At 59.6% G+C, this 103,767-nt stretch carries 88 protein-coding genes and 1 pseudogene; 48 read left to right on the forward strand and 41 right to left on the reverse strand.

The window, feature by feature from the left end:
- The 8 genes from atpC to ACIF4X_RS13215 all read left to right on the forward strand — a co-directional run.
- The coding region (gene atpC, locus ACIF4X_RS13180; protein ID WP_397482459.1) for an ATP synthase F1 subunit epsilon at positions 1–265 on the forward strand (265 nt) is incomplete at its 5' end.
- Positions 266–383: 118 nt separating this feature from the next.
- A complete protein-coding gene (glmU, locus tag ACIF4X_RS13185) occupies positions 384–1,751 on the forward strand; it encodes a bifunctional UDP-N-acetylglucosamine diphosphorylase/glucosamine-1-phosphate N-acetyltransferase GlmU (protein WP_397482460.1) in 1,368 nt (455 codons plus the stop codon).
- A 158-nt stretch (positions 1,752–1,909) separates the two neighbouring features.
- Positions 1,910–2,689 (forward strand): DeoR/GlpR family DNA-binding transcription regulator, encoded by a 780-nt coding sequence (locus ACIF4X_RS13190; protein WP_397482532.1) that lies wholly within the window; start codon positions 1,910–1,912, stop codon positions 2,687–2,689.
- Positions 2,690–2,691: 2 nt separating this feature from the next.
- The gene (gene glmS, locus ACIF4X_RS13195; protein ID WP_397482461.1) at positions 2,692–4,524 is read left to right on the forward strand and encodes a glutamine--fructose-6-phosphate transaminase (isomerizing); all 1,833 of its coding nucleotides are present in this window, start codon (positions 2,692–2,694) and stop codon (positions 4,522–4,524) included.
- Positions 4,525–4,736: 212 nt separating this feature from the next.
- Positions 4,737–5,936, forward strand: a complete 1,200-nt coding sequence (locus tag ACIF4X_RS13200; RefSeq protein WP_397482462.1) for a Fic family protein — start codon at positions 4,737–4,739, stop codon at positions 5,934–5,936.
- Between the two features lie 10 nt (positions 5,937–5,946).
- Positions 5,947–6,873: a LysR family transcriptional regulator gene (locus ACIF4X_RS13205; RefSeq protein ID WP_397482463.1), complete on the forward strand. Its 927-nt coding sequence runs from the start codon at positions 5,947–5,949 to the stop codon at positions 6,871–6,873.
- Positions 6,874–6,978: 105 nt separating this feature from the next.
- Positions 6,979–7,605 carry a glutathione S-transferase family protein gene (locus tag ACIF4X_RS13210; RefSeq protein ID WP_397482464.1) on the forward strand — a complete coding sequence of 209 codons (627 nt, stop codon included), beginning with the start codon at positions 6,979–6,981 and terminating at the stop codon, positions 7,603–7,605.
- Positions 7,606–7,650: 45 nt separating this feature from the next.
- Positions 7,651–9,681, forward strand: a complete 2,031-nt coding sequence (locus ACIF4X_RS13215; protein WP_397482465.1) for a pyridoxamine 5'-phosphate oxidase family protein — start codon at positions 7,651–7,653, stop codon at positions 9,679–9,681.
- Positions 9,682–9,818: 137 nt separating this feature from the next.
- On the opposite strand, the gene ACIF4X_RS13220 is transcribed toward ACIF4X_RS13215, so the two are convergent.
- The 8 genes from ACIF4X_RS13220 to ACIF4X_RS13255 are packed head-to-tail and all read right to left on the reverse strand — an operon-like array spanning position 9,819 to position 18,807.
- On the reverse strand, positions 9,819–10,949 hold the full coding sequence (locus tag ACIF4X_RS13220; protein ID WP_397482466.1) for a glycosyltransferase family 4 protein: 1,131 nt from the start codon (positions 10,947–10,949) through the stop codon (positions 9,819–9,821).
- Positions 10,950–12,080, reverse strand: a complete 1,131-nt coding sequence (locus ACIF4X_RS13225; RefSeq protein WP_397482467.1) for a glycosyltransferase family 4 protein — start codon at positions 12,078–12,080, stop codon at positions 10,950–10,952.
- Entirely contained in the window at positions 12,064–13,431 is a 1,368-nt protein-coding gene (locus tag ACIF4X_RS13230) for a glycosyltransferase family 4 protein (RefSeq protein WP_397482468.1), read from the reverse strand. Before ACIF4X_RS13230 ends, ACIF4X_RS13225 begins: the two co-directional genes overlap by 17 nt.
- Positions 13,428–14,681: an ABC transporter ATP-binding protein gene (locus tag ACIF4X_RS13235; RefSeq protein ID WP_397482469.1), complete on the reverse strand. Its 1,254-nt coding sequence runs from the start codon at positions 14,679–14,681 to the stop codon at positions 13,428–13,430. The genes ACIF4X_RS13230 and ACIF4X_RS13235 overlap by 4 nt, the downstream gene beginning before the upstream one ends.
- On the reverse strand, positions 14,681–15,478 hold the full coding sequence (locus ACIF4X_RS13240; protein ID WP_397482470.1) for an ABC transporter permease: 798 nt from the start codon (positions 15,476–15,478) through the stop codon (positions 14,681–14,683). The genes ACIF4X_RS13235 and ACIF4X_RS13240 overlap by 1 nt, the downstream gene beginning before the upstream one ends.
- Positions 15,479–16,921, reverse strand: a complete 1,443-nt coding sequence (locus ACIF4X_RS13245) for a mannose-1-phosphate guanylyltransferase/mannose-6-phosphate isomerase (RefSeq protein ID WP_397482471.1) — start codon at positions 16,919–16,921, stop codon at positions 15,479–15,481.
- Positions 16,922–16,924: 3 nt separating this feature from the next.
- The gene (gene gmd, locus ACIF4X_RS13250; protein ID WP_397482472.1) at positions 16,925–17,896 is read right to left on the reverse strand and encodes a GDP-mannose 4,6-dehydratase; all 972 of its coding nucleotides are present in this window, start codon (positions 17,894–17,896) and stop codon (positions 16,925–16,927) included.
- On the reverse strand, positions 17,893–18,807 hold the full coding sequence (locus tag ACIF4X_RS13255) for a GDP-mannose 4,6-dehydratase (RefSeq protein ID WP_397482473.1): 915 nt from the start codon (positions 18,805–18,807) through the stop codon (positions 17,893–17,895). Before ACIF4X_RS13255 ends, gmd begins: the two co-directional genes overlap by 4 nt.
- A gap of 416 nt (positions 18,808–19,223) precedes the next feature.
- Here ACIF4X_RS13255 and ACIF4X_RS13260 point away from each other — a divergent pair, with 416 nt between their 5' ends.
- Genes ACIF4X_RS13260 through ACIF4X_RS13290 form a run of 7 tightly spaced genes read left to right on the forward strand, consistent with a single transcriptional unit; the run spans position 19,224 to position 28,375 of the window.
- Positions 19,224–20,804, forward strand: coding sequence for a glycosyltransferase (locus tag ACIF4X_RS13260; RefSeq protein ID WP_397482474.1), 1,581 nt, complete (start codon positions 19,224–19,226; stop codon positions 20,802–20,804).
- Positions 20,798–22,102: a glycosyltransferase gene (locus ACIF4X_RS13265; RefSeq protein WP_397482475.1), complete on the forward strand. Its 1,305-nt coding sequence runs from the start codon at positions 20,798–20,800 to the stop codon at positions 22,100–22,102. The genes ACIF4X_RS13260 and ACIF4X_RS13265 overlap by 7 nt, the downstream gene beginning before the upstream one ends.
- Entirely contained in the window at positions 22,099–23,022 is a 924-nt protein-coding gene (locus ACIF4X_RS13270; RefSeq protein ID WP_397482476.1) for a methyltransferase domain-containing protein, read from the forward strand. The genes ACIF4X_RS13265 and ACIF4X_RS13270 overlap by 4 nt, the downstream gene beginning before the upstream one ends.
- Positions 23,012–24,166, forward strand: a complete 1,155-nt coding sequence (locus tag ACIF4X_RS13275; protein WP_397482477.1) for an acyltransferase family protein — start codon at positions 23,012–23,014, stop codon at positions 24,164–24,166. Before ACIF4X_RS13270 ends, ACIF4X_RS13275 begins: the two co-directional genes overlap by 11 nt.
- On the forward strand, positions 24,160–25,005 hold the full coding sequence (locus tag ACIF4X_RS13280; protein WP_397482478.1) for a class I SAM-dependent methyltransferase: 846 nt from the start codon (positions 24,160–24,162) through the stop codon (positions 25,003–25,005). Before ACIF4X_RS13275 ends, ACIF4X_RS13280 begins: the two co-directional genes overlap by 7 nt.
- A gap of 60 nt (positions 25,006–25,065) precedes the next feature.
- The gene (locus ACIF4X_RS13285; RefSeq protein ID WP_397482479.1) at positions 25,066–26,250 is read left to right on the forward strand and encodes a DUF3142 domain-containing protein; all 1,185 of its coding nucleotides are present in this window, start codon (positions 25,066–25,068) and stop codon (positions 26,248–26,250) included.
- Positions 26,237–28,375, forward strand: coding sequence for a hypothetical protein (locus tag ACIF4X_RS13290; RefSeq protein ID WP_397482480.1), 2,139 nt, complete (start codon positions 26,237–26,239; stop codon positions 28,373–28,375). The genes ACIF4X_RS13285 and ACIF4X_RS13290 overlap by 14 nt, the downstream gene beginning before the upstream one ends.
- Here the strand turns inward: ACIF4X_RS13290 and ACIF4X_RS13295 are convergent.
- Entirely contained in the window at positions 28,372–29,001 is a 630-nt protein-coding gene (locus tag ACIF4X_RS13295; protein ID WP_397482481.1) for a LysE family translocator, read from the reverse strand. The genes ACIF4X_RS13290 and ACIF4X_RS13295 overlap by 4 nt on opposite strands.
- A 144-nt stretch (positions 29,002–29,145) precedes the next feature.
- On the opposite strand from ACIF4X_RS13295, the gene ACIF4X_RS13300 reads away from it, so the two are divergent.
- Complete coding sequence (locus ACIF4X_RS13300) at positions 29,146–29,619, forward strand: Lrp/AsnC family transcriptional regulator (RefSeq protein WP_397482482.1); 474 nt, start codon at positions 29,146–29,148, stop codon at positions 29,617–29,619.
- Positions 29,620–29,748: 129 nt separating this feature from the next.
- On the opposite strand, the gene lpdA is transcribed toward ACIF4X_RS13300, so the two are convergent.
- A complete protein-coding gene (lpdA, locus tag ACIF4X_RS13305; protein WP_397482483.1) occupies positions 29,749–31,149 on the reverse strand; it encodes a dihydrolipoyl dehydrogenase in 1,401 nt (466 codons plus the stop codon).
- A 211-nt stretch (positions 31,150–31,360) separates the two neighbouring features.
- Between lpdA and hflK (ACIF4X_RS13310) the strand changes: the two genes are divergently transcribed.
- The 8 genes from hflK (ACIF4X_RS13310) (at position 31,361) to cfaB (ending at position 40,636) form a co-directional block, all read left to right on the forward strand.
- Positions 31,361–33,322 (forward strand): protease modulator HflK, encoded by a 1,962-nt coding sequence (hflK, locus tag ACIF4X_RS13310; RefSeq protein ID WP_397482484.1) that lies wholly within the window; start codon positions 31,361–31,363, stop codon positions 33,320–33,322.
- A complete protein-coding gene (gene hflC, locus ACIF4X_RS13315; RefSeq protein ID WP_397482485.1) occupies positions 33,319–34,365 on the forward strand; it encodes a protease modulator HflC in 1,047 nt (348 codons plus the stop codon). The genes hflK (ACIF4X_RS13310) and hflC overlap by 4 nt, the downstream gene beginning before the upstream one ends.
- The gene (gene hflK / locus ACIF4X_RS13320) at positions 34,362–35,411 is read left to right on the forward strand and encodes a protease modulator HflK (protein ID WP_397482486.1); all 1,050 of its coding nucleotides are present in this window, start codon (positions 34,362–34,364) and stop codon (positions 35,409–35,411) included. The genes hflC and hflK (ACIF4X_RS13320) overlap by 4 nt, the downstream gene beginning before the upstream one ends.
- Positions 35,408–37,315: a heavy metal translocating P-type ATPase gene (locus tag ACIF4X_RS13325; protein ID WP_397482487.1), complete on the forward strand. Its 1,908-nt coding sequence runs from the start codon at positions 35,408–35,410 to the stop codon at positions 37,313–37,315. The genes hflK (ACIF4X_RS13320) and ACIF4X_RS13325 overlap by 4 nt, the downstream gene beginning before the upstream one ends.
- A gap of 111 nt (positions 37,316–37,426) precedes the next feature.
- The gene (locus ACIF4X_RS13330) at positions 37,427–37,678 is read left to right on the forward strand and encodes a hypothetical protein (protein ID WP_397482488.1); all 252 of its coding nucleotides are present in this window, start codon (positions 37,427–37,429) and stop codon (positions 37,676–37,678) included.
- Positions 37,679–37,741: 63 nt separating this feature from the next.
- Entirely contained in the window at positions 37,742–38,587 is an 846-nt protein-coding gene (locus tag ACIF4X_RS13335; RefSeq protein ID WP_397482489.1) for a DUF692 domain-containing protein, read from the forward strand.
- The gene (locus ACIF4X_RS13340) at positions 38,578–39,363 is read left to right on the forward strand and encodes a putative DNA-binding domain-containing protein (RefSeq protein WP_397482490.1); all 786 of its coding nucleotides are present in this window, start codon (positions 38,578–38,580) and stop codon (positions 39,361–39,363) included. Before ACIF4X_RS13335 ends, ACIF4X_RS13340 begins: the two co-directional genes overlap by 10 nt.
- A gap of 85 nt (positions 39,364–39,448) precedes the next feature.
- Entirely contained in the window at positions 39,449–40,636 is a 1,188-nt protein-coding gene (cfaB, locus tag ACIF4X_RS13345) for a C17 cyclopropane fatty acid synthase CfaB (protein WP_397482491.1), read from the forward strand.
- A gap of 34 nt (positions 40,637–40,670) precedes the next feature.
- Here the strand turns inward: cfaB and cls are convergent, their stop codons facing one another.
- The gene (cls, locus tag ACIF4X_RS13350) at positions 40,671–42,110 is read right to left on the reverse strand and encodes a cardiolipin synthase (protein ID WP_397482492.1); all 1,440 of its coding nucleotides are present in this window, start codon (positions 42,108–42,110) and stop codon (positions 40,671–40,673) included.
- A 131-nt stretch (positions 42,111–42,241) separates the two neighbouring features.
- On the opposite strand from cls, the gene ACIF4X_RS13355 reads away from it, so the two are divergent.
- On the forward strand, positions 42,242–42,760 hold the full coding sequence (locus tag ACIF4X_RS13355; RefSeq protein ID WP_397482493.1) for a DUF3617 domain-containing protein: 519 nt from the start codon (positions 42,242–42,244) through the stop codon (positions 42,758–42,760).
- Between the two features lie 113 nt (positions 42,761–42,873).
- On the opposite strand, the gene ACIF4X_RS13360 is transcribed toward ACIF4X_RS13355, so the two are convergent.
- The 6 genes from ACIF4X_RS13360 to folE2 are packed head-to-tail and all read right to left on the reverse strand — an operon-like array spanning position 42,874 to position 48,080.
- A complete protein-coding gene (locus ACIF4X_RS13360) occupies positions 42,874–44,205 on the reverse strand; it encodes a dihydroorotase (RefSeq protein WP_397482494.1) in 1,332 nt (443 codons plus the stop codon).
- Between the two features lie 3 nt (positions 44,206–44,208).
- Positions 44,209–44,769: a carbonate dehydratase gene (locus ACIF4X_RS13365; protein WP_122842141.1), complete on the reverse strand. Its 561-nt coding sequence runs from the start codon at positions 44,767–44,769 to the stop codon at positions 44,209–44,211.
- A complete protein-coding gene (locus ACIF4X_RS13370) occupies positions 44,766–45,641 on the reverse strand; it encodes a metal ABC transporter substrate-binding protein (protein WP_397482495.1) in 876 nt (291 codons plus the stop codon). Before ACIF4X_RS13370 ends, ACIF4X_RS13365 begins: the two co-directional genes overlap by 4 nt.
- An 11-nt stretch (positions 45,642–45,652) precedes the next feature.
- A complete protein-coding gene (locus ACIF4X_RS13375) occupies positions 45,653–46,519 on the reverse strand; it encodes a metal ABC transporter permease (protein WP_397482496.1) in 867 nt (288 codons plus the stop codon).
- A complete protein-coding gene (locus ACIF4X_RS13380; RefSeq protein WP_397482497.1) occupies positions 46,519–47,187 on the reverse strand; it encodes a metal ABC transporter ATP-binding protein in 669 nt (222 codons plus the stop codon). Before ACIF4X_RS13380 ends, ACIF4X_RS13375 begins: the two co-directional genes overlap by 1 nt.
- On the reverse strand, positions 47,184–48,080 hold the full coding sequence (gene folE2 / locus ACIF4X_RS13385) for a GTP cyclohydrolase FolE2 (protein WP_397482498.1): 897 nt from the start codon (positions 48,078–48,080) through the stop codon (positions 47,184–47,186). The genes ACIF4X_RS13380 and folE2 overlap by 4 nt, the downstream gene beginning before the upstream one ends.
- Before the next feature lie 83 nt (positions 48,081–48,163).
- Here folE2 and ACIF4X_RS13390 point away from each other — a divergent pair, with 83 nt between their 5' ends.
- Positions 48,164–49,366 carry an N-acetylmuramoyl-L-alanine amidase gene (locus ACIF4X_RS13390; RefSeq protein WP_397482499.1) on the forward strand — a complete coding sequence of 401 codons (1,203 nt, stop codon included), beginning with the start codon at positions 48,164–48,166 and terminating at the stop codon, positions 49,364–49,366.
- On the opposite strand, the gene ACIF4X_RS13395 is transcribed toward ACIF4X_RS13390, so the two are convergent.
- Positions 49,363–49,740 carry a glutamine synthetase gene (locus ACIF4X_RS13395; RefSeq protein ID WP_397482500.1) on the reverse strand — a complete coding sequence of 126 codons (378 nt, stop codon included), beginning with the start codon at positions 49,738–49,740 and terminating at the stop codon, positions 49,363–49,365. The genes ACIF4X_RS13390 and ACIF4X_RS13395 overlap by 4 nt on opposite strands.
- Before the next feature lie 222 nt (positions 49,741–49,962).
- Here ACIF4X_RS13395 and zigA point away from each other — a divergent pair, with 222 nt between their 5' ends.
- The gene (gene zigA / locus ACIF4X_RS13400; protein ID WP_397482501.1) at positions 49,963–51,168 is read left to right on the forward strand and encodes a zinc metallochaperone GTPase ZigA; all 1,206 of its coding nucleotides are present in this window, start codon (positions 49,963–49,965) and stop codon (positions 51,166–51,168) included.
- Positions 51,168–51,812: a DUF1826 domain-containing protein gene (locus ACIF4X_RS13405; protein WP_397482502.1), complete on the forward strand. Its 645-nt coding sequence runs from the start codon at positions 51,168–51,170 to the stop codon at positions 51,810–51,812. The genes zigA and ACIF4X_RS13405 overlap by 1 nt, the downstream gene beginning before the upstream one ends.
- Before the next feature lie 3 nt (positions 51,813–51,815).
- Here the strand turns inward: ACIF4X_RS13405 and ACIF4X_RS13410 are convergent, their stop codons facing one another.
- Positions 51,816–52,172: an NADH:ubiquinone oxidoreductase gene (locus ACIF4X_RS13410; protein ID WP_397482503.1), complete on the reverse strand. Its 357-nt coding sequence runs from the start codon at positions 52,170–52,172 to the stop codon at positions 51,816–51,818.
- 29 nt (positions 52,173–52,201) lie between these two features.
- Here ACIF4X_RS13410 and ACIF4X_RS13415 point away from each other — a divergent pair, with 29 nt between their 5' ends.
- The gene (locus ACIF4X_RS13415) at positions 52,202–53,167 is read left to right on the forward strand and encodes a CobW family GTP-binding protein (protein WP_397482504.1); all 966 of its coding nucleotides are present in this window, start codon (positions 52,202–52,204) and stop codon (positions 53,165–53,167) included.
- Positions 53,168–53,207: 40 nt separating this feature from the next.
- Here the strand turns inward: ACIF4X_RS13415 and ACIF4X_RS13420 are convergent, their stop codons facing one another.
- On the reverse strand, positions 53,208–53,621 hold the full coding sequence (locus ACIF4X_RS13420) for a DUF3301 domain-containing protein (RefSeq protein WP_026000521.1): 414 nt from the start codon (positions 53,619–53,621) through the stop codon (positions 53,208–53,210).
- A 117-nt stretch (positions 53,622–53,738) separates the two neighbouring features.
- On the opposite strand from ACIF4X_RS13420, the gene pdxY reads away from it, so the two are divergent.
- Entirely contained in the window at positions 53,739–54,611 is an 873-nt protein-coding gene (pdxY, locus tag ACIF4X_RS13425) for a pyridoxal kinase PdxY (RefSeq protein WP_397482505.1), read from the forward strand.
- A 113-nt stretch (positions 54,612–54,724) separates the two neighbouring features.
- On the opposite strand, the gene ACIF4X_RS13430 is transcribed toward pdxY, so the two are convergent.
- Complete coding sequence (locus tag ACIF4X_RS13430) at positions 54,725–55,207, reverse strand: acyl-CoA thioesterase (RefSeq protein WP_145593770.1); 483 nt, start codon at positions 55,205–55,207, stop codon at positions 54,725–54,727.
- A 279-nt stretch (positions 55,208–55,486) separates the two neighbouring features.
- Between ACIF4X_RS13430 and ACIF4X_RS13435 the strand changes: the two genes are divergently transcribed.
- On the forward strand, positions 55,487–57,250 hold the full coding sequence (locus ACIF4X_RS13435; protein WP_397482506.1) for a cation:proton antiporter: 1,764 nt from the start codon (positions 55,487–55,489) through the stop codon (positions 57,248–57,250).
- Between the two features lie 21 nt (positions 57,251–57,271).
- Here the strand turns inward: ACIF4X_RS13435 and ACIF4X_RS13440 are convergent, their stop codons facing one another.
- The 4 genes from ACIF4X_RS13440 to uvrD form a co-directional block, all read right to left on the reverse strand.
- Entirely contained in the window at positions 57,272–57,679 is a 408-nt protein-coding gene (locus ACIF4X_RS13440; RefSeq protein ID WP_003187120.1) for an SMI1/KNR4 family protein, read from the reverse strand.
- A 138-nt stretch (positions 57,680–57,817) separates the two neighbouring features.
- Complete coding sequence (locus ACIF4X_RS13445) at positions 57,818–58,693, reverse strand: Tim44 domain-containing protein (RefSeq protein ID WP_397482507.1); 876 nt, start codon at positions 58,691–58,693, stop codon at positions 57,818–57,820.
- 176 nt (positions 58,694–58,869) lie between these two features.
- Positions 58,870–59,310, reverse strand: coding sequence for an EamA family transporter (locus ACIF4X_RS13450; RefSeq protein WP_397482533.1), 441 nt, complete (start codon positions 59,308–59,310; stop codon positions 58,870–58,872).
- Positions 59,311–59,422: 112 nt separating this feature from the next.
- On the reverse strand, positions 59,423–61,606 hold the full coding sequence (gene uvrD, locus ACIF4X_RS13455) for a DNA helicase II (protein WP_397482508.1): 2,184 nt from the start codon (positions 61,604–61,606) through the stop codon (positions 59,423–59,425).
- Positions 61,607–61,863: 257 nt separating this feature from the next.
- Between uvrD and ACIF4X_RS13460 the strand changes: the two genes are divergently transcribed.
- The 3 genes from ACIF4X_RS13460 to ACIF4X_RS13470 all read left to right on the forward strand — a co-directional run bounded on the left by ACIF4X_RS13460 (position 61,864) and on the right by ACIF4X_RS13470 (position 66,084).
- Positions 61,864–64,734: a putative bifunctional diguanylate cyclase/phosphodiesterase gene (locus tag ACIF4X_RS13460; RefSeq protein ID WP_397482509.1), complete on the forward strand. Its 2,871-nt coding sequence runs from the start codon at positions 61,864–61,866 to the stop codon at positions 64,732–64,734.
- Between the two features lie 127 nt (positions 64,735–64,861).
- Positions 64,862–65,728 carry a transcriptional regulator HexR gene (hexR, locus tag ACIF4X_RS13465; RefSeq protein ID WP_007912071.1) on the forward strand — a complete coding sequence of 289 codons (867 nt, stop codon included), beginning with the start codon at positions 64,862–64,864 and terminating at the stop codon, positions 65,726–65,728.
- Positions 65,729–65,880: 152 nt separating this feature from the next.
- Complete coding sequence (locus ACIF4X_RS13470) at positions 65,881–66,084, forward strand: PA3496 family putative envelope integrity protein (RefSeq protein WP_008078845.1); 204 nt, start codon at positions 65,881–65,883, stop codon at positions 66,082–66,084.
- Here the strand turns inward: ACIF4X_RS13470 and ACIF4X_RS13475 are convergent.
- Complete coding sequence (locus ACIF4X_RS13475; protein WP_038359429.1) at positions 66,026–66,988, reverse strand: LysR family transcriptional regulator; 963 nt, start codon at positions 66,986–66,988, stop codon at positions 66,026–66,028. The two genes, ACIF4X_RS13470 and ACIF4X_RS13475, sit on opposite strands and share 59 nt — an antisense overlap.
- A gap of 190 nt (positions 66,989–67,178) precedes the next feature.
- Between ACIF4X_RS13475 and ACIF4X_RS13480 the strand changes: the two genes are divergently transcribed.
- Complete coding sequence (locus tag ACIF4X_RS13480) at positions 67,179–68,594, forward strand: acetyl-CoA carboxylase biotin carboxylase subunit (RefSeq protein WP_053125176.1); 1,416 nt, start codon at positions 67,179–67,181, stop codon at positions 68,592–68,594.
- Between the two features lie 11 nt (positions 68,595–68,605).
- Complete coding sequence (oadA, locus tag ACIF4X_RS13485; protein WP_397482510.1) at positions 68,606–70,414, forward strand: sodium-extruding oxaloacetate decarboxylase subunit alpha; 1,809 nt, start codon at positions 68,606–68,608, stop codon at positions 70,412–70,414.
- A gap of 198 nt (positions 70,415–70,612) precedes the next feature.
- Here the strand turns inward: oadA and ACIF4X_RS13490 are convergent, their stop codons facing one another.
- Positions 70,613–72,778: an autotransporter domain-containing protein gene (locus ACIF4X_RS13490; protein ID WP_397482511.1), complete on the reverse strand. Its 2,166-nt coding sequence runs from the start codon at positions 72,776–72,778 to the stop codon at positions 70,613–70,615.
- A gap of 199 nt (positions 72,779–72,977) precedes the next feature.
- Positions 72,978–75,935: an autotransporter domain-containing protein gene (locus ACIF4X_RS13495; RefSeq protein WP_397482512.1), complete on the reverse strand. Its 2,958-nt coding sequence runs from the start codon at positions 75,933–75,935 to the stop codon at positions 72,978–72,980.
- Positions 75,936–76,162: 227 nt separating this feature from the next.
- Here ACIF4X_RS13495 and ACIF4X_RS13500 point away from each other — a divergent pair, with 227 nt between their 5' ends.
- Positions 76,163–77,515, forward strand: a complete 1,353-nt coding sequence (locus ACIF4X_RS13500; RefSeq protein WP_397482513.1) for a type II toxin-antitoxin system HipA family toxin — start codon at positions 76,163–76,165, stop codon at positions 77,513–77,515.
- The gene (locus ACIF4X_RS13505; protein ID WP_095119746.1) at positions 77,512–77,790 is read left to right on the forward strand and encodes a helix-turn-helix domain-containing protein; all 279 of its coding nucleotides are present in this window, start codon (positions 77,512–77,514) and stop codon (positions 77,788–77,790) included. Before ACIF4X_RS13500 ends, ACIF4X_RS13505 begins: the two co-directional genes overlap by 4 nt.
- 32 nt (positions 77,791–77,822) lie before the next feature.
- Here ACIF4X_RS13505 and ACIF4X_RS13510 read toward each other — a convergent pair whose 3' ends face one another.
- Together ACIF4X_RS13510 and ACIF4X_RS13515 are read right to left on the reverse strand one after the other, a co-directional pair.
- On the reverse strand, positions 77,823–78,659 hold the full coding sequence (locus ACIF4X_RS13510) for an amino acid ABC transporter permease (protein WP_397482514.1): 837 nt from the start codon (positions 78,657–78,659) through the stop codon (positions 77,823–77,825).
- Positions 78,656–79,477, reverse strand: a complete 822-nt coding sequence (locus ACIF4X_RS13515) for an ABC transporter substrate-binding protein (RefSeq protein WP_397482515.1) — start codon at positions 79,475–79,477, stop codon at positions 78,656–78,658. The genes ACIF4X_RS13510 and ACIF4X_RS13515 overlap by 4 nt, the downstream gene beginning before the upstream one ends.
- Positions 79,478–79,590: 113 nt before the next feature.
- On the opposite strand from ACIF4X_RS13515, the gene ACIF4X_RS13520 reads away from it, so the two are divergent.
- Entirely contained in the window at positions 79,591–80,490 is a 900-nt protein-coding gene (locus ACIF4X_RS13520) for a homocysteine S-methyltransferase family protein (RefSeq protein ID WP_397482516.1), read from the forward strand.
- A 65-nt stretch (positions 80,491–80,555) separates the two neighbouring features.
- Here ACIF4X_RS13520 and ACIF4X_RS13525 read toward each other — a convergent pair whose 3' ends face one another.
- Genes ACIF4X_RS13525 through ACIF4X_RS13535 form a run of 3 tightly spaced genes read right to left on the reverse strand, consistent with a single transcriptional unit; the run spans position 80,556 to position 82,320 of the window.
- Positions 80,556–81,227, reverse strand: coding sequence for a GNAT family N-acetyltransferase (locus tag ACIF4X_RS13525; protein ID WP_397482517.1), 672 nt, complete (start codon positions 81,225–81,227; stop codon positions 80,556–80,558).
- Between the two features lie 12 nt (positions 81,228–81,239).
- Positions 81,240–81,686 (reverse strand): GNAT family N-acetyltransferase, encoded by a 447-nt coding sequence (locus ACIF4X_RS13530; protein WP_397482518.1) that lies wholly within the window; start codon positions 81,684–81,686, stop codon positions 81,240–81,242.
- Between the two features lie 10 nt (positions 81,687–81,696).
- Positions 81,697–82,320, reverse strand: coding sequence for an FMN-binding negative transcriptional regulator (locus tag ACIF4X_RS13535; RefSeq protein ID WP_397482519.1), 624 nt, complete (start codon positions 82,318–82,320; stop codon positions 81,697–81,699).
- A gap of 92 nt (positions 82,321–82,412) precedes the next feature.
- Here ACIF4X_RS13535 and ACIF4X_RS13540 point away from each other — a divergent pair, with 92 nt between their 5' ends.
- Positions 82,413–83,966, forward strand: a complete 1,554-nt coding sequence (locus ACIF4X_RS13540; RefSeq protein WP_397482520.1) for a PLP-dependent aminotransferase family protein — start codon at positions 82,413–82,415, stop codon at positions 83,964–83,966.
- Here the strand turns inward: ACIF4X_RS13540 and ACIF4X_RS13545 are convergent.
- From ACIF4X_RS13545 to ACIF4X_RS13555, 3 genes are all read right to left on the reverse strand, one after another.
- Positions 83,923–88,527, reverse strand: coding sequence for a dermonecrotic toxin domain-containing protein (locus tag ACIF4X_RS13545; protein WP_397482521.1), 4,605 nt, complete (start codon positions 88,525–88,527; stop codon positions 83,923–83,925). The genes ACIF4X_RS13540 and ACIF4X_RS13545 overlap by 44 nt on opposite strands.
- Before the next feature lie 152 nt (positions 88,528–88,679).
- Complete coding sequence (locus tag ACIF4X_RS13550) at positions 88,680–89,705, reverse strand: histone deacetylase family protein (RefSeq protein ID WP_397482522.1); 1,026 nt, start codon at positions 89,703–89,705, stop codon at positions 88,680–88,682.
- A 127-nt stretch (positions 89,706–89,832) separates the two neighbouring features.
- On the reverse strand, positions 89,833–90,825 hold the full coding sequence (locus ACIF4X_RS13555; protein ID WP_397482523.1) for an AraC family transcriptional regulator: 993 nt from the start codon (positions 90,823–90,825) through the stop codon (positions 89,833–89,835).
- A gap of 329 nt (positions 90,826–91,154) precedes the next feature.
- Between ACIF4X_RS13555 and ACIF4X_RS13560 the strand changes: the two genes are divergently transcribed.
- Complete coding sequence (locus tag ACIF4X_RS13560; protein WP_397482524.1) at positions 91,155–91,550, forward strand: hypothetical protein; 396 nt, start codon at positions 91,155–91,157, stop codon at positions 91,548–91,550.
- 71 nt (positions 91,551–91,621) lie between these two features.
- Here ACIF4X_RS13560 and ACIF4X_RS13565 read toward each other — a convergent pair whose 3' ends face one another.
- From ACIF4X_RS13565 to ACIF4X_RS13575, 3 genes are all read right to left on the reverse strand, one after another.
- On the reverse strand, positions 91,622–92,638 hold the full coding sequence (locus tag ACIF4X_RS13565; protein ID WP_397482525.1) for an asparaginase: 1,017 nt from the start codon (positions 92,636–92,638) through the stop codon (positions 91,622–91,624).
- 172 nt (positions 92,639–92,810) lie between these two features.
- Positions 92,811–94,259: an alanine/glycine:cation symporter family protein gene (locus ACIF4X_RS13570; RefSeq protein ID WP_397482526.1), complete on the reverse strand. Its 1,449-nt coding sequence runs from the start codon at positions 94,257–94,259 to the stop codon at positions 92,811–92,813.
- A gap of 486 nt (positions 94,260–94,745) precedes the next feature.
- Positions 94,746–96,170: an aspartate ammonia-lyase gene (locus tag ACIF4X_RS13575; RefSeq protein WP_016985755.1), complete on the reverse strand. Its 1,425-nt coding sequence runs from the start codon at positions 96,168–96,170 to the stop codon at positions 94,746–94,748.
- A 180-nt stretch (positions 96,171–96,350) separates the two neighbouring features.
- On the opposite strand from ACIF4X_RS13575, the gene ACIF4X_RS13580 reads away from it, so the two are divergent.
- The 5 genes from ACIF4X_RS13580 (at position 96,351) to ACIF4X_RS13600 (ending at position 100,119) form a co-directional block, all read left to right on the forward strand.
- Positions 96,351–97,259: a LysR substrate-binding domain-containing protein gene (locus tag ACIF4X_RS13580; protein WP_397482527.1), complete on the forward strand. Its 909-nt coding sequence runs from the start codon at positions 96,351–96,353 to the stop codon at positions 97,257–97,259.
- A gap of 290 nt (positions 97,260–97,549) precedes the next feature.
- Positions 97,550–98,041, forward strand: coding sequence for a 5-(carboxyamino)imidazole ribonucleotide mutase (gene purE / locus ACIF4X_RS13585; protein ID WP_007920220.1), 492 nt, complete (start codon positions 97,550–97,552; stop codon positions 98,039–98,041).
- A gap of 10 nt (positions 98,042–98,051) precedes the next feature.
- Complete coding sequence (locus tag ACIF4X_RS13590) at positions 98,052–99,134, forward strand: 5-(carboxyamino)imidazole ribonucleotide synthase (protein WP_397482528.1); 1,083 nt, start codon at positions 98,052–98,054, stop codon at positions 99,132–99,134.
- 109 nt (positions 99,135–99,243) lie between these two features.
- A complete protein-coding gene (locus tag ACIF4X_RS13595) occupies positions 99,244–99,489 on the forward strand; it encodes a GlsB/YeaQ/YmgE family stress response membrane protein (protein WP_007920223.1) in 246 nt (81 codons plus the stop codon).
- Positions 99,490–99,582: 93 nt separating this feature from the next.
- Entirely contained in the window at positions 99,583–100,119 is a 537-nt protein-coding gene (locus ACIF4X_RS13600; RefSeq protein WP_397482529.1) for a DUF3299 domain-containing protein, read from the forward strand.
- A 105-nt stretch (positions 100,120–100,224) separates the two neighbouring features.
- On the opposite strand, the gene ACIF4X_RS13605 is transcribed toward ACIF4X_RS13600, so the two are convergent.
- Positions 100,225–101,124, reverse strand: coding sequence for a D-hexose-6-phosphate mutarotase (locus ACIF4X_RS13605; protein ID WP_397482530.1), 900 nt, complete (start codon positions 101,122–101,124; stop codon positions 100,225–100,227).
- Between the two features lie 57 nt (positions 101,125–101,181).
- Positions 101,182–101,586: an acyl-CoA thioesterase gene (locus ACIF4X_RS13610; protein WP_003229628.1), complete on the reverse strand. Its 405-nt coding sequence runs from the start codon at positions 101,584–101,586 to the stop codon at positions 101,182–101,184.
- A gap of 376 nt (positions 101,587–101,962) precedes the next feature.
- On the opposite strand from ACIF4X_RS13610, the gene ACIF4X_RS13615 reads away from it, so the two are divergent.
- Positions 101,963–103,261, forward strand: coding sequence for an MFS transporter (locus ACIF4X_RS13615; RefSeq protein ID WP_397482531.1), 1,299 nt, complete (start codon positions 101,963–101,965; stop codon positions 103,259–103,261).
- A gap of 240 nt (positions 103,262–103,501) precedes the next feature.
- A pseudogene (locus ACIF4X_RS13620) lies at positions 103,502–103,767 on the forward strand (phosphate-binding protein); the annotation flags it as partial.

A 103,767-nucleotide genomic window follows, 5' to 3' on the forward strand; every position in this document is an offset into this window, starting at 1 on the left:
CAAGCAAGGCGGGGAGCCCGAGGTGTTCTACATCTCCGGTGGTTTCCTCGAGGTTCAGCCGAACATGGTCAAAGTGCTTGCCGACACTGTGCAACGTGCCGCCGACCTGGATGAAGCTCAGGCTCAAGCAGCTCTCAAGGCTGCCGAGCATGCTCTGCATGAAAAAGGCGCTGATTTCGACTACAGCGCTGCGTCAGCACGTCTGGCCGAGGCTGCAGCTCAGCTGCGCACCGTCCAGCAGATCCGCAAGAAGTTTGGCGGTTAATCCGTCAGCCGCTTGTTGTGCGATTGATAAAAAAGGGTAGCCTCGGCTACCCTTTTTTCTTTTCCGAATTCCCAAAACCCGGTCGCAGTTGCTGACCACCCAGGATTGGTAGCCAGTCATGTCTCTTGAAATCGTTATCCTCGCGGCCGGTCAAGGCACTCGTATGCGTTCGGCGTTGCCGAAGGTGCTGCACCCGATTGCCGGCAATTCCATGCTGGGTCATGTTATCCACAGCGCCCGGCAACTTGACCCACAACGCATTCATGTGGTGATCGGCCATGGTGCCGATGTGGTGCGTGAACGCCTGGCCGCTGACGATCTGAATTTCGTTCTGCAGGACAAGCAACTGGGCACCGGTCATGCCACGGCTCAAGCGGTGCCGTTCATTAATGCCGACACGGTGTTGATCCTATACGGTGACGTGCCGCTGATCGAAGTCGAAACCCTGCAACGTTTGCTCAAGCATGTCGTGCCCGGGCAGATGGGTTTGCTCACCGTCGAACTGGAAGACCCGACCGGTTATGGCCGCATTGTGCGCGATGCTGACGGCAAGGTCGCAGCCATCGTTGAGCACAAAGATGCCAGCGAAGCGCAACGCGCAATTACTGAAGGTAATACCGGCATTCTCGCGGTGCCGGCCAATCGTCTGACCGACTGGATGAGTCGTCTGTCGAACAACAATGCCCAAGGCGAGTACTACCTGACCGACGTGATCGAAATGGCGGTCAGCGATGGCTTGGTTGTCGCCACCGAACAACCGCACGACCCAATGGAAGTGCAGGGCGCCAATGATCGTAAGCAATTGTCCGAGCTGGAGCGTCACTACCAGCTGCGTGCTGGCCGCCGCTTGATGGCGCAAGGCGTGACCCTGCGTGACCCGGCGCGTTTCGACGTGCGAGGCGAAGTCACCGTGGGCCGCGACGTGCTGATCGACATCAACGTGATCCTCGAAGGCACCGTTGTCATCGAAGACGACGTGGTCATCGGTCCGAACTGCGTGATCAAAGACAGCACCCTGCGCAAAGGCGTGGTGATCAAGGCCAACAGTCATATCGAAGGCGCCGTTATGGGCGAGGGCAGCGATGCCGGCCCGTTTGCGCGTCTGCGTCCAGGCACCGTGCTCGAAGCGCGCGCGCACGTGGGTAACTTTGTCGAGTTGAAAAATGCCCACATGGGGGAAGGCGCCAAGGCTGGACACCTGACTTATCTTGGCGATGCCGAGATCGGAGCGCGTACCAACATTGGCGCCGGCACCATCACCTGTAACTACGACGGCGCCAACAAGTGGAAAACCGTGTTGGGTGCGGACGTGTTCATCGGCTCCAATAATTCGTTGGTAGCGCCTGTGGATATCTCTGCCGGTGCGACCACGGCAGCCGGTTCGACCATTACGCAAAATGTGGATAACGCGCAGTTGGCCGTCGGCCGAGCGCGGCAGAGGAATGTCGATGGCTGGAAGCGGCCGGAGAAAATCAGAAAGGACTGAGTTATCCACAGCGGCTTTTTGAAGATCTAAAGATCGCAGCCTTCGGCAGCTCCTACGGGAATTGTCGGTGGCTGCGATTTTTTTTGGGCGATGGGTTGACGATTTGAAGGCGATAGGTTTTGATTGCTTCCGTTATCTTTCGAATCGAAACTTAGGTCATCATGTCGAAACGCAATACGCCCCAGCGCCGTCATAATATTCTTGCCTTGCTCAACGAGCAGGGTGAAGTCAGTGTGGACGAATTGGCCAAGCGCTTCGAAACCTCCGAAGTTACGATTCGCAAGGATCTCGCCGCATTGGAAAGCCATGGCCTGCTACTGCGCCGCTACGGCGGGGCGATCACCATGCCCCAGGAGTTGGTCGCTGAAACCGCGCAACACGTTTCAAAATACAAACAGGCGATTGCCCGCGCGGCGGTGAAACGCATCCGCGAGCACGCGCGGATCATCATCGACAGCGGCAGCACCACTGCCGCGATGATCCCGGAACTTGGCCAGCAGCCCGGTCTGGTGGTGATGACCAATTCCCTGCACGTCGCCAACGCCCTGAGCGAACTCGAACACGAACCGGTGCTGTTGATGACCGGCGGCACCTGGGATCCGCATTCGGAATCCTTTCAGGGCCAGGTCGCCGAGCAGGTACTACGCTCTTACGACTTTGACCAGTTGTTCATCGGCGCCGATGGCATCGATCTGGTGCGTGGCACCACCACCTTCAATGAGCTGCTCGGTTTGAGCCGGGTCATGGCTGACGTGGCGCGGGAAGTCATCGTCATGGTCGAGGCCGACAAGATCGGTCGCAAGATCCCCAATCTGGAACTGCCCTGGAGCAGCGTCCATACCCTAATTACCGATGATCGCCTGCCTAGCGAGGCGCGCGATCAGATACAGGCCCGCGGTATCACCGTGATTTGCGCGGCTGTCAGTCAGGAGAAATAAGCATGTGTGGAATTGTCGGCGCAGTTGCTGAACGTAATATCACCGCCATCCTGCTCGAGGGCCTCAAGCGCCTGGAATACCGCGGCTATGACAGCGCCGGTGTCGCGGTCTTCACCAACGACGAAACCCTTGAGCGTATGCGTCGCCCGGGCAAGGTCAGCGAACTCGAAGCCGCGCTGGCCGAACACCCGCTGGTTGGCCGTCTCGGCATTGCCCACACCCGTTGGGCTACCCACGGCGCACCCTGTGAACGCAACGCCCACCCGCATTTCTCCGGCGACATCGCGGTGGTGCACAACGGCATCATCGAAAACCACGAAGCCCTGCGCGAACAACTAAAAGCGCTGGGTTATGTGTTTACTTCGGATACCGATACCGAAGTCATCGCTCACCTGCTCAACCATAAACTCAAGGATCAGCCTGATCTGAGCGTAGCGCTTAAAGCGACGGTCAAGGAACTGCACGGTGCTTATGGTCTAGCGGTGATCAATGCGAAACAACCGGATCGTCTGGTTGCCGCGCGCAGTGGCAGTCCGTTGGTGATTGGTCTGGGTCTGGGTGAAAACTTCCTCGCCTCCGATCAGTTGGCATTGCGCCAGGTCACTGACCGTTTCATGTACCTGGAAGAAGGCGATATCGCCGAAATTCGCCGCGATAACGTGCAGATCTGGGACGTCAACGGCAATGCCGTCGAGCGCCAGACCGTGCAGTACAGCGATGGCGCCGAAGCCGCCGACAAAGGCGAATACCGCCACTACATGCTCAAGGAAATCCACGAGCAACCGGCGGTGGTTCAGCGCACCCTCGAAGGTCGCCTGAGCAACGATCAGGTGCTGGTGCAAGCGTTTGGCCCACAAGCGGCCGAGCTGTTCGCCAAAGTCCACAACGTGCAGATCGTCGCCTGCGGCACCAGCTATCACGCCGGTATGGTCGCGCGTTATTGGCTGGAAGAACTGGCCGGCATCCCTTGCCAGGTCGAAGTCGCCAGCGAATTCCGCTACCGCAAAGTGGTGGTGCAGCCGGACACGCTGTTCGTCACCATTTCGCAGTCCGGCGAAACCGCCGACACCCTGGCGGCCCTGCGCAATGCCAAGGAGTTGGGCTTCCTCGCCAGCCTGGCCATCTGCAACGTCGGCATCAGCTCGCTGGTGCGCGAGTCCGACCTGACTCTGCTGACCCAGGCCGGTCGCGAAATTGGCGTGGCCTCGACCAAAGCCTTCACCACGCAATTGGTTGGTCTACTGCTGCTGACCCTGTCGCTGGGCCAAGTGCGCGGAACGTTGGCTGATGGCGTCGAAGCACGTCTGGTCGAAGAACTGCGTCGCCTGCCAACCCGTCTCGGTGAAGCACTGGCCATGGACAGCACCGTGGAGAAAATCGCCGAGCTGTTCGCCGAAAAGAACCACACCCTGTTCCTCGGTCGTGGAGCGCAATTCCCGGTGGCGATGGAAGGTGCCCTGAAACTCAAGGAAATCTCCTACATTCACGCCGAAGCCTACCCGGCCGGCGAGCTGAAACACGGCCCGCTGGCGCTTGTGGATAACGACATGCCGGTGGTTACCGTGGCGCCGAACAACGAACTGCTGGAAAAGCTCAAATCCAACCTGCAGGAAGTCCGCGCCCGTGGTGGTGAACTGATTGTGTTCGCCGACGAGAAAGCCGGGATGACCAACGGCGAAGGCACCCACGTCGTGCAGATGCCACATATCCACGACATCCTCTCGCCGATCCTCTACACGGTTCCGCTGCAGTTGCTGTCGTACTACGTGGCTGTGCTTAAAGGCACGGATGTGGATCAGCCACGTAATTTGGCGAAGTCGGTCACGGTGGAGTAACGGTTTTTGCACGAGAGCGCGAGATTTCGCGCTCTCGTGTAGGACATTGGAATCAGACTCTCACTTCTGCGTTTTCTTCTGGCAAAAAATTCGCAAAATAATCCGCGAATTACCTCAGTATGAGAAACCTCCTAAAGAACTCAAGGCTAGGTAAATAGCGGCCTTGAGCGTATTCTTGAATCCGCAGATAAATCCGCGATTCAGGAGGTTGAATGTGTGCTGAAACAGTCTTGGGAACCCATTGGCTTGAGCCGCTTATGCCGATATTTCCGAATGAAATACTGCATTTGGCTGAGCAGGTGCCGTTTCAGGCTGGGAAGCTCAGTGCGATGGTTTCTCCCCCTATGCTGCAGCGGGTCGGCGGGTTACTTCGGGTAACCAGCAGTTTTTACAGTAACTTGATTGAAGGCCAGTTCACCGAGCCGGTGACTCTCACCCCGACGTCTCCCAAACGGCAACGCAAGGAACTGACCGAACTGGCGATGACGCACATCGGTACGCAGCAGGCTTTCGAGCGCGCGTTGTCAATGCATAAGAGCCTTTCTTGGGAAGCTCTCTTCAGTCCGGCGTTCGTTACGCGTTTGCACAAAAGACTCTTCTACGGAACCCGCGAAGATCAATTGATGTTGAGCGGCGGTAGCCACTTGGTGCCCGGCGAATTGCGCGATGTGAGCGGACGAGACGTTCTGGTCGACGATCATGCTGCACCACCCTGCCAATCCGTGGGTCCGATGCTCGCTCGAATGCAGAACGTGTACGGGCGTTTGCCGGATGCGCGGAGTCGATTGCTTTCGGTGATGGCGTATCACCATCGACTGGCTTGGGTACATCCATTTATCGATGGCAACGGGCGAACCATCAGGTTACTTACTCATCTTCAACTGCAAAAACTTGGGCTGGTCTCACCTCTCTGGTCGTTATCTCGCGGTCTCGCTCGACAGCAGGGAACGTATTACGCCCGATTAGCCAATGCCGACAAATCCCGCCGCGGAGATCTTGACGGTCGTGGTCAGCTGACTCAAGCAGGCTTGTTCGAGTTTGTCGGCTTCATGTTGGAAACCTGTCTCGACCAGATGCGTTATACCGAACGGGCGCTGAACATATCGAATATGCGCGAAAGGTTGCACAGCATTTTTGTGTGGCACGAGCGAATCAAAATCGCCGGAATCAAGCCTGAGGCTGCGCGGGCATTGCATGTTCTGCTGACTCAGGGAACGTTGAGTCGAGCCGACTTCAAGATTTTCACCGGACTGTCGGATCGCGTAGCCACGGATCAGTTGAAAGGCTTGGTTCAGTTGGGTTTGGTCGAAAGTGCGACACCGAAAGCGCGTGATCTTTATCCAGGTTTACCGATCTGGTTTGCTCAGTTGTTGTTCCCGGATTTGCACCAGCGGATGAACGCTGCGACGTAGGAGTCAAGGAATGGACCGCTTCCAGGAAATGCACATCTTCACCACCGTCGCCCAGGAGCAAGGCTTCTCAGCGGCGGCTCGGCGTCTGGGGTTGTCGGCAGCCAGTGTCACGCGGGCGGTGGCGGCGCTGGAGCAGCGGATCGGTACGCAGTTGCTGATTCGCACCACGCGCAGTGTGCATTTGAGCGAAGCGGGGCAGCGTTATCTGGAAGATTGCCGGCGGATTCTCGCCGAGGTGCAGGAGGCCGAGGATTCGGCGGCGGGCAGCCATGCCCAGCCGCGTGGGCAACTGACGGTGACGGCGCCGGTGTTGTTCGGTGATTTGTTTGTGACGCCGGTGATGGCGAGTTATCTCGCGCGGTATCCGGATGTCACGATCAACGCCGTACTGGTCGATAGGATCGTCAACATGGTTGAGGAGGGCATTGATGTCGCGGTGCGCATCGGTGATCTGCCGGACAGCAATCAGCATGCGATTCGGGTCGGTGAGGTGCGTCGGGTCATTTGCGGCTCGCCGAAATACTTTGCCGAGCATGGTCGACCGCTTCACCCCCACGCGTTGGCGGGGGCGCCAGTGGTGGCGACTTCAGCGATTGGTCAGCAACGCAGTTGGCCGTTTCTCGATGATGGCGAACCGCTGAGTGTGCGTCCCGAGCCGCGTTTGATCGTTACCGCCAATCAGGCTGCGATTACAGCAGCTTGCACGGGCTTGGGTTTGACTCGAGTGTTGTCCTATCAAGTGGCGAGCCAGGTTGCCGCCGGTGCACTGGAAATCGTCCTCGCGGAATTCGAACTGCCGCCGCTGCCGATCCATGTCGTGTATCAGGGGGGGCGAAAGGCTCCCGCGCGGATCCGCAGTTTTGTCGATTTTACGGCGGAGGCTTTGCGCGAACTTCCAGCGTTGAAAAATGCAGCGTTATTTCACTCAGTGAAATAATCGATTGCATTTTCTGGTGATTCTGTTGTTTTCGCGATCAGAGCAAGATGGCCTCCATCGGCGCGCTCATCCCCGCAGCGGCGCCCCTGTTCAGCGGAGTCGACCATGCAAGCGATCAAACTCTACAACTTCCCACGTTCCGGCCACGCCCACCGTGTCGAGCTGATGCTGTCCCTGCTGCAATTGCCGACCGAGCTGATCTTCGTCGATCTGGCCAAGGGTGAGCACAAGCAGCCGGCGTATCTGGCGATCAACAGTTTTGGCCAGGTGCCGGCCATCGATGACGACGGTGTGGTGCTCGCCGACTCCAACGCGATTCTGGTGTATCTGGCGCAGAAATACGGCCATGGTCGTTGGCTGCCAACCGATCCGGTCGGTGCGGCGCGGGTACAGCGCTGGTTGTCGGCTGCCGCCGGGCCGATTGCTTTCGGCCCCGCCGCTGCGCGATTGGTCACGGTGTTTGGTGCCCAACTGAATGCAGAAGAAGCGATTACCCGTGCGCACAACCTGCTCAAGGTGATGGACATCGAGTTGGGCAAAACGCCGTATCTGGCCGGCGCCGAACCGACTATTGCCGACGTTTCGGCCTACAGTTACATCGCCCACGCACCGGAAGGCAACGTGTCGCTGGACGACTACGCCAATGTCCGCGCCTGGCTGGCCCGGGTTGAAGCTTTGCCGGGCTTCGTCGGCATGCCGCGCACTGTCGCCGGTCTGCAAACCACCGCCTGATTTTCGCAATCCACACTGTGCCGACGGTGCAGGGGAGAGGTCGTGATGGAACGTTCACCGTGGCACGCTGGCGAACAGCAATTGCAGGCCCATGTCGGCGTTGCCGAACGCATGGAAGGCTTTGGGCGCAAGGTGATTCGCAGCTGGATGCCGGATCAGCACCGTGAGTTCTATCAGCAACTGCCCTTCATGCTGTACGGCGCAGTCGATGCGGATGGACGTCCATGGGCCAGCGTGCTCGAAGGCGCGCCGGGGTTTGCCCATTCGCCCGATCCTGAACATCTGCATTTCGCCAGCCAACCCGCTGCCGATGATCCCGCGCAACTGCGTAACGGCGAGCCGATCGGTTTGCTCGGCATCGAGTTGCACACCCGTCGGCGCAATCGCCTTAACGGTCATGTTGGCAATCTGACGGCCGACGGGTTCGACGTGAGCGTGGATCAGGCTTTCGGCAATTGCCCGCAGTACATTCAGTTGCGCCAGTTTCAGCGGGTGCCCCTGACGGATCCGCAGACCCGCCCGGCCGAACATCTGCACGGTCTCGATGACGCCGCCACCGCGCTGATTACTGGCGCCGATACGTTTTTTGTCGCCAGTTATGTGGATGTCGAGGGGCAACGCGCGGTGGATGTTTCTCACCGTGGCGGCCAGGCCGGTTTCGTGCGGGTGGAAGGCAATCGTCTGACCATCCCCGATTTCGCCGGCAATCTGCATTTCAACACCTTGGGCAATCTGCTGCTCAATCCCAAGGCCGGCTTGCTGTTCATCGACTTTTCCACAGGTGATCTGCTGCAACTGAGCGGGCGCACCGAGATCCTTCTCGATGACCCGCAGATCGAAGCCTTTCAAGGTGCGGAACGGTTGTGGACATTTGAAGTGGAGAAGCTGGTGCGACGCCCGGCAGCCCTGGCGTTGCGCTGGCGCTTCGACGGCATGTCACCGACCAGCCTGCTGACCGGCAACTGGGCCGAGGCGGACGCACGGTTGCAGGCTCAGGCTTTGGGTAACCAATGGCGGCCGTTGCGCGTAGCGAAGATCGAAGCGGAAAGTCGCGGCATCCGCTCAATCTATCTGGAGCCAACCGATGGCGCCGGTTTGCCGGTGTTTCTCGCGGGTCAGCATTTGCCGTTGCGTTTCACGATCGATGGCGAGGTGCATATCCGCACCTACAGTCTTTCGAGTGCGCCATCGGATGGTTTCTACCGGATCAGCGTCAAGCGCGAAGGGCTGATTTCGTCGCACCTGCATGAGCTGATCCGCGTTGGCGATGTGCTTGAGGCGCGGGCGCCGCAGGGGCATTTCACCGTGGCGCCGCTGGAACAGCGACCGTTGGTGCTGCTGGCTGCCGGGGTCGGCATCACGCCATTGCTGTCGATGCTGCGCGAGGTGGTTTACCAAGGCTTACGCACGCGGGGGATTCGTCCAACATTGTTGTTGCAGAGTTCGCGCAGTCTGGCGGATCAACCGTTTCGCAAGGAGCTCGATCGTCTGCTCGAAACGGCGGGCGACTCTGTACGAGTCCTGCGTCTGCTCAGCCAGCCGGAAGCGGATCTGCGAGAGGGCGAGGATTTCGATGTGCATGGGCGCATCGACGGCACAGTGCTGAGAAACCTGCTGCAAGCCGAGGATTTTGATCAGCTCGACTTTGTGCTCTGCGGCCCCGGTGGTTTTACCCAAGGGCTTTACGACACTTTGCGCGAACTGGATGTGCGCGATGCGCAGATTCATGCGGAAACCTTTGGCCCGTCGACCCTGAAACGTCAGGCCGATCCGGACGCGATCGTGATCGAGCAACCGCCTGCAGCGACCACATCGGTGCCGGTGGTGTTCGAGCGCTCGGCGAAAGAGGCGCGCTGGCAGCCCGATGGCGGCAGTTTGCTGGAGCTGGCGGAAAGCCGCGGATTGCGCCCCGAGTTCAGTTGCCGCGGTGGTTCGTGTGGCACCTGCAAGACCCGGCTGGTCAGTGGTGCGGTGAATTATCCACAGGTGCCGGCGGATATTCCCGAAGCGGGGCATGTGCTGATTTGTTGCGCCGTCCCGGCACAAAGCACGCAGCCTTTAGTGCTGGATCTGTAATTCCGAACTCACCACAAATACCCTGTGGGAGCGAGCCTGCTCGCGAATGCGCCGGATCAGTCAACATCATTGTTGCTGACAGACCGCTTTCGCGAGCAGGCTCGCTCCCACAGGGGGTATGCGTTCCAAAACAGGGTTCAGGCGTAGGACAGCGATTTCTCTTCCAGCAATTCCTGATACAGCTCCGTCCACTTGCGCCCCATCTCGTCGGCTGTGAACAACTGCCGATAACGTGCTTCAGCTTTTACGCCCATCGCAGCAGCCCGCACCGGGTCTTCCCACAGGGTTCGCATCGCCTCGCGAAACGCCTGTGGATGACTCGGTGGCACTACCAGGCCGGTTTCGTTGTGGATATTGATGTAGCTGGTGCCAGTGCCGATTTCGCTGGAGATCATCGGCTTGCCGTACATCGCACCTTCCAGCAACGAAATGCCGAAGGCTTCCGAGCGCAGGTGCGAAGGGAAGACGATGGCGTAGCTCAGTTGCAGCAGCGCGACTTTGTCTTCGTCACCCAGGCGCCCGAGGAAATGAACGTTGCGCAGGCCCAGCGCCTGCGCCTGTGCGTGCAGTTCCAGTTCCAATGGCCCGGCGCCGACAATGACCACGGGATAGTCCACGTCTTTCAGGGCCTCGAGCAAAATATGCAGGCCTTTGTAGTAACGCATCACGCCGACAAACAGGAAAAACTTATCCCCAAGCTGCTGGCGCCAGCGATTCATCCGTTCGGCATCAGGCTGTGGATAACCGGCCTTGTTCAAGCCGTAGGGAATCACTCGGGTCTTGTCCTGGAACTGCTGTAATACATCGCTGGTGTGCAGGTAGTTCGGCGAAGCGGCAACAATGCGGTCGGCACTGGCGAGGAAGCGGTTCATCAGGGGACGGTAGAGTTTGAGCAGGTGCTTCTGGCGAATGATGTCCGAGTGGTAAGTCACCACGCTCGGTTTATTCATCGCAGTGGCGAAGTGCACCAGGTCCATGAATGGCCACGGGAAGTGGTAATTGACCACATCCGCTTCGGCAGCCAACTCGCGAAACTGCTTGAACACGCTCCAGGAAAAACCGGTGGAGGCGAACTGGATGTCGAGTTTGGCGCGGTGCACTTCGTGCTGGCCCAATTGCACCACGGGCGGTGTCGGGTCAGTGCTAAGCGTCAGTACCTGGCCGTCGATGCCGTGCTGGGCGCCGCTTTCGCACAGCTGAAAGATCACTTGCTCAATGCCGCCGACCGAGTCGGGCAGGTACGTCTTGAAAAAATGAAGAACTTGCATTCAACCTCCCATGGCCCGGCGGTAGGCACTGGCCGTAGCCTGTGCACAACGCTTCCAGGAAAAAAGCCGCGACTGCTGTAACCCGGCTTCTTGGCATGCCTGCCAATGCGCTTGATCGTCGATCAGTCGGCTCAGCGCATCACGCAGGCCTTCTGCATCGTCAGCTTCAATATAGTTGCCCGCTGCGCCCGCGACTTCCGGCATCGCCGAAGAACGCGTGAGCACCACCGGTGTGCCGCTGGCCATGGCTTCCAGTACCGGCAGGCCAAAGCCTTCATACAGCGATGGAAAAATCAGCGCCCGGGCGCCGGCCAGCAATTGCGCGACCTGTTCATCGGGCAGATAACCGAGCAGGCACACATGCCCGCTGGACAGCGCCTGACGCAGGGGTTCGCTGAACTGTTCGCGCTCCCAGCCGGCCATGCCGACGATCAGCAGCGGAAAGCGCTGACGCACGGTTTCCGGCAACAGGGCATGGGCGCGCAGGGCCAGCCCAAGGTTCTTGCGCGGCTCCAGCGTGCCCACGCATAGAAAATATTCCCGCGCCGCCACCGCATGCGCCTTGAGCACCGCGTCAATGGCGCTCGCCTCGCGCGGGTGAAAGCGTTCTGCGACGCCCAGTGGCGCGACGACAAAACGCTCGGCCGGCAGGCTGAAATACGCTTGAGCTTCCTCGGCAATGGCTTGCGAGTCGGTGAGAATCACTTGGGCCTGCTGCACGCCCACGGCCAATCGACGTTCGATTTCCTTGAGCCGCGCCGCAGGCTGGGTCTCAGGGAAATGCAGGTGCGTCAGGTCATGAAGGGTGATCACGGTCGGGCCGTCGAAGGCCAGCGGCCAGAGGCTCGGTTCGTGATAGAGGTCGATACCTTGCACGCGGCCCTGATCGAAGCGTTTCTGCTCCAGCCAGCGGCGTGCCTGATAAGCCCCGGGAATCTGCCGCAGCAGTGGCGTCAGGCGCGAATAACCGGGCATGGCCGCATCCGGCAGCGCCGAACCCCAGCCCCAGCCGTGGAACAACGTCACGTCAATGTCGGGCTCACTGCGCAAGGCGTTGACCAGTTCGGCAACGTAATGGCCGATGCCGGTGCGCGGTGCCTGGAGAATGCGAGCGTTAAGCGCTATGCGCATGTTGCCTCGCTGGCGCCGCCGGCGCTTGCAGGACGTTACGCACACTGCGTTCGGCCAGTTGCAGACTGGCTTCACGCCAGCCGATCCACTGCCAATCGGCAACATCGCGGGCGGCAGGAAACTGGCCGCTGCACTGGAAGCCGTTGATCAAGTCGGCAAGGCTTTGCGGATCCTGCAAATCGAAATACGCCATGAACTCGCCGCCGATTTCGCGAAACACCGCAATGTCGCTACCCATTGCCGGCAAGCCACGTTGCATGGCTTCCACCAAGGGCAAACCAAAGCCTTCGACGAACGAAGGAAACACCAACGCACTGGCGTGGGCGTAGGCGTGTTCAAGGCTGGTGTCACTGAGGTCGTTGAACATGAACAGACGCTGATTCAGCTCTGGATGATTGCGCACCCGGTCGAGGAGGGCGTCGCATTTCCAGCCGACCCGCCCGGCGATGCACAGCCGTGCCGTTGAGCCTGTGGCCCAGGCGCGTTCGAAGGCATCGAGCAGATACGCATGGTTTTTGCGTGGTTCGATGGTGCTGACCATCAGGTAAACCGGGTCTGTTGTCGTGAACAATTGCTTCAGGCGCGGATCGACCGTTGCCTGGTCGGTATGCAGATCCAGTTCGGAACCCAAGTGAAAGAAATCGAACCAGCGCTGGGCGGTGTGTTCGGCACCGATTCTGCGCTGCAATTCTTCACGCACCTGATCGCGTACCGTGGCAGAAATCGCCATGTAGCCATCGGCCGTGCGGGTGATCCAGTCGAACCACTCGCTGAACACCTCGACCAGACGCGTGTCGTAAAACTGCGGATGAGTCAGTGGGATCAGGTCGTAGATCACCGCGATCATGCCAACGCCGTCGCGTTTTAGCTGCTCGACGTGGGCGAAAATATCCGAGTGCCAGGATGAGTCCAGCAGCACCAGTTGATCGCCCGGCTGATGTTGCAGGGGGATGCAACGTTTGAGCAGGTGCGTGCGGTTGATCCGTCGGATCAGGCGTATCGGCAGGCCGAACGCGCTGAAGATCGTCAGCCGATAGCCGACATACAAAATCCGTCGCGCCAGTTTCGAAGTGAGTTGCGCATCACGACGCTGATGCCATTGCCAGAAGCGATGGGCGAGGCGCTCCAGGCGTCCACCGAAGGTTTCCAGCCTGTTGAAAAAAGGCGTGTCGAGCGATGCCAATTGCAGCACGCGATAGAGTTCGCCATTAAGCACCACCACCGGCAGGCACTCGGCGCCTTCAGCACTGGCAGGCAGCTGCTTGATGACATTGCGAACCACGCGTTGAATACCCGAGTTGACCGTCGGGTGTTTAAACACATGGGTGCACTCCACCAGCAAGCGCGTCATGGTGTGCGCTCCACACGGCTGGCTTGTACATCTCGGCTGATCGTGGTCTGAGCGTTGAGCCATGAGCAACCGACGAAATCTTCGCGTCGAGTGTTGATGACATGAAATACCAGACCGAAATCCCGCCATTCGAAATTGCGATCCAGGTGCGAGTCCAGCCGCGACAGGCTCAGGGCCACGGAGTAGTTGCCTTTGCCCAGGCCCATCACAAACGCAAAGCGATAGCTGATGCGCTCGCCGGCTCGCAGGTTTTCCAGCGCCTGGTTCTGGCGATGGGTGTTGATGCCATACATGGGCTGGCCGAGGCGATCCTTGATCATGAACCCCAGCACCAACCGTTCGATGTCCTGACGCACTTCGACGTCCACGGCCAGCACCACAGACTGGCCGACTTCGGCGGCTTCGATGGAGCGCTCGGATTCGTCGAGCAAGCGCACGCGCACAATGCCCGCTTCGCCGGTGCCTGACACGGTTTGTACCTGGCCGCTGCTGAGCAATTCCTGACGCACGGTCTGGCCTTCACGTTCGGCAAGCAAGGCGTTGTAGTAATCCATTACCGCTTCAGGCCTGTCGTGCATGACCATGCGGCCGCCATCGAGCAGGATCGCCGAATCGCAGATCGATTGAATCGCCGAGCGGTCGTGGGACACGATCAGCAGGGTGGTGCCGGCCTCACGGAAGCTACGGATGCGCTGGAAGCTTTTATGCTGAAAGTAGGCATCGCCCACTGACAGTGCTTCGTCAACGATCAGAATATCGGGGCGGCGTGCGGTGGCGACGCTGAATGCCAGACGCATCTGCATGCCACTGGAGTAGGTGCGCACCGGGTGCTCAATCGCTTCGCCGATTTCAGCGAAGCGCTCGATCTGTGGCATCAACGCGTTGATTTCATCAAGTTGCATGCCGAGCAATTGCCCGGCCATCACGGCGTTTTGCCGGCCGGTGAAGTCCGGGTGAAAGCCCATCCCCAGCTCCAGCAACGCGGCGACCCGACCCGACAGCTCAATGGTGCCGCAGGTCTGTCGACTGGTGCCGGTAATCATCTTCAGCAGCGTACTCTTGCCTGCGCCATTGACCCCGACGATGCCCACGGCCTCGCCGGCCGGGATCTCGAACGTCAGGTCCTTGAGTACCCAATGCTGGCGGTGACGCAGCGCTGCAAAAGGAATCAGCCATTCGGCCAGGCGACTCCAGCGGCTGGGGTATTGTTTATAGGCTTTGCCCAGCCCGGTAACACGGATATGTCCCATCAGAGCTCGTCCACCATTTCACCGACCCGTTGGCGGAACAGGCGCAGACCGATGGCGCAGAACACTGCGCCGATCACAAAGGCCGGCAGCAGCGAACTCCAGAGAGGCCATTGACCGTAGAGAAACACGTTCTGGTAACTGGCGATCAGGTTGGTCAGCGGATTGAATTGCAGCAGGCCTTGTAGCCACTCCGGCAAGATGCTGATGGGGTAAACGATCGGTGTCAGCCAGAACCAGAATTGCAGACAGATGCCGAAGAGTTGCCCGACATCACGGAAGAATACGTTGAGTACGCCCAGCACCATGCCGAGGCCTGCGCAGAGCATCATTTGCAGGGCGACCAGCGGCACCAGCGCCAGCAGCGCCATGCCCGGCCAGCGTCCGGTGACAAGCAGGAAACCGAGAAACAAGCCAATAATGATGGCGAAATTGATCCCGGCATTGATCAGCACGATCACCGGCAGACAGACTCTCGGGAAACTGATTTTTTTCAGCAGGTTGGCGTTGTCCAGAAACATGTTCTGGCTGCGCAGGGTGATTTCCGAAAACAGCCCCCACGCGAGCAGTCCGGCGCACAGGTAAATGCTGTAGGCCATGCCGTCATCCACACCGGGCAAGCGGGCGCGCATGATGTGGGAAAAGATCACGGTGTAAACGATGATCATCGACAGCGGATTGAAGATCGGCCACAAAGCACCGAACAGCGAATTGCGGTAACGCGCTTGGAACTCTCGCTGCACGCTGCCGAGGATGAAACTTCGGTATTCATGCAACGAGCGGTACAGGGAAAGCAGCATTTAAACCGTCCTGCCGTATTGGTCTTCGAAGCGGACGATGTCGTCCTCTCCCAGGTATTCGCCGCTTTGCACTTCGATGATCACCAGATCGATCACGCCAGGGTTTTCCAGGCGATGTTTGTGGCCGGCGGCAATGAAGGTCGATTCGTTCTTGGCCACCAGCGTCGTGCCACTGCCATTGTTGGTGACCTTGGCCATGCCTTCTACCACCACCCAGTGTTCGTTGCGGTGATGGTGCATTTGCAGGGACAGCTTGCCACCGGGTTTGACCACGATGCGCTTGATCTTGAAGCGTGGCCCTTCTTCGAGAACAGTGTAAGTACCCCATGGACGGCTGACGGTACGATGAAGCCGATAGGCTTCGTGGGATTTGTCCTTGAGTTGCTTGGCCACGCGGCGTACGTCCTGCGCACGGTCGGCATGGGCCACCAGCACCGCGTCAGCGGTATCGACCACGATCAGGTTATCCACACCCACCGTCGCTACCAGCCGGCCATCGCTCTGGACGAAGTTGTTGTGGCTGTCGATGAAGATCGCTTCGCCGCTGGCGCGGTTGTTGTCGGCATCGGCCGGCACCAGCGCCGCGACGGCGCCCCACGAACCGATGTCGCTCCAGTCGAAACCGGCGGGCACGACGACGACTTTTTCCGAACGCTCCATCAACGCGTAGTCGATGGAGATGTCGGTGATTTCAGCGAACAGCGCCGGCGACAACTCCTGTTGCAGGCAACCAACGGTTTCGATTGGCGCGCTGGCGGCCATGCAGACACGGGTCTGCTCCAGCAGCTCAGGTGCGTGCAATTGCAACTCGGCAATCACGGCGGCGGTGGTAAAGCAGAACATTCCTGAATTCCACAGGAAGTTGCCGCTCTCCAGATAATGCGTGGCGGTTTGCAGGTCGGGTTTCTCGACGAAACGCTGCACCTTGGCTGCGCCCTTGGCATCCAGCGGAGCGCCGGTTTCGATGTAGCCGAAGCCGGTTTCCGGCGCCGTCGGGATCACGCCGAAGGTCACCAGATAACCGTCTTTGGCGAGATTGACCGCGTGCTCGACCGCTGTTTTCAGCGCGTCCTGATTGACGATCAAATGGTCGGCGGGCATCACCACCATGATCGCGTCGTCACCGTGCAGCGCCTGCAGCGACAACGCCGCTGCCGCAATGGCCGGCGCGGTGTTGCGCCCGGTCGGCTCCAGCAGGAAGTGCCCGCGATGGCGCGAAACATGGGCGGCGCAATAGTGGTCCTTACTCTGGAAGTAGTACTCGCGGTTGGTCACTGTGACGATGTCGCCCCAGCCGTCGAGGAGCGCTGCCGCTCGCTGGTAGGTCTTGCCCAACAGTGACTGGCCATCGGGCAAATGCATGAATGGTTTCGGGTGGCCCTCGCGGGACACCGGCCACAAACGGGTGCCGGCACCGCCGGACAGAATCACGGGAATCAGCATGGCCTACTCCTTGGCGACGCGTTTCATGTCCGCATCCATCATCATGCGGATCAAGGTATCCAGGTCGGTTTTCGGCTTCCACCCCAGCACGCGCTGAGCTTTTGCCGGATTGCCGAGCAGCACTTCGACTTCGGCCGGGCGGAAAAACGCCGGGTCGATCTTCACGTAGTCGCGGTAGTTGAGGCCGACGTGATCGAAGGCGATGCGGCACATTTCGCGCACCGTGGTGGTGACGCCGGTGGCGACCACAAAATCGTCAGGCTTGTCCTGTTGCAGCATCAGCCACATGGCTTCGACGTAGTCACCGGCAAAGCCCCAATCGCGCTTGGCGTCGATGTTGCCCAAGGCCAGTTCGTGCTGTTTGCCCTGCTTGATTCGGGCCGCGGCGTCGGTGACCTTGCGGGTGACGAACTCGATGCCGCGCAGCGGTGATTCGTGGTTGAAGAGGATGCCGCTGCTGGCATGCAGGTTGAAGCTTTCGCGGTAGTTGACGGTGATCCAGTGGCCGTACAGTTTGGCCACGCCGTACGGGCTGCGGGGGTAGAACGGTGTGTTTTCATCCTGCCGCTCGGCCTGGATCAGACCGAACATTTCGCTGGTTGATGCCTGATAAAACCGGGTGTGCGGGCTGAATTGGCGGATCGCTTCGAGCAGGTGAGTGACGCCCAGACCATCGACGATGCCGGTGGTGACCGGCTGATTCCACGACGCGGCGACAAAGCTCTGCGCGGCGAGGTTGTAAACCTCGTCCGGCGCCGATTGAATGACCGCACGCTGTACCGAACAGGCATCGGCCATGTCACCGTCCAGATAGACGATGTCGGCTTCGACCGCCATCTCACGCAGGCGCCAGCGCGAATCGCTGCTGCGCCGTGCGACGAGGCCGTGAACCTTGTAGCCCTTGTCGAGCAACAGCTTGGCCAGATACGCGCCGTCCTGGCCGGTGATCCCTGTGATCAGTGCACTTTTTGTCATTCTTGTCGTACTCGCATCTCCCAGTCGGACAGGATCGCCCGCAGGGATTGTTGTGTAGTGATTTCAGGCGTCCATCCTGTGGTCCGGGTCAGCCTGGCGTGGCTGCCGCAAACGCGACGCTGATCGGCGCGGCGCATGCGCGCGGGGTCCTGAACCAGTTGCATCTGGACTTCGGCCAGATCGCCGAGCTGCTCGATCAGGCTGCGAATGCTTTGCTCACGGCCCGAACAGATGTTGTAGACCTGTCCAGGTGTGCCTTTTTCCAGCAGCGCGAAGTAGGCCGAAATCACATCGCCGACATCGAGGAAATCCCGCGTCACGTCGATATCGCCAACTTCCAGTTGCGGTGCTTGCAGGCCTTGTTTGATGCGATTGATCTGGCGGGCGGCACTGGCGATGACAAAGCTTTCTTTCTGGCCGCTGCCAATGTGATTGAACGGCCGCGCCACCAACACCGGCCAGCCTTCGCTCTGGCCCCATTGCAGGCTGAGAAATTCCGCCGAGAGCTTGCTCACCGCGTACGGGTTGCGCGGACAGGGCGGTTGTTGTTCGGTGATCGGCAGGTGGTTTTCGCCAACCTGGCCGTAGACGTCACCGGAACTGACATACAGGAACGTGCCGGTAAAACCGCGTGCCTTGAGGGCTTGCAACAGGTTGAGCGTACCGAGCAGATTGATGTCGAGTGTGCGTGCCGGATCGCGGAACGCTTCGGGGACGAACGTTTGCCCGGCCAGATGAATGACCGCATCAGGCAACTGCGGCCAGAGATCGGTGAGGCTGTGCGGATGGGTGAGGTCGTAGGATGAAGCGGCAGGCAGCAGCTCCCACGACGAATCCGGCAATGCCAGACGCGACTGAATATGTTGTCCCACGAATCCACTGAGACCCGTGACGAACAGACGCTTTTTCAAACAGCGACCCCTTGGTCTTGAACTTGCGCCACTTTCCCACAGGCTTTAAAGGAAGGTCTGTCAGACCGGTAGAAAAACCGGTGAAAACAAAGGCGAAGTCAGTTGTTGTAGTTGTTTGTTGCCAATCTGTGCCAAATGCTCGGCAATTTCAACAGGCCAAACCGTGACTGGTCAGTTCTCGTCAGCGTAGTCCGGTTTATTCTCGCCGAGCGGTTCACGAACGCTTCGCGGATGTGTTTAGAATGCGCCTTGTCACGATTGGCCGGGTTCGTCGGGATCGTCGTGCACAAAGGTGAAACTGACCACTAAAACAAGAACAAGACGGAACCGAAGACGAAGAACGGACATCGAGCCGATTCAACGCTTGGCCGTCATAGTGTGAGGCTGCCGGGATGGCAGTTTCATCGTGGAATGCCATGAACTTCATTCTTTACTCGGACATCAACGACAGTTCCATCAGCCAGAATCTGGGGCATCCCGATTCCAGTTATTACTTTGTGCTGAAAGCCTATCACCCGTTGCTCGAAACAGTCGGGCGAGTTCACGTGGTGAGTGCTGTGGCCGAGGTCGATCCGCTCTACCGGCAGTTGCTCGCCGCGGGTCAGGAGAGTGTTTTCCTCTCGTTCACCCGCCCCCAGAAAACCCCTGTCGATCTGGAGTGCCCTACCGTCTGCGTTGTGGCGTGGGAGTACGATTCGATCCCTGATGAACAATGGAATGACGATCCACGGCAGGACTGGACGCGCATGCTGGCCAAACACGGTCGCGTGATCACGCTGTCCAGCCATACGGCCCAAGCGATCCGTCGCTCCATGGGCGAAGATTTCCCGGTGTTGGTTTTGCCGGCACCCCTGTGGGAGCGCTTTGCAGCGATTCGCGAGCAACCTGTCAGAGCACCGGTCAATGCGGGGGCGACCTTGACGGTCAAAGGCTGCATCTTTGATTCTCGCCAGATGAACCTGCACCCGGATAACCTGCTGCCCAAGCCGATCCCACCTGAAGAACTGGCCGAAATCGAAGCCCGCCTGGAAGCCTCACGGCCACCGCCGCTGACCTTGAAGCGGCGCTTTGTGATTGCCCGGCATTACTTGCGTTTGTGGCTGTTGAATCCAGGCCTGGAACAAGAGCCACCGGTTTCACGTGTGAAGTTCCTGCAGAACTGGTACTGGGAAGGGATTCGCGACCTGGTTCCGCAGACGTTGCATGACTGGCTCGGCAAACGCCTGCCCAATATTGCCGGCCCACACCCAGTGCCTGTGGCGGTGCAACCGCCGCCGCGCGAGATGCCTGACGCGTCATTACAAGTCCAGACCTGCGTTGACGGTGTGGTCTACGTAACGGTGTTCCGCCCCGAAGACGGGCGCAAGAACTGGCTACAGATCCTGACCGCTTTTTGCGCGGCGTTCCGTGACACCCCCGACGCCACACTGGTGATGAAATTCACTCAGAGCGATCTGGAGGCTGTCTACGCACACCTGATGACGCCGCTGGCGCAACTGGCACCCTTTTCCTGTCGGGTCGTGATGATTCAGGGCTACCTGGATGCTGCTGAATATGCGCGGCTCTACCAGGCGGCGAGTTTTTACGTCAACGCTTCGCATTGTGAAGGGCTGTGCTTGCCGCTGATGGAGTTCATGTCGTGCGGCAAACCGGTGATCGCCCCCGATCACACGGCGATGCAGGATTACATCGACCCGTCTGTGGCGTTCGTGGTCGGCTCCAGCGTAGAGGCGTGCACTTGGCCCCATGACCCGCGAATGCTCTTGCGCGCACATCGTTATCGACCGGACTGGGGGTCGTTGAAAAAGGCCTACGAAAACAGCTACCGGATGGCCAAGACACAACCACAGGATTACCAGCGCATGTCGCTGGCGGTAGCCGAACGCATGCGCGATTACTGCGCGCATCCGGCTCTGCAACAACGTGTGGAAGATTTTTTCGGGCTGGCATCACAGGCCGGCAATGTTGCCCCGGTTACGGATAACGCCTCATGCTGATCATCATCCATTCCGAAACCAACCAGCACACCATCAGCCGCAATCTCGGGCGTTCGGAGTACAGCTATTATTTCGTGCTCAAGGAATATCGACCGGTGCTGGAGCGCCTCGGGCGAGTGATCGAGGTCATGGAGCCGAACACCGAAGTCGATGCGTTGTACGCGCAATGCCAATCCCGTGGCGAGCCTTGTGTATTTCTGTCGTTTTCGCCACCGCACCGCACCCCGGTGCACCTGGCCTGCCCGACATTGCCGGTATTCGCCTGGGAGTTCAGCACCATCCCCAACGAGCCATTTGCCGGTGATCCGTTGAACGACTGGCGCACAGTACTCAACGCCTGCGGAGCCGCGATCACCCATTCCACCTACACCGTCGAGGCGGTGCGCGAGGCGATGACCGCCGATTACCCGATTGTCGCCGTGCCCGCCCCGGTCTGGGATCGATTCGCGGCGCGGGGCGTTCAGTTGCAGGGGCAACCGGTGGCCGACTCGGTACGATTGACGATCAAAGGCCTGGTGGTCGACAGCCGCGAGGTCGATCTGGATGCCTTTGGTCCGGTGCATCTGCGCAGTGGCCCGGGTATCGACTTTCTCGCACCGGTCACCGAGCAGACGTTGTTGCTCGAAGGTGTGGTGTACACCTCGGTGTTCAACCCTCGTGACGGCCGCAAGAATTGGGAGGACATGATCAGTGCCTTCTGCGCGACTTTCCGTGAAGACGATGACGCGACGCTGGTGCTCAAACTGACTCACCACGATGCCGAAGAAGCGCTCACCGACATTCTTCATCACCTGTACAAAAATCAGCCTTATCGCTGCCGCGTCGTGCTGGTCTACGGCTATCTGGCGGACGCGGATTACGAGCGGCTGGTGCAGGCGACCCGCTACGTCGTCAATACGTCTTACGGCGAAGGCCAGTGCCTGCCGCTGATGGAATTCATGTCCTGTGGCAAGCCGGCGGTCGCACCGTGCACGACAGCGATGATCGATTATCTGCACGCCGATAATGCGTTCCTGATCGAGTCCACCGAGGAATTTACGGCTTGGCCGCACGATCCGCGCTCGGCTTACCGGACACTGCGCTACGCGGCCAATTGGGCCTCGATCTGCGCGGCTTATCGAGCCAGCTACGAGGTGGCCAAAAACGAGCCGCAGCGTTATGCGCGAATGTCGGCGCAAGCCGTGGAGAGTCTGCAAGGGTTTTGCAGTCAGGCTGTGGCTGAGCAGCGGTTGCAGGCATTCTTTGCGCAACTGCTGGAAGCGCGCGCCGTATTTGCCATGGAGGTCACTGACGCATGATTCGTCGATTACGCCAGTTTTTTTTGCCCGCTGCACAACCGGCGCCGACTGTTGCGCCTGTGTTCGAGGCGGTGGTTGAGCCGACCGCTGCACCGGAACAGCCGTTTACCTGGTCACCGCGTGATGTCGGCTTCCACGATGCGGTACTGGATGGCTGGTTTCTCAATGACAGCGGCGAATTGCTCAAGGGCTTTGCAATAACCGCTGACGACACCGTGCTCGACGTCGGTTGTGGTGAAGGCGGCGCGACGTTGTTTGCGGTCCGCCAGGGCGCGTCGGTGATATTTACTGACAGCGAACACGACAAAGTACGTGATCTGGCTCGCCAGATAGAGGCTCAGAGTACTCGGCCGAGTCTGGGGCTGGTCAGTAACAGTTTGCCATTGCCCTTGGTCGATGGTTGCGCGAGCAAAGTGATGTGCCTGGAGGTGATGGAGCACGTCGATGAGCCTGAACCATTCCTGGCCGAACTGGTGCGCATGGGGCGTCCCGGCGCATTGTATCTACTCAGTGTGCCGGCGCCGGTTGGCGAACATTTGCAGAAAGGCATCGCTCCCCCGAGTTATTACCAGTCGCCTAACCATGTGCACATCTTCACCCCGGAGCGCTTCACGGCGATGGTCGAGGACGCAGGGCTGATCATCGAGCATCGCCAGGCCACCGGGTTCTTCTGGGTGATGGGGATGATTTTCTTCTGGGCCAGCGAAAAGGCCGCCGGCCAGGATCCGGGCGGTGCGGTGCGCGATCGCATTCATGCACCGTATCCTCCATTGATGGAGGGATGGGCCAGAACCTGGGACGAGATGCTTCAACGGCCCGACGGGCTTGCGATCAAGCAAGTGCTCGACAATTTCATGCCCAAGAGTCAGGTGATCATTGCCCGTAAACCACTGGAAGGCGGGTCGGCACATGAGCAGTAAGCGCATCATGGACATCGAAGTGCTGCGCGCTGTCGCAGTACTTGGGGTGGTGTTTCATCATATATCCGGCAATCTGTTCAGCGATCCCGTACCGCTGCTCGACTCCATTAGTGTCTGGGTGGCGCCGTGGTGGGGGGTGGATCTTTTTTTTGCTATTTCCGGATTCGTCATCGCCCGTAGCCTGATTCCTGCGCTGCGCAGTTGCAGCAATCGGCAGGAATACTGGGAGCAAACGCGCAACTTCTGGTTGCGTCGAGCCTTTAGGCTGCTGCCATCGGCCTGGTTGTGGTTGGCACTGGTGCTTTTGGCGTGTGTGTTTCTCAACCGCTCCGGGGCATTCAGACCGCTGGACGCCAACCTGCAGGCGACGTTGGCGGGGGTGTTGCAGTACGCCAATTTCCGCTTTGCCGACAGTTTCGGTCATTACGATTACGGCGCCAGTTTCGTTTACTGGAGCCTGGCGCTCGAGGAGCAGTTCTACCTGCTGTTTCCGCTGCTGATTCTGCTGTTTCGCAAGCACCTGGTCTGGGCCTTGCTGGCGCTGGTCGCCGCACAGATTTTCACCGAGCGTTCAATGGCGTTGATGGTGGTGCGCACGGATGCGCTGGCCCTTGGTGTGCTACTGGCAATGTGGAGCACGCACCCGGGTTATCAGCGTTGGCAGCCGAAATTTCTGCGCCGGCCGCTGGCCGGGATTTCGGTGCTGGTGGTGATCGGCCTGTTAATGAGCTTCCTGGCGACGGCTCGCTTCAATGCGTCCTTTTACAACGTCGGCTTGATCGCTTTGCTCAGCGCCTTGCTGGTATGGATCGCCTCATTCAACCGCGACTACCTGATGCCCATCGGCGTGGTGAAGCGCTGTCTGGTATGGATCGGGAGCCGATCCTACGGCATTTATCTGATCCACATTCCCGTCTATTTTCTGCTGCGGGAACTGATTTTTCGCTTGCAGGGCGCCGGCTTGCCGAGCCCGGCCGGTCATCCGCTGATGACGATACTGAGCGCTGGCGTAATGATCGTGCTGCTCAGTGAGCTCAATTACCGCTTTATCGAACTGCCCATGCGTAACCGTGGCGCTGCGCTGGTCAAACGACTCGGCACGTCCCGAACCGCCGTCCCATCCCCAGGAGCCACCTCATGCTGAGACTGTTGAAGAAACTCACGGCGACGAAGCCTGCTCCGGTGCCCGAATCTGTGCCTGTGCCGGCAGAGCCTGTTGCGGCCGTCATCGAGAGGACTGACCCATACATCCTCGGCCTGCACGATGCCGTGCTCAGCGGGTGGTTCAACCAGCAGACCAACGAGCTGTTCAAAGGTTTTGCCGTGTCTGCCGAAGACACCGTGCTGGATGTCGGCTGTGGTGATGGCGGCAACGTGCATTTCTGCGGCGTGCGCGGGGCGAAGATCATCATTGCCGACATCGACAGCGCCAAGGTCGAAGCGACTCGCCAGCGCCTGAGCGACACCCCGGCGCGGGACATCGAATGCCACGTCACGGATTGCAACCCGCTGCCGATTGCCGACGACACGGCTACGCGTGTGGTATCCACCGAAGTCATCGAGCACGTCGAAGACCCGGCGCAGTTTCTTGCTGAACTGGTGCGTGTTGGCAAACCGGGTGCCCTGTACCTGCTGAGTGTGCCGCACCCGAGTTCCGAGGACCTGCAAAAAGACATCGCTGCGCCTGAGTATTTCCAGAAGCCCAACCACATTCGCATCATCAGCGAAGAGCAATTCAAGGCGCTGGTCAGCGAGGCCGGACTGGAGATCATCAGTCATAGCCAGTACGGTTTTTACTGGTCGATCTGGATGCTGCTGTTCTGGGAAGCCAAGGTCGATTTCAGCAATCCCGATCATCCACTGCTCAACCACTGGACCGAGACCTGGAAAGCGGTGGTGGACTCGCCGCGAGGTGCGCAGATCAAGCAGGCACTGGACGCGGTTGTCGCGAAAAGCCAGGTGATCATCGCCCGCAAACCCTGATCGCCTGCGAAGGGGTTTTGTGTAACCTTGCAGCCTTGAGATGTCAGGGATCTGCAAGGTATGCGGTTTATCGTCGGTTTGTTCGCGTTGATGGTGCTTTCTGCTTGCAGGCAGCCGGACGCGCCAGCGCTGGATCAACAACTCTACATCTGGCAACGCCAATGGACGCCGGCCCATGCTGCGGCGTTGCGTGACAGTCGCTCTGACTTCTCGACGCTACGCGTGCTGGCACTGCAGGCTTTTCCGAATGCGGGGTGGAGTCGGGCGCGGATCGATTCGGCGTTGTTGAAAACCGATGGCCGTCCATTGATCGCGGTAATTCGTCTCGACGGGCAGCTCAAGGCGCTGGACCAGCAGCAAGTCACCGCGCAGATTCTCGAGGTGCTTGCCGATTGGCAGGCGCAAGGTCTGACGCTGAGTGGCGTCGAGATCGATCACGATGCGGGTAATGCACGGTTGCCGTCGTACGCAGAATTCCTCAAACATTTGCGCTCGGCATTGCCCGACGCGCTACCGCTGAGTATCACGGCGCTGCCAGCCTGGCTCGATAGCGCGCAATTGCCGACGCTCCTGCAAAGCGTCGACAGCAGCGTGCTGCAAGTGCATGCCGTCAGCGATCCGCGGCGCGGTTTATTCGATCCTGATCAAGCGTTGAAGTGGGCCAAGGCTTGGGCGCGCATCACTGACAAACCGTTCTATCTGGCGCTGCCGGCATACGGCGTTGCGCTGTTGCCCGATGATGGCGGGGCGCCGGTGGTGGAAAGCGAAGTGCAGCTGGAGCGGGCCGGGCAGCGCCGGGAGCTGCTGGCTGATCCGCTGCAACTGAGCCAGCTCGGTCTAGCATTGCGCGCAGACCCGCCGGCGCATCTGGCCGGTCTGATCTGGTTTCGCCTGCCGCTGGCCAATGATCGCCGCGCCTGGAGCCTGACCACCCTGCGCGCGGTCGCCCGTGGTGATCAACTTCACAGTCAGCTCGATGTGGCGTTCAGTGAACACAACGGTCTCTACGACATCAAACTCGACAACCCCGGCAACCTCGACAGCGCCTGGCCAGCGCGGATCACGCTGAAGGCACAAAGCTGTGAAGGCGCCGATGCGCTCGCCGGTTACTCATTGCAACAAAGCCCGGATCTGCTTACCTTCACCCGCCTGCGCGACGGCCGCTTGCCGGCGGGTGGGCAGCGCGTCATCGGTTGGGCGCGTTGCGCCAATATTGATCAAGGAGGTTCGCATGTTGACCCGTAACTGGCCCCGCCATCTGCTCTGTCTGAGCCTCTGTTTGCCACTGGGTTCGGTGCTGGCCTGCGGACCGGATTTCCCCATGCGCCTGCTCGACAATCGCGGGCAGACCCTGGCGGATCTGCCTGAGGGCAACTTCAACTTCGAACTCAGTCGCCTCGGCAAAGCCATCGCCGGGCTGAAGAGCGTCACCGCTGCAACGCACAATCCGAACGATATGTACGGCGAAGAAAATGCGGCCGTCGAGGCACGGGAGAAAGCCGAGCAGGTTGGACTGAGCCCCGAGCAGCAAGCGTTGGTCAAACAACTGCGCGGCCTGACCGATGCGCGTCAGGCCGAGGTGCAAGGCGCCAGTCTGCCGGCGGAAATCCGCTTGTACGTGGCGGGTGCGGTGGCGTTTGCCACGGGCGAACATCAACTCGCCGTCGCGTATTTCGACAGGCTGCTGGCGCTGCCGGCGGATCAGCGCGCGTTGCGCAGCACGTGGGCCGCGTACTCGCTGGGCCGCACGTGGTTTGCCATGAGCAACGAAGGCGGCGATGCGATTGAAGCGCTGGAGCAATCGCTCGCTGCGTTCCGTCAGGCCCGGCAGATGAGCATCGACGGTTTTAGCGATCCGCTGGAGTTGGGCGTTGCCAGCCTCGGTGAAGAGGCGCGGGCATTGCGCACGGCTGGCGACTGGAGCGGCGCCATCGAATTGTATGAAGCGCAGAACCTGCACGGTTCCGCCGTGGGTTACACCTCGCTCAAGCAATTGATGAACGAACTGGTGGAGTTGCCCGAGGCCGAACTCGCCGATTTGCTGCAGCACAAAGCCGTGCAGCAACTGGTTACGGCATCGCTGGTGAGCCGTCAAGGCTGGTCGTTTGGCGACGAGCCGCCGAACGAAAAGAAACTGGTCAAGCTGCTGCAAAACAGCACCCGTGGCAGTCTGGAAAACGCGGACCGTCTGGCGGCGATGAGTTATCAACAAGGCGATTACGCCGGCGCCAAGGCTTTCCTCGAGAACGCCGGTGACGGCGGACTGGCGTGGTGGCTGCGGGCTAAACTGGCGGTGCGTGACGGTGACAAGAACGCCGCTGCCGCAGCCTATTCCAAAGCCGCGCAAGCCTTCCCGCAGAGCGAAGACTGGGGTTATCGCCGTACGCCGGACTGGGCGTATGAAACGGTTCAGCCGAAATGCCGGGTCGAGGGCGAAAGCGCGATTCTTGCGTTGCAACGTGGCGAGTACCTGCAGGCTTTCGTGCAGTTGTATCGCAGCAACGGTGTCTATTGGTTCGATGCCGCAACCGTGGCCGAGCGTGTGCTGACGGCTGATGAGCTCAAACAGTACGTCGATGAAAACGTTCCGGCGCCGCCCGCATTGACTCAAGAGCAGCGCGACAACTACGTGCCGCTGCCGGTCGCCGCCAGCCTGCGCAATCTGCTCGGCCGGCGTTTGCTGCGTGAGGGGCATTACGCCGATGCGGTCGCTTATTTCGATAATCCCGACCTGCAAAACAAGGCCCGACTCTACGGCGAACAACGGCTGAAGGCCGATGCCGCATGGTGGCCGACCCAGCGCGCGAGTGCGCTGTACAACGCCGCGTGGACGGCCCGCGAGTGGGGCATGGATATTCTCGGTTACGAGATGGCGCCGGACTACGCCACGTTCGGTGGCAACTACAGCCTGGAAAGCGCTGAGCTGAAAGTCGGTCCGCTGGTGAGCGAGGCCGAAGTGCAACGTCAGGTCGCCAGTGAAGCGAAGCCGGATCAGCGCTATCACTACCGTTTTGTCGCGACCGAGCTTGCCGGACGCGCCGCTGACAACCTGCCGCACACCAGTCAGGCATTCGCTGCCGTGCTGTGCAACGCGGCCGGCTGGAACAGCAGCCTGGAAGATCAGAGCGCGCTGTATCAGCGTTACGTCAAGGAAGGCCCGTTCGTCCCGTGGGCAGTGGACTTCGGCAATCAGTGCCCGTACCCGGATTTCGAAAACGCGGACAGGCGTTACGTCACTCAGGTCACGGATGCCGTGCGTTCATCGCTGCGGCCGTACAAGTGGCCGGTGCAGATCGGCGCGATCGTGCTGTTCAGCGCTGCGGCATTGCTGCTGATCACCCGTCGCCAGCGCAAGGTCCGCAAAGGCTAAGCCTGCTGGACGAAGGTCAGGCGTATGGCGAAACCGATCAGCAGGCTGCCGAACAGCCATTGTTGTACGCGTTGGGCGGTTGGACTGTGTCGCAGCCAACGACCCAATGCGGCGCCGGTGAGGGCGTAGGCGCTGTCGAACAGCAGGCCGACGCCGACCAGCAACATGCCGAGGATGGCGAACTGGCTCAGCACCGGTGCGCCGTCATTGACGATGAACTGCGGCAGCAGCACCGAGCAGAACAGCAACGCCTTGGGATTGAGCAGATTGGTCAGCAAACCGCGACGGATCGCTTCGCGCCAATGCCCGTGGGTGTCACCCGCCTCGCCCGCATTGAGATTCGGCAGCAGGGTGCTGCGCAGGCATTGAATGCCGATCCATAACAGATACGCCGCCCCCGCCAACCGCACCACCTCGAATGTCCACGGTGCAGCCTTGAACAGCGCTGCCAGTCCCAACGCCGCCAGCGCCACATGGCAGCCGCGAGCAACGCCCAGGCCGACAGCGGTGGCCAGTGCCGCGCCGCGTCCCTGTCGCGCACCGGTTTGCAGCAGCAGGATCATGTCCGGGCCGGGCAGCAGATAGACCACCGCCAATGCCAGGAAAAACAGCCAGAGACTCGCCATGTTGCCGCCCTTTCGTTGTCGATTTGGTGCGCCAAGTCTAGGGCTGAAGGGCGGGGCAGGTGCTTGCGTAGTCAGCTTCAAAAACCTTCTGGATTGGCATAATCTGCTGGTTTTCCATTGCACGACTATCGGGATCTGCCAAACATGAAACTCGACGCCTTCGATCGCAGGATTCTCGCGGCCCTGCAACGTAACGGGCGCCTGAGCAATGTCGAACTGGCGGATGAAATCGGCCTGTCGGCCTCGCCGTGCCTGCGCCGGGTGCGGATGCTAGAGGAGGCCGGGGTGATTCGCGGTTATCAGGCCAATCTCGATCGCGATGAAGTCGGGCTGGGGCTGACGGTGTTTGTCGGGGTCAAGGTCGAACGGCACAACGATGAACAGGCCGAAGCGTTTTACACCGCGGTGACGGCATTGCCGGAGGTGATTTCCGCGTTTCTGGTGTCGGGGGAGTCGGACTTTTTGCTGCAAGTGGTGGTGCCGGATTTGCGTGCGTATGACCGTTTTCTCAGCGGCTGCCTGTTGAAACTGCCGGGGGTGAGCGATATTCGCAGCAACTTTGCGATTCATACGGTGAAGACGCCGGGGGCTTTGCCGTTGGGGCATCTTCCGCTATAGACCGAGTCGCATCCTTCGCGAGCAAGCTCGCTCCCACAGCGACCGCGCTCTTTCAGGCGTATCAAGGTCAAATGTGGGAGCGAGCTTGCTCGCGAAAGCGGCAGTCCGGTCAAAAAAGATTTCAGAACCCTACATCTGCGTCGCCATCCCCTCGACATTCATCGCCGCCTGGCGCAACGCCTCTGACCGCGTTGGATGCGGATGGCACGTCAACGCAATGTCTTCAGCCGACGCGCTGAACTCCATTGCCACACAAAACTCGCCAATCATTTCACTCACACTCGGGCCGACCAGGTGCACGCCGAGGACCTCATCGGTGCGCTCATCAGCGAGGACTTTGGCGAAACCCTCGGTCTCATGGTTGATCTTCGCCCGGCTGTTGGCGGTGAAGGGAAACTTGCCGACCTTGTAGGCACGGCCCTCGGCCTTGAGTTGTTCTTCAGTCTTGCCGACGCTGGCCAGTTCCGGCCTGGTGTAGATCACGTTGGGGATCAGGTCGTAATTGACCTCACCAGCCTTGCCATGGATCTGCTCGACGCACGCCATCGCTTCATCCTCAGCCTTGTGTGCGAGCATCGGCCCGGAGGTCACGTCGCCGATCACCCAGACCCCGGCGGCTTCGGTACGGCGCTGTTTGTTGGCGAGCATGCCGCGCTTGTCAGTGCTCAGGCCGACGTTTTCCAGACCGAGGCCCTGGGTGTACGGGCGACGACCGATCGCGACCAGCACGTAATCGGCTTCTAGCAACTCGGCCGTACCGCCAGCAGCCGGCTCGACGCTGAGTTGCACACCGTTGGCGGACGAGGTGGCGCTAGTGACTTTCGAACTCAACTTGAAGGCAATGCCCTGTTTGCTCAGTGAGCGTTGCAGGGTTTTGCCGGCCTCGCCATCGACGCCGGGGCAGATGCGGTCGAGGTATTCGACCACGGTGACCTGCGCGCCGAGGCGTCGCCAGACTGAACCCAGTTCCAGGCCGATCACCCCGGCACCAATCACCACCAAATGCTTGGGCACTTCACTCAGAGACAGCGCGCCTGTTGAGTCGAGGATGCGTTTGTTATCGATCTCGACGCCGGGCAGGGGAGTGGGCTCGGAGCCGGTGGCGATGATGATGTCCTTGGCGGTCAGCTCGACTTTACTGCCTTGAGCGTCGGTCACCGTGACTTTGCCCGGGCCGTCGATGTGGCCCCAGCCCTTGATCCAGTCAACCTTGTTCTTGCGAAACAGAAACTCGATGCCTTTGGTCAGGCCGGCCACGCTCTCGTCTTTCTGCTTCATCATTTGCGCGAGGTTCAGGGTGGGTTTGACCTCGATGCCGAGGTTGGCGAATTCGGCACCCATCGCCGCGTCGTACAGCTCCGAGGCATGCAACAGGGCTTTGGACGGCATGCAACCGACGTTCAGGCAGGTGCCGCCCAGCGTCGCACGACCTTCCACGCAAGCGGCCTTGAGGCCCAACTGGCCGGCGCGGATCGCCGCGTTATAACCCCCGGGACCGCCGCCCAGAATCACCACGTCATAGTTGCTCATGCGCTTGCTCCTGTTGGATGGATGCGGATCGCTAAAATTAGTTCTGAATAAAAATTACGAACGTAATATGTGCGTTTCGAGGCTTTTCGGTCAAGGCTTCAGGCAAGCGACAGGTTGGGCGTCTTTGAATACGCGTAATTGTGTACGAATATTTCACGCTTTTCGTTATATCGTAACGATATGAACCGCGGGCCAATGATATTGGGGTGATATGCAAGTTGATCTGGAGGTGGATGGCACGCAAGTGACCGGACTGCCGCGTTTTCAGCAGGCGGCCACGCAGGGCAGGCGACTGCGGCGTTGGGCGTTTGCCCTCGGCGGATTGGCCGGGGCAGGCTGGGTGGTGGCGTTTTTCGTCGGGCTGTTTGCGCCGCAATCATTGTGGCTGCCGCTGCTGGTTAATCAGGGCGCGGCGCTGTTGGTGTTGGTCGCCGGGCTGCAATCAGCGTGGTGGGTGACGCAATGGCGCGCGCGGGTGATGACTCCTGTTGTGCTGACGCCGATTGCCGAAGATGAACGCTCTGCGCCACAAGGGTGGTACGAGCGCCTGCTGGATCACCTCAGCCAGCGTGGTTTGCATGTGCTGGGCCAGATCGGTGCAGCAACGCTGTGGTTGGGTGGCTGGGCGTTGCTGGTGGCGCTGAGCATCGAACAGGCATGGAACCTGGCACTGCCCGCCGCCGCCGTTGGATTGTCCGCTACGGTGGGCGCGGCGTTGGCATTGCTGCTGGCGTTCGGCTTGTTGGTGCTTGAGCGACAACTAACTCAGGAAAACCCGGCGCAATGGCCGGAAGCAGGCGCGTTGGCGCAAATGACGCGCGTGGCGATCATCAGTCTGGTACTCAGCGCGCTGTGTTTGTTGTTCGCTGGCAAGAATGTCGTTTGGCCGGTTCGCGTTTGCGTATTGATCGGTATCTTGCCGGGATTGGTCGCGATCGAGTTGCTATTGCGTGCTGTTCTCTCGGTTTTCAGTCCCCACCGCGAGCAGCTTGAACCGACGCTCCTGGCGCGCAGTTTTGTCGCCGATATGCTGCGCTGGCCACCACAACCATTACTCGCGTTGCAGCATGAATTGCACAACCGCTTTGGCATCGATCTGCGTCAGATCTGGGCGTTCAGTTTCATGCGCCGAGCGTTTCTGCCGGTGTTGGCGCTTGTCGCAGCGGTGGGCTGGCTGCTCACCGGCATTCATGAAGTTCCGCTGCAGGGCCGTGGCATCTATGAGCGCTTCGGCAAACCGGTGCAGGTATTCGGACCAGGATTGCACACGGGTTTGCCGTGGCCGCTGGGGCGCGTGCTGATCGTCGAGAACGGCGTTGTGCACGAATTGGCCACCAGCGTTGGCGAGAACCCGGCGCCGCTGCAAGTCGATCCCGCCGAAGGTCCTGCGCCGATGACAGCCAACCGCTTGTGGGACGCCAGCCACGTCAACGACAAATCGCAAGTCATCGCCAGCAGCCGTGGCGATCAGCAGAGCTTCCAGATCGTCAACATGGACGTGCGCTTCGTCTATCGGATTGGCTTGACCGATCAGGCGGCGCTGGCCGCGACCTACAACAGTGCCGATGTGCCGACGTTGATTCGCAGCACGGCCAGCCGGATTCTGGTGCACGACTTTGCCTCGCGCACGCTCGACGGTTTGCTCGGTGAAGATCGGGTAGGACTGGGCGATGAGATTGGGCGCGCCGTGCAAGGCGATCTGCAACAACTTAACAGCGGCGTGGAAATTCTCGCCACGGTGGTTGAAGCCATTCATCCGCCGGCCGGCGCCGCCAATGCTTATCACGCTGTGCAAGCCGCGCAGATTGGCGCGCAGGCGTTGATCTCCCGTGAGCATGGCGCGGCGGCCGAAGCGAGCAATCAGGCGCAATTGCAGGCCAGTCTTGCTCGCGATCAGGCCAGCGCCAATGCGCGGGAAACCAGCGCCACGGCGCAGGCAGCGGATCTGAAATTCACGGCCGAGCAAAAAGCCTACGCCAGTGCCGGTCAGGCTTTCGTGCTCGAGCAATATCTCGGTCAGCTCGGCCAAGGCCTGAGTAAAGCCAAATTGCTGGTGCTCGATCATCGTCTCGGTGGCAGCAGCAATGCGCCGACCATCGATCTGCGTACTTTCACGCTGCCGGCTGACCCGTCGCCCGCGCGCAACACCGCTCAACCAGGAGTCGCCCATTGAGCCAGTCGCACACTCACGAACCGCATGATCACAGCGGCCACGATCATGGCCACGGTGGACATCACCATCATCACGGGCATCATCACCATCACCACGGTGCGCCGGAAGAGGCCGGGCCTTTCCCGTGGCGACGCATGGGCTGGGCAGTGTTGCTGGTGGCGTTCGCCATCGCGGCAGCGAGCCTGGTGCAAGTGCGCTCGGGTGAAGCCACGGTGATTACCCGCTTCGGTAATCCATCGCGGGTACTGCTTGATCCGGGTTTGAGCTGGCGTTGGCCAGCGCCGTTCGAAGCGGCGATCCCGGTGGATCTACGTCTGCGCACCACCTCCAGCGGCTTGCAGGATGTCGGTACCCGCGATGGTTTGCGCATCATCGTTCAGGCCTACGTGGCGTGGCAGGTGCAGGGTGATCCGGACAATGTGCAGCGTTTCATGCGCGCGGTGCAGAACCAGCCCGACGAAGCGGCGCGGCAGATTCGCACCTTCGTGGGCTCGGCGCTGGAAACCACGGCCAGCAGTTTTGATCTGGCGAATCTGGTGAACACCGATGCCAGTCAGGTGCATATCGCTGAATTCGAAGCGCAGTTGCGTCAGCAGATTGATCAGCAATTGCTTGCGACCTATGGCGTACGCGTTGTGCAAGTCGGCATCGAGCGTTTGACTTTGCCTTCTGTGACCCTTACCGCCACCGTCGATCGCATGCGCGCCGAGCGTGAAACAATCGCTACCGAACGTACGGCGATCGGCAAACGTGAGGCTGCGCAAATCCGTTCCGCTGCCGAACGCGATGCGCGCATTGTGCAGGCCGACGCCACCGTGAAAGCTGCAGAAATCGAAGCACAATCTCGCGTTGAGGCCGCGCAGATTTACGGTCGTGCATACGCCAGTTCGCCGCAGCTGTACAACTTGCTGCGCTCGCTGGACACGCTCGGCACCATCGTCACCCCGGACACCAAACTGATTCTGCGCACCGACGCCGCGCCATTCCGTGTGCTGGTTGACGGCCCGCCAACTCTCGACAGCAAACCCGGGTCGCAGCCATGAGTGAAGAAGTTCCACGTGGAACACATTCGCTAAACAGCCCGTGGATTCAGGCGGGTCGTTTGGCATTTCTCGCCCTGTATGCGGTGACGGTGTTGGCCGCATTGGCTTGGGCGTTTTCCAATGTGCGACAGATCGATCCGCAGAATCGTGCTGTGGTTTTGCACTTTGGTGCACTGGATCGCGTGCAGAACGCCGGGCTGTTGTTGGCATGGCCACAGCCGTTCGAACAGGTGGTTTTGTTGCCGGCCGCGGATCGGGTGATTGAGCGGCGGGTGGAAAACCTGTTGCGCAGCGATGAGGCACTCAAGGCTGATCGGGTCGCTTCCTTCGCCACACCACTCAGCGACGCCCTGGCCGGGTCTGGTTATTTATTGACCGGTGATGCCGGTGTGGTGCAACTGGATGTTCGCGTATTTTACAAAGTCACTGACCCATACGACTTTGTGTTGCAGGCCGATCACGTGCTGCCGGCGCTTGATCGATTGGTCACGCGCAGTGCCGTGGCACTGACTGCCGCCAGGGATCTGGACACTATTCTGGTCGCTCGTCCTGAATTGATCGGCGCTGACAATCAGGCGGCCGAACGACGTGAGCGATTGCGCGGTGATCTGGTGCAGGGCATCAACAAACGCTTGGCCGAGTTAAAGGCGAGCGGGCAGGGCATCGGCATCGAAGTGGCGCGAGTCGATGTGCAATCGAGTCTGCCTGACCCCGCCGTAAGTGCGTTCAACGCCGTGCTAACCGCCAGTCAGCAAGCCGATAAAGCCGTGGCCAACGCGCGCACCGACGCCGAAAAACTCACCCAGACCGCCAACGAACACGCCGACCGCACGCTGCAAGTGGCTCACGCACAGGCGGGTGAGCGCCTGGCCAAAGCCTCGGCCGACACCGCCACGGTGTCGAGTCTGGCCAAAAGTACAGACCCGCAAATGCTCCTGCGCCTTTACCGCGAGCGCATGCCGAAGATCCTCGGCCAAGCTGGATCGGTCACCACGGTCGACCCGAAAGATGATTCCCGCCTGATCATTCAGGGAGCCAGTAAATGACTGCGACGACCGCTGCACCGAGCCTGTTGTCCTCGGCCGAACAACGCCACGCTGCACGCCAGCTGACTTTGGCGATGCTTGCGTTGGGTCTTCTAGGTCTGGGTTTGATCTGGCGTTGGCGGGTGCCGGAGCAAACCGGCGTCAGTCAGTTGCTGCTCGGTTTTGCTTCTTTATTAGTTGCCGTCCCGGTGATGCGTTCGGCGTGGTACAGCCTGCGCTATCCAAGTTTGCACGGCATCACCGATCAACTGATTGCCCTGGCCATGCTCGGCGCGTGGGCGACCGGCGACTTACTGACGGCGGCGCTGCTGCCGATCATCATGATCTTCGGCCATGTGCTGGAAGAGCGCAGTGTCATCGGTTCGCAGGAAGCGATTCATGCGCTCGGCCAACTGACGCGCAGTCACGCGCGCAAGGTTCAGCCCGACGGTTCGATCATCGAAGTGGACAACGGCACGCTGAAATCCGGCGACACCGTTGAGGTACGTGCGGGTGATCGGGTGCCGGCGGATGGTCGGGTCTTGTCCGGCCAGGCCAGCCTCGACACCGCTTCGATTACCGGTGAATCAGTGCCGGTCGAGGCGGGTGCTGGCATGACGGTGTTCGGCGGCGCGATCAATCTCGATGGTTTGTTGCGCATCGAAGTGACACGTACCGGCGATGAATCGACCCTGGGTAAAGTCATCGCGCTGATGCAAAACGCCGAGCGTTCGAAACCCCCAATCACTCGTTTGCTCGAACGCTACGCCGGCAGCTATATGGTGCTGGTGTTGTTGCTGGCGGCGGTGACCTGGTTCGTCACCCACGATGCACAGGCAATGCTCGCGGTGTTGGTGGCGGCGTGTCCGTGTGCGTTGGTGTTGTCCGCGCCGGCGACGGCGATTGCCGGTGTCGCGGTGGCTGCGCGCCACGGGATTCTGATCCGCAGTTCTGCGTTTCTTGAAGAACTGGCTGACCTGACCTCGCTGGTCGTCGATAAAACCGGGACGCTGACTTACGGCACCTTGCGTTTGCAGTCGATCGACAGTTCCCACACAGACACCTCCGCGATTACCGCACTGGCCGCCAGTCTTGGTGCAGCGAGCAGTCATCCGGTCAGCCGAGCGTTGGCGGGGTTGGTCAGTCAGGATCAATCCGTGGCCCTGAGCGAGATTCACGAGCGTCAGGGCCTTGGTGTAGTCGCCATGACCGGGCAGGGCGAAGCGGCGCTCGGTCGGCCAGAATTGTTCGCGCAATTGGGCATCACCACGACAACGGTCCCCGATCACGATGGCCCCATCGCCGGGCTGGCATTGAACGGGGAATTCCTCGCCTGGCTATTGCTCGCCGACACGGTTAAACCGGAAGCCCGTTTCGCCCTCGACGAATTGCGTGAGCTGGGCCTTGGGCGACAACTGTTGCTCACTGGTGATCGGCAGAGTGTGGCGCTGTCTCTGGCTAAAGACGTCGGGTTGCAGGAAGTCGAAGCCCAGGCGTTGCCCGAGGACAAACTCAATCGCGTGCTCAAGGAAATCGACAACGGTTTCCGGCCGATGGTGGTCGGTGACGGCATCAACGATTCACTGGCACTCAAGGCCGGTGTGGTCGGCGTGGCGATGGGCGCGGGTGGCGCCGACATCGCGCTGGCCTCGGCGGATATTGTCTTGATCGGCAGCGACCTGCGCCGACTCGGCACGTGTGTGCGCCTCAGCCGTCAGTGCCGCCGAACCTTGCAGGTCAACGTGGTCATCGGTCTGGGCTGGACGCTGGCCATCGTTGTGTTTGCCGCGTTTGGCTGGCTGGGCGCCGCCGGGGCGATGATTGCTGCGCTGTTGCATAACCTCAGCACGTTGCTGGTGCTGGGCAATGCCGGACGATTGCTGCGCTTTCAAGAACCGCTGCTCAAGCTCAAAGATGATCGATGAAATTATTTTTGGGCGCGTTGTAACGCCATCGGGATAGCTCTCTCTAGTGCTATGTCGGGACTGAACAAACCGTTCAGCCGACATCCCTGACGATGACCGAGGACAACAAAAATGACTATCAAGACCGCTGCTGCTGGTGCCGCTCTCGCTTTTGCCGCTGCTACGATGTTTGCCGGTGTTTCGACTACCGCGTCGGCTGCTGATGCCAACGTTCACTGCTACGGCGTCAATGCCTGCAAAGGCCAGAACGACTGCAAGACCAAAGATCACGCCTGCAAAGGTCTGGGTACTTGCAAAGGCATGGGCTTCAAGGCAATGACTCAAGCGGCTTGCGAAAAAGCGGGTGGCAAGGTCGGCGAATAACCGACCGGCAAGTGCCGCCGCAGTGGTTCTCGCCGCTGCGGCCACTTTTAGCAGGAGTCCGACATGTCAGCTTCGCTTCCTTTCCTGGGTTACGGCCTCGGTTTACGCAGCGCGTACTATCAGCAGATCCTCGAACAGTCGCCGGACGTAGACTGGTTTGAAGTGGTCTCCGAGAATTTCATGGTGCAGGGCGGTAAGGCTCTGTACTACCTGGACGCCATCGCCGAGCGCTATCCGCTGGTGATGCACGGTGTGTCCCTGTCCATCGGCGGGCCGCATGCCCTCGATGCGGATTATCTGAAACAACTCAAGCAACTGGCCGACCGGGTCAAACCGGCATGGATTTCTGATCACCTGTGCTGGAGCCGTGGCAACGCTCACCAGTTGCACGACTTGCTGCCGCTTCCCTACACAGCAGAAAGCCTAGAATACATCGTCGGCCGTGTGGCGCAGGTTCAGGATGTATTGCAGCGACCGCTGATGTTGGAGAACGTCTCCAGCTATGTGCGCGCCGCGTCGGACGAGTTCACCGAGTGGGAATTTCTTGCGGCCTTGAGCCGAGAGAGTGGCTGCGAGTTGTTGCTCGACGTTAACAATGTCTACGTCAGTTCTCGCAATCACGGCTTCGATCCGTGGGCATTCATTCAAGGTTTGCCGGCAGAAAAAGTGCGCCAACTGCATCTGGCCGGGCATAACGATTACGGTGATTACGTCGTCGATACGCATGACCATCCGGTGAGCGATCCGGTCTGGGCGCTGTTTCAGCGCACGCTGCAACACATCGGCCCGGTGGCGACGTTGCTGGAACGCGATGATCATTTCCCGCCGTTTGAAGAACTGCTCGCCGAGCTGCACAAGGCCCGCGAGTTGGGTAACACAGTTCTGGCCGGGAGACAGCAATGCGCTTGAAGGAGTGGCAACTGGCGTTCGAATCGTTTCTGATGGATGCCGCGCCGGCCGATTGCGTCTTGGCCAATAGCCTGATCGGTGGGCCGACGCTGGACGTCGGTACGGGGCTGGCGATTTATCACAACGCTTACGCGGCTCGTTTGCTGGAAGTGCTGACCCACGACTTTCCGGCGATCCATTATTGGATGGGCGACGAAGAATTCGATCTGCTCGCCACCGCGTACATCCGCAAATACCCGTCGGCGCATTTCAGCCTGCGTTGGCTGGGCAAGGGTTTTGAAGCTTTTATCCGCGAGCATCTGGTGCCCGAGCAAAGTGCGCCGCTGGCTGAGCTGGCCGCACTGGAATGGGCGTTCACTCTGGCGTTTGATTCCCCGGCCGGCTCGCCACTGATGATCAAAGCGATGGCGGCACTGGCGCCGGAAGAGTGGCCGACCTTGCAGTTCAAACCGACGCCTTCGCTGCAATGGCTGGCGTGCGAATTCAACAGTGTCGCGATCTGGCGCTCGGTGAAAGACGAAGCGGAGTTCCCGCCCAGCGCGGCGCTCGAATCACCTCAGGTCTGCGTGATCTGGCGTAATGAGTTGGTGTGCAACTACCGCAGTCTGGACAGTGCTGAAGCGGATGCGTTGAATGGGTTGTTGAACGAAGGCTGGAGTTTCGCCGAACTGTGCGTCGAGTTAGCAGTCACTTATGGTGAGGGCGCGCCACTTCAAGCCGTTACCTGGTTGAAACAGTGGATTCAGGAAGGTTTGCTGGAGCGTCTGCAGCGATAGATCAGGCTAATCGAATCGATAGCCTGCTATTTTTCCGGGATAGTCTACCCTCAGATTTGACGTCTGAAACAAGGGGGGATTTTCCATGCTCGCGCAACTTCCACCGGCCTTACAGAATCTGCAGCTTCCGCTTCGCTTGCGACTCTGGGATGGCCATGAGTTTAATCTGGGGCCGTCGCCCAGCGTCACCATCGTGGTCAAGGACCCGCAGATGGTCACCCAGTTCACCCATCCAAGCCTCGATGCGCTCGGAGCGGCCTTCGTTGAAGGCAAACTTGAACTGGAGGGCTCGATCAGCGAGGTCATCCGGGTCTGCGACGAATTAAGCAACGCTTTGCTCGGCGAAGATGACGACAGTCAGCCAGTGCGCTCAGTGCACGACAAGGAAACCGACGCCAAAGCCATCTCCTATCACTACGACCTGTCCAATGCGTTCTACCAGCTCTGGCTGGACAGCGACATGGCGTATTCCTGCGCGTATTTCGAAACGGGCAGCGAAACCCTTGAGCAGGCGCAACAAGCCAAATTCCGACATTTATGCCGCAAACTGCGCTTGCAGCCAGGCGACTACCTGCTGGATGTCGGTTGCGGCTGGGGTGGGCTGGCACGGTATGCCGCACGGGAGTTCGGCGCCAAAGTCTTCGGCATTACCCTGAGCAAGGAACAGCTGGAACTGGCGCGTGAGCGGGTCCAGGCCGAAGGCCTGGAAGACCAGATCGAACTGCAGTTGCTCGACTATCGCGATCTGCCTCAGGACGGGCGTTTCGACAAGGTGGTCAGCGTCGGGATGTTCGAGCACGTTGGCCACGCCAATCTCGCCGAGTACTGCAAAACCCTGTTCGGTGCGGTGAAGGAGGGCGGCTTGGTGATGAACCATGGCATCACCGCCAAATACACCGATGGTCGTCCGGTGGGACGCGGTGCCGGGGATTTCATCGAGAAATACGTATTCCCCAACGGCGAGTTGCCGCACCTTGCGATGATCTCGGCCGAGATCAGCGAAGCGGGGCTGGAGATTGTCGACGTCGAAAGCTTGCGCCTGCATTACGCGCGCACGCTGGATCACTGGAGCGAGCGGCTGGAGGATAACCTTGAAACCGCAGGCAAACTGGTGCCGGATCAGGCGCTGCGCATCTGGCGTCTGTACCTGGCCGGCTGTGCTTATGCGTTTGCGCGCGGATGGATCAATCTGCACCAGATCCTCGCGGTGAAGGCGCATCCGGATGGCAGCCATGAACTGCCCTGGACGCGCGACGATATCTACAACCCTTGAACTCGTGCAGCCCTTACCTTATCGGAGAGGGCTCTCAGAGAATCGGCGAAATCAGCCGGGCGATCCGCATGCCGACTTGTTGCAGGCGGTGGATTTCCCGGCTCTCTTCTTTGGCAATTTCGTAGGCTTGCTTGAAATCTGCGATGAGCATGTTCTCCACACTGGCGGCGAAGTCACTATCGACGGTCAGCAGCATCACTTCGAAATTCAACCGGAACGAACGGTTGTCCAGATTGGCGCTGCCGATGGCGCTGATCTCGCTGTCGATCAACACCACTTTCTGATGCAGGAAACCGGGCTCGTAGCGGAACACTCGCACGCCGGCACGCACGGCCTCAAATGCGTAGAGACTGGAAGCGGCGTAAACGATGCGATGATCGGGACGCGACGGCAGCAGGAGTCGCACATCGACACCGCGTAAGACCGCCAACCTTAATGCGGCAAATACAGCCTCGTCGGGAATGAAGTAAGGGCTGGTGATCCACACGCGTTCGGTGGCCGCATGGATGGCTTCGACAAAGAACAGCGAGCAGGTTTCGTAAGCATCGGCCGGACCGCTGGCGAGCAGTTGGCAAAGTACGCCGTCGTCCGGATATTCATCCGGCAGTATCAGCGGAGGCAATGTTCGCGCCGCCCAGAACCAGTCCTCGGCAAAGGATTCCTGCATGCACGCGACCACCGGGCCGCGCACCTTCACATGGGTATCGCGCCACGGTGCCAGCGGTGGTTTCTCGCCCATGTATTCATCGCCGACGTTATGCCCGCCGACAAAGCCGACCACGCCGTCGACCACGACGATCTTGCGGTGGTTACGGAAGTTGACCTGAAAGCGATTGAGCCAGCCGCTGCGCGTGGCGAAGGCTTTGACCTCAACGCCGCCATCACGTAACGCTTGCACATAACTGTGAGGCAGGGCATGGCTACCAATACGGTCGTAGAGAAGATGAATCGCCACGCCTTCGGCGGCTTTCTTCAGCAGCAGGTCGCGCAGACGTTGGCCGAGCCGATCATCGTGAATGATGAAAAACTGGATCAGCACCGCTTCTTTCGCCTGATCGATGGCCTGGAAAATCGCCTCGAAGGTGGCCGTGCCGTTTACCAGCAATTGCACTTCGTTGTTCGCCAGGCACGGCATACGTCCCAGTTTGGGCATCGCGCGTAACGACGCGTAGGCATTCGAGGCGCGTGCGGTCAGTGCTTCCTCCACCCACGGGCGCCAGTTCAACTCGGAGATGGCCTGACGCATCTGTTCGTTGGCCTGACGCCGCGCCTTGATGTAACCATCAAACGTGCTGCGGCCGAACACCAGATACGGAATAAGCGTGAGATAGGGAATGAAGATCAGCGACAATGCCCAGGCGATCGAGCCTTGAGCCGTGCGCACGGTGAGCACCGCGTGAACGGCGGCGATCAAGCCGAGGGTGTGTATCAGAGCGATCAGATAACCGAAAATGTGCGGTCCAAAATAATCCATGGGGCAGCCTTGCTCCGGAAGATTCAATGCTTAACAGACCATGTTCTGTCGCGAATGTCGCTATTTAATTGGTGCATGAACCGAAGCAATCGGCCGACGTCTAACGGCCACTACTGATCAGGAGTTTTTCGATGAACGTTCGTCTGCTGGGTTTGGCGCTGGGACTGGGTTTGGCATTGCCGGTGGTTGCGCAGGCGCAGATGCTGCAGCCAGGGCTGTGGGAAATGACATCGAGCAACGTCAAGGTCGATGACCAGCCGATGGATGTGCAATCGATCCTCGGCCAGTTGCAAGGCCAGATGACCCCGCAACAGCGTGCGGCGCTGGAAAAAAACGGGATCAATATCGGCGGCAAGGGTATCCGGGCCTGCCTGACGCCGGAGCAAGTGGCGACCAACGATATCCCTTTGGCCGACCCGCAATCAGGCTGTAAACAACAGATCACCGAGCGCACTGGCAACCAGTGGAAATTCCGTTTCAGTTGCCCGAAAGCGCAGGGCACCGGGGTGGCGACGTTCCTCAGTGATCGTGAGTTCACCACCGTGGCCAACGGCACGTTCAACGCGATCGGAATCAACCAGAAGGGTAGTCTGGAAACCCGTGCGGTGTGGCTGGGCCAAGATTGCGGCGCCGTTAAACCCCGCGGTTAATGCGACCCCTGTAGGAGCTGCGGCACGCTGCGATCTTTTGATCTTGATTGTCAAAAACAAGATCAAAAGATCGCAGCCTCGTTGCACTCGTCAGCTCCTACGGGGTTTTTGAATCAGCGCATGAATCGTAGCGCCAGACCCCGACACCCCTCGTTCACCCGTCCCTCCCGCCACGCAATCTGCCCTGACACAATCGTCGCATTAACCCGATGCCGAAAGCTGCGCCCGGCAAACGGCGACCATCCGCACTGCGACAGAATCGGCTGCCGATCGACCTCCAGCGCTTGCGCTTCAACCAATACCAGATCCGCCCAATAGCCTTCACGCAGATAACCCCGATCCGGGATCGCAAACAGATCCGCGACGCGATGGCTGGTCTTCGCCACCAGGTTTGTGATCGGCAAAACCCCATCCGCCACCAGCTCCATCAGCGCCGGCAACGCATGTTGCACCAGTGGCAATCCCGACGGCGCCTGCGCGTAAGGCCGCTGCTTTTCTCCCCAGGTATGCGGCGCATGATCGCTGCCAATGACGTCCAGCCGATTGCTGTTCAATGCGTCGCGCAAAGCATCACGATCGCTTTGACTCTTGATCGCCGGGTTGCACTTGATCAGGTTGCCGAGGTTTGGATAGTCGCGATCATCGAACAACAAATGATGCAGACACACTTCAGCGGTGATGCGCTTCTGCGCCAGCGGTTTGTCCTCGAACAACGCCAGTTCACGCGCCGTGGTCAGGTGCAATACATGCAGACGTGTGCCGTGACGTTTGGCTAACTCGACCGCCAGTGAGGAGGAGCGATAACACGCCTCGGCATTGCGGATGAGCGGATGAGCACCGGGCGGGATTCGTTCGCCGAACAGCTCGCGCAGATTGGCCGCATTCGCGTCGATACTCGGGGTGTGTTCGCAGTGGGCCAACAGGATGGTCGGCACCTCGGCGAACAGTCGCTCAAGGATTTGCGGATCATCCACCAACATATTGCCGGTGGTCGCGCCCATGAACACTTTTACCCCTGCCACTTCACAGGGATTGAGAGCCGCAACCGTGGCGAGGTTGTCCTGACTCACACCAAAGTGAAAGCCGTAATTGGCTACCGAACCGAGCGCCGCCCGGCGCTTTTTATCCGCCAGGGCTTCGAGGGTGAGGGTGGCCGGGTTTGTGTTGGGCATGTCCATGAAGCTGGTGATGCCACCGGCCACCGCTGCGCGTGACTCGGTGTGGATGCTGCCCTTGGCCGGCGCACCCGGTTCGCGGAAATGCACTTGGTCATCGATCATCCCCGGCAGTAACCATTGACCGTTGGCGTCGATTTCTACCGTGGCGTTTTCACCTTCAATGCCTCGCGCAATCTTGACGATACGTCCATTGCTTACCAACAGATCTGCGTCGAACTCACGCCCCTCGTTAACCAGTCTGGCATTGCGAATCAGCACGCTGCTCATGGTTCAGAACTCGTTCTGCAAGGCTTTGTAGCCGCGCACCAGATCGACGTTGGTGCGTGCCACGTCTTCGGAAAACTCCGAGGCGCTGACACTTACAGGAGGGAACAACGACAGATCTGTATTCGGGCCGATGCGAGTAGTGGAGGGTACATAGAAGGCGTCCGGCAGATCCCGGCCGTCGACCACCGAGTTGTGCCGTACCACGCAGCCGTTGCCGACCACACAGTTGAACAACACGCTGTTGAAACCGATGAACACGCGGTCGCCGACCACGCACGGTCCATGCACGATCGAACGGTGGGCGATGGAACTGAACTCGCCAATAGTGACTGCGGCACCGGATTTGGAATGGATGACCACGCCGTCCTGGATGTTCGAGTTGGCACCGATGGTGATCGGTTCCATTTCGCCCGAGGCATCCACTTCGTCGGCGCGGATCACTGCGTAGGGGCCGACGAACACGTTCTCGCCGATCACCACTTTGCCGCAGATGATTGCGGTCTTGTCGACGTAGGCGGACTCGGCAATTTGTGGCAAATCACCTGATGGATTCTTGCGGATCATGGTTGGCTCAGCGCGTCGTAAAGGGTGTTGAGGTTGTATTCGAACAGACCGGTGAAGGTGCTGGCCGGACCGCTGGCAGCGAGGGCATCCGAGTACAGCGTGCCGCCAATGTGCGCGCCGCTTTCGTCGGCGATCTGTTTGAGCAGGCGTGCGTCCTTGATGTTTTCCATGAACACCGCTTTGACGTGGGCCTGACGGATCTGGGTAATCAGTGCAGCAACTTCGGCGGCCGAGGGTTCCCGTTCGGTGGACAAACCTTGCGGCGCCATGAAGTCGATGCCGTACGCCTGGCCGAGATAACCGAAGGCATCATGGCTGGTGACGATCTTGCGGTTGCCCGGCGGCAGCGCACCGAGCTTTGTTTTGGCTTCGGTGAGCAGGGCGTAGATCTGCTTCAGGTAAGTTTTGCTGTTGCGTTCGTAGTCGGCTTTGTTCGTGGGATCCGCAGTGATCAGCGCCTTGCGGATATTGGCGACATACAACTCGGCGTTCGCCAGATTGTGCCAGGCGTGCGGGTCGGGAACGGTTTCGCCGTCTTCATCCAGGAAGCGCGGAATCACGCCATGACTGGCACTGACCACGGTGGCTTTGGTCTCGGTGCTGGTTACCAGTCGGTCCAGCCAAGGCTCGAAACCGAGGCCGTTCTTGATGATCAGTTTGGCGCTGAGCAATGCTTTGGCATCGTCCGGTGTCGGCTCGTAGGTGTGCGCGTCGGCGTCCGGGCCGACCATGTTGATGATCTGGATATGCTCGCCGCCGACCTGATGAACCATGTCGTCGAGAATGCTGAAGCTGGTGACCACGGGCAGTTTTTCCGCCGCCGACAAGGACATCGACAGCATCAGGCTGAGCAACACGAGTAGAGCGCGCATCGGGAAACACCTCATTGGGATGTGAGCAAAGGCGGGCGGCGCAACAAACCGTGAACCGGCCCGAACACCACGGACAGCAGATAGCCGAGGCCGGCGACCAGCACGATGGCCGGGCCGCTGGGTAGCGAGTAGTAGAACGACAGCAGCAAGCCGAACCACACCGAGAGGCAGCCGATGATCGCCGCGATGGTTATCAGGATCGGCAGTCGGCGGCTCCAGAATCGCGAGGCGGCGGCGGGGAGCATCATCAGTCCGACTACCATCAGGGCGCCGATGGCCTGGAAGCCAATCACCAGATTGAGTACGACCAGCGTCAGAAAGAGGCCGTGGGCGAGTGGACCGAGGCGGCTCACGGTTCTCAAGAACAACGGGTCGAGGGTGTCGAGCAACAGTGGTTTGTAGATCAGGGCCATGGCGATCAGGCTGAAAGCCGAGACCCACACCATGCCGGTGAGGGTCGGGCTGTCGACGGCCAATGCTGAACCAAACAGTAAGTGAAGCAGGTCGAGACGTTTGCCGGCGATGCCGAGAATCAGCACGCCGCAGGCAAGGGAGATTGGGTAGATGGCGGCGAGGCTGGCGTCTTCACGCAGGCCGGTGCGGCGGGTGATCCAGGCGGCGAGGCCGGCCATGCTCAGACCGGCGCCGAGGCCTCCGAGTGTGAGTGCGGGCAGACTCAATCCGGCAAACCAGAAACCCAATGCCGCGCCGGGGAGGATGCCGTGGGCCACTGCGTCACCGATCAGGCTCATCCGTCTCAGGATCAAAAAGACACCGAGTGGCGCGGTGCTGCATGCCAATACCAAGCCGCCGAGCAGGGCACGGCGCATGAATACAAACTCGTTGAACGGCTGCCAGAAGTGGGTGACGGCGAGCATCAGGCCACCTGCGTGTGACGTGTTTGCTGGATCAGCTCGACGCTCGCGCCGAACACACACTGGCTATTTTTGATCAGCAAAGTTTGCGGTATGTGTTGGCGCACGGCGGCAAGGTCGTGGCACACCACGACCAATGTTCGACCTTCGCTATGCCATGCATGGATATGCTGCCAGAGCAGTTGTTGACCGAGTTCATCGAGTGCGGCGTGGGGTTCGTCTAGCAATAGCACCGGGGCGTCAGTCAGGCTCAAACGGGCGAGTAGGGCGCGCTGCAATTCGCCACCGGACAAGGCCATGAGTGGGCGTTGTTCGAGCCCGCTCAGATGCCAGTTTTCGAGTGCGTCTTTCAAGCGCCGTGTTCGCAGCTGGGTTGAGAGTCGCCGCCCCCAGAAACCGGCGGCGATCAGTTCTTCAAGACTGATGGGAAATTGCCGGTCGAGATGCTGTTGTTGGGGCAAGAACGACAATCCGCTCTGGCGTGGAACACTCAGGCTGACTCTTCCTGCCAAGGGCTTTTGCAGCCCGGCGATGACTTTCAGCAGACTGCTCTTGCCACAGCCGTTGGCGCCGATGATCGCGGTCAGGCTGCCGCTGTCGAGTTCAAGACTCAGGGGCGCGGCCAGTGGTTGGCCGGGTGCGCCCCAACTCAGGGATTGGCAACGGATCATGCTTGTTCACGCTGCCAATGGCTTTCGGCGACAGCATCGTGGGCGTGCAGGCTTTCGGCGTGGATTACTCGCAGATGGAATGCGCTGACTCCCGGGGTGCGCCGCAATGCCAGATTTAGACGGCGCGCCGCGTCTTCACAGAACATCAGGTTCTGGCCGTTGGCGAGGGCGAAGGCTTGTTCGTCTGCGCGTTTTACTGCGGTTTGTACGGCGGTGCCAAGGGCTGCTTCGGCGTCATTGATGATCGCACTCAGGGGGAACTCATCAATGAACTCATCGAGGTGTAGATGCAGTTGGGCGGTACTGCGTTGGCTGTGAGGTGTGGCGACGATGCCTTGGCTCGAGCCGAGCCAGGCCAGAACGTCTGCATGCTGAAGAGCTTTATTGGCGAAGTCGTCGATGAATTGTTGCTGGATCAACTGCCGGGCCAGGGCAGCGGAGCACGGGCAAGTCGACGAATAAGGCACTTCAATTTTGAGTTCCACGTGGAACATCGTGTTTTTCAGGCTGGCCAAAATCGTCACCGGATAGGATTTCCAGCCGGCCAGTGGACTGATCAGCGCGGGGCGTTTCAGCAGTAATTCGGTGTGAATGTTCAGGTAGGCTCGGCTGGATAGACCTTCGTGGCTCTGCAGAAATCGTTTGAGTATCTGGTGTAGAAGAGCCGGTGTCAGGCGTTCCTGTTCGAGCGCTTCCAGAGCCATATACAGCCGCGACATGTGAATCCCACGTGCTTCGCCGTCATCCAGACTCACTCCTGCGTCAGCCTTGGCACTCATACTTTGGCCTTCCAACGAAACAGGCAATGCGATGCCATGCATGCCCACCCATTCGAGGGGCAAAACTTGGCGAGTGGCCTGCGCGGCGATATCCGGGAGTGAAAGCGAATTCATGTTCGGGACCATCTGTTGATTGACTTGGATGTTACATTATAACAATTCAAATCACGATGTCTTTTTCATGAACGGGTTTTCATATGCACAGACGGCAGGTGCTCAATCTGATTTTGGCCAGCGCTACGTTGGTTTTGCCCCTCAGCGTGTCGGCTGCGCAAATTCGTCAGGCACGACTTTGGCGATCTGAGGACAAAGTGCGGTTGGTGTTCGATTTGAGTGGGCCGGTCAGCTATAAGACCTTCACGCTCAGTTCGCCTGAACGGCTAATCATTGATGTGAGTGGGGCTCGCTTGAGCGGAGATTTCAGTCAGTTGGCGCTGGATGGCTCGGTCATACAGTCAATCCGATCGGGGCCTTTTGGTCTGGGTGATACGCGGATTGTTCTTGATCTGAGCAATCCGGTGCTGCTGAGCAGTTTCCTTTTGGCGCCGCAGGATGGGCAAAGTCATCGCTTGGTGTTGGATTTGATCAGCGCGAATCCAACGCCAATAGCCCCAAAGGTTCCACGTGAAACACCGCAGATTAGCGCTCATCCGAAGCGCGACATCATCGTAGTCGTTGATCCGGGACATGGCGGCAAGGATCCCGGCGCGGTTGGCGCCAAGGGCGAACGGGAAAAAGATGTAGTGCTTTCCATCGCGCAGTTGCTCGCTAAACGCCTGAAAAAAGAGAAAGGCTTTGACGTAAAACTGGTGCGCAATGACGACTTTTTCGTTCCGTTGCGCAAGCGTGTGGAGATCGCCAGGCAGCACAAGGCCGACATGTTTATTTCGGTGCATGCCGACGCGGCACCGCGCCTGACCGCTTCTGGCGCGTCTGTGTATTGCTTGTCTGAAGGTGGCGCAACTTCTGCGACTGCGCGCTTCATGGCGCAGCGAGAGAACGGCGCGGACCTGCTCGGTGCGACAAGTCTGCTCAATTTGAAGGACAAGGATCCGATGCTCGCCGGGGTGATTCTCGACATGTCGATGACCGCGACAATCGCTGCCAGCTTGCAGCTCGGCAGCACGGTGCTGAGCAGTCTTGCCGGTATCACCACTCTGCACCAGAAGCGTGTGGAGCAAGCTGGTTTTGCAGTACTGAAATCACCCGATGTGCCTTCAATTCTGGTGGAAACCGGCTTCATTTCCAATGTGCGCGACAGTCAGCGTCTGGTCACCGCTCGGCATCAGCAAGCCGTGGCAGAGGGGTTGTTTAAAGGATTGCAGCACTACTTTGAAAAGAATGCTCCCGTTGATAGCTACCTTGCCTGGCAGCAAGAGCAGCAAAAGGCGCAGGTCTAACAGCCGGTAATCCGGCTGCAGGTGAACTTTGCACTGCTGCCGCCTGAGCTGGAGAAGCGATTGATCGTTGTCCAGCCGACGCGTCGTGTGTAGCCCACCCACGCTTCGCCATCAGAGGCGATGCCGGTGAAGAACGTCAGTTGGCCGAAACGGCTGTTGGTTTGCGCCCAATAACGCTGGCCAACCTTTTCAAACCCTCGCAGATAAAGCGTGTTGCCGACAGTGTTGACGCTATAGGCGTTGCCGTCGGCATCCACGCACGCGAGCAGGTTGGCGCTGCGCGTGCAACTGGCGAGCGCTGGCAATTGGGCGCAAGCGTTTCCGGCCACTAATAACCCAAGGCTCAACATCGAGCATTTCAGCGCACTTTTCATTGGATTTCCAGGCTCGGGATGGGTACAGCTTCGGACTCTTTGTCGATCAAGACAAGAGAAGGCTGGTTTCTTCATGTTGTTATACTATAACATTAATCGGAATTTAGCCTGGGCAGGCCGATTTCAAAGCGTTTGTTTTCTACGTCATTCACCGTGGGAAGCGCAAAAGCGCCGTGCGCAAGCAAAAGCGCTAATTGGCTGCCATCCGAAGAGGATTATCCAATGTCAGTAGAATTGCCCGTCACCGTACTTTCAGGATTTCTCGGCGCCGGAAAAAGTACACTTTTGAATTACGTACTACGTAATCGAAAGGGTTTGCGGGTAGCCGTCATCGTCAATGATATGAGCGAGATCAATATCGATGGCAGCGAAGTTCAGCGTGATGTCAGCTTAAATCGCGCAGAAGAAAAAATCGTCGAAATGAGCAACGGCTGTATCTGCTGTACGTTACGCGAAGACTTGCTTGAAGAAGTCAGCAAGCTCGCCCGGGAAGGGCGCTTCGATTATTTGCTGATCGAATCCACAGGCATCTCCGAACCATTGCCGGTAGCTGAAACCTTCACCTTCCGCGATGAACACGGGCAAAGCCTTTCCGACATCGCCCGTCTCGACACCATGGTCACTGTAGTCGATGGCGTGAATTTCCTTCCCGACTACCAGGCGGCGGAAAGCCTCGCTTCCCGTGGCGAAATTCTCGGCGAGGAAGACGAGCGCTCCATCACTGATCTGTTGGTCGAGCAGATCGAGTTCGCCGACGTGCTATTGGTCAGCAAGATCGACCTGATCAGCCAGCCCGAGCGTGAGGAATTGATCGCCATCCTCAAACGCCTCAACGCCCAAGCCGAAATTATCCCGATGGTGATGGGCGAGGTGCCGCTGGAGAAAATCCTCAATACCGGTCGTTTCGACTTTGAGAAAGCCGCGCAAGCACCAGGCTGGCTACAGGAGTTGCGCGGTGAGCACGTGCCGGAAACCGACGAGTACGGCATCGCTTCAACCGCGTACCGCGCGCGTCGTCCGTTTCATCCGCAACGCTTTTTCAGTTTCATCGATCGGCCATGGCTGAACGGCAAGCTGCTGCGCTCCAAAGGTTTTTTCTGGCTCGCTAGCAAACCCACCGACGCCGCTAGCTGGTCGCAGGCTGGCGGTTTGATGCGCCACGGTTTTGCCGGGCGCTGGTGGCGTTTTGTGCCGAAGAACCAATGGCCACACGATCAGGAAAGCACCGCAGCCATCATGGAAAACTGGACGCCTAGCGTAGGAGACTGCCGCCAAGAGTTGGTGTTCATCGGTCAGAACATTGATTTCCTGCAGCTCACTGCCGAACTTGATGCCTGCCTGCTGACCGATGATGAAATGGCACTCGGTGTCGAAGGCTGGCGATTGTTGCCGGATCCGTTCGGCCCTTGGCACGAAGAGGCCGCCTGATGCTCGCGCTTAAACTGTTGCAGAACCGTACGCGCCACCAGCATCAAGGCCCGACACCGAAGGCGCTGACGCGCATTCTTGAAGACGACACCAATCTTGCCGTCTGGCAACGCCAACTGCCGTTACACATCAGCGATTTCGCCCAGTTACTTCTGTCGCTCAACGAACCGCTGGCGGAGTCGTTGTGCCTGGAGTTGCCGAGTGAGGACGCGGAGCCTGATCTCACCGGACTGGCTTCAGGATTCCGCGATCTGGAAGGCTATGAGGGCTTTATCGCCGACCTGAAATGGTTAGTGAGCGCCTTCGCCTGCTTGCTCGGTGCGCGGCGCATCGGCCTGCGCCTGCGGGTGCTGGATCAAGCCATGTGCCCGCGCTTCCACGTCGATCATGTGCCGGTGCGGCTGATCACGACTTACGCCGGTGTCGGCAGCCAATGGCTCAAGGAAGGCGTGATGGATCGCCAACAACTGGGGCAGGCCAACGCCGAGCCGCAAATACACATCCAGCAACTCGGAAGTGGTGACGTGGCGTTGTTGAAAGGCGAGAAATGGCATGGCAATGAAGGCTTCGGCCTGATTCACCGCTCGCCGCAACCGGGCGCGGGCGAGCGTCGCTTGATACTGACCCTGGACTGGCTCGGCTGACGCTCAAGGCTTGAGCCACGAACCCTGGCTCTGGCCTTCGCAGTACGGCTTCAGATACGCCGCATCGGTGGCGACGCCGTAATAGTGGATATCCTGGCGATAAGGCATATTGGCGACTTGCGCGTTGCTGCACACGCCAAACGCGCCGCTCGGGCATTGATCGACGTACTGCACTTCGACTTTCTGTCCGGCCAGCGTTGGTTGGCAGAAACCGTCGTTGAACAGATTTTCCGGAATATTGCGGTTCTGCTGGCAGACTTTGACATCGAGCCGCTCGCCCTGACTGTGCACCACGCAGGCCTGGGCCCACGCTTCGCTCGACAGCAGCGTCAACAGCAACGACCATCCCATCCAACGCATCTTTGAATCTCCCAAGAAAGCTTCCGGCCATGTTGCAGAACATTCCTACCCATGTCATTGCTGGCCCTTTGGGCGCGGGCAAGACCAGCCTGATTCGTCAGTTGATGACCCAGCGGCCGGCCGGCGAGCGCTGGGCGGTGCTGATCAACGAGTTCGGCCAGATCGGCCTCGATGCTGCACTGCTGACGAGCGACGCCGATGGTATCGCACTGGGCGAAGTGGCCGGGGGCTGCCTGTGTTGCGTCAATGGCGCGCCGTTTCAGATCGGCCTCGGGCGTTTGTTGCGCAAGGCAAAGCCGGATCGATTGTTCATCGAGCCTTCCGGGTTGGGTCATCCGGCGCAATTGATTAAACAGTTGAGTGAGGTGCCGTGGCTGGGTGTGCTGGCGGTGCAGCCGTGTGTTCTGGTGCTGGATGCTCAGGCGCTGGAAGCGGGGAAACCGTTGCCGGCAGCGCAACTGGAAGCCTTGGAAACCGCTGGTCTGCTGTTGTTGAACAAGGCTGAAAACCTTGATGACGGGGCCAAGGGAAAAATCGCCAGGCAGTTGCCGCCAGTGCCGTTGATCTGGACTCAAGAGGCGCAATTAAGCCTGAGCGAACTGCCAGGCGTGGCCGCAAAAGCGGTCAACGGTGTGGATAACCTGACCGTACCCAAGGGATCAGGGCAAATGCCGGCCGTCTGGACTGATCCGACGCTGCCTATTTGCTTGAGTCAGGCGCAGGAGGGGGGCTGGAGCATTGGTTGGCGTTGGCATCCGGGGCAGATGTTCGACAAGCAACGCATTGCTGAATGGCTCACAAGCCTCGATTGCAAGAGAGCGAAACTGGTTATCCACAGCTCGGATGGCTGGGTGTCTGCGAATGCCCTGAATAATGCCGACCTGAGCTGGCAGGCCAGTGAATGGCGGAAAGATTCGCGCATCGAGCTGATCTTCAGTGATGCGCAGGGTGTCGAGGTGCTACAGAGAGGGTTGTCGGGGTGCCGGGAGGGTTAAGATCAAAAGAACGCAGCCTTCGGCAGCTCCTACATGGCCGTCATGGCTTCCATTTGGTGTGTTCCTGGCGCCACTGGCTCAACTCGATGACTTCGGCGCGCGGCTTGTGTACTTCAACCACCGGTGGCGTATCGTCGAACGGTGCGGGGTAGGGCGCCAGCTCGATCTGCGCACTATGCGCGCCAAACTGGGTGATGGTGCCGTTATGCCGGGTTTCGCCGGTCACGGTGAACTCAAAGTTATACACCCGCGCCAGTCGTCGGCGACCGTTGGCGTCCTTGATGAACCCGATCTTCTTCAGGGCGACGTTGCCGTCGAGCAACTCGACCCGCACGTTCAGGCAATGCTGTTTGACCCGCTCCAGCGCGCGCTCGCGCAAGCCGTGGTTGTGCCACAGCCAGGCGCCGGCAGCGGCGAACAGTATCAGCACGAAGATGTTTTCCAGGGTCAGCATCAACATCGAACTCCAAAAGATAGCGTCAGCTTAACTGCGTCGCCGGTCTGTCGTACAGGCTGCGTTTCGTCGCATACTGCGCGGCTTGAATTTCAATCGTTTTACGGAATGACCCGAATGAAACGTACGCCTCATCTGCTCGCCATTCAGTCCCACGTGGTGTTCGGCCACGCCGGCAACAGCGCCGCGGTTTTTCCGATGCAGCGGGTCGGGGTCAATGTCTGGCCGCTCAACACCGTGCAGTTTTCCAACCACACCCAGTACGGCCAATGGGCCGGCGAAGTGTTGCCGCCGCAGCAGATTCCCGAGTTGGTCGAAGGGATTGCTGCGATTGGCGAGCTGGGCAATTGCGATGCGGTGCTGTCCGGATACCTCGGTAGCGCGGCGCAAGGCCGGGCGATTCTCAGCGGTGTCGAACGCATCAAGTCGGTCAATCCGAAAGCGCTCTATCTATGTGATCCGGTGATGGGCCATCCGGAGAAGGGTTGCAGCGTGCCGACCGAGGTCAGCGATTTCCTGCTGGAAGAAGCGGCTGCTGTGGCGGACATCATGTGTCCGAACCAGTTGGAGCTGGACAGCTTTTCCGGGCGCAAGCCGCAATCGTTGTTCGATTGCCTGGCGATGGCGCGAGCATTGCTGGCGCGTGGGCCCAAAGCAGTGCTGGTCAAGCATCTGGATTACCCGGGTAAACCGGCCGATGGCTTCGAGATGTTGTTGGTGACGGCCGAAGGCAGCTGGCATCTGCGCCGCCCGCTGTTGGCGTTTCCACGTCAGCCGGTGGGTGTGGGTGATCTGACGTCTGGCCTGTTCCTGGCGCGGGTGCTGCTGGGCGACAGTCTGGTGGCGGCGTTCGAATTCACTGCGGCGGCGGTGCATGAGGTGTTGCTGGAGACTCAGGCGTGCGCCAGTTATGAGCTGCAACTGGTGCGGGCGCAGGATAGGATCGCGCATCCGCGGGTGAAGTTCGAGGCTACTGCAATCAGTCTGTAAGACCGTGTTGCCCCATTCGCGAGCAAGCTCGCTCCCACAGGTTGACGCGGTACTTGTGGGAGCGAGCTTGCTCGCGAAGGCTATAACTCAGACAACATCAATCCAAAGTCTGATCAGGCGTCGCCCTTGATCTCCTGATAGCGCTTCTCCAGTTCCTGACGAATCTGCCGACGCTGCTGCGCCTGTATATAACGACGCTTGTCTTCGCTGTTCTGCGGTTGCAGCGGCGGCACGGCGGCCGGCTTGCGCTGGTCATCCACCGCCACCATGGTAAAGAAGCAGCTGTTGGTGTGGCGCACCGAGCGCTCGCGGATGTTCTCGGTCACCACTTTGATGCCGACTTCCATCGAGGTGTTGCCGGTGTAGTTGACCGACGCGAGGAAGGTCACCAGTTCGCCGACATGAATCGGCTCGCGGAAAATCACCTGATCCACCGACAGGGTCACCACGTAGCGGCCGGCATAGCGGCTCGCGCAGGCATAAGCCACTTCGTCGAGGTATTTGAGCAGGGTGCCACCGTGGACATTGCCAGAGAAGTTGGCCATGTCGGGGGTCATCAGTACCGTCATCGACAGCTGGGCGTTTCCGGGTTCCATAACGTTCTCACGGATCAAGGCTGGTTGCTGGAAGCACCTCTGCGGGTGCCTGGTCGCTTTTCAAAAGCACCGTTATCGGGACGCCGGGCGACTGGCCGCCGTCACGCCGGAAGCGATCTGTTTCCATATATTGCACCGCCTTCCAGCCGCAAGTCGCGGTGTTAACCTGCAAAAGCCCCTTACAAAGGCAATTCCCACACGAAAAGCGGATTTTTACTTCGCTCACCCAGACATTTCTGACGTCTGCTGGCGAGCCTCGTCATTCAAGGAGCCCACGCCATGCATGCCATCAGTTTTATTCAGGATCTGGCAGTGATCATGTTGGTCGCAGGCGTGGTGACCGTGTTGTTTCATCGCTTCAAGCAGCCGGTGGTGCTCGGCTATATCGTCGCCGGGTTCATCATCGGCCCGCACACCCCGCCGTTCGGCCTGATTCACGACGAAGAAACCATCAAGACTCTCGCCGAACTCGGAGTGATTTTCCTGATGTTCTGCCTCGGGTTGGAGTTCAGCCTGCGCAAGTTGTTCAAGGTCGGTGCCACGGCGTTTATTGCGGCGTTCCTCGAAATCGTCCTGATGATCTGGATCGGCTACGAAATCGGCCGTTGGTTCGACTGGAACACCATGGATTCGCTGTTCCTCGGCGCAATCCTGGCGATTTCCTCGACCACCATCATCGTCAAGGCGCTCAATGACCTGAAGATGAAGAATGAGCGTTTTGCGCAGTTGATCTTCGGTGTGCTGATCGTCGAAGACATCCTCGGCATTGGCATCATTGCGCTGCTTTCCAGCATTGCGGTCAGCGGTACAGTCAGCTCCGGAGAAGTGTTCTCCACAGTCGGCAAGCTGTCGCTGTTCATGATCGTCGCTTTGGTCATCGGCATTCTGCTGGTGCCGCGTTTGCTGGCTTACGTGGCCAAATTCGAAAGCAACGAGATGCTGCTGATCACTGTGCTGGGCCTGTGTTTCGGCTTTTGCCTGCTGGTGGTCAAGCTTGAATACAGCATGGTGCTCGGTGCGTTCCTGATCGGCGCGATCATGGCCGAGTCGCGCCAGTTGCTGAAAATAGAACGGCTGATCGAGCCGGTTCGCGATCTGTTCAGTGCGATCTTCTTCGTTGCCATCGGCCTGATGCTCGACCCGATGATTCTGCTTGAATATGCGTGGCCGATTGCGGTGATCACCGTGGCCGTTGTGCTCGGCAAGATGTTGTCCTGCGGCCTCGGGGCCTTTATCGCCGGCAACGACGGACGCACCTCACTGCGAGTGGGGATGGGTCTGTCACAGATTGGCGAATTTTCCTTCATCATCGCCGCACTGGGTATGACCTTGCAGGTCACCAGTAACTTCCTCTATCCGGTCGCTGTCGCCGTGTCGGTGATCACCACGCTGCTGACACCGTATCTGATTCGCGCGGCAGATCCGCTGTCGATCAAGCTGTCGGCGGCCGTGCCCAAGCGTCTCGGTCGTGTGCTGGGCATGTACGGCGAATGGCTGCGCAGTATCCAGCCGCAAGGCGAGGGCGCGATGCTTGCTTCAATCATTCGCAAGATCTTGCTGCAGGTCGGCGTCAATCTGGCGCTGGTGATTGCGATCTTTTTCGCCGGCGCGTATTTCGCTGAACGCATCTCGCTGTCGCTGCAAGACTGGATCAGCGATCCGAGCTGGCAGAAGGCGTTGATCTGGGGCGGGGCGTTGCTGGTCTCTCTGCCGTTTTTGATTGCCGCTTATCGCAAGCTCAAAGCTCTGTCGATGCTGCTGGCGGAGATGGGCGTGAAACCCGAGATGGCCGGGCGTCACACACAGCGAGTGCGCCGGGTGATCGCCGAAGTGATCCCGATTCTCTCGCTGCTGGTGATTTTCCTGCTGTTGGCAGCCTTGTCGGCCAGTATCTTGCCGACCAACAAGTTGCTGGTACTGATCGCCGTGGTCGCGGCCGCCGTGGCGGCGCTGCTCTGGCGCTGGTTCATCCGCGTGCACACGCGGATGCAGGTGGCGCTGCTGGAAACCCTCGACAACCACAAAGAGTCGTCGGGGCATTGACCGGCCGGGGCGGCTGGCCGATCAGCTTTCCAGCCAGACGTCCCGCGCCCAGTGCCACACCGATTCCCAGGTTTCCTCGGCAATCAACTCTTCTTCGGCCTGCCACAGCACCACCGTGCCATCCTCCTCGACACAGTAGTAGTCGTCGCCGTCCTGACAGATTGGAATCAGGCTGCGATCAACCCCCGCATCCCAGGCGTTGGCGGCCACATCCGGCAAGTAGGTGTGGGATTGTGGGTCGGTGACCGTCACCGGCTCGAGGCTGCCGTACACCACATCGCTGACGGTCAGCAAAAATTCTCTGAAGACAAACGGAATGTCGATGAACAGTTGTTCTTCGATTTCGACCAGCAGATCTTCGTCAGGCAATTCCAAAGGAACCGGCACGGGTTCGTTGGCTTCACGCAGTTGTTCGATGATTTCTTCCACGTCCGGGATCCTCTTGCTTGAATGGCGCGGTTTATATGGGCCGGTTTATACAGTAGCTCGCTATAGATGCAACCGCGAAATAGAAAACCCCAGCCGAGGCTGGGGTTTTTATGACAGCAAGTGAAGCGTGGGGAGGGATCAGCCGTTCTGGCGGATACCTGCAACCAGCCAAGGCTGGTTGTCGCCCTGTGGACGCTCCATGTTCCAGCTTTCGCTGAACACTTCGCCCTGGTCGAAGCGCGAGGTCTTCGATACACCGTTGAAGGTCAGGGTGGCGATGGTCTTGTCAGCACGGTCATCGACGCCGTCCAGTTGTACCTGGAGGTTGTCGATGTAGGTCGACTGGAACGCGTCACCCAGATCTGCACGCTCACGCTTGAGGAAGTCGAACATCTGCGGCGTGACGAACTCGGCGATCTTGTCCATCTCGTTAGCGTCCCAGTGCTGCTGCAGCGCCTGGAAGTGGCTGCGTGCAGCTTCGAGGAAGCGTTCTTCGTTGAACCAGGCTGGCGCATTGATCACCGGACGGGCGGCAGCAGGTGCGGCCGAACCACCGAAGATCGAACCCATGGCAGCGGGTTTCTGCTCGAACACTTCACGCTGCATCGGTGCGCCTGCCGGAGCGAACTGCTCCTGCTGCTTGCGGCGACGCGCGGCGATAAAGCGGAAGATCACGAACGCGATCACGGCCATGATCAGGATGTCGAAGATCTGCATGCCCTGGAAGCCGCCACCCATGAACATGGACGCGAGCAGGCCACCGGCGGCGATACCGGCCAGTGGGCCGAGCCATTTCGAGGCACCGCCGGCCTTGGCCGCAGCGCCTGCGGCACCGGCAGCACCCGCGGTCGCAGCGGCGCCGCCCATGCCTGGAGAAGAAGGAGCCATCTGGCTGGTCTGGTGCGTCGGCGCAGCGCCGGCGCTTTTGCCACCACCAAAGCGCTTGGCGTTGGCGTCGAGGCTCATCGTCAGGCCGATGCACAACGCCATGGCGATGCTAAGAAAACGTTTCATAAAGGGAATTCCCGTTTGTGGAGACACGCGCGCCATGTTGCACAGCTGAAGTGTTACTGGCTAGCGAGAGAGTGTTTCGGGCTTTTGCCTGACAGGTTGCGTTCAGCTTCGTCGAGGCAATAAGGCTGTGTACTTTTGGCTGTAGGAAAGAGGGACAGGTTCAGTGCGAATTCGCCTTAGCGACGAAACGCCAGCAACACCACACCGGCGGTGATAAGGCCGATACCGCCCCACTGGCGCAGATCAAGTTTCTCGCCCAGCAGGATCACGCCGAGCACCGCCACCAGCACCACGCTGAGTTTATCCACCGGTGCGACCAGCGAGGCCGGGCCGACTTTCAACGCGCGGAAGTAGCACAGCCACGACGCGCCTGTGCCCAGTCCGGACAACAGCAGGAACAGGTAGCTCTTGGCGGAGATCGATCCTAATGACTGATATTGGCCCGTTGCGTACAAAATCAAGGCCAGACTGACCAGTACCACGATGGTGCGCAGCAGAGTGGCGAAGTCGGAATTGACGTTTTCGATACCGATTTTGGCGAAGATCGCGGTCAATGCGGCGAAAGTGGCCGAAAGCAGGGCCCAGAATGTCCAGGAAGAGAAGAAGCCTGAGCCCATTTGCACTGCCCTGTTCCGGGTGGGTTTAGATCAAAGGATCGCAGCCTGCGCCAGCTCCTACAGATACACACAATCCCCTGTAGGCGCTGCCGAAGGCTGCGATCTTTCGCTTTTAGATAGCTTCCAGCTTGGCGTAGCCGAGCATCAGCCACTTGCTGCCTTCGCTGAAATTCACCTGCACCCGTGCCTGCGCGCCGGCACCTTCGAAGTTGAGGATCACACCGTCACCAAAGATCGAGTGGCGCACCGCCTGACCGAGGTTGAAACCCGTTTCCGGGATTTCGCTGCCACTGAACAGGTTGCTGCCGCTCATCGACTGGTTGCCGCCGAACGGACGGCTGACGCTGTTCGACAAACGCACTTCCTGAATCAGACCCTTCGGCACCTCGCGTACGAAACGAGAGACTTTGTTGTAAGTCTCGCTGCCGTACAGGCGTCGGGTTTCAGCATAGGTCATCACCAGATTCTGCATCGCCCGGGTGATGCCGACGTAGGCCAGGCGTCGCTCTTCCTCAAGACGTCCTGGTTCTTCCAGACTCATCTTGTGCGGGAACAGGCCTTCTTCCATACCCACGAGGAACACGTAAGGGAATTCCAGACCTTTGGCGCTGTGCAGCGTCATCAACTGAATACTGTCTTCGTGCTCGTCGGCTTGAGTGTCACCGGCCTCCAGCGAAGCGTGACCGAGGAATGCCGCCAGCGGCGTCAGCTCTTCGTCTTCTTCGGTGTTTTCGAAGTTGCGCGCGGCGCTGACCAGTTCCTCAAGGTTTTCTACCCGGGCCTGGCCTTTCTCACCTTTTTCCGCTTCGTGGTAGGCAATGAGGCCGGACTGCTCGATGACGGTTTGCGTCATCAGGTGCAGCGGCATTTCCATGCACTTGGCGGCGAGGTTCTCGATCAGCTCGATAAACGCACCCAGCGCACCCGCCGCGCGACCGGTCAGGCCTTTGTTGGCGACCAATTGGCGCATCGCCTCCCACATCGACACGTCGCTGTGGCGTGCGTGATCGCGGATCGCTTCGACGGTTTTTTCGCCAATGCCACGGGCCGGCACGTTGATCACCCGCTCCAGCGCCGCATCGTTGCCGCGACCTTCGAGCAAGCGCAGATATGCCATGGCGTTCTTGATTTCCGCACGCTCGAAGAAGCGCTGACCACCATAGATGCGGTAAGGAATGCGCTCGCGCAGCAAGGCTTCTTCCAGAACGCGCGATTGGGCGTTGGATCGGTACAAAATCGCGATATCGCTGCGAGCCAAGCCGGTTTTCAGCGCGCTTTCGATGGTTTCGACAACGTAGCGTGCTTCGTCGTGTTCATTGAACGCGGCGTACAGATTGATTGCTTCGCCATCACCCCCGTCGGTCCACAGTTCTTTGCCGAGACGTCCGGTGTTGTTGGCGATCAGTGCGTTGGCGGCTTTGAGGATACCGGCGGTGGAGCGGTAATTCTGCTCCAGACGAATAGTCACCGAGTCGGCGAAGTCGGACGAGTACTGATGAATGTTTTCGATCTTCGCGCCGCGCCAGCCGTAAATCGACTGGTCATCGTCGCCGACCACCATCAGGCTGTCGCCGCCCTTGCCGAGCAGGCGCAACCAGGCGTACTGCACGGCGTTGGTGTCCTGGAACTCGTCCACCAGAATATGCCGGAAGCGCTTCTGATAATGCGCCAGCAGGCCCGGATGATCGCGCCACAAGTCGAGGGCGCGCAGCAGCAGTTCGGAGAAGTCGATGACGCCGGCACGCTGGCACGCCGCCTCGTAGGCTTCGTAAATGCCGCGCATGGTCGCCAGGTACAAATCGCCGCTGGCCTGAATGTGTTGCGGGCGCAGACCTTCGTCTTTCTGGCCGTTGATGAACCACTGCGCCTGACGCGCGGGCCAGCGTTGCTCGTCCAGGCCCAACTCGCGGATCACCCGCTTGACCAGCCGTTGCTGGTCGTCGCTGTCGAGAATCTGGAAAGTCTGGCTCAAGCCGGCTTCCTGCCAGTGCGCCCGCAGCAATCGGTGCGCAAGGCCGTGGAAGGTGCCGACCCACATGCCGGCCGGGTTGATACCCAGCAACTGCTCGATGCGATGACGCATCTCGGCAGCGGCCTTGTTGGTGAAGGTCACCGACAGAATGGAGTGGGGCGAGGCGTTTTCGACCTGGATCAACCAGGCGATACGGTGCACCAGCACTCGGGTTTTACCGGAGCCAGCACCGGCCAGGACCAACTGACGGCCAACGGGGGCTGCTACGGCCTGGCGTTGGGCATCGTTGAGGGAGTTCAGCAGAAGGGAGAGATCATCGCGCATCGGGGCATTCTAGGGTGCGCCGCAGGCCCGGGCAAACCGAGCTTTGCATTAGCCGATGAAAGTCTTGTCGATGACGACCGGTTGGTCACTCCCTACAGGCATCGGCCCGCCGCCCTCCAAGGGATTTGCCGCTGGCCAGGAGCGGAAAAGTTTCGTTGAAATTATGATCTGGAGCAGTTTGGCAACGGGATCGGCTTGTGTATGCTCCCTCCACGTTTCGGGCGCACGCCCTCCTTATAAGAACAAGAACGTTGCCCATGACCCTCAGCTCCGAACTGTCGGGCCCCTCTGTGGAACCCCGGGTTATCCGCAAGCGCTACGCCACCGAAATGGCGGTCGAGCGCACGCGTCTGCTGTATCAGGGCTCGTTGTTGCCCACACTGTTCATGTTGATCAATGGTCTGGTCTGCGCCGGTTTGCTCTGGAGCCCGCAGCGCTACTTCGTGGTCAGCGTCTGGCTGGTGTGGTTGCTGTCGCTGGTGGCGTTGCGGGTGATTCAGGTCGCCGCGTTCGATTCGGCGATCCCTGACCGTCAGGCGCAGCCGATCTGGCGGCGGATGTTTCTGCTTGGCTCGACCATGACCGGCCTGACCCTGGCCGGCGCCGGAATCGCCCTGGTGCCCGCCGACAACTTCATGCAGCAGGCCTGGGTATTCGGCCTGATCGGCGCCGCAACCTTGTCAGCCAGTGTCGCTTACGCGGTGAGCCTGCCGGCGTTTCTGTCGTTTACCTTGCCCTGCCTGTTGCCGGCGATCGGTTATCTGTTCTGGGGCGGCGACGAACAGGCGCGCGGTTGGGGCTGGCTCGGCCTTATCCTGCTCGGCTCCCTGAGCGTGGTGGCGTGGCAGGTCAATCGGCTGATTGATCGCGGGTTACTGCGGCGCTTTCAGAATCAGCACTTGATCGAACACATGCAACAGACGCAGTCGCGCAGCGAACAGCTCAATCAGGAACTGGCCAAGGAAATCGATCATCGCCGCTGCGCCGAGGGCAAGCTGCGCGAAGCCCAGGTCGAACTCGAAGACCGCGTTGCCCAACGCAGCCGCGAGCTGGACGCGGCCAATCAGGCCTTGAGCAAAAGCGAGGCACGCCTGGCGCTGGCGTTGAAGGCCAGTGAGTTGGGTCTGTGGGACTGGAACCTGCAAACCGACGAAGTCCACCACACGCAGATTCAGGAACTGTTCGGCCTCGCTCCGGAATACGTCACGGCGCTCCTGCGCGACCTCAAGCCACGTCTGCATCCAGACGATGTGCCGACGCTGAAATACGCGTTGATCGAGCATTTGAAGGGCCGCACCGAGGACTATCAGATCGAATACCGCGTGCGTCACAGCGATGGCCATTGGGTCTGGATCGAAGACCGTGGCCGCGCGGTAGAGCGCAGCGACAGCGGTCGGGTAATCCGCATGGTCGGTACCCGACGGGACATCAGTGCCAGTAAAAGCCTCGAAGAGCAGCAGCGGCTGGCGGCAACGGTGTTCGAAGCGGCCAGTGAGGGCATCGTCATTCTCGATCCGAACTACGCGCTGATTGCGATCAATCAGGCGTTCAGCCACGTCACCGGTTACGACATCGAGGACATGCTCGGGCGCAACGTCGTCGAGCTGCCATGCAGCCGCGATGCTCGTCGCCATTACGTGGCGATCCGTCATGCATTGGAGCAGCACGGCAGTTGGCAGGGCGAACTGGTGGAGACGCGCAAGAACGGCGAGTTGTATCCGCAGTGGCTGCAATTGAATGCGGTGCGCGATGGTCGGGGAAATGTCAGTCATATCGTCGGCTTCTTCGCCGATTTGTCGGCGCGGCGCGAATCCGAAGAGCGCATGCGTTATCTGACCCATTACGACGAACTCACTGGGCTCGCCAACCGCTCACTGTTCCGCGAACGCTTGCATGAAGCGCATCAGCGCTCGCGTCAGGGCCGGCGGAGTCTGGCCTTGCTGCACATCAATCTTGATCGTTTCAAATTGCTTAACGACAGCCTTGGCCATGAGATTGCCGACCAGTTGCTGCAGAAGATGGCGCGCCGCTTGGTCAACGCCTTGCCGGAAGCCGACACCATCGCCCGGTTGTCCGGCGACGAGTTCGCCGTGCTGTTCGATGCCTACGGTAACCTGTCGAGCCTGGCCCGGGTCGCCACGCGTCTGTCGAGCAAGTTGCGCCTGCCACTGACGGTCGAGGGGCATGAGCTGGTGGTCAGCGCCTCGATGGGCATCAGCATGCTGCCGGACAATGCCCGGGAGATTTCTGCGCTGGTCAGCCAATCGAACATGGCCATGCAGCATGCCAAACACCTGGGCGGTAACAATTTCCAGTTCTACACCGACAGTCTGCAGGCCAGCACCCTTGAGCGTTTGCAGCTGGAAAACCAGTTGCGCAAAGCCATCGAAGACAGGCAGCTGAAAGTGTTCTATCAGCCCAAGCTGTGCCTGCAAACCGGGCGGCTGAACGCCGCGGAAGCGCTGGTGCGTTGGGATCATCCGACCATGGGCCGAGTACCGCCGGGGGATTTCATCGGGCTGGCCGAGGAAACCGGTTTGATCGGGCCAATCGGTGAATTCGTCTTGCGTCAGGCATGCTGGCAGGCCTGCGAGTGGCAGCGGCAGGGGCTGGAGCCGATCCGGGTTTCGGTGAACCTGTCGGTGCATCAATTGCGCCAGGGCAAGCTGGTCAGTCTGGTGCGCCAGGTGCTGGAGGAAACCGGTCTGGCGCCGCACTACCTCGAACTGGAACTGACCGAAAGCCAGTTGCTCGACAGCGTCGAACACATCATCGCGACCTTCCAACAGTTGCGCGATCTGGGGGTGAAACTGGCCATCGACGATTTCGGCACCGGCTATTCGTCGTTGAGTTACCTCAAGCGCATTCCGGTGGATTACGTGAAGATCGATCAGGCGTTCATTCGCGGCCTGGGTGAGGGCAGCGAAGATGCGGCGATCACTCGCGCGATCATTGCCATGGCCCATGGGCTGTCGCTGAAAGTGGTGGCTGAGGGCGTCGAGCGACAGGATCAGCTGGAATTTCTACGCGCTGAGCGTTGCGATGAGGTGCAGGGCTATCTGATCAGTCGTCCGGTGGAAGCTGCCAGTCTGGCCGGGCTTTTGCGCGATCAGGAAAAACCGGTTTAAGGGCTACATGTGCGCCATCGCGCCTGATATGGGGACATCGAGTTACGCATTGAGCAGGCAAAAAGCCAATTCATGTAGTATAACTACAAGCATGCTACATCCTTGCCCATAAGAAGAGTCCAGCCCCTTGAATCTGCTGCAACACATCGCCCAGTCACGTCACCTGTTACGCAAGTCGGAGCTCAAGGTCGCCGACCACGTGCTGCTTGACCCTGCGGCGGTGATGCACAGTTCCATGGCCGACCTGGCCCACAGCGTCGGCATCAGCGAGCCGACCATCGTGCGCTTCTGTCGCGCCATCGGCTGCTCCGGTTTTCAGGATCTGAAACTCAAGCTGGCGCAAAGCCTGGCCGCCGGTGCGAGCTTCGGCCAGTTCGCGATCCATGAAGATGACTCGGTCGCCGATTACAGCCTGAAGATTTTCGATACGACGTTGCACACCTTGATGGAGGTTCGCGAGAAGCTCGACCCGGTCGAGTTGCAGCGTGCTGTGACACTGATGTCGCAGGCGCAGCGGGTCGAGTTCTATGGCTTTGGTGCCTCGGGCGCGGTGGCAGCGGATGCGCAGCACAAGTTCTTTCGTTTGCTGCTGACGGCGGCGGCGTATTCCGATCCGCACATGCAGGCGATGTCGGCGGTGACGTTGAAACCGACTGATGTGGCGATCTGTATTTCGCAGTCCGGGCGTTCCAAGGATCTGCTGATCACCGCCAATCTGGTGCGTGAGAGCGGCGCTTCGCTGATTACCCTGTGCCCGAGCCAGACGCCGTTGGCCGAATTGTCGACCGTGAATCTGGCGATCGATGTGCATGAAGACACCGAAATCTATACACCGCTAACTTCGCGTATTGCGCATCTGGTGGTGATTGATGTGTTGGCGATGGGCGTGGCGATGGCGCGTGGGCCGAGCCTGGTTAATCACCTCAAGAGCGTGAAGCGCAGTCTGCGCAGCTTGCGCTTGTCGCCCAAAGCCGCCAAAGCCCTGGATGATTAAGAACAAAAGATCGCAGCCTTCGGCAGCTCCTGCACGGTCAATGTAGGAGCTGCCGAAGGCTGCGATCTTTTGCTTCACGACGGTTACTTTCATCAAACCGTCATCCCTCGCGCCTATCGTGAAACTCCCGTCATCGCCTTGGGAGACTCGAAATGGCTCAGCCCTACGAAGAACGCAACAGCGCCGCGAAAACCCGTCGTCAGCAGGAAGACCAGCGCCGCATGGAGTTTCGCCGCGCTATCGAAGATCGCTTCGAACTCCGCCAGCTTCAGGCCGAAATCGGCGACTTTCCCGAGATCACTCACTGGCAGGCAGCGCCCGCAGCTTCCCGTCGAAGCGCTCAACCAGCGCGCTGATCTGTACGCGTTCGCTGCGAATGAACGCCAGGAAGGCGTGCGCCACCGGTGACAGGCGTTTCGCTTTCGCTTGCACCAGGCACCAGCTACGCAGCAACGGCAGTTCCTCGACCGGTAGCTCGACGAGTCCGCCGGTCGCCAGCTCCAGGTTCAGGGCATGGCGCGTTAACAGCGCCAGGCCCAGACCCGCCTGCACGCATTCACGCTGAGCTTCGGCCGAGGCCACTTCTTGCGTTTGGGTAAAGTGCACGCGCTTCTCTTTGAAATACTCTTCGCAGGCCAGTCGCGTACCCGAGCCGGGCTCGCGGATCAGCAGCGTGTAGGGTTCAAGGTCCTGCAAACGCAGCGGGCCCATGTGTGCCAATGGATGATCCGGGCGCGCCACGGCAACAATCGGGTTGTTGAGGAACGGCAGGAACTCCAGACCCATGTCCTGCGGCACCATCGACATGATCACCAAGTCGTCGCGGTTGTCCGACAGCCTGCGAATCACTTGGCCACGGTTGACCACCGTCAGTTGCAGGTTCACTTCCGGATGCTGGCGCTTGAACGCGGCGAACAGGTGCGGGACGAAATATTTGGCGCTGGATTCCACTGCCAGTTTCAGCTGACCCTGCAGTGAGCCCTGCATGTCCGACAGCTGCATATCGAGGTTTTCCAGGCGCCCGAAAATGTCTCGGCTGGCACGCTGAAGTGCTTCAGCGGCTTCGGTCATGTAGAGTTTTTTGCCGACATAATCGAATAATGGCTGCCCGATCAGCTCTTCGAGCTGACGAATCTGTAGGCTGACGGCCGGTTGTGTGAGGGACATTTCCTCGGCTGCGCGGCTGTAAGAGCGTAAATCACACACTTCGTTGAAGATCTGCAACTGACGCAATGTCATACGCATCAAGGACTTACGCATTTCTTATAGGCTCTGTCGGCAGGCTGATCATTTAACTATAAGTCTTTACTTATGGCTGACCCAATTTTTATTCATTTTTGTTAATCCCTCATGAGCGCTAGTGTGGACCTGCGACTAAATTGAAACATTTGGTCACGCGTCGACCTGGGTCTAGCAGGTCGTGGTGCCACCGGCTCAAGGGAACCTCCAAGTGATAACAAAGATCCTGATCGCCAACCGTGGTGAGATTGCCGTACGAATCGTGCGAGCCTGCGCCGAAATGGGCATTCGCTCGGTTGCGATTTTTTCCGACGCCGACCGTCATGCGTTACATGTGAAGCGTGCGGACGAGGCCCACAGCATCGGAGCCGAGCCACTGGCCGGTTACCTGAACCCGCGCAAGCTGGTGAACCTGGCGGTTGAAACCGGCTGCGATGCGCTGCACCCAGGTTACGGTTTCCTGTCGGAAAACGCCGAGCTGGCAGACATTTGCGCCGAACGCGGCATCAAATTCATCGGTCCGTCGGCAGAAGTCATTCGCCGCATGGGCGACAAGACCGAAGCGCGCCGCAGCATGATCAAGGCCGGCGTACCGGTGACGCCGGGCACCGAAGGCAACGTGGCCGATATCGAAGAAGCTTTGGTCGAAGGTGACCGCATCGGTTACCCGGTCATGCTCAAAGCCACCTCGGGTGGTGGCGGTCGCGGCATCCGTCGCTGCAACAGCCGCGAAGAACTCGAACAGAATTTCCCTCGGGTGATTTCCGAAGCGACCAAGGCGTTTGGTTCTGCCGAAGTGTTCCTGGAAAAATGCATCGTCAACCCCAAGCACATCGAAGCGCAGATTCTCGGCGACAGCTTCGGCAACGTCGTGCACCTGTTCGAGCGTGACTGCTCGATCCAGCGTCGCAACCAGAAGCTCATCGAAATCGCTCCGAGCCCGCAGCTGACTCCAGAGCAACGCGCCTACATCGGCGACCTGTCGGTGCGTGCAGCCAAGGCTGTGGGTTACGAGAACGCCGGCACCGTGGAGTTCCTGCTCGCCGAGGGCGAGGTGTACTTCATGGAGATGAACACCCGGGTGCAGGTGGAACACACCATCACCGAGGAAATCACCGGGATCGACATCGTTCGCGAGCAGATTCGCATCGCCTCCGGCCTGCCGCTGTCGGTGAAGCAGGAAGACATTCAGCACCGGGGTTTCGCGTTGCAGTTCCGCATCAACGCCGAAGACCCGAAGAACAACTTCCTGCCGAGCTTCGGCAAGATCACCCGTTACTACGCCCCCGGCGGTCCGGGCGTGCGCACCGATACAGCGATCTACACCGGCTACACCATCCCGCCGTTCTACGACTCGATGTGCCTGAAGCTGGTTGTGTGGGCACTGACCTGGGAAGAGGCGATGGATCGTGGCCTGCGTGCGCTGGATGACATGCGTCTGCAGGGTGTAAAGACCACCGCCGCGTACTACCAGGAAATCCTCCGCAACCCGGAATTCCGTAGCGGCCAGTTCAATACCAGCTTCGTTGAAAGCCACCCGGAACTGACCAACTACTCGATCAAGCGCAAACCCGAAGAGCTGGCCCTGGCCATCGCCGCCGCCATCGCCGCCCACGCAGGCCTGTGAGGAATACAACAATGTCCAAGAAGATCTTTGTCACCGATACCATCCTGCGCGACGCTCACCAATCGCTGCTCGCCACCCGCATGCGCACCGAAGACATGCTGCCGATCTGCGACAAGCTCGACAAAGTCGGCTACTGGTCGCTGGAATGCTGGGGTGGCGCGACGTTCGACGCCTGCGTCCGCTTCCTCAAAGAAGATCCGTGGGAGCGTCTGCGCCAATTGCGCGCGGCGCTGCCTAACACACGTCTGCAAATGCTTCTGCGCGGCCAGAACCTGTTGGGCTATCGCCACTACAGCGACGACGTGGTCAAAGCCTTCGTCGCCAAGGCTGCGGTGAATGGCATCGACGTGTTCCGAATCTTCGACGCGATGAACGATGTGCGTAACCTGCGCGTAGCCATCGAAGCGGTGAAAGCGGCCGGCAAACATGCCCAGGGCACCATCGCTTACACCACCAGCCCGGTGCACACCATCGATGCGTTTGTGGCACAAGCCAAGCAAATGGAAGCCATGGGTTGCGACTCGGTGGCGATCAAGGACATGGCCGGTCTGCTGACCCCGTACGCCACCGGTGAACTGGTTCGCGCACTGAAAGCCGAGCAATCGCTGCCGGTGTTCATCCATTCCCACGACACGGCCGGTCTGGCGACCATGTGCCAGCTCAAGGCCATTGAAAACGGCGCCGACCACATCGACACCGCGATCTCCAGCTTCGCGTCGGGCACCAGCCACCCGGGCACCGAGTCGATGGTCGCTGCGCTCAAGGGTACCGAGTTCGACACCGGCCTGAACCTCGAACTGCTGCAGGAGATCGGCCTGTACTTCTACGCCGTGCGCAAGAAGTACCACCAGTTTGAAAGCGAGTTCACCGCCGTCGACACCCGCGTGCAAGTCAACCAGGTGCCGGGCGGGATGATCTCCAACCTTGCCAACCAGTTGAAAGAGCAGGGCGCACTCAACCGCATGGGCGAAGTGCTGGCGGAGATCCCGCGTGTGCGTGAAGACCTTGGCTTCCCGCCGCTGGTGACCCCGACTTCGCAGATCGTTGGCACCCAGGCGTTCTTCAACGTACTGGCCGGCGAGCGGTACAAGACCATCACCAACGAAGTGAAGCTCTACCTGCAAGGCGGCTACGGCAAGGCGCCAGGCGTGGTCAACGAAAAACTGCGTCGTCAGGCCATCGGCAGCGAAGAAGTCATCGACGTGCGCCCGGCCGATCTGCTCAAGCCGGAAATGACCAAGCTGCGTGCCGATATCGGTGCACTGGCCAAGTCGGAAGAAGACGTGCTGACCTTCGCCATGTTCCCGGACATCGGCCGCAAATTCCTTGAAGAGCGTGCCGCCGGCACCCTCACGCCGGAAGTGCTGCTGCCGATTCCAGAGGCGGGCAGCGTGGCTTCGGCGGGCGGCGAAGGCGTGCCGACCGAGTTCGTCATCGACGTCCACGGCGAAACCTACCGCGTCGACATCACCGGTGTCGGCGTCAAGGCTGAAGGCAAGCGTCACTTCTACCTGTCCATCGACGGCATGCCGGAAGAAGTGGTGTTCGAGCCACTCAACGAATTCGTCGGCGGTGGCAGCAGCAAGCGTAAGCAAGCTTCGGCACCGGGCCACGTCAGCACCACCATGCCGGGCAACATCGTTGATGTGCTGGTCAAGGAAGGCGACACCGTGAAGGCCGGCCAGGCTGTGTTGATCACCGAAGCGATGAAGATGGAAACCGAAGTCCAGGCCGCCATCGCCGGCAAGGTCACCGCGATTCATGTGGTCAAGGGTGATCGGGTCAATCCGGGCGAAATTCTGATCGAGATCGAAGGCTGAGATAACGGCCGCGATCCAACGCTTTAAACCTCGGGGGGGCATGTGCTCCCCTTTTTTTTCATGCGGAATTTGTCTGCATCACATGAGGCCAGGGTGGGAGCGAGCCTGCTCGCGAAGAGGAGTGTCAGTCGATATTTATTCAACTGACAGATCGCATTCGCGAGCAGGCTCGCTCCCACAGTGACGATGTTCAATCCGTCAGAACGCCATGCGCCATTGGCCCATCACGCCGTGAGTGCGGCTGTCAGTGGCCATTTCTCCGGTGAGACCAACGCCGACTGTGTGATTGGCTGAAAGCCCCAGATCGAGGCCGGCATCCACCGACAGGCTGTTTCGATCCAGCGCTGCACCGGCAACCTCAAAGCGTTTGCCACCCTTGACCAGTTGCTGGCGGGTGTCGCTTTCAATCTCGCCAAAGGTGTGTTTCCAGCCGGCACTGAAGCGCGGCGTCAATGTCATGCCGTTATCCAGTCGATTGATTTTTGCCGTACGCAGACCGAAGGTGCTGCTGAGGTTGTCGCGGGTTTGCCCAAAGACTTTCAGCGCCGCATCCCCACCTTTTTCGCTGTAGCTGTCGCGCTGGTAGCGCTGATAGCCGAGGCTGGCAAACGGTTCGAGCGTGGCGTTGTGGCGGCCGACATTGACCGCCAGTTCGGCAAAGGCTTGCTGGGTGTTGGCGTCGTAGCTGCCCTTGAGGCGGTCGCTGAACCCGTTGAAGGCCACCCGACGTTTGCTGTCGCCGTCATGGCTGGCGTAGGTCGCCCCGAGACGCAGTGAGAATGGTCCGTCCTGACGCACGGCGTAAGCACCGAGGTGCCAGCTGTCGAGGTCGCCATCGTATTGCCGGGCGTCCAGTCTGGTCTGCGATTTACCGCCGATCAGGCCGATATGCCATTGCTCATCGAGCCGCCAGTCGGCGCCCATGACCAGACCTTGAGTGGCGTGTTTGAGGGTGCTGTCGAACTCGCGATCGACCTTGCCGCCATGGCCGAGCGCCTGAATCCACACCCGGCCGGAATCGGCAGCGCCAGCGGCCTGACGCGGTGAGTTGCCGGAACCGTACGCAGAGCCGTAACGGCTGTTCAGTTGCTGCATGGCCGAGAGCATGCTCGCACTCACGGGTGTGATGCTGCTCAGGGTGGCTTTGGCGAGATTGGCGTTGCTGCCGGCGGCGAGTTGTTCGATGGCGATGGGGGCGGTGGTTTTGTCGCTGGTCAGTAGTGCGGCAACTGCTGCGTTTGTGGGTTTTAGTGGCGCAGGGGCGGACTGTTCGACGGCCTCGTTAACTTGCGCAGTAAGAGATTCGTCCTGCATTGGCGATGCGACGGACTCTGCAACGAGAGTCGGCGCCGATGGCGGAACTGGAACTGGTGCGGATGCCGTCAATGGTGTTGGCGTTGCGAATGGCGCAGGCGTTTGTGGTTCGACAATGCTGTCGGCAACTGCACGACCGTTGTCTGTCGTGGCAACGCTCGCAAGCGGCTCACCGTTCCGGGCGTAAGTCAGCCCGACGGATTTTTTGTTGTATTGAGGTGTGGCGGTCATAAAGGCGAGGTTGTTAAGGACCTTGCCGAATTCGCCTTCTACCTTGCCGGCTTCGATGATTTTGTACTGACGACTTTGCGGATACTCACCTGGAACGGCAACGACGTTCAGGGTTGCACCTTCCAGCCTGGCAGTGCCTTCGACCTTGATCGTTTGACTGCCACTGGGCGTGACCTCATAAGCCAGTTCGGCGGTTGGGGACAAGCGCAAGTCGCCTTTCACGCGCGGGCTGCCTAGTACCCCGTTGACGGTGAGCAGGCCGGCCACCTCCAGGCTCCCCACAGCGCCTTTACCTGCAAAGCTGCCACCTCTTTCGACATAGACGTCGCCCTTGATGCTCCCCTGGTTGGCCAAAGCGCTACCGCTGTTCACCAGCACGCCTTCCTTGAAGTCTGCCTTCGAACTCAGCGTCCATTCGCCCCGGCTGACGAACAGCCCGTTGAAATTACGCGTGTCTTTCAGCTCGCCGCCTGCCGCTGCATCCAGGAACAGGACGTTATCTCCCTCGCCACCATCCAGCAGGCCGGTAAAGCTTGCGCCGTCCGTGAGCGTGATCAGATCGTTTACAGCGGTACCTTTAAACGTTTCTTCAGCGGTTTTAAAAGCGATGGGTACCGTACTTGGGTCGGTGAGAAATCCCTTGAGTCGTTCAAGCGCCATTTCTTTAGCGCTGGTTTCGGGTAATTCAGTGGCATTCACTACTGCGGTTGAATCAGCGACTTCAGAGGATTGCTGAGCGTTGGCAAACTCTACACAAGCCAGCGCCAGCGAAATGGCCAAAGCCAAGTGTTTTGGTTTTAAAGTGTGTTGACAGGGCATTAGGTTAGGCCTTTTCTGAAAAGAGACCCAACTCTATTGATGCACCCAAAAATCCGATGTCGGCTGCTTCCCGCAGGCTTGCAGGCGACATCGGATCGTTTTGTAGAAAATGACCGCAAGATCCGCAACCAGGATTTTTACTCGGCTAACGCGGTCCTTTTTCCTACAACCATTCAAGACCCCGCCGGCTGTTCAACCCTCAAAAGCTCATCTGCCACTGCCCAATCAGCCCGTGATGGCGGCTGTTGCTGCCGATCTCACCGCTGTATCCCACGCCTAACGTGTGCCGCGCGGAAATCCCCACATCCAGCCCGGCTTCGAGTACCAGGCTGTCACGATCCAGCGAGCTGCCATCGACACTGAAGGCCGTGCCGCCGGTCACAAACGCCTGACGCGTCGAGCTGCTGACATCGCCGTAAGTGTGTTTCCAGCCAGCGGCCATGCGTGGGGTCACGCTCATGCCGTTGTCCAGGCTGCTCAAGTGCGCCAGGCGCAGGCCGAAGGTGCTGCTGAAGTTGTCCTGGATCTGGCCGTCGACTTGCAGCGCGGCGGCGCCACCTTTTTCCTTGTAGCTGTCGCGGTGGTAGCGCTGATAGCCGAGGCTGGCAAACGGCTCGGCGCTGAGCCGGCCGCTGCCCATGGCGTAGCCGATTTCGGCGAAGGCTTGCTGGCTGTCGGCGTCGTAATCGCCCTTCGGACGGTCGCTGAAACCATTGAAGGCGATGGTGCGTTTGCTTTCACCTTGATGGCCGCTGTACGCCGCGCCGAGACGCAGCGAGATCGGGCCGTTCTGATGCAACGCATAGACGCCGGCGTGCCAGCTCTCGACGTTGCCGTCGACGCCGGTCGCGTCCAGATCGGTTTTCGAATAGCCGCCCAGTACGCCCAGGCGCCACGCCGGATTCAGTGACCAGTCGGCGCCCAGCACGCTGCCCTTGGTGCGTTGTTCCAGACCGCTGCTGCCGTGTTCGCCATCGAGCTTGCCGTAGCCGCCGATACCTTGCAGCCAGAGCCGGCCGCGCGCATTCGGATCGTTCAGATTACGCGCCTCGGACGGCACGCCATTGGCCGCCAGCACGGGGGTGTCACCCTGATCGAGACCGACCATCAATCCCGGGCTGCCGCCCATTTGCTGCATCGCCGAGAGCATGCTGGTGCCGACCTGACTGCTGGCGCCGAGGGTGGCGCTGGTCAGGTTGGCGTTGCTGGCACCGGCCAGTTGCTCGATCGCCGCGCCGGCACTGCTTTGGCTGGTATTGAGCAGGGCGTTGTACAACGCATTGTTTTTACCGATCGAGGCGAGGCTGTTGGCGGCGTTGCTGGCGTTACCGGTCGCGGCGAACTCATTGAACGCCACGTCATTGCGGGTGTAGGTCAGGTCGACTTGGGTTGGCGTGTAGGCGAGGGTCGGCGTCAGGAACGCGTAGTCGCTACTGACCTTGCCGAAGGTGCCGTTGACCTGTGCCGCTTGCAGCACGGTGTAGTGGCTCTGCCATGGATAGTTGCCGCTGCCGGGATTCACCGCAAGCGTTGCGCCGTTGAGATTGGCGATGCCGCCGACCTGTACCGGCACGCTGCTGCCATCGGCGTTGACGCCGTAGGCGAGGGTGGCGGTGCTGCCCATGGTCAAATCGCGAACAATCGTGGCGCGGCCGAGGCTGGTATCGGTGCGCAATGTACCGTTGACAGTGAGGCTACCCACCGAACCGCCACCGGCATACACACCGCCGGCGTCGACGCTCAGGTTGCCGGCGATGCGGCCTTGGTTGAGCAGTGTCGCGCCGTTGCGCACTGCGCCGCCATCGCTGAAATCGTCATGGCCGGTCAGCGTCCACGCGCCTTGCTTGACCTCCAGCCATTCGAAGTTGCGACTGGCGCCGAAGCTGCCACCGGCCGCGTCATCCATCACCACACGGTCATAACCGCTGCCGCCATCCACCACGCCGACAAAGCGACTGCCGTTGCGCAAGGTCAGGCTGTCGTTACCGCCACCCAGATCCAGCGCCAGGCCATTGCTGCCACTGATCGTGCCGGCGTTGATGACGTTGTCGGCGAATTCACCGACGAGCTTCACGCCGAAACCGTTGAGGCCTTGAATCGTGCCGAAGTTCTCCAGCGTGGTCGCCGCCAGTCCCGAGCCGCCGCTGCCATCGTCGACCAGAATGGCGCTGTCGGCGCCACTGATCAAAGCGCCGCTGGCGTTGAGAATGTAGCCACCGCCGAGGGCAATACCTTCGCTGCCATTGGCGAAACCGCCCTTGTCCACCCCGCCGGCGCCGACGCCCTGAATGGTCCCGTAGTTTTCGATATGGGCGATCTTGTCGATGTCCACGCCATCGCCATCACCGTTTGCTTGCAAGCCTGAGTAAGCGCCAGTGATGGTGCCGTGGTTGATCACCGTGCCATCGCCGTCGGAGCCGAAACCCGAACCGTTGCGGCCAGTGATCTGCCCGTAGTTGACCAGCGTCGCGCCAAGATCGGTGGTGACGCCGTGCCGGCCACCGGAAATCACCCCGTAGTTGGTCACGCTGACACCGCTCGCGGAGTCGATATCGATGCCGTCGAACTTCTCGTCGGCATTGTGCGAGTCGCCGGTGGAAATCTCGCCATAGTTGCTGATCGTCGCATTGGCGCCGGTCTTTATGCCGTCACTGGCGTCACCGCGAATCAGCCCGCCAGCGCGGTTGATGATGGTGGTCTTCACACCGTCACTGCGTAGCGCATCGAGGTCCAGCCCCTGGCCAGTGGTGGAGCGAATCACGCCGCTGTTGTCGATCAACAGACTGCCGCTGACGAAGTTGCTGTCGATACGCAACGCGTCGTTGGCGCCGAGAATCCGCCCGCCGCTGCGGTTGTAGATCGTGTAGTTGCGCGCCTGGGTCAGGTCGCCGCTGCTGTCGATGGCCCGGCCACCGCTGGAAACGATTTTGCCGGCGTTATCGATCACCACACCCGCACCACTGGTCTTGTCTTTCAGGCTCACAGCCTTGCCGCTGTTGGTGATGCTGCCCGGCGCGGAAATCGTCAACGTGTCACTGCCGCCCAGCGTTTGCGCTGCAGTGGTGGCGGTGTCGATCTGCACGGTTTTAGCGTTTGCCGATGTAGCAGCGATCAACAGGACAATGGCGAGGGACAGGCGCTGAGGCGGGAACGGCATGGTCGGACGGCCTTTTTGTTATAAGCAGGCCGTCCTGTATAGCGAAGGGTTTTTACAGAATGATGTCGATGGCTTGTCTGCATTGTTTTGCATTCAGATCTGATAGCTCAGTGATTAATCTGCATTTTGTTGCAGATTTAGACGTTCTGCTGGGCTTGAAATGCACTATATTGCATCTATCAGCAACAAAAGCTCTGTTGAATGCATTTAAATGCAGGTGAGAAAGCATGTATGACCTGACCTTACAGATATTCACGGCGGGTAAATGGCAAGACGCGATGATTCTGAGCTTCGACGATCCTGATAAGGGTTTCGAGAGTCGCAGCAGTTTTGGTTACGAGACGACCTACCTTGCTGAAAATATTGACGCCATGGGCTCTGCGTTTTCCAAGGCCGTCAGTGCGTTGTACCCACTGGATTGGGACGGCCATCGTTCCAAAACGCCGGCATTTGTGCACGACATTGCTCCCGCAGGGGCAGCCAAACGCTTTTTGCTTGCGCGTCTAGGTCAAGAAAAACCGGCGAACATCAGCGCCGATTTATATCTGCTCGGTCGCAGCACGCCAGCCCCCATCGGCAATATGCGCATAAAAGAGTCGGCCGAGGTGATCGATGAGCGCAAGCCAATCGGATTCAAGCGTGAGGATGTCATCCAGCGTGACAACCGCTTTCTCGAATATGCCTATGAGCTGGGTGCGGCAATCAGTGGAGCTACCGGCGCGGGTGGTGAAGCGCCGAAGCTTTTATTGGCCGAGAACAAGTCTGGTCTCCTATATCCCGATGCCGTATTGGATGACGACAAAGTCAGACAGCACTGGTTTGTGAAATTTGCCAGAAACAGAGGCGGTCTGACCGATCAAGACATCCTGCGAAGCGAATTTCATTACTACAAGGCGCTTCAGAAACTCGGCATTGAAACGATCGCGGCCGAAGGCTTGGCGCTGGAAGAAGCGAACAAGCCAAGTTTGTGGATGCAGCGTTTTGATCGCAAGGTGAGCGATGGCGAGGTAAGCCGCTTGGCTGTCGAATCGATTTACTCGCTGGCTCAAGTGTCGACACCGGGAAGTGCGATGAACCATATGGAGGTCATCCACATGCTCGCCGGCCTCTGGCGCAGAGCAGGGCAGGCCAGTCAGATACCCGCTCTTGTGACCGACTACTTACGCCGGGATCTGATCAACAAAATCCTTGGTAACTCGGATAACCATGGTCATAACACCGCGATCATTCGTCAGGCAAACAACTTTCGCCTGGCGCCGATTTATGACTTGGCACCTATGGTCATGGATGACGAGGGCGTGACCCGCACGACCAAGTGGCCAAGAGATCTGGAGCGAGCGGGAGACGTCGATTGGCGTGGAGTTTGCCGCGCATTGGCGGACATTGCTGAACCGGATGACCCACTGGCAGCGCTATGTGATGCGCCGGCTCTTTTCGAACGATTGCGCGAAGATGCCCAACGTCTGGCGGCGCTGCCAGACATATTGACGGCCAGTGGTTTGCCCGACAGAACCATGAACCACCCAGGCATTCATCTGAAAAATCTGGAGCAACGCTTGAAAGAGTGGGATCTGCAATGAGCATGACGGTAGCTGAGCGCACGGTGCTCATCGAAAGCATTCAAGAGGCGCTGGCCCAAGGGACACTGGAGATCGGTGAAGCCGTTCGCCGTTTGCGCGTGGAAGTGACCGGTCTGCATCAGACCCAGTTTGCGAAGATGTGCAAAATATCGGTGCGCACGCTGGTGCATATTGAACACGGCGAGGGCAACCAGACACTTAAATCGTTGAATGCAGTGTTTCGTCCGTTTGGCCTGAAAATGGGCGTTGTGCGGGTACGCCGAGAGACCAATTGAAACCCGACGCAGCCCGCAAGGTGCCGATCCCCCTAGCTCCGCCGCACGTAAGCCTTGCCGTAATGCCGCTCCATCCGCGCCTGAATCAACTCCAGGCCAATCGACATCAGCCAGTAAATGATCGCCGCCGTCGTCAGCATTTCGATGTAGCGGTAGCTTGAGCGCCCGTATGACTGGGCGAGAAACATCACTTCCCAGACGCCCATCACCGAAATCAGCGACGAGTCCTTGAGCATCGAGATGAATTGGTTGGTGGTGGGCGGGATGATCGTGCGCATGGCTTGCGGCAGGGTGATGCGCCAGAAAATCACCGTCTCGCGCATCCCCAGTGCCAGCGAAGCTTCGCGTTGGCCGTGGTCGACACCGAGGATGCCGGCACGGAAGATTTCGCTGAGATAAGCACCGTAGTTCAACGACAGGGCAATGATGCCCGCGACGATGGCGCCAGGCACGATGCCCAGTTGCGGCAAGCCCAGGTAGATCAGCAGGATCTGGATGAGCAGTGGCGTGCCGCGAAAGAACGAGGTGTAAAAACTGGCGATGCCGAACGCCACCGCGCTTTTCGACAGGCGTGCCAATGCCGTGATGAAGCCCAGCAGGGACGAGGCGACAATCGAGCACAGACACAGGAAAAGCGTCAGCGCCGCGCCTTGCAAAAAGCCATTGGGCGCCAGGTGCAGGCCAAGCAGATTGGGCAGTTTGTCGAGGATGATCGAGAACTTCAGGTCGAAGCTCAGGAAGAACCCGGCGAACAGGCAGAACAGCGTTGCCCAGGTCAGGTACAGCCGCGTACGAAAACCGAACAAGCGTTGCAGGCGTGATTCAGCCACCGGTTGCGGTCGCTGTGGAGGTGTCGGGAAAGAAGTCATTGGCTGATATCAGCGCCGATCCATTTCTGCGACAGCTGGCTCAGGGTGCCGTCCTGTTTCAGTTGCGCGAAGACTTCACGCACCTTGGCGTCCCATTGCGCATCACCCTTTTCGATGGCCACCGAGTTCGGCTCCGAATACAGCGGCGCGCCGGCCAGTTTGAAGCGTTTGTCTTCATTCAGGCGTGGCTGCGCGGTGACGAGGTTGGTGAGGATCGCATCCAGGCGCACGCCGGCGCCCAGGCCCAAGTCCTGGAAGGCGACATTGTCGGTGTCGTACGGCGCGATCTGCACATCGTCGAACGGGTACTGCAACTGCGTGTCTTCGGCGCCTTCGATGACCAGGTTCTTGTTCAGATAGCTTTCGTAACTGGACGCGCTGGTGAGGCCGACTTTTTTGCCGCTCAGATCCTTGGCGTCGTGGATCCGCTCATCCTTGGCGTTGACCACGATAACTGCCGGCGAAGCGTAGTACTCGACCGGGAAATCGAACACTTCGGCGCGGGCCTTGCTCGGTGTCATCGAGCAGATGCAGATATCGTAGCGCCCGCTCCAGCGGCCGGCGGCAATGACGTCCCAGGACGGCGTTTCCAGTCGCAGCTTGACGCCTAACTTGTCAGCCACGGCTTTGGCGACATCAACGTCGAAGCCATCAAGCTGGTTCTGGTCATTGAGAAACGAGAACGGTGGATAGCTTTCCATCAGCACGCCGACCAGTTCTTTCTTTTGCTCGATACGGTCCAGCGTGGTGCCACCAAAGGCTTGCGTGGAGGCGGCCAGAATGGTCAGGCCCAGGGCCATTAGCGGTTGAAATTTCACAGTCGATCCCTGAGCAAAAAAGAGGTTGTTATTAACCGGATGGTGCGTATTAAATAGTTATAAGAACGACTCTGATAGTGAGTTATTTTCATAAGCATATGAGTGAAAAGCATATGGGCGCAGGAAGCACGATTATTCTCGATGGCGGCATGGGCCGTGAATTGCAGCGCGCCGGGGCGCCATTTCGCCAGCCGGAGTGGTCGGCGCTGGCGTTGAGCGAAGCACCGCAAGCGGTCGAAGCGGTACACGCCGCTTATATCGTCAGTGGCGCCAATGTGATTACCACCAACAGTTATGCCGTGGTGCCGTTCCATATTGGTGAGGAGCGCTTCGCCGCTGAGGGGCAGGCGCTGGCCGCGTTGGCCGGTGAGTTGGCGCGACGTGCGGTGCAAGCCTCGGGGAAATCCGTGCGGGTTGCTGGCTCATTGCCGCCGCTGTTTGGCTCCTATCGTCCGGATCTGTTCGAGGCCGCCCGAGTGACCGAGTTACTGGCGCCCTTGGTCAATGGCCTGGCCCCCCACGTTGATCTGTGGCTGGCGGAAACCCAGAGTTCGATCATCGAGGCGCGAGCCATTCACGCCGGGTTGCCGAAGGATGGCAAACCATTCTGGCTGTCGTTCACCTTGAAGGATGAAGACACCGATGAAGTGCCACGCCTGCGCTCTGGAGAGCCAGTTGCCGAAGCCGCTGCGGTCGCGGCTGAGTTGGGCGTCGAGACGTTGCTGTTCAATTGCAGCCAGCCGGAAGTGATCGGTGCCGCGATTGATGCCGCGCGTGACACCTTCGAGCGTCTAGGGGTGAAGATAAAGATTGGCGCTTACGCCAATGCGTTTCCGCCTCAACCAAAAGAAGCCACGGCCAATGACGGACTCGATCCGCTGCGCGAGGATCTTGATCCGCCGGGTTACTTGCACTGGGCAATTGACTGGCAGCAGCGCGGTGCCAGCCATTTGGGTGGTTGCTGCGGGATCGGGCCGGAACACATTGCGGTGCTGGCGCAAAAACTGGGCTGAAAACAGATCAAAAGATCGTCCGAACGCGGCCCGAGCCTTCGGACGATCTTCCGCTTTTTAGATAATCAGGAACGGCACTCAACCAAGCCTTTCACCTGCCCGTCGGACGTCTGATTTTCATCCGACAGCCACTGCTCGAAACCTGCCGCAATCGCCGGCCACTCTCCATCCAGAATCGAATACCACGCAGTGTCGCGGTTCTGCCCCTTGACGACCATGTGCTGACGGAACACGCCTTCGAAGCTGAAACCCAGACGTTCGGCGGCGTACTTGGAGCGGGCGTTGCCGTTGTTGCATTTCCATTCGAGGCGGCGGTAGCCAAGGTCGAAGGAGTGTCTGGCCAACAGGTACACCGCTTCGGTACTTCTCGGCGAGCGCTGCATCGGCGCGCCAAAGGTGACGTGGCCGATTTCAATGCGACCCTGGGCCGGGACGATCGACATCAGGCTGAGAATGCCTTGCACCTGATTGGTCGCGCGGTCGATAACACTGAAGAAATACGGGTCGCTGGCGGCCGCGTGGTTGTTCAGCCAAGCGTCGAAAGTGCGGCGTTCCGGAAAAGGTCCATAGGGCAAGTAATCCCAGAGTTTCGGGTCGGCGCCGGGGCCTTCGAGGGCGGCGAACAATTCGTCGCCATGGCGCGCCGGGTCGAGTCGCTCCAAGCGAATGAAGCGACCTTCGAGCAGCGTGGCGGTGGGGGCGGGGGCGCCTTTCCAGTCAGCCAGTGAAGTGGTCATGTATGCGTCTCCTTAAATGGCTTTGCGAAACTGGATGAAGCCCGGGCGTTCAGCGATGCGCTCGTAGAGCTGGATCGCGGTGGCGTTGGTTTCGTGGGTCAGCCAGTGCACTTTGCAGCAGCCGTCAGCCTTGGCTGTGGCGTAAACGTGTTCGATCAACAGGCGGCCAACACCGCTGCCGCGAGTCTCGGGCGCCACCAGCAGATCCTGCAGGTAGCAGGAGTTTTCGATGCTCCAGTTCGAGCGATGGTAGATGTAATGCACCATGCCCACGGCTTTACCGTCGGCCCACGCCAATGCTGCGTGGGTTGGTTCGCTCGGGTCGAGAAAACGCTGCCAGGTACTTTGCGTCACCGCTTGCGGCAGTTCGGTGTTGTAGAAACGCAGGTAAGCCTGCCACAGCGGCAGCCACGCGGCGTGGTCGTCGGCGCTGACCTGGCGAATGTCGATCTGACTCATGGTGATTTCCTTAGCGCATCAATCGGGCGAGGGTTTGATCATTGATTTCCGGGCTGGCAGCGAGGCCTTCGCGCACGCCGGCAATGTCTTCGGCGCTGCGGTTCTGGCTGAGTTTGCGCTTGCCTTCGAGCCGGTCGATGGGCATGGCAAAACCGACGATGGCCTTGAGCATGCCGTCGATGTAATCGGCGGGCGCATCGTCGACTGACCACGGTTGCACGCGACCGGCCTCATGGCGGTTGGTGAGGGTGCTGACGATGTCGAGCAAACGCCCACCATCGCTGAAGGTTTCGGCGTGACCATAGGCGTGCACGGCGATGTAGTTCCAGGTCGGCACAACTTTGCCGTGCTCGGCTTTGCTCGGGTAAAAGCCCGGGCTGACGTAGGCATCGGCGCCGGCGAAGATCAGCATGGCTTCGGCGCCGTCGCGCAGGTCTTTCCACTGTGGATTGGCGCGGGCCAGGTGCCCGTACAGCGTGCCGTACTCACCTTGTTCGCAATGCAGCAGCACCGGCACATGGCTGGCCTGCAAGCCACTTTCGCCGTGGGTCACCAGAATGGCGAGGCGAGTAGCAAGGATCAGTTCGTGCAATTGGGACAGGTCTTCGATGGCAAAGGCGCGTGGCGTGTACATGGACAGATTTTCCTTGGCGAATGCCTGCATCGTAGGCAGGCTATTGGTCTGTTGTAAGAGCCATTGATGAGCAATTTCATAGGTCCATTGTCATGACCGATTCGCCGACGCTATCCATGCCCTTCAACCCTGCGGGTATCGAGCTTGATCGCCGTCAGGGTTTGAGTCGTCAGCTCTATCAGGCTTTGCGTCTGCGGGTGCTGGATGGGCGGTTGGCGAGTGGTACGCGGTTGCCGGCCAGTCGCGATCTGTCGGCGGCGTTGGGGATCTCCCGCAACAGCGTGGTGCGCGCCTACGATCAACTGTATGCCGAAGGCTTTATTGAAGGTCGGGTGGGGGATGGAACTTACGTCGCCCAATTGATGCCAGTAGCGGCCTCGGCGGAAAAATTATCCACAAAAGTATCCACAGGGTTTTCAACAGGCTTACCCACAGCCTTATCCACAAATTGGCTGGATTTACCTGTGATTCCATCCAGTAAAGTTATCCACAGCGAGACTTTTTCGCGCATCGAAAAGAACCATTTGGCTCGGCCACCGAGTGGTCCGCCGCGAGCGTTCAGGGTGGGTGTTCCGGCGTTTGATCTGTTCCCGTTCGAAGTGTGGGCCAAGCTGAATGCGGCTTTCTGGCGCAAACCGGATCTGGAGCAACTGTGTTACGGCGATCCGTCCGGCGATGCGCGCCTGCGTGCAATGATCGCTGCCTATTTGCGCAGTTCGCGTGGCATGCAGTGTTCCCCTGAGCAAATTGTGATCACCAGCGGCGCACAGCAAGGCATTAGCCTTTGTGCACAGTTACTGGTGGAGCCGGGCGATGGCGTGGCGATCGAAAATCCGGGCTATCGCGCCGCTGGTCATGCGTTCGCGGTGGCGGGAGGTCGTTTGCACGGGATTGCCGTGGACGAGGAGGGCATGGACTGCTCGGCGTTGTCGACCACCGGCGATTGTCGGGTGGCCTATGTGACGCCCTCTCATCAGTACCCGACCGGCGTGGTGATGAGCCTTGCCCGACGCCTCGAACTGCTCGCCTGGGCCGAGCGCACTCAAGGCTGGATCGTCGAGGATGACTACGATGGCGAATACCGCTACACCGGTGCGCCGCTGGCACCCTTGGCGGCACTCGATCGACAGGGGCGGGTGCTGTATGTCGGCACCTTTGGCAAGGTTGCGTTCCCGGCGTTGCGCCTCGGTTATCTGGTGCTGCCCCCGGCGTTGGTCGATGCCTTCTCGCAACGCCGGGCCGTCGATGTCCGGCATTCCGAGGTCAGTACCCAGGCAGTGATGGCCGAGTTCATGGCGGCGGGACACTTCCAGCGGCATATCCGACGCATGCGCCGCGCCGCCCTGAGCCGTCGCAATGCCTTGCTCGAAGGTTGGCCGACCACCATTGCCGGTGTGGGCGACTTGCCCGCCGTCTCGGCCGGGCTGCATCTGACCGTGGCCGTAAACAGCATCGAGCGTGAGCAGCAACTGATTGCGCAGGCTGCCGGCGTCGATGTGGAGATCAACGGCTTGAGCAGCTACTGGCTGCCTGATTCCACCACGCCTCTGAACCAGCGCGCCGGGTTGGTGCTGGGTTTTGCTGCAGTCCCTGAACCGGCGATCAAAGCGGCGTTGATCCGGTTGCGGCAGGCGTGGCAGGTGTGAGAAACAGCGCTCGCGCAGACTTGTCGGATATACCGCTTCGATGGATTTCGATCAGCGCCTGATTGCTGAGAAACCGGGGCTCATAGGCCCCGCCCATAAGTCGCTGAGCTACGGTTTTCATATGCCCTGGGGGAAACGGCGTGACAGGGGCTTTCACGCTGCTGTAGTGAAAATGTGCGTAGCACAAGACCTTGTGGGTGTGAGCGTCGCGTATTTCGTACTCGTCGAGGAAACCCAGGTCTGGACCTTTGAGCCGGCGTCGATGCACGGTTTGTGAGGTCCTCACTTCACCCTGTTCTTTCAACCACTGGACCCCGGCCGCCGTCGGTGGCTGTTGCTTGACCATCCTGACCCGGGAGCTGGTGCCTTTTTCGTCAAGGGCGTTAGCGGCCTCATCAAGCTTGTGACCGAGTTCTTCGGTTGGCTTTTTGAGGTCGGCAGTCAGATTGCTGGCGGTCAATGCTTTATCGATATCCGCGTTGGCCTCTCGCAAGGTGGCGGCATGCATGTGGTATTGATCCTCGATCTCGACGGGAATCCGTGGCCCGCGTTTGAGCTGAGCCTCGATACGCCGGTGGAATACGGCCAAACCATCGAGCAGGGCCTGGCCTCCCCGGATAGCACTATTCAGGGTGGTGCCGGTCTTGGGCGGCTTGGGTTTTCGGGGGCGCTGCTCGACCCAGACACCGGGTGACTCTTGCTTGAATGTTGCAATGACCCCCGTCAGGGTCGTTCGTACTTCCACCAGGTCGGTATCTTGACTTTCAAGGCTCTTTTTGCGATCACCGACCAGCGTGCCCCTGGATCTGGTTTTGATGATCTGGCGCGTCGAGGATGATGCAGATTTCGCTCTGGAAGACCCAGGTCCCGGTTCCAGCAGGTCCCTGTAGCGCAGCCACTCGACCAGCTTTTTATCCGTGTGGGCTTTGAACGCGACTACCCGGCTACGCACATGCGCCAGTCGCCCGGTGTTGATCTGTTCCGGGTAGTCGATGAGCAGATCGCCAAAGCGTTGATCGATGGAGGAAAACCGCTCGGCAACATTGCTCAAGACGTCCGCGCGTGCGCGCAGATTGTCCAGGCTTTCATCGGCGGTCAGGTTCAGGGTGCTCTGGATACTCAACGCAGCGTCTTCGATGAGATTGGCCAGTGTCTGATAGGCGTTGGCGCCAGCCGCGGTGTTACGTGCCTGGATGCAGATCTCCTGGCCGAGACTTATCTGCAAAAGTTTGAGATCGTTCAGATCGTATTTGGGCAACGCCTTGCGATAGCTTTTAACCACCTCGACTGCTTTTTTCCCAAACGGCATCAATTCGTCAAAGCGGGTGTCGGCCAGCTCCATTTTTTCTATGATGGCTTGGGCCTGATCGGTCATTTCTTCGAAGATCTGAACAAACGCCTGTGGCGCGAAACCGGCTTCGTTTGCAAGCATCACCTCCATCTTGTTCCGGTTGGCCTGGAACTCTCTGGAATGCAGCTCGAGCCATTCCTGGCCGAGAAACAACTGCATCTCCAGTCGCTGAATCATCACTTCCCGATAATTGGGAATGGGTTGTTCTTTATGCAGCGCCTTGATTTGTTCGACGCTCGTACCGTACGCCTTGCGTTGTGATTCGAGCGTAGCCAGATACTGCTGGCGGGCCTGCGCTCGGGCTTCGGGGAGCGCCTTATCAAAGGCGTCGTGGTCGGTGTCACGTTGAACCTTCTTGGCTTCCATCGTGGCGTCAAAAGCGCTGATGTCGGCGGTCAATTGTATCGCGTCCATTTTATTGACCTCTTGAACCTCCAGATGAGCGCTGTCGAGTCCGCCACCTCGCAGGCGCAATCGAAGGTCGATCACCCATTCACCGCCGGCGGTGCGGTACAGCAGCGGTCCGTTACGCGGCGGTTTCTGGCGAGAGTCGATGATCTGGACCTCGGCGTGGTCATTGATGATGACTTCGAACCAGCGTTGGCCCACGGAGGCGAACCATTGTTGCTGACGTGGATACAGGTGCCTGTGCGTGCCCTCACTGGCGGCAGTGCCGATCCCTCTCGGTTTGGCGATCTGGAAACTGTCGAGCAGCGCGGCCAGTGCGACGGGCGATCGTTTCAGCGCAGTGAAAGGGTTGACCACCCTCTCATGCGTGATGGGCAGTGCGGTGCTGGAGATGTCCGCCAACTGCAGCGGTTTGCTGACGACGATGTCGGGTGTGGCCGTCGGAGTGGGTTCTTCCTGCGGGATCGATTCGCGGATTGGCTGGTCACCCACCGCTGCGCGATGGGCGAGGACCATGCCCAACGCCAGAAGAATGTCGGCCAGAGCTGTCCAGGCGATCTTGCCGGTCTGCTCATTGGCGACGTCACTGACCTCTTGCAGGTCGTCCATGATCTGCCATATCCACGCGGCTGTGCCGACGCTACGCCCGAGGAACGGCAATGCTGCGTTGAATATCATCCAGCCGCCGTGTTTGAGCGTGGCCCAGCGTGCCTCTGCATCAGAGACGGACTGGCGGTCGGCCTGGGTAATGACAGCCTGCACGTTGCTGTTGTGCAGGGTCGCCAGTGCATCGTATCCAATCGTTGCTGCAGCCAGTGCCACGGGGCCGGACATGTCGAGGGCGGTGAAGGGGTTCACCAGCGATTGCGGGATCGTCCAGACCGAAGGCAGTCGGGCAGTGAAGACGAACTGGCTGTAATTGAAGCGCACATCGTCCGGCAACCAGGCCAGCACTGACTCGCGCAGGGGTTGCGAGTGCTGGATCTCGTACAGCAGATTGGCATGGGAGGGAAACTGCATCAGCGCCATTTCGAACAGCGGCCGGTAAAGCACGCACGGTCCTTTATCCACTTCACGCGGGCCGATGACGAACATGTTGTTGACGGTATCCGCCTGTGAACGGCTGCGATGGGCCTTGAACGCCAGCGGACGAATGACAATTTCTTCGCGATCGACATGACGTTCATCGCCGTTGCTGGCCAATGCGGCAACGACATAGCGGTAACCCTGCTCGGTAATGCCGGCCTTGCCTTGTATCTTGTGTTGCAACGCCAGCAGCGGCAGCTCGACGGGCAATTGGCTAGTGTATAGCCCTTGCAGCGCTGCCGCTTTCTCGCTGTTGTCGACCAGCAGGTTTTGCAGGTACGCCGGGTAGCTCTTGCCGATATCGACGCTGCTCACCAGTTGTTCCAGGTAGCTTGCGGTCATCCACTCAGGCAACACGCTGCCGTCCTTGTAACGTACGGTTTTATTGCCCATTGGCTGCCCCGCGAGGTTCTGCAGGGCAAGCTCCATGAGCGACAGCGTCTGGGTCTGGGTATTGCCCGGCAAGACGAACGTGCCCCAGACCACCAGGCTGGTGATGCTGATTTCGATATCATCGATCTTCACCTCGCCGGCCAGCGGATGATCCTTGAGCATCTGTTTTTTCAAGGCATCACGGGTGAAGGCTTGCAGGCTGATGACTTCGCTCTGGAAGGATTTTCCCTTGTTTGTATGCTGCACCACGGTCAGGTCCAGCAGGTGCCGGCTGTAACGGGTTTGGTCGGCCGGGGACGCGCTGTCGAGCCAGGCTGGCAGCATCGGACGCAGACGATCGATATGGGGTTTGAGGCGCGGTGTCGGCTCTCGAGGATTACCAATAGTTCCGGTATGCGGGTAATGCTTGCTGGCGTTCGCGCCCTGGAAAAAATTGATCGCACCCAGCGCCTCGGCTTCCAGGGCGATCAGTGTGCAGGCCTGATAGTCGAAGAAATTGCCCTGCGGTTCGACCAGGCGCCATTTCAGGCCGGCACCGGAGGCGCCTTTCCAATAACGGCTCGGCAGGGCTGCACCGAGTTTTTCCAGCGACTCGAAGTTCTCGAATCCCTGAATCACCGAGTAGGTCATGATCAGGGTGCGCTCGCCGGCGGTGCCGATCAGCACTGCCGTATCGAGCAGGGTCACGTGGGTCTGGTCATCACCTTCGCCGTGGTCCAGATCGATCAGGCAGGCGCGGGTCTTGTAGGTGTCGGCGGGCAGCCGCCGGGTTTTGTCCGGATGCTTGTAGACCGCCTCGACCATGGCGCGCTGGTCGGCATCCCAGCCAGTATTCGCGTCGACCATCCATAGGTTGTGCAGGGCCTGCGACATTTGCTGCCAGCGTGGTTGTCCCGGGTAAGTGAAATCGTCCCAGTAATTGACCTGGTGTTCCTTGTAAGCAATGAACAGCAACGGCGCCAGCTCATTGAGCAACTTGCCGATCGCGCTGATTTTCACCGGTAGCTGGATGGCTGAGGGCAGATCCGGCTGCAAGGTCAGATAATGTTCGCCTTCGATATACGCCACCGTGGTACCGGAGAGGCTCAGGCGTACTAACGTGTCGGTCAGCGATTCGATCAGGTGACGGCCAGGGACAACGCGATCATCTTCAATGACCCAGGTGGGTCTCACGACCATGGCCAATTGCGGGTCGAGATCGAGGTCCGGGTAAAGCGTCTTGAGTGTCGGGCGCAATGTTTTCGAGGCGACTTCTCGCAGCGAAGGGCCGGTCACCAGTTGAGTCACGATATCGACGGCGCTGGGCGAGGGGATTTCGGGCATGGGCAACTCCTGCTCTGATGGGCTCGCCGAAAGGGCGACGGTTCGGGGCAAGGTAGAGGCGGGCAGTGGAACGCGTGCGGTAGATAAATATTTCGGGCAAAAAAAAGACCCGCCTGAGCGGGTCTGGTTTTGTTTATCCGGATTGAGTTCGTTTATTGCTCGAACCCTTCGAGCACGTTCACCGCATTGATACCGATTTCTTCCACGGCGTAGCCACCTTCCATGACGAACAGCGTCGGTTTGCCGAGGGCCGCAATCCGCTTGCCCATCGCCAGGTAATCCGGGCTGTCGAGTTTGAACTGCGAGATTGGATCGTCCTTGAAGGTGTCGACGCCGAGTGACACGACAATGACGTCGGCGCCGTAACGGTCGATTTCATCGCCGGCCTGATCCAGCGCCGCACTCCACACGTCCCAGCCGGAGCCAGCGGGCAGTGGATAGTTGAAGTTGAAGCCTTCACCGGCACCTTCGCCACGCTCATCGTCGTAACCGAGAAAGAACGGAAATTCCGCTTCCGGGTGGCCGTGGATCGAGGTGAACAGCACGTCGCTGCGCTCATAGAAAATCGACTGCGTGCCATTGCCGTGGTGATAGTCGACATCGAGGATCGCGACCTTCTTGTGGCCCTGATCGAGGAACGCCTGCGCGGCGATGGCCGCGTTGTTGAGGTAGCAATAACCGCCCATCAGATCGCTGGCGGCGTGATGTCCCGGTGGCCGGCACAAGGCGAAGGCAGCGCGTGCGCCACGCTGGATTTGCGCTTGTGCGGTCAGGGCAACTTGCGCCGCGCTGTACGCCGCCTGCCAGGTGCCGGCGGTGATTGGTGCGCCGCCGTCGAAGCTGTAATAGCCGAGTTGACCATGCAGGCTGGTCGGTTTGATTGCACGCAGGGTGCGCGCCGGCCAGGTGTAGGGCAGCAGATCACCGTCGGTGTTGAATTCAGTCCAGCGATCCCACGCGCCTTTGAAGAAGTCGAGATAGTCGCGGCTATGGATACGGGCGATCGGCTCCAGGCCGAAATCCTTCGGCGCCTCGACCGGGCCGAGGCGCTGGTTATTAACGCGCTGCAATACATGGTCGGCGCGCGACGGCATCTCGAAGCACGGTTTGAGCTGGCCATCGATGAGCTCGCAGCGGCCATGGTGCAGGTGGTGATCGTCCGAGTAGATCGTCAGCATTTGTTGTTCTCCGCAGGGCTGATTCGGTTGCTCTCAGTGTTGCGGGACAAGACGAATCGGAAAACGGCAGGAAAGGCCAAAAGGGGATGGATATGGCCAAAAACACTGACCGCAATTCGCCCCTTCGTCAGGCCCTGAACTGGCTCGGCGCCACGCCGCTCCAGCGCACAAAGGCATGGCGGAAACTGGCGGTCTCGCTGAACCCGAGCGTTTCGGCAATGCGATAGATCGGCAATTGATCCTCACACAACATCTGCTTGGCTCGCTCGAAGCGCAGTTCGTCGAGCAGTTCCTGATAGCTGCTGCCCATGTCCTTGAGATGCCGGCGCAAGGTGCGCGGCGAGCATTTCATCTGTTGTGCCAAACCCTCCAGCCCTGGCGCGGCGTTCAGTTGGGCGCTGAGCAATTGGCGGATGCGCCCCAGCCATGCCTGACGTCCAGTGAACTCAAGATTCTGCTTGCGGCAACGTTCGGCCATGGCTTGATGGGTGATCGCGTCGGCCAATGGCAGTGGCTGGTCGAGACAGCGTCGGTCGAAGGCAAAGGCGTTGTCCTTGGCAGCGAAGTGCAGCGCACTGTTGAAGTGTTCTGCATAGCTATCGCGATAGTCCGGCGCGGCGTGCTCGAACCGCGTGGCGAGCAAGGGCAGCGGATGCCCGAGCAAGTCGTCGCAAATGACTTTCAGCGACACCAGGCAGAACTCGGCGTTGAACACCGCCATCGCCGGGCTCTCGCGATAATCGGCAGCGACGAACCAGACGCGCTCGCCATCGTCTTCAAGACTCAGTTCGAAAAGTGTTCCCAACAGCGCCGGATAACGGATCGCCAACCGCAAAGCGTCACCGAAGGTGGCACAGGTCAGTAAGGCGTAACCGAGGATGCCGTAGCAAGAAACGTGCATGCGCCGGCCCAGTTCCAGACCGATATCGTGTTTGAGCGCGACTGCGTTGGCGCAGACCTGCATCTCCTGATTGGTGGTGATGCGCGTGTCGGCACGGCTGAGATCCGCCGCACTGATGCCGCTGCCGGCCAGCAGCGCCTCGCTCGACAAGCCTTCGGCCTTGAAGGTGTTGAGCACCAGCGAGACGGCGTTGAGGGTGGTGAGGTGGGAGTGGAGCATGTTTGTTTCCAGATCGGAGGCCTGGCTGGAGAGTAGCAAGGTACATGCCCGAAGTGGGGTTGCTCGGAAAATCGGATAGGGAGTTTGTTTGTTTTAGAGCGAGCGTGTTTGTTAAAGATGGTTTTATGGTCTCGTCAGACTAACTGCGCTAGGTATATTTTAATACTGTCAAAGTTGACAGGTTTTTAACTAATAAACTACCGTTTGTCGCTTTGTTTTGATGTTGTTAAGAGTTCTTTGTTTTTGTCTCGGAAGTGTTGTTGGAGGGGCTTTTAAGGTGTAATGTTTTTTCGTAAACAGTAAATTTGTTAAATGATAAAGGTGCGGTTATGGACAATAAGCAACCGAAGAAAAAAATCTCCCGGCCGCGACGGGGGATTGCTATAAAGGGTGAGTTGAAAGCAGCGGTCGATGGAGTAGATAGAATATATCCTGCTTCATCCTTGTATATTATTGAAGATTTCAAGGCTGTTTCTGCGACGTTTGGTGTTCGGGAGAAGTGGGGAAATGACTATATATCGCTGCGTAATGGCGAGTTTGAGCTGGTCTCCTACAATCTCGACAATGCCTCGATACCTTGGAGGTCTGGTGGCAAGTTAACAGTTAATTATGATGATAAAAGTCGTCGTTACTTTGGATCGTTTGAGGCTAAATTCAATCCTGAGGCTTACCCTGGGATTCCTGAAGAAGTCACCGGTATTTTTGAAATCTGGGAAGAGCAGTAGTTAGCCCGAGCCGCTGCTTTCGGGGTTAGTCAAGAGCGGCTCGTTTTTCAGTGTAAGTACGGCAATCCCGGTTAGTCCTGCGGTGATTTCAGCTCACCGCAAAGATCCAATTCCATAAGCTGGCGCATTTGTGCGATGTCCAGCCCTGCACCAAGCAACCCATGCAACTTGCCGAACGCCGCCTCACGGGTCATGCCGCCGCCGGACAATACGCCGACGCCGCGCAAACGACTGCCTGCCTCGTACACATCCAGCTCAACGCCACCCTCATGGCACTGCGTAACCGCTACCACCACCACACCGTTATCCCGCGCGCGGCCAAGGCTGGCGAGAAACTCAGGGTTGTCGCTCGGCCCGGTGCCGCTGCCGTAGCACTCCAGCACCAGACCTTGAATGCCGCTGTCGAGCAGGCCGTCGAGGACTTCGGCGCTGATGCCCGGGAACAGCGGCAGCACGGCGACGTTGGCCAGTTGTTTCGGCTGGTTGTAGTTCAACGACGCGGGAATCGTAGAGGCTTTCACACCGCCGCCCTGACGCTCCAGACGCTTGAACGGATGACGGCCGAAGCTGCGCACTTTCGCGCAACGGGTCGGCGCCAGCAGTTCGCCGTGGAAGTACAAGTGCACGCCGGGCGCCAGGCCCTGACCGAGGGCGACCAGTGCGCCACCGAGGTTTTCCCAGGCATCGCTGTCGGTGACGCCGGCCGGCAACATTGAGCCGGTGAAGCACACCCGTGCGTGCAGGCCGAGCAACTGGAAGCTCATCGCAGCCGCGCTGTAGGCCAGCGTGTCGGTGCCATGCAGGATCAACACGCTGTCGCAGCCTTGCACGTCAATGGCATCGACCACCGCTTCACGCAGTTGCTGCCAGTAGGCCGGGGTCATGTTGGCGCTGTCGATCAGCGGCGACATCTCGCGAAAGCGCCACTGCGGCACGACGAGTTCAGGCTGGCTGTTCAGGTAGTCGCGCATCCGCGCTTCGAAACCGGACGCCGGGGCCAGGCCATTGGCGCTGGCCTGCATGCCGATGGTGCCACCGGTGTAGAGCACCATGACGTGTTGGGCGGCGGGGTAGGTCGACGAATTCATGGGGATTCTCCGGAAGGATGAGGTCCTTGTGGGAGCGAGCCTGCTCGCGAAGGGGGCATCCCATTCAACATTAATGTCGACTGATCAACCGCGATCGCGAGCAGGCTCGCTCCTACAAGTTATTGCACCACAATAACTGACGGGCGCAGGGGATGCGCCCGTCATTCACCTGTCAGCGTTGCGCTGCAGGCACGCCTTGCGGCTCGGCTTCAGTCTTGCCGGCAGCGGCAGACGGATTGGTCGGCCAGGCTTTCAGGTCGAGGTCCAGATCAGCAAATTTGCTCGAATCGAACACCGGCTGTTTGACGCCGGCGCGACGCTGCCCGTCGTAGTCGCGCATTACGCGCATGCCGACCTTGAACAGCATGGCCAAAGCCACCAGGTTGACGAAGGCCAGGCAGGTCATGGTGATGTCGGCGAAGGCGAACACGGTCGACAGGTCCTGCATCGAACCCCAGACCACCAGCGCCAGCACCAGGCCACGGAAAATCATCAGCGCAGCGCGGTTGCGGGTAAGGAACTGCAGGCTGTTTTCGCCCAGGTAGTAGTTGTAGAGGATGCAAGTGAAGACGAACAGCGACAGCGCGACGCTGACGAACATGCGGCCCCAGTCACCGACCACGGCGGCCAGCGAGTTCTGGGTCAGGACGATGCCGTCACCTTCGAAGCCTGGCGTGTAGAAGCCCGACAGCAGGATCAGCAGCGCGGTGCAGGTGCAGATCACGAAGGTGTCGAGGAACACGCTAAAGGCCTGAACCACGCCCTGCGCGCCCGGGTGCTTCACAGCAGCCACGGCGGCGACGTTCGGCGCACTGCCCAGGCCCGCTTCGTTGGCGAACACGCCACGCTTCACGCCCATGACGATGGCGCTGCCGAGCAGGCCACCAAAGGCCGGGTCAAGACCGAAAGCGCTCTTGAAGATGGTTTCCAGCATGGCGGGCACGTGTTCGATCTGGGTGCCGATCACGTACAGGGTCACGCCGATATAGGCCAGGGTCTTGATCGGAACCAGCAGGTCGGACACCGAGGCGATGCGCTTGATGCCGCCGAGGAAGGTGATGGCCAGCAGTACCGCGAGGACGATACCGGTGTGTTGTGGGTTGAACTCAAAGGCGTTCTGCAGTGAGTGGGTCACGGTATAGGACTGCAGGCCAATGAAGGCGAAGCCGTAGGTGACCAGCAGCAGGACGGAGAACACCACTGCCATGCCTTTGAGCTTAAGGCCGTGCTGGATGTAGTAGGCCGGGCCACCACGGTACAGGCCGTCGCCCTCGGCGCGCTTGTAGACTTGGGCCAGGGTGCACTCGAAGAAGCTGCTGGACATGCCGACCAGTGCGGTCACCCACATCCAGAACACCGCACCCGGACCACCGAGGGTCACGGCGATGCCGACACCGGCGATGTTACCTGCACCCACTCGGCCGGCAAGGCTGAGCATCAGGGCCTGGAACGAGCTGAGTTGCCCGGCGCTGCCCTTGAGGCTGTCGCGGAACACCGCGAACATGTGGAAGAAGTGGCGCAATTGAACGAAACGCGAGCGAATCGTGAAGTAGCTACCGAGCCCGACAATGAGCACGATCAGTACTTTCCCTGAGAGGAAGTCGTTAATGACTTCGAGCATGGATTTTTCCTCGCTGTTTATTGTGTAAGCAAATGCTGGATGGAAGAAACATTGTGTTACACCGGTGTGCGCGCGGCACGACGGGGTGAGGCGAAGGTTTCGTCCGGATCCATTTCGCGGGTTTGTTATTAGTTCGGGTTTCGCATGGGTTATGGCCTCGTTACCGACGACCGCTCACGCGAAGAGGGGCGGCACTATACCGATCAGTGACGCGCCCGTCTGCACGGTAGTGGTGCAAGCGACGAAACGAGGGTGCTGCAAGATCAAAAGATCGCAGCCTTCGGCAGCTCCTACAGGTGTACGTCAATCAATGTAGGAGCTGCCGAAGGCTGCGATCTTGGCGGTTTCAAATACACGAAACATTTAACGTCCTGCCCGCAAAGAAGTTAAAAAAAAGGGCCTGGAGACTAAATCCCCAAGCCCTCAAAAGGTGAGAGGTGTCTAGTCCCTCGACCTGGTGAGCGGTGCTACAAGTAACGTGTCGGCTCAGGCTTTCAGCGGAACCAGACGTGGAGCAATCATGTTTTCCGGGCGCAGGATGTCGGCGAGCATGGCTTCGTCGAGCAGACCTTCTTCGCGCACCAGTTCCAGTACGCCGCGGCCGCTTTCAAGGGCGAGGCCGGCGATACGGGTGGCGTTTTTGTAGCCGATGTACGGGTTCAGTGCGGTGACCAGACCGATCGAGTGCTCGACCAGTTCACGGCAGCGCGCTTCGTTGGCGGTGATGCCGACGATGCAGTGCTCGCGCAGCATGTCCATGGCGCGTTGCAGCAGGCGGATCGAGTCAAAGATCTTGAAAGCGATCAGAGGCTCCATCACGTTCAGCTGCAGTTGGCCGCCTTCGGCTGCCATGGTCAGCGCCAGATCGTTACCGATGACCTGGAACGCAACCTGGTTAACGGCTTCCGGGATCACCGGGTTGACCTTGCCGGGCATGATCGAGCTGCCTGGCTGACGCGCTGGCAGGTTGATTTCGTTGATGCCGGTGCGTGGGCCGCTGGACAGCAGGCGCAGGTCGTTGCAAATCTTCGACAGCTTGACCGCGGTGCGCTTGAGCATGCCGGAGAACAGCACGAAGGCACCCATGTCGGACGTCGCTTCGATCAGGTCGGCGGCTGGAACCAGCGGTTGACCGCTGATCAGTGCCAGACGCTGAACTGCCAGCGCTTGATAACGCGGGTCGGCGTTGATGCCGGTACCGATCGCGGTACCGCCCAGGTTCACTTCAGTCAGTAGTTCCGGGGCCAGCGTCTTCAAACGGGCCAGGTCTTCGCCCATGGTGGTGGCGAAGGCACGGAATTCTTGACCCAAGGTCATCGGCACGGCGTCTTGCAGCTGGGTGCGGCCCATTTTCAGGACGTGATCGAATTCTTTGCCCTTGGCTGCGAACGCCTGAATCAGGCTGTCGAGGCTGGCCAGCAGGGTGTCGTGACCGAGCAGCAAGCCCAGGCGGATCGCCGTCGGGTAAGCGTCGTTGGTCGACTGCGCCATGTTGACGTCGTCGTTCGGGTGCAGATACTGGTACTCGCCTTTCTCGTGACCCATTGCTTCCAGAGCAATGTTGGCGATCACTTCGTTGGCGTTCATGTTGGTGGAAGTACCGGCACCACCTTGAATCATGTCAACCACGAACTCTTCGTGGTAATCACCGCGGATCAATCGGGCACAGGCTTCGCTGATCGCAGCGTGCTTGGCTTCGCTCAGGTGACCCAACTCGCGGTTCGCGTCAGCAGCGGCCTGTTTGACCATTGCCAGGCCGACAACCAGTTTCGGGTAATGCGAAATCGGAACGCCGGAGAGACGGAAGTTATTCACCGCTCGCAGGGTCTGGATACCGTAATACGCTTGAGCCGGTACTTCGAGGGCGCCAAGCAGGTCGTTTTCTGTGCGGAAAGATGCAGCGGAGGACATGATAGAAATCATCTCGATATGGACCCGGTCTGTGCCGGAACGCTGCGAATGCTAGGCTTGTGCGAATTTTTGGGCCAATGCTGTTCAGCACTGCCCTATGCACATTCGGCATAATGCCCGTGTGACGCCGCGTGTGCGGCAGACGTGTGACCTGTTTTGGTGCGTGTCCGGGAGGACGTGATGAATCTGGAAAGCAAATGGCTCGAGGACTTCAGTGCTCTGGCCGCCACCCGCAGCTTCTCGCAGGCCGCTGAACGACGGTTCGTGACTCAGCCTGCCTTCAGCCGGCGGATCCGCAGTCTGGAAGCCGCATTGGGGCTGACCCTGGTCAATCGCTCGCGCACGCCGATCGAACTGACGGCGGCGGGGCAACTGTTTCTGGTCACCGCGCGCACCGTGGTTGAACAGCTCGGTGAAGTGCTGCGTCATCTGCATCATCTGGAAGGCGGGCAGGGCGAAGTGATGCAAGTCGCTGCCGCTCACTCGCTCGCCCTGGGGTTCTTCCCGCGCTGGATCGCACAACTGCGTAATGAAGGGCTGAACATTGCCACGCGGCTGGTCGCGACCAACGTCGGCGACGCGGTGCATGCACTGCGTGAAGGTGGCTGCGATCTGATGCTGGCGTTCTACGATCCGGACGCGGCGATGCAGATGGACCCGGAAATTTTCCCGTCGCTGCATTTGGGCCAGACCGAGATGTTGCCGGTGTGCGCGGCGGATGCTGACGGCAAGCCGTTGTTCGATCTGGAAGGGGAGGCGAGCGTGCCGTTGTTGGCGTATAGCGCCGGGGCGTTTCTCGGGCGTTCGGTGAATGGCTTGCTGCGCCAGCGTCAGCTGCGCTTTACCACGATCTATGAAACGGCGATGGCCGACAGCCTGAAGAGCATGGCGCTGGAAGGACTGGGCATCGCCTGGGTGCCGCAGTTGAGTGTGCGCGCCGAACTTGCGCGCGGCGAACTGGTGGTCTGCGGTGGCCCGCAATGGCATGTGCCGCTGGAGATTCGTTTGTATCGTTGCGCGCTGGTGCGCAAGGCCAACGTCCGGCTGTTGTGGCGCAAGCTCGAAGGTGGCGCCGCACAATCTTCCTGAAAAGATCGCAGCCTGCGGCAGCTCCTGCATTGCAATGCATTTCCCTGTAGGAGCTGCCGAAGGCTGCGATCTTTTGATCTTTTTGGCTGACCTTCAAGTCAATAAAACCGGGCATTTGCGGCAGATGACAGATGGTCGCGCAGGGGGCTGTTTATTGCTTTCATTGCGGTATACTGCGCGGCCTTCGGCCGGCACGTCCGGCCATTTTTCGTACAATCAAGCCACGCAACCTGCGTGGCTTGTTGTTTTATGACGCGCCTGCGGGCGCTCCAGAGAGAAGAGGCGCGACGATGAGTGCACTGGTTGGCGTGATCATGGGCTCCAAGTCCGATTGGTCCACCCTTAGCCACACCGCCGATATGCTGGAAAAGCTCGGCATCCCGTACGAGGTCAAAGTGGTCTCTGCCCACCGTACCCCGGATCTGCTGTTCCAGTACGCCGAAGAGGCTGAAAGCCGCGGCATCGAGGTGATTATCGCCGGTGCCGGTGGCGCAGCCCACTTGCCAGGCATGTGTGCGGCCAAGACCCACCTGCCGGTGCTGGGCGTGCCAGTGCAGTCGGCCATGCTCTCGGGCGTCGACTCGCTGCTGTCGATCGTGCAGATGCCAGCGGGCATCCCGGTCGCCACCCTGGCCATCGGCAAGGCCGGCGCGATCAACGCCGCCCTGCTCTCGGCGAGCATCCTCGGCGCCAAGCATCCACAGTTCCACGCGGTACTGAAAACCTTCCGTGCCGAGCAGACAGACAGCGTCCTGGACAATCCAGACCCACGTATTGCCTGAGGTTGTTGAGATGAAGATCGGTGTAATCGGTGGCGGCCAGTTGGGTCGCATGTTGGCCCTGGCGGGTACTCCGCTGGGCATGAACTTCGCTTTCCTTGACCCAGCGCCGGACGCCTGTGCGGCGGCATTGGGCGAACACCTGCGGGCCGATTACGGCGATCAGGATCATCTGCGCCAACTGGCGGATGAAGTCGATCTGGTGACCTTCGAGTTCGAAAGCGTCCCGGCTGAAACCGTGGCATTCCTGTCGCAATTCGTCCCGGTTTACCCGAGCGCCGACGCCCTGCGCATCGCTCGTGATCGCTGGTTCGAAAAAAGCATGTTCAAGGACCTGGGTATTCCAACCCCGGCCTTCGCCGACATTCAGTCGCAAGCCGATCTGGACGCTGCGGTCGCTTCCATCGGTCTGCCAGCCGTGCTGAAAACCCGCACTCTGGGTTACGACGGCAAGGGCCAGAAAGTCCTGCGCAAGCCGGAAGATGTGGTTGGCACTTTCGCCGAACTGGGCAGCGTGTCCTGCCTGCTGGAAGGCTTCGTGCCATTCACCGGTGAAGTCTCGTTGATCGCCGTACGGGCTCGCGATGGTGAAACCAGGTTCTATCCGTTGGTGCACAACACCCACGACAGCGGCATCCTCAAGCTGTCGGTGGCCAGTACCGATCACCCGTTGCAGGCGCTGGCCGAAGACTACTCGAGCCGTGTGCTCAAGCAGTTGAACTACGTCGGCGTGATGGCGTTCGAGTTCTTTGAAGTCGAAGGTGGCCTGAAAGCCAACGAGATCGCCCCGCGCGTGCACAACTCCGGGCACTGGACCACCGAAGGCGCCGAGTGCAGCCAGTTCGAAAACCACCTGCGCGCCGTTGCCGGCCTGCCGCTGGGTTCGACGGCCAAGGTCGGAGAGAGCGCGATGCTCAACTTCATCGGCGTGGTACCCCCGGTTGAGAAAGTCATCGCCATCGACGACTGCCATCTGCATCACTACGGCAAAGCCTTCAAGGCCGGGCGCAAGGTCGGTCACGCCAACCTGCGTTGTGCCGACATGGCCACGCTGCAAGCGCAGATCGTCAAAGTCGAAGCGCTGATCGCCGAGTAAAACAGTTTCATGTGGCAGCGGCGGAACCATTCAGGGGCCGCCGTTCTCTCATGGCAGGATGCCAAAGTCTGACTAGGCTTCGCATATCTATCTTTGAGAGGGAATTGCCATGGGAATTATCGGAACCATCTTTATCGGCTTGATCGTCGGCCTGCTGGCTCGGTTCCTGAAACCGGGCGATGACAGCATGGGCTGGATCATGACCATCCTGCTCGGTATCGGCGGTTCGCTGGCAGCCACTTACGGCGGCCAGGCTCTGGGCATCTATCACGCGGGCGAGGGCGCAGGTTTCATCGGCGCACTGGTTGGCGCAATCGTGTTGCTGGTGATCTACGGCCTGATCAAAAAGAACTGATCCAAAGCGACAAAGCCCTCTCTGCCAAAGTGGCCGGGAGGGCTAGAATGCTCGGCGATTCAACGATCCTTCCTTTCTATACCGAGCACCTTCATGCGCCGTCTTCTGTTGACTCTCCTTTTCCTGGGCAGCGGTTTGGCCCACGCCGGCGAACTGCCGGAAACCGACTGGCTCGAACTGATGCCCAAGTCGGATCAAAAGGCCCTCGAGGCCATGCCTGAAATCGACCACAACTCCCCGGAAGCGACCGGCACCTTCACCGAGAAGGGCGGGATGAAACAGGCCAAAGGTCTGCCGGCAGTGATGTATTCGACCAAAACCGTGGCGTCAATGAACGACAAGCACATCCGCATCGGTGGTTACCCGGTGCCGCTGGAATCCGACGCGAAGGGTCGCAGCACGCTGTTCTTCCTTGTGCCGTATCCGGGCGCGTGCATCCACGTGCCGCCACCGCCGCCGAATCAGATGGTGCTAGTGCGATATCCGAAAGGTCTGAAGCTGGACGATATCTACACGCCGCTGTGGGTGACCGGCACGCTGAAGGTCGAGAAGGTCAGCAATGATCTGGCTGACGCGGCGTATGCGCTGGAAGCGGACAAAGTGCGGGTGGTGCAGGAATCTGATCTCTAAAGCAAAAGATCGCAGCCTGCGGCAGCTCCTACATGGATCCATGTTCGGCCATGATGGCGCGACGATTACCCTGTAGGAGCTGCCGCAGGCTGCGATCTTTTGATCTTAAAGCGGTTTGCTCGCGACGCTCACGCCCATGGTATGACCCGCCCCCGGCGCGAGCGTGACGATGTCATCCATCACATTCGCCGTCTCGATGCACAGCATGCGCTGCCAGCCATCGTTGTCCATGTCGGCCAATGCAGCGGCGCGATCAATCCACGGATTCCAGATCACCGCCGTGCGTGAACCGGTCGCGGTCAGCACAATGCGTCGTTCCCACGCCGCATCAACAATGCTCAGTTGTGGAGGAGCGTCGAGATAGATGCGGTCAGTCTCACCGGCAAAATGCAGATCACCTTGCTGACTGGTGGTTTTCCAGTCGTCCAGCGTCTCGATGTACTTCAAGCCATCCACGCCATCGACCTGCACATTGCGCACATCACTCACTGCGAAATACGTGTGCAGCGCCTGACTCAGGCTGACGGTGTCACTGCCACGGTTATGGCTGGTCAGGCTGAAACTCAGTTGCTCGGACAAATGCAGGGTCAGGGTCAGATCGACCTGATGCGGCCAGCCCGGCAGGCCACCTTCGGGGTAGGGCAGCTTGAATTCGACCTTGACGCCGTCAGCCTCTGATTCGATGCCGCCCAGCTGCCAATCCATCGCCCGCACCAGACCGTGCGCGGGTGCCGGTTGCTCACCGGTGTACATGGCCTGCACGCTCTGCGGGTTACGTTCGAACTTGCCGAACCACGGCCAGCACACCGGCACACCGGCACGGATGCTCTTGCCGGTCTTGAAATCGGCCTTGTCGTTGAGCCAGATGATCGGCGGCTGGCCATCGATCTGATAACTGAGGATGTGCGCGCCTTGCTGGGCCACCAGCACTTCGGCCTGACCGTGGCGAATGCGCCAGCAGTTCAATTCATCCAGTTTCACCGCTTCAACGTTGGGCGTGTTCATGGGACAGCTCTCGATCAGTAACAAGGACCACTATCGACCGTCAAACGGCCGCGAGGTTTAGCGCGCGCGCGGCGGAACCGAGCGAGTGCGACCGCTGCCGTCGATGGCAACGAAGACGAAGACCGCTTCGGTCACTTTACGCCACTCGCTGGACAACGGATCGTCGCTCCACACTTCGACCATCATCTGGATCGAGCTGCGGCCGATTTCCAGGGTCTGGGTATAAAAGGACAATTGCGCGCCGACTGCCACCGGCACGAGGAACGCCATACGGTCGATGGCGACGGTCGCTACACGGCCGCCAGCGACACGGCTGGCCATTGCGGTGCCGGCCAAATCCATCTGCGCCACCAGCCAGCCGCCGAAAATATCGCCGAAGCCGTTGGTTTCGCGTGGAAGTGCGGTGATTTGCAGGGCCAGGTCGCCTTGCGGGATTGGATCTTCTTGTTCGAGCTCTATCATGCCGGGGGTGCCTCTGACCCGTGACTCTTCGTTGGTATTGCTGGTGGTAGCCGTCTTCGGGAAAAACGATTCAACACCGAACATACTACGTTCGTCACGTTTTCCATCAGGCGCCTAAGGAGAAACTCTGCGAAACCGGCTAATCCCGAGCAAAGGCCGGGCCAACGACGTTTTCGCACAGCAACCCCTTACAAACCGGAGCAGGTTGCGAGTATATCGGTCGGTAGACTCCGCGACGACCATCCGGTTCTCATTTCGACTGTCAAATACGCGCCTCTATGTGCTTTTTCGAACAATTTGCTATGGTGCCGAACCTGCCCAAGCCACCGCCAGCGTTGTTGTGGCGGCAGATCCGACTATAAGAGAAGCCCTTGCCATGACCACAGCGCCTTCGAGCCTCGCGCAGCCCGAGCAACCCGCACGACCGTTGACCCGCAATGACTACAAGACTCTGTCGCTGTCCGCCCTTGGCGGCGCGCTGGAATTCTACGATTTCATCATCTTCGTCTTCTTTGCCACCGTGGTCGGCAAGCTGTTCTTCCCGGCCGACATGCCCGAGTGGCTGCGCCTGATGCAGACCTTCGGCATCTTCGCCGCCGGCTACCTCGCACGGCCGCTGGGCGGCATCGTCATGGCGCACTTCGGCGATCTGCTGGGCCGCAAGAAGATGTTCACCCTGAGCATTTTCATGATGGCCGTGCCGACCCTGATCATGGGGCTGCTGCCGACTTATGCGCAGATCGGCATGTGGGCGCCGATCCTGCTGTTGGTGATGCGGGTGATTCAAGGCGCGGCGATTGGCGGTGAAGTGCCGGGCGCTTGGGTCTTCGTTTCCGAACACGTGCCGCAAAAGCATATGGGATATGCCTGTGGCACCCTCACCAGTGGCCTGACCGCCGGTATCCTGCTCGGCTCGCTGGTCGCCACGGCGATCAACAGCATTTATACGCCTGCCGAGGTTTCCGATTACGCCTGGCGGATTCCATTCCTGCTGGGCGGTGTGTTCGGCCTGTTCTCGGTCTACTTGCGTCGCTGGCTGCACGAGACACCGGTATTCGCCGAACTGCAATTGCGCAAAGCGCTGGCAGAAGAAGTACCGCTGCGTGCCGTCCTGCGTGATCATCGCGGGGCGATTGCGATCTCAATGCTGCTGACCTGGCTGCTTTCCGCTGGCATCGTCGTGGTCATCCTGATGACCCCGACCGTGCTGCAAACGGTCTATCACTTCACGCCGACCGAGTCGTTGCAATCGAACAGCCTGGCGATCGTGTTTCTGAGCATCGGCTGCGTCATCTCCGGCGCACTGGCGGATCGCTTCGGCGCCGGTCGCGTATTTGTGTTCGGTTGCCTGGGCCTGCTGATCAGCTCCTGGACTTTCTATCACAGCCTCGCCGATCACCCGAACTGGTTGTTCCCGCTGTATGCGCTGACCGGTTTTCTGGTCGGCACCATTGGTGCGGTGCCGTATGTGATGGTCAAAGCGTTTCCGCCGGTGGTGCGCTTCAGCGGGTTGTCGTTCTCGTACAACGTGGCTTACGCGATCTTCGGTGGCCTGACGCCGATGGTGGTCAGTCTGCTGCTGAAAGAAAGCGCGATGGGCCCGGCCTACTACGTGGCGGTGCTGTGCGCGATGGGGATTCTGGTGGGGGCATGGCTCTGGAAGAAAGGGCGCTGATTTTCTCTTCCGCCTGATCGTTCCCACGCTCCGCGTGGGAATGCATCCTTTGACGCTCCGCGTCACCTCTCAAATGCGGACGCAGAGCGTCCATGGCGGCGTTCCCACGCAGAGCGTGGGAACGATCTGTCGCGACATGCTGGCCTTTCATCCAATTGTCATATTTCAGCCATAGAGTGTTCACACGGCCTGCTGATACTTGGCCCCGACTTAACACACCCTATCTGCTAGGAGTAAGGCATGAAACTGAAGCGTTTGATGGCGGCAATGACTTTTGTCGCTGCTGGCGTTGCGACTGCCAACGCGTTCGCCGCTGTTGACCCTGCTATCCCGAGCTACACCAAGACCACTGGTGTGTCGGGCAACCTGTCCAGCGTCGGCTCCGATACCCTGGCCAACCTCATGACCCTCTGGGCTGAGAACTACAAAAAAGAATACCCGAACGTAAACATCCAGATTCAGGCCGCTGGCTCCGCCACTGCGCCACCTGCGCTGACTGAAGGCAC

Source organism: Pseudomonas sp. NPDC085632 (assembly GCF_044541255.1).
Lineage (GTDB): Bacteria > Pseudomonadota > Gammaproteobacteria > Pseudomonadales > Pseudomonadaceae > Aquipseudomonas.

Bases quoted from the DNA above. Each gene is read 5' to 3' on its own strand.
- ACIF4X_RS13240 (WP_397482470.1), bottom strand. From the start codon at position 15,478: ATGCTGCTTTCCCTGTACCGCTCGTTGCATGAATACCGAAGTTTCATC.
- ACIF4X_RS13295 (WP_397482481.1), bottom strand. From the start codon at position 29,001: ATGGCGAGTCTCTGGCTGTTTTTCCTGGCATTGGCGGTGGTCTATCTG.
- ACIF4X_RS13355 (WP_397482493.1), top strand. From the start codon at position 42,242: ATGAACGTTCGTCTGCTGGGTTTGGCGCTGGGACTGGGTTTGGCATTG.
- ACIF4X_RS13435 (WP_397482506.1), top strand. From the start codon at position 55,487: ATGCATGCCATCAGTTTTATTCAGGATCTGGCAGTGATCATGTTGGTC.
- ACIF4X_RS13365 (WP_122842141.1), bottom strand. From the start codon at position 44,769: ATGATCCGCAAGAATCCATCAGGTGATTTGCCACAAATTGCCGAGTCC.
- cls (WP_397482492.1), bottom strand. From the start codon at position 42,110: ATGGATTATTTTGGACCGCACATTTTCGGTTATCTGATCGCTCTGATA.
- ACIF4X_RS13505 (WP_095119746.1), top strand. From the start codon at position 77,512: ATGAGCATGACGGTAGCTGAGCGCACGGTGCTCATCGAAAGCATTCAA.
- ACIF4X_RS13520 (WP_397482516.1), top strand. From the start codon at position 79,591: ATGGGCGCAGGAAGCACGATTATTCTCGATGGCGGCATGGGCCGTGAA.
- ACIF4X_RS13560 (WP_397482524.1), top strand. From the start codon at position 91,155: ATGGACAATAAGCAACCGAAGAAAAAAATCTCCCGGCCGCGACGGGGG.
- ACIF4X_RS13405 (WP_397482502.1), top strand. From the start codon at position 51,168: ATGCTCGCGCTTAAACTGTTGCAGAACCGTACGCGCCACCAGCATCAA.
- ACIF4X_RS13510 (WP_397482514.1), bottom strand. From the start codon at position 78,659: ATGACTTCTTTCCCGACACCTCCACAGCGACCGCAACCGGTGGCTGAA.
- ACIF4X_RS13335 (WP_397482489.1), top strand. From the start codon at position 37,742: ATGTCAGCTTCGCTTCCTTTCCTGGGTTACGGCCTCGGTTTACGCAGC.
- ACIF4X_RS13340 (WP_397482490.1), top strand. From the start codon at position 38,578: ATGCGCTTGAAGGAGTGGCAACTGGCGTTCGAATCGTTTCTGATGGAT.
- ACIF4X_RS13595 (WP_007920223.1), top strand. From the start codon at position 99,244: ATGGGAATTATCGGAACCATCTTTATCGGCTTGATCGTCGGCCTGCTG.
- ACIF4X_RS13375 (WP_397482496.1), bottom strand. From the start codon at position 46,519: ATGCTCGCCGTCACCCACTTCTGGCAGCCGTTCAACGAGTTTGTATTC.
- ACIF4X_RS13245 (WP_397482471.1), bottom strand. From the start codon at position 16,921: ATGCTGATTCCCGTGATTCTGTCCGGCGGTGCCGGCACCCGTTTGTGG.
- glmS (WP_397482461.1), top strand. From the start codon at position 2,692: ATGTGTGGAATTGTCGGCGCAGTTGCTGAACGTAATATCACCGCCATC.
- ACIF4X_RS13540 (WP_397482520.1), top strand. From the start codon at position 82,413: ATGACCGATTCGCCGACGCTATCCATGCCCTTCAACCCTGCGGGTATC.
- zigA (WP_397482501.1), top strand. From the start codon at position 49,963: ATGTCAGTAGAATTGCCCGTCACCGTACTTTCAGGATTTCTCGGCGCC.
- hflK (WP_397482486.1), top strand. From the start codon at position 34,362: ATGAGTGAAGAAGTTCCACGTGGAACACATTCGCTAAACAGCCCGTGG.
- ACIF4X_RS13600 (WP_397482529.1), top strand. From the start codon at position 99,583: ATGCGCCGTCTTCTGTTGACTCTCCTTTTCCTGGGCAGCGGTTTGGCC.
- ACIF4X_RS13280 (WP_397482478.1), top strand. From the start codon at position 24,160: ATGCTGAGACTGTTGAAGAAACTCACGGCGACGAAGCCTGCTCCGGTG.
- folE2 (WP_397482498.1), bottom strand. From the start codon at position 48,080: ATGAATTCGCTTTCACTCCCGGATATCGCCGCGCAGGCCACTCGCCAA.
- ACIF4X_RS13550 (WP_397482522.1), bottom strand. From the start codon at position 89,705: ATGCTGACGATCTACTCGGACGATCACCACCTGCACCATGGCCGCTGC.
- ACIF4X_RS13450 (WP_397482533.1), bottom strand. From the start codon at position 59,310: ATGGGCTCAGGCTTCTTCTCTTCCTGGACATTCTGGGCCCTGCTTTCG.
- cfaB (WP_397482491.1), top strand. From the start codon at position 39,449: ATGCTCGCGCAACTTCCACCGGCCTTACAGAATCTGCAGCTTCCGCTT.
- ACIF4X_RS13420 (WP_026000521.1), bottom strand. From the start codon at position 53,621: ATGCTGACCCTGGAAAACATCTTCGTGCTGATACTGTTCGCCGCTGCC.
- ACIF4X_RS13390 (WP_397482499.1), top strand. From the start codon at position 48,164: ATGCACAGACGGCAGGTGCTCAATCTGATTTTGGCCAGCGCTACGTTG.
- ACIF4X_RS13275 (WP_397482477.1), top strand. From the start codon at position 23,012: ATGAGCAGTAAGCGCATCATGGACATCGAAGTGCTGCGCGCTGTCGCA.
- ACIF4X_RS13530 (WP_397482518.1), bottom strand. From the start codon at position 81,686: ATGAGTCAGATCGACATTCGCCAGGTCAGCGCCGACGACCACGCCGCG.
- ACIF4X_RS13615 (WP_397482531.1), top strand. From the start codon at position 101,963: ATGACCACAGCGCCTTCGAGCCTCGCGCAGCCCGAGCAACCCGCACGA.
- ACIF4X_RS13325 (WP_397482487.1), top strand. From the start codon at position 35,408: ATGACTGCGACGACCGCTGCACCGAGCCTGTTGTCCTCGGCCGAACAA.
- oadA (WP_397482510.1), top strand. From the start codon at position 68,606: ATGTCCAAGAAGATCTTTGTCACCGATACCATCCTGCGCGACGCTCAC.
- ACIF4X_RS13360 (WP_397482494.1), bottom strand. From the start codon at position 44,205: ATGAGCAGCGTGCTGATTCGCAATGCCAGACTGGTTAACGAGGGGCGT.
- lpdA (WP_397482483.1), bottom strand. From the start codon at position 31,149: ATGAGCAACTATGACGTGGTGATTCTGGGCGGCGGTCCCGGGGGTTAT.
- ACIF4X_RS13415 (WP_397482504.1), top strand. From the start codon at position 52,202: ATGTTGCAGAACATTCCTACCCATGTCATTGCTGGCCCTTTGGGCGCG.
- ACIF4X_RS13495 (WP_397482512.1), bottom strand. From the start codon at position 75,935: ATGCCGTTCCCGCCTCAGCGCCTGTCCCTCGCCATTGTCCTGTTGATC.
- ACIF4X_RS13210 (WP_397482464.1), top strand. From the start codon at position 6,979: ATGCAAGCGATCAAACTCTACAACTTCCCACGTTCCGGCCACGCCCAC.
- ACIF4X_RS13545 (WP_397482521.1), bottom strand. From the start codon at position 88,527: ATGCCCGAAATCCCCTCGCCCAGCGCCGTCGATATCGTGACTCAACTG.
- ACIF4X_RS13605 (WP_397482530.1), bottom strand. From the start codon at position 101,124: ATGAACACGCCCAACGTTGAAGCGGTGAAACTGGATGAATTGAACTGC.
- ACIF4X_RS13565 (WP_397482525.1), bottom strand. From the start codon at position 92,638: ATGAATTCGTCGACCTACCCCGCCGCCCAACACGTCATGGTGCTCTAC.
- ACIF4X_RS13330 (WP_397482488.1), top strand. From the start codon at position 37,427: ATGACTATCAAGACCGCTGCTGCTGGTGCCGCTCTCGCTTTTGCCGCT.
- ACIF4X_RS13270 (WP_397482476.1), top strand. From the start codon at position 22,099: ATGATTCGTCGATTACGCCAGTTTTTTTTGCCCGCTGCACAACCGGCG.
- ACIF4X_RS13470 (WP_008078845.1), top strand. From the start codon at position 65,881: ATGGCTCAGCCCTACGAAGAACGCAACAGCGCCGCGAAAACCCGTCGT.
- ACIF4X_RS13380 (WP_397482497.1), bottom strand. From the start codon at position 47,187: ATGATCCGTTGCCAATCCCTGAGTTGGGGCGCACCCGGCCAACCACTG.
- ACIF4X_RS13580 (WP_397482527.1), top strand. From the start codon at position 96,351: ATGAATCTGGAAAGCAAATGGCTCGAGGACTTCAGTGCTCTGGCCGCC.
- ACIF4X_RS13300 (WP_397482482.1), top strand. From the start codon at position 29,146: ATGAAACTCGACGCCTTCGATCGCAGGATTCTCGCGGCCCTGCAACGT.
- ACIF4X_RS13535 (WP_397482519.1), bottom strand. From the start codon at position 82,320: ATGTACACGCCACGCGCCTTTGCCATCGAAGACCTGTCCCAATTGCAC.
- ACIF4X_RS13460 (WP_397482509.1), top strand. From the start codon at position 61,864: ATGACCCTCAGCTCCGAACTGTCGGGCCCCTCTGTGGAACCCCGGGTT.
- ACIF4X_RS13285 (WP_397482479.1), top strand. From the start codon at position 25,066: ATGCGGTTTATCGTCGGTTTGTTCGCGTTGATGGTGCTTTCTGCTTGC.
- purE (WP_007920220.1), top strand. From the start codon at position 97,550: ATGAGTGCACTGGTTGGCGTGATCATGGGCTCCAAGTCCGATTGGTCC.
- ACIF4X_RS13225 (WP_397482467.1), bottom strand. From the start codon at position 12,080: ATGCGCATAGCGCTTAACGCTCGCATTCTCCAGGCACCGCGCACCGGC.
- pdxY (WP_397482505.1), top strand. From the start codon at position 53,739: ATGAAACGTACGCCTCATCTGCTCGCCATTCAGTCCCACGTGGTGTTC.
- ACIF4X_RS13290 (WP_397482480.1), top strand. From the start codon at position 26,237: ATGTTGACCCGTAACTGGCCCCGCCATCTGCTCTGTCTGAGCCTCTGT.
- ACIF4X_RS13220 (WP_397482466.1), bottom strand. From the start codon at position 10,949: ATGCAAGTTCTTCATTTTTTCAAGACGTACCTGCCCGACTCGGTCGGC.
- hflK (WP_397482484.1), top strand. From the start codon at position 31,361: ATGCAAGTTGATCTGGAGGTGGATGGCACGCAAGTGACCGGACTGCCG.
- ACIF4X_RS13215 (WP_397482465.1), top strand. From the start codon at position 7,651: ATGGAACGTTCACCGTGGCACGCTGGCGAACAGCAATTGCAGGCCCAT.
- ACIF4X_RS13500 (WP_397482513.1), top strand. From the start codon at position 76,163: ATGTATGACCTGACCTTACAGATATTCACGGCGGGTAAATGGCAAGAC.
- glmU (WP_397482460.1), top strand. From the start codon at position 384: ATGTCTCTTGAAATCGTTATCCTCGCGGCCGGTCAAGGCACTCGTATG.
- ACIF4X_RS13430 (WP_145593770.1), bottom strand. From the start codon at position 55,207: ATGGAACCCGGAAACGCCCAGCTGTCGATGACGGTACTGATGACCCCC.
- ACIF4X_RS13490 (WP_397482511.1), bottom strand. From the start codon at position 72,778: ATGCCCTGTCAACACACTTTAAAACCAAAACACTTGGCTTTGGCCATT.
- ACIF4X_RS13610 (WP_003229628.1), bottom strand. From the start codon at position 101,586: ATGATAGAGCTCGAACAAGAAGATCCAATCCCGCAAGGCGACCTGGCC.
- ACIF4X_RS13200 (WP_397482462.1), top strand. From the start codon at position 4,737: ATGTGTGCTGAAACAGTCTTGGGAACCCATTGGCTTGAGCCGCTTATG.
- ACIF4X_RS13235 (WP_397482469.1), bottom strand. From the start codon at position 14,681: ATGGGACATATCCGTGTTACCGGGCTGGGCAAAGCCTATAAACAATAC.
- ACIF4X_RS13230 (WP_397482468.1), bottom strand. From the start codon at position 13,431: ATGACGCGCTTGCTGGTGGAGTGCACCCATGTGTTTAAACACCCGACG.
- ACIF4X_RS13575 (WP_016985755.1), bottom strand. From the start codon at position 96,170: ATGTCCTCCGCTGCATCTTTCCGCACAGAAAACGACCTGCTTGGCGCC.
- gmd (WP_397482472.1), bottom strand. From the start codon at position 17,896: ATGACAAAAAGTGCACTGATCACAGGGATCACCGGCCAGGACGGCGCG.
- ACIF4X_RS13525 (WP_397482517.1), bottom strand. From the start codon at position 81,227: ATGACCACTTCACTGGCTGACTGGAAAGGCGCCCCCGCCCCCACCGCC.
- ACIF4X_RS13410 (WP_397482503.1), bottom strand. From the start codon at position 52,172: ATGCGTTGGATGGGATGGTCGTTGCTGTTGACGCTGCTGTCGAGCGAA.
- ACIF4X_RS13265 (WP_397482475.1), top strand. From the start codon at position 20,798: ATGCTGATCATCATCCATTCCGAAACCAACCAGCACACCATCAGCCGC.
- ACIF4X_RS13205 (WP_397482463.1), top strand. From the start codon at position 5,947: ATGGACCGCTTCCAGGAAATGCACATCTTCACCACCGTCGCCCAGGAG.
- ACIF4X_RS13570 (WP_397482526.1), bottom strand. From the start codon at position 94,259: ATGCTCGAAGTCATTAACGACTTCCTCTCAGGGAAAGTACTGATCGTG.
- ACIF4X_RS13370 (WP_397482495.1), bottom strand. From the start codon at position 45,641: ATGCGCGCTCTACTCGTGTTGCTCAGCCTGATGCTGTCGATGTCCTTG.
- uvrD (WP_397482508.1), bottom strand. From the start codon at position 61,606: ATGCGCGATGATCTCTCCCTTCTGCTGAACTCCCTCAACGATGCCCAA.
- ACIF4X_RS13445 (WP_397482507.1), bottom strand. From the start codon at position 58,693: ATGAAACGTTTTCTTAGCATCGCCATGGCGTTGTGCATCGGCCTGACG.
- ACIF4X_RS13555 (WP_397482523.1), bottom strand. From the start codon at position 90,825: ATGCTCCACTCCCACCTCACCACCCTCAACGCCGTCTCGCTGGTGCTC.
- ACIF4X_RS13395 (WP_397482500.1), bottom strand. From the start codon at position 49,740: ATGAAAAGTGCGCTGAAATGCTCGATGTTGAGCCTTGGGTTATTAGTG.
- ACIF4X_RS13590 (WP_397482528.1), top strand. From the start codon at position 98,052: ATGAAGATCGGTGTAATCGGTGGCGGCCAGTTGGGTCGCATGTTGGCC.
- ACIF4X_RS13475 (WP_038359429.1), bottom strand. From the start codon at position 66,988: ATGCGTAAGTCCTTGATGCGTATGACATTGCGTCAGTTGCAGATCTTC.
- ACIF4X_RS13260 (WP_397482474.1), top strand. From the start codon at position 19,224: ATGAACTTCATTCTTTACTCGGACATCAACGACAGTTCCATCAGCCAG.